The sequence below is a fragment of the Cupriavidus malaysiensis genome (assembly GCF_001854325.1).
GTDB lineage: Bacteria > Pseudomonadota > Gammaproteobacteria > Burkholderiales > Burkholderiaceae > Cupriavidus > Cupriavidus malaysiensis.
The window spans coordinates 171,884-287,226 of record NZ_CP017754.1 but is presented as its reverse complement, the minus strand read 5'-3'; the positions used below and the strand labels follow the sequence as shown (position 1 = coordinate 287,226).

General features: G+C 68.5%; 88 protein-coding genes, 1 tRNA gene and 2 pseudogenes (1 of these 91 cut by a window edge). 47 read left to right on the top strand and 44 right to left on the bottom strand.

From position 1 onward, the window contains the following. Positions 1-6: 6 nt before the first annotated feature. Together BKK80_RS01220 and BKK80_RS01215 are read left to right on the top strand one after the other, a co-directional pair. Positions 7-576, top strand: a complete 570-nt coding sequence (locus BKK80_RS01220; RefSeq protein ID WP_071010510.1) for an OB-fold putative lipoprotein — start codon at positions 7-9, stop codon at positions 574-576. Positions 577-772: 196 nt separating this feature from the next. Further along, positions 773-1,297: an Sbal_3080 family lipoprotein gene (locus tag BKK80_RS01215; RefSeq protein WP_071037704.1), complete on the top strand. Its 525-nt coding sequence runs from the start codon at positions 773-775 to the stop codon at positions 1,295-1,297. 43 nt (positions 1,298-1,340) lie between these two features. Here BKK80_RS01215 and BKK80_RS01210 read toward each other — a convergent pair whose 3' ends face one another. The 3 genes from BKK80_RS01210 to BKK80_RS01200 form a co-directional block, all read right to left on the bottom strand. Then, positions 1,341-2,321: a M14 family metallopeptidase gene (locus BKK80_RS01210; protein WP_071010508.1), complete on the bottom strand. Its 981-nt coding sequence runs from the start codon at positions 2,319-2,321 to the stop codon at positions 1,341-1,343. 490 nt (positions 2,322-2,811) lie between these two features. Next, on the bottom strand, positions 2,812-3,792 hold the full coding sequence (locus BKK80_RS01205; protein WP_071068459.1) for a Bug family tripartite tricarboxylate transporter substrate binding protein: 981 nt from the start codon (positions 3,790-3,792) through the stop codon (positions 2,812-2,814). Positions 3,793-3,922: 130 nt separating this feature from the next. Beyond that, positions 3,923-4,852: a LysR family transcriptional regulator gene (locus tag BKK80_RS01200; RefSeq protein ID WP_071068458.1), complete on the bottom strand. Its 930-nt coding sequence runs from the start codon at positions 4,850-4,852 to the stop codon at positions 3,923-3,925. A gap of 102 nt (positions 4,853-4,954) precedes the next feature. Here BKK80_RS01200 and BKK80_RS01195 point away from each other — a divergent pair, with 102 nt between their 5' ends. Beyond that, entirely contained in the window at positions 4,955-5,824 is an 870-nt protein-coding gene (locus tag BKK80_RS01195) for a MerR family transcriptional regulator (protein ID WP_071068457.1), read from the top strand. A gap of 773 nt (positions 5,825-6,597) precedes the next feature. Here the strand turns inward: BKK80_RS01195 and BKK80_RS01190 are convergent. The 6 genes from BKK80_RS01190 to BKK80_RS01165 form a co-directional block, all read right to left on the bottom strand. Then, entirely contained in the window at positions 6,598-6,762 is a 165-nt protein-coding gene (locus BKK80_RS01190; RefSeq protein WP_071068456.1) for a rubredoxin, read from the bottom strand. Continuing rightward, positions 6,759-7,628, bottom strand: coding sequence for a metal-dependent hydrolase (locus BKK80_RS01185; RefSeq protein ID WP_071037707.1), 870 nt, complete (start codon positions 7,626-7,628; stop codon positions 6,759-6,761). Before BKK80_RS01185 ends, BKK80_RS01190 begins: the two co-directional genes overlap by 4 nt. Continuing rightward, positions 7,625-8,683 carry an alpha/beta fold hydrolase gene (locus tag BKK80_RS01180; protein WP_071068455.1) on the bottom strand — a complete coding sequence of 353 codons (1,059 nt, stop codon included), beginning with the start codon at positions 8,681-8,683 and terminating at the stop codon, positions 7,625-7,627. Before BKK80_RS01180 ends, BKK80_RS01185 begins: the two co-directional genes overlap by 4 nt. Continuing rightward, on the bottom strand, positions 8,680-9,579 hold the full coding sequence (locus BKK80_RS01175) for an SDR family NAD(P)-dependent oxidoreductase (RefSeq protein WP_071068454.1): 900 nt from the start codon (positions 9,577-9,579) through the stop codon (positions 8,680-8,682). Before BKK80_RS01175 ends, BKK80_RS01180 begins: the two co-directional genes overlap by 4 nt. Positions 9,580-9,762: 183 nt before the next feature. Continuing rightward, positions 9,763-11,343 carry a flavin-containing monooxygenase gene (locus BKK80_RS01170; protein WP_071037710.1) on the bottom strand — a complete coding sequence of 527 codons (1,581 nt, stop codon included), beginning with the start codon at positions 11,341-11,343 and terminating at the stop codon, positions 9,763-9,765. 326 nt (positions 11,344-11,669) lie between these two features. Then, positions 11,670-12,752, bottom strand: coding sequence for an AraC family transcriptional regulator (locus tag BKK80_RS01165; protein WP_071070593.1), 1,083 nt, complete (start codon positions 12,750-12,752; stop codon positions 11,670-11,672). A gap of 189 nt (positions 12,753-12,941) precedes the next feature. Here BKK80_RS01165 and BKK80_RS01160 point away from each other — a divergent pair, with 189 nt between their 5' ends. From BKK80_RS01160 to BKK80_RS01135, 6 genes are all read left to right on the top strand, one after another. Further along, the gene (locus BKK80_RS01160) at positions 12,942-13,580 is read left to right on the top strand and encodes a hypothetical protein (RefSeq protein WP_236903705.1); all 639 of its coding nucleotides are present in this window, start codon (positions 12,942-12,944) and stop codon (positions 13,578-13,580) included. A gap of 7 nt (positions 13,581-13,587) precedes the next feature. Continuing rightward, positions 13,588-15,183, top strand: coding sequence for a GMC family oxidoreductase (locus tag BKK80_RS01155; RefSeq protein WP_071010499.1), 1,596 nt, complete (start codon positions 13,588-13,590; stop codon positions 15,181-15,183). Between the two features lie 273 nt (positions 15,184-15,456). Beyond that, a complete protein-coding gene (locus BKK80_RS01150; RefSeq protein WP_071068453.1) occupies positions 15,457-16,395 on the top strand; it encodes a TetR/AcrR family transcriptional regulator in 939 nt (312 codons plus the stop codon). A gap of 263 nt (positions 16,396-16,658) precedes the next feature. Beyond that, positions 16,659-17,585, top strand: coding sequence for a DUF1571 domain-containing protein (locus BKK80_RS01145; RefSeq protein WP_071068452.1), 927 nt, complete (start codon positions 16,659-16,661; stop codon positions 17,583-17,585). Between the two features lie 275 nt (positions 17,586-17,860). Then, complete coding sequence (locus BKK80_RS01140) at positions 17,861-19,222, top strand: DUF2957 domain-containing protein (protein ID WP_071068451.1); 1,362 nt, start codon at positions 17,861-17,863, stop codon at positions 19,220-19,222. A gap of 90 nt (positions 19,223-19,312) precedes the next feature. Then, positions 19,313-20,161, top strand: coding sequence for an OmpW/AlkL family protein (locus tag BKK80_RS01135; RefSeq protein ID WP_071010495.1), 849 nt, complete (start codon positions 19,313-19,315; stop codon positions 20,159-20,161). Positions 20,162-20,177: 16 nt separating this feature from the next. On the opposite strand, the gene BKK80_RS01130 is transcribed toward BKK80_RS01135, so the two are convergent. The 4 genes from BKK80_RS01130 to BKK80_RS01115 all read right to left on the bottom strand — a co-directional run bounded on the left by BKK80_RS01130 (position 20,178) and on the right by BKK80_RS01115 (position 27,692). Continuing rightward, positions 20,178-21,503, bottom strand: a complete 1,326-nt coding sequence (locus BKK80_RS01130) for an RNA polymerase sigma factor (RefSeq protein ID WP_071068450.1) — start codon at positions 21,501-21,503, stop codon at positions 20,178-20,180. 302 nt (positions 21,504-21,805) lie between these two features. Continuing rightward, the gene (locus tag BKK80_RS01125; protein WP_071010493.1) at positions 21,806-23,284 is read right to left on the bottom strand and encodes an efflux transporter outer membrane subunit; all 1,479 of its coding nucleotides are present in this window, start codon (positions 23,282-23,284) and stop codon (positions 21,806-21,808) included. A 1-nt stretch (position 23,285) separates the two neighbouring features. Then, a complete protein-coding gene (locus BKK80_RS01120) occupies positions 23,286-26,441 on the bottom strand; it encodes an efflux RND transporter permease subunit (RefSeq protein WP_071068449.1) in 3,156 nt (1,051 codons plus the stop codon). Positions 26,442-26,471: 30 nt separating this feature from the next. Then, on the bottom strand, positions 26,472-27,692 hold the full coding sequence (locus tag BKK80_RS01115; RefSeq protein WP_071010491.1) for an efflux RND transporter periplasmic adaptor subunit: 1,221 nt from the start codon (positions 27,690-27,692) through the stop codon (positions 26,472-26,474). A 476-nt stretch (positions 27,693-28,168) separates the two neighbouring features. On the opposite strand from BKK80_RS01115, the gene BKK80_RS01110 reads away from it, so the two are divergent. Continuing rightward, on the top strand, positions 28,169-28,882 hold the full coding sequence (locus BKK80_RS01110) for a TetR family transcriptional regulator (RefSeq protein WP_071010490.1): 714 nt from the start codon (positions 28,169-28,171) through the stop codon (positions 28,880-28,882). Between the two features lie 24 nt (positions 28,883-28,906). Here the strand turns inward: BKK80_RS01110 and BKK80_RS01105 are convergent, their stop codons facing one another. After that, entirely contained in the window at positions 28,907-30,067 is a 1,161-nt protein-coding gene (locus BKK80_RS01105; protein WP_071068448.1) for an ABC transporter substrate-binding protein, read from the bottom strand. 185 nt (positions 30,068-30,252) lie between these two features. On the opposite strand from BKK80_RS01105, the gene BKK80_RS01100 reads away from it, so the two are divergent. The 9 genes from BKK80_RS01100 (at position 30,253) to BKK80_RS01060 (ending at position 40,358) form a co-directional block, all read left to right on the top strand. Then, positions 30,253-30,927 carry a response regulator gene (locus BKK80_RS01100; RefSeq protein ID WP_071010488.1) on the top strand — a complete coding sequence of 225 codons (675 nt, stop codon included), beginning with the start codon at positions 30,253-30,255 and terminating at the stop codon, positions 30,925-30,927. Between the two features lies 1 nt (position 30,928). Continuing rightward, positions 30,929-32,416, top strand: coding sequence for a sensor histidine kinase (locus tag BKK80_RS01095; RefSeq protein WP_071010487.1), 1,488 nt, complete (start codon positions 30,929-30,931; stop codon positions 32,414-32,416). Positions 32,417-32,791: 375 nt separating this feature from the next. Next, entirely contained in the window at positions 32,792-33,754 is a 963-nt protein-coding gene (locus tag BKK80_RS01090) for a Bug family tripartite tricarboxylate transporter substrate binding protein (RefSeq protein ID WP_071010486.1), read from the top strand. A 262-nt stretch (positions 33,755-34,016) separates the two neighbouring features. Beyond that, entirely contained in the window at positions 34,017-34,490 is a 474-nt protein-coding gene (locus BKK80_RS01085) for a tripartite tricarboxylate transporter TctB family protein (RefSeq protein ID WP_071010485.1), read from the top strand. Between the two features lie 67 nt (positions 34,491-34,557). Beyond that, positions 34,558-36,072 carry a tripartite tricarboxylate transporter permease gene (locus BKK80_RS01080; protein ID WP_071068447.1) on the top strand — a complete coding sequence of 505 codons (1,515 nt, stop codon included), beginning with the start codon at positions 34,558-34,560 and terminating at the stop codon, positions 36,070-36,072. A gap of 145 nt (positions 36,073-36,217) precedes the next feature. Next, positions 36,218-37,276 (top strand): AbrB family transcriptional regulator, encoded by a 1,059-nt coding sequence (locus BKK80_RS01075; protein WP_071010483.1) that lies wholly within the window; start codon positions 36,218-36,220, stop codon positions 37,274-37,276. A 166-nt stretch (positions 37,277-37,442) separates the two neighbouring features. Next, positions 37,443-37,859, top strand: coding sequence for a PaaI family thioesterase (locus BKK80_RS01070; protein ID WP_071068446.1), 417 nt, complete (start codon positions 37,443-37,445; stop codon positions 37,857-37,859). A gap of 10 nt (positions 37,860-37,869) precedes the next feature. Continuing rightward, positions 37,870-38,766 (top strand): patatin-like phospholipase family protein, encoded by an 897-nt coding sequence (locus tag BKK80_RS01065; RefSeq protein ID WP_071068445.1) that lies wholly within the window; start codon positions 37,870-37,872, stop codon positions 38,764-38,766. 107 nt (positions 38,767-38,873) lie between these two features. Beyond that, complete coding sequence (locus BKK80_RS01060; RefSeq protein WP_071010480.1) at positions 38,874-40,358, top strand: dihydrolipoyl dehydrogenase family protein; 1,485 nt, start codon at positions 38,874-38,876, stop codon at positions 40,356-40,358. Positions 40,359-40,470: 112 nt separating this feature from the next. On the opposite strand, the gene BKK80_RS01055 is transcribed toward BKK80_RS01060, so the two are convergent. From BKK80_RS01055 to BKK80_RS01030, 6 genes are all read right to left on the bottom strand, one after another. After that, positions 40,471-41,349 carry a ChaN family lipoprotein gene (locus tag BKK80_RS01055; RefSeq protein WP_083383866.1) on the bottom strand — a complete coding sequence of 293 codons (879 nt, stop codon included), beginning with the start codon at positions 41,347-41,349 and terminating at the stop codon, positions 40,471-40,473. 440 nt (positions 41,350-41,789) lie between these two features. Next, positions 41,790-44,972: an efflux RND transporter permease subunit gene (locus BKK80_RS01050; RefSeq protein ID WP_071068444.1), complete on the bottom strand. Its 3,183-nt coding sequence runs from the start codon at positions 44,970-44,972 to the stop codon at positions 41,790-41,792. A gap of 4 nt (positions 44,973-44,976) precedes the next feature. Beyond that, a complete protein-coding gene (locus tag BKK80_RS01045) occupies positions 44,977-46,215 on the bottom strand; it encodes an efflux RND transporter periplasmic adaptor subunit (protein WP_071068443.1) in 1,239 nt (412 codons plus the stop codon). Between the two features lie 242 nt (positions 46,216-46,457). Next, complete coding sequence (locus BKK80_RS01040; protein ID WP_071068442.1) at positions 46,458-47,108, bottom strand: MOSC domain-containing protein; 651 nt, start codon at positions 47,106-47,108, stop codon at positions 46,458-46,460. A gap of 49 nt (positions 47,109-47,157) precedes the next feature. Beyond that, positions 47,158-48,330 carry an MFS transporter gene (locus tag BKK80_RS01035; RefSeq protein ID WP_071010476.1) on the bottom strand — a complete coding sequence of 391 codons (1,173 nt, stop codon included), beginning with the start codon at positions 48,328-48,330 and terminating at the stop codon, positions 47,158-47,160. A 258-nt stretch (positions 48,331-48,588) separates the two neighbouring features. Further along, on the bottom strand, positions 48,589-49,611 hold the full coding sequence (locus BKK80_RS01030; protein WP_071037720.1) for a D-2-hydroxyacid dehydrogenase family protein: 1,023 nt from the start codon (positions 49,609-49,611) through the stop codon (positions 48,589-48,591). 498 nt (positions 49,612-50,109) lie between these two features. Between BKK80_RS01030 and BKK80_RS01025 the strand changes: the two genes are divergently transcribed. Continuing rightward, positions 50,110-51,966, top strand: a complete 1,857-nt coding sequence (locus BKK80_RS01025; RefSeq protein WP_071010474.1) for a phosphoenolpyruvate carboxykinase (GTP) — start codon at positions 50,110-50,112, stop codon at positions 51,964-51,966. A 95-nt stretch (positions 51,967-52,061) separates the two neighbouring features. Here the strand turns inward: BKK80_RS01025 and BKK80_RS01020 are convergent, their stop codons facing one another. Together BKK80_RS01020 and BKK80_RS01015 are read right to left on the bottom strand one after the other, a co-directional pair. Then, a complete protein-coding gene (locus BKK80_RS01020; protein WP_071010473.1) occupies positions 52,062-52,754 on the bottom strand; it encodes a response regulator in 693 nt (230 codons plus the stop codon). Continuing rightward, the gene (locus BKK80_RS01015; RefSeq protein ID WP_071070588.1) at positions 52,754-54,136 is read right to left on the bottom strand and encodes a cache domain-containing protein; all 1,383 of its coding nucleotides are present in this window, start codon (positions 54,134-54,136) and stop codon (positions 52,754-52,756) included. Before BKK80_RS01015 ends, BKK80_RS01020 begins: the two co-directional genes overlap by 1 nt. Positions 54,137-54,508: 372 nt before the next feature. Here BKK80_RS01015 and BKK80_RS01010 point away from each other — a divergent pair, with 372 nt between their 5' ends. The 3 genes from BKK80_RS01010 (at position 54,509) to BKK80_RS01000 (ending at position 57,462) form a co-directional block, all read left to right on the top strand. After that, positions 54,509-56,581, top strand: a complete 2,073-nt coding sequence (locus BKK80_RS01010) for a carbon starvation CstA family protein (RefSeq protein ID WP_071037721.1) — start codon at positions 54,509-54,511, stop codon at positions 56,579-56,581. 20 nt (positions 56,582-56,601) lie between these two features. Then, positions 56,602-56,799, top strand: a complete 198-nt coding sequence (locus BKK80_RS01005) for a YbdD/YjiX family protein (RefSeq protein WP_071010470.1) — start codon at positions 56,602-56,604, stop codon at positions 56,797-56,799. A gap of 210 nt (positions 56,800-57,009) precedes the next feature. Then, complete coding sequence (locus BKK80_RS01000; RefSeq protein ID WP_071010469.1) at positions 57,010-57,462, top strand: hypothetical protein; 453 nt, start codon at positions 57,010-57,012, stop codon at positions 57,460-57,462. 361 nt (positions 57,463-57,823) lie between these two features. Here BKK80_RS01000 and BKK80_RS00995 read toward each other — a convergent pair whose 3' ends face one another. Continuing rightward, positions 57,824-58,087: a hypothetical protein gene (locus BKK80_RS00995; protein ID WP_071010468.1), complete on the bottom strand. Its 264-nt coding sequence runs from the start codon at positions 58,085-58,087 to the stop codon at positions 57,824-57,826. A 191-nt stretch (positions 58,088-58,278) separates the two neighbouring features. Here BKK80_RS00995 and BKK80_RS00990 point away from each other — a divergent pair, with 191 nt between their 5' ends. Then, positions 58,279-59,175: a LysR family transcriptional regulator gene (locus BKK80_RS00990; RefSeq protein ID WP_071010467.1), complete on the top strand. Its 897-nt coding sequence runs from the start codon at positions 58,279-58,281 to the stop codon at positions 59,173-59,175. 76 nt (positions 59,176-59,251) lie between these two features. On the opposite strand, the gene BKK80_RS00985 is transcribed toward BKK80_RS00990, so the two are convergent. From BKK80_RS00985 to BKK80_RS00970, 4 genes are all read right to left on the bottom strand, one after another. Next, positions 59,252-61,930 carry a DNA topoisomerase III gene (locus tag BKK80_RS00985; protein ID WP_071010466.1) on the bottom strand — a complete coding sequence of 893 codons (2,679 nt, stop codon included), beginning with the start codon at positions 61,928-61,930 and terminating at the stop codon, positions 59,252-59,254. A gap of 142 nt (positions 61,931-62,072) precedes the next feature. Next, complete coding sequence (locus BKK80_RS00980; protein ID WP_071010465.1) at positions 62,073-62,471, bottom strand: thioredoxin domain-containing protein; 399 nt, start codon at positions 62,469-62,471, stop codon at positions 62,073-62,075. 105 nt (positions 62,472-62,576) lie between these two features. After that, positions 62,577-63,722, bottom strand: a complete 1,146-nt coding sequence (dprA, locus tag BKK80_RS00975) for a DNA-processing protein DprA (protein WP_071010464.1) — start codon at positions 63,720-63,722, stop codon at positions 62,577-62,579. Next, a complete protein-coding gene (locus BKK80_RS00970; RefSeq protein ID WP_071068441.1) occupies positions 63,719-64,906 on the bottom strand; it encodes a LysM peptidoglycan-binding domain-containing protein in 1,188 nt (395 codons plus the stop codon). The genes dprA and BKK80_RS00970 overlap by 4 nt, the downstream gene beginning before the upstream one ends. 162 nt (positions 64,907-65,068) lie before the next feature. Between BKK80_RS00970 and def the strand changes: the two genes are divergently transcribed. The 9 genes from def (at position 65,069) to BKK80_RS00925 (ending at position 74,101) form a co-directional block, all read left to right on the top strand. Further along, the gene (gene def / locus BKK80_RS00965; RefSeq protein WP_071010462.1) at positions 65,069-65,575 is read left to right on the top strand and encodes a peptide deformylase; all 507 of its coding nucleotides are present in this window, start codon (positions 65,069-65,071) and stop codon (positions 65,573-65,575) included. Between the two features lie 173 nt (positions 65,576-65,748). After that, on the top strand, positions 65,749-66,750 hold the full coding sequence (fmt, locus tag BKK80_RS00960) for a methionyl-tRNA formyltransferase (protein ID WP_071068440.1): 1,002 nt from the start codon (positions 65,749-65,751) through the stop codon (positions 66,748-66,750). Between the two features lie 49 nt (positions 66,751-66,799). Then, the gene (locus BKK80_RS00955) at positions 66,800-67,429 is read left to right on the top strand and encodes a LysE family translocator (protein ID WP_071037725.1); all 630 of its coding nucleotides are present in this window, start codon (positions 66,800-66,802) and stop codon (positions 67,427-67,429) included. A 125-nt stretch (positions 67,430-67,554) separates the two neighbouring features. Then, entirely contained in the window at positions 67,555-68,415 is an 861-nt protein-coding gene (gene htpX, locus BKK80_RS00950; RefSeq protein WP_071010459.1) for a zinc metalloprotease HtpX, read from the top strand. Between the two features lie 141 nt (positions 68,416-68,556). Continuing rightward, positions 68,557-69,927, top strand: a complete 1,371-nt coding sequence (gene rsmB, locus BKK80_RS00945; protein WP_071010458.1) for a 16S rRNA (cytosine(967)-C(5))-methyltransferase RsmB — start codon at positions 68,557-68,559, stop codon at positions 69,925-69,927. 9 nt (positions 69,928-69,936) lie between these two features. Beyond that, on the top strand, positions 69,937-70,788 hold the full coding sequence (locus BKK80_RS00940) for a DUF4390 domain-containing protein (protein WP_071068439.1): 852 nt from the start codon (positions 69,937-69,939) through the stop codon (positions 70,786-70,788). After that, complete coding sequence (locus BKK80_RS00935) at positions 70,785-73,214, top strand: sensor histidine kinase (protein WP_071010456.1); 2,430 nt, start codon at positions 70,785-70,787, stop codon at positions 73,212-73,214. Before BKK80_RS00940 ends, BKK80_RS00935 begins: the two co-directional genes overlap by 4 nt. Positions 73,215-73,267: 53 nt before the next feature. Further along, positions 73,268-73,969 carry a response regulator gene (locus BKK80_RS00930; protein WP_071010455.1) on the top strand — a complete coding sequence of 234 codons (702 nt, stop codon included), beginning with the start codon at positions 73,268-73,270 and terminating at the stop codon, positions 73,967-73,969. 56 nt (positions 73,970-74,025) lie between these two features. Then, positions 74,026-74,101 (top strand) — tRNA-Phe (locus BKK80_RS00925). Positions 74,102-74,273: 172 nt separating this feature from the next. Here BKK80_RS00925 and BKK80_RS37730 read toward each other — a convergent pair. The 6 genes and pseudogenes from BKK80_RS37730 to BKK80_RS00900 form a co-directional block, all read right to left on the bottom strand. Continuing rightward, positions 74,274-74,618, bottom strand: a pseudogene (locus BKK80_RS37730) (site-specific integrase); the annotation flags it as partial. Between the two features lie 706 nt (positions 74,619-75,324). Beyond that, positions 75,325-75,906: a phage baseplate assembly protein V gene (locus BKK80_RS00915; RefSeq protein ID WP_071068437.1), complete on the bottom strand. Its 582-nt coding sequence runs from the start codon at positions 75,904-75,906 to the stop codon at positions 75,325-75,327. Positions 75,907-76,297: 391 nt separating this feature from the next. Next, entirely contained in the window at positions 76,298-77,584 is a 1,287-nt protein-coding gene (locus tag BKK80_RS36140; RefSeq protein ID WP_157903131.1) for an MBL fold metallo-hydrolase, read from the bottom strand. 267 nt (positions 77,585-77,851) lie between these two features. Next, positions 77,852-79,033 carry an HNH endonuclease signature motif containing protein gene (locus tag BKK80_RS00910; protein WP_071068436.1) on the bottom strand — a complete coding sequence of 394 codons (1,182 nt, stop codon included), beginning with the start codon at positions 79,031-79,033 and terminating at the stop codon, positions 77,852-77,854. A 48-nt stretch (positions 79,034-79,081) separates the two neighbouring features. Beyond that, a pseudogene (locus tag BKK80_RS00905) lies at positions 79,082-79,378 on the bottom strand (P2 family phage major capsid protein); the annotation flags it as partial. A gap of 46 nt (positions 79,379-79,424) precedes the next feature. Beyond that, positions 79,425-80,297: a GPO family capsid scaffolding protein gene (locus BKK80_RS00900; protein ID WP_071068434.1), complete on the bottom strand. Its 873-nt coding sequence runs from the start codon at positions 80,295-80,297 to the stop codon at positions 79,425-79,427. A gap of 143 nt (positions 80,298-80,440) precedes the next feature. On the opposite strand from BKK80_RS00900, the gene BKK80_RS00895 reads away from it, so the two are divergent. From BKK80_RS00895 to BKK80_RS36130, 5 genes are all read left to right on the top strand, one after another. Beyond that, complete coding sequence (locus tag BKK80_RS00895) at positions 80,441-82,222, top strand: terminase ATPase subunit family protein (RefSeq protein WP_071068433.1); 1,782 nt, start codon at positions 80,441-80,443, stop codon at positions 82,220-82,222. Next, positions 82,219-83,250, top strand: a complete 1,032-nt coding sequence (locus BKK80_RS00890) for a phage portal protein (protein ID WP_071068432.1) — start codon at positions 82,219-82,221, stop codon at positions 83,248-83,250. The genes BKK80_RS00895 and BKK80_RS00890 overlap by 4 nt, the downstream gene beginning before the upstream one ends. Positions 83,251-84,539: 1,289 nt before the next feature. After that, positions 84,540-85,388: a phosphoribosyltransferase-like protein gene (locus BKK80_RS36135; protein ID WP_418235888.1), complete on the top strand. Its 849-nt coding sequence runs from the start codon at positions 84,540-84,542 to the stop codon at positions 85,386-85,388. Position 85,389: 1 nt separating this feature from the next. Then, entirely contained in the window at positions 85,390-87,348 is a 1,959-nt protein-coding gene (locus BKK80_RS00885) for an ORC-CDC6 family AAA ATPase (protein WP_205683705.1), read from the top strand. Then, positions 87,345-88,262 carry a hypothetical protein gene (locus BKK80_RS36130; RefSeq protein ID WP_157903129.1) on the top strand — a complete coding sequence of 306 codons (918 nt, stop codon included), beginning with the start codon at positions 87,345-87,347 and terminating at the stop codon, positions 88,260-88,262. The genes BKK80_RS00885 and BKK80_RS36130 overlap by 4 nt, the downstream gene beginning before the upstream one ends. Here BKK80_RS36130 and BKK80_RS35275 read toward each other — a convergent pair. Both BKK80_RS35275 and blaOXA read right to left on the bottom strand, forming a co-directional pair. Next, complete coding sequence (locus tag BKK80_RS35275; RefSeq protein ID WP_084545437.1) at positions 88,246-89,436, bottom strand: class I SAM-dependent methyltransferase; 1,191 nt, start codon at positions 89,434-89,436, stop codon at positions 88,246-88,248. The genes BKK80_RS36130 and BKK80_RS35275 overlap by 17 nt on opposite strands. 415 nt (positions 89,437-89,851) lie before the next feature. Then, complete coding sequence (gene blaOXA / locus BKK80_RS00880; RefSeq protein WP_071068430.1) at positions 89,852-90,655, bottom strand: class D beta-lactamase; 804 nt, start codon at positions 90,653-90,655, stop codon at positions 89,852-89,854. A 306-nt stretch (positions 90,656-90,961) separates the two neighbouring features. On the opposite strand from blaOXA, the gene BKK80_RS00875 reads away from it, so the two are divergent. Next, positions 90,962-91,453, top strand: coding sequence for a hypothetical protein (locus BKK80_RS00875; protein WP_071010453.1), 492 nt, complete (start codon positions 90,962-90,964; stop codon positions 91,451-91,453). Positions 91,454-91,659: 206 nt separating this feature from the next. Further along, positions 91,660-92,406, top strand: coding sequence for an aquaporin (locus BKK80_RS00870; RefSeq protein ID WP_071068429.1), 747 nt, complete (start codon positions 91,660-91,662; stop codon positions 92,404-92,406). Here the strand turns inward: BKK80_RS00870 and BKK80_RS35270 are convergent. Next, positions 92,390-94,060: a carbohydrate porin gene (locus tag BKK80_RS35270; protein WP_418235887.1), complete on the bottom strand. Its 1,671-nt coding sequence runs from the start codon at positions 94,058-94,060 to the stop codon at positions 92,390-92,392. The two genes, BKK80_RS00870 and BKK80_RS35270, sit on opposite strands and share 17 nt — an antisense overlap. A 737-nt stretch (positions 94,061-94,797) precedes the next feature. On the opposite strand from BKK80_RS35270, the gene BKK80_RS00860 reads away from it, so the two are divergent. Together BKK80_RS00860 and rarD are read left to right on the top strand one after the other, a co-directional pair. After that, positions 94,798-95,925, top strand: a complete 1,128-nt coding sequence (locus BKK80_RS00860) for a TRAP transporter substrate-binding protein (RefSeq protein ID WP_071010451.1) — start codon at positions 94,798-94,800, stop codon at positions 95,923-95,925. 143 nt (positions 95,926-96,068) lie between these two features. Continuing rightward, positions 96,069-96,989, top strand: coding sequence for an EamA family transporter RarD (gene rarD, locus BKK80_RS00855; RefSeq protein WP_071068428.1), 921 nt, complete (start codon positions 96,069-96,071; stop codon positions 96,987-96,989). A 192-nt stretch (positions 96,990-97,181) separates the two neighbouring features. Here rarD and BKK80_RS00850 read toward each other — a convergent pair whose 3' ends face one another. The 4 genes from BKK80_RS00850 to BKK80_RS00835 form a co-directional block, all read right to left on the bottom strand. Next, the gene (locus BKK80_RS00850; RefSeq protein ID WP_071068427.1) at positions 97,182-98,156 is read right to left on the bottom strand and encodes a 2-dehydropantoate 2-reductase; all 975 of its coding nucleotides are present in this window, start codon (positions 98,154-98,156) and stop codon (positions 97,182-97,184) included. Between the two features lie 56 nt (positions 98,157-98,212). After that, a complete protein-coding gene (locus BKK80_RS00845) occupies positions 98,213-98,977 on the bottom strand; it encodes a class II aldolase/adducin family protein (protein ID WP_071037730.1) in 765 nt (254 codons plus the stop codon). A 152-nt stretch (positions 98,978-99,129) separates the two neighbouring features. After that, a complete protein-coding gene (locus BKK80_RS00840) occupies positions 99,130-100,101 on the bottom strand; it encodes a DUF2272 domain-containing protein (RefSeq protein WP_071068426.1) in 972 nt (323 codons plus the stop codon). A gap of 225 nt (positions 100,102-100,326) precedes the next feature. Next, a complete protein-coding gene (locus BKK80_RS00835) occupies positions 100,327-100,605 on the bottom strand; it encodes an HU family DNA-binding protein (RefSeq protein WP_071010446.1) in 279 nt (92 codons plus the stop codon). A 1,300-nt stretch (positions 100,606-101,905) separates the two neighbouring features. Here BKK80_RS00835 and BKK80_RS00830 point away from each other — a divergent pair. Next, positions 101,906-102,451, top strand: a complete 546-nt coding sequence (locus BKK80_RS00830; RefSeq protein ID WP_071010445.1) for an SET domain-containing protein — start codon at positions 101,906-101,908, stop codon at positions 102,449-102,451. Between the two features lie 19 nt (positions 102,452-102,470). Here BKK80_RS00830 and BKK80_RS00825 read toward each other — a convergent pair whose 3' ends face one another. The 4 genes from BKK80_RS00825 to phhA all read right to left on the bottom strand — a co-directional run bounded on the left by BKK80_RS00825 (position 102,471) and on the right by phhA (position 106,320). Next, complete coding sequence (locus tag BKK80_RS00825; RefSeq protein ID WP_071010444.1) at positions 102,471-104,045, bottom strand: sensor histidine kinase; 1,575 nt, start codon at positions 104,043-104,045, stop codon at positions 102,471-102,473. 20 nt (positions 104,046-104,065) lie between these two features. Then, positions 104,066-104,770: a response regulator transcription factor gene (locus BKK80_RS00820; RefSeq protein ID WP_071010443.1), complete on the bottom strand. Its 705-nt coding sequence runs from the start codon at positions 104,768-104,770 to the stop codon at positions 104,066-104,068. 118 nt (positions 104,771-104,888) lie between these two features. Next, a complete protein-coding gene (locus tag BKK80_RS00815) occupies positions 104,889-105,191 on the bottom strand; it encodes a 4a-hydroxytetrahydrobiopterin dehydratase (RefSeq protein WP_236903738.1) in 303 nt (100 codons plus the stop codon). 193 nt (positions 105,192-105,384) lie between these two features. Next, complete coding sequence (gene phhA / locus BKK80_RS00810; RefSeq protein ID WP_083384178.1) at positions 105,385-106,320, bottom strand: phenylalanine 4-monooxygenase; 936 nt, start codon at positions 106,318-106,320, stop codon at positions 105,385-105,387. A gap of 216 nt (positions 106,321-106,536) precedes the next feature. On the opposite strand from phhA, the gene BKK80_RS00805 reads away from it, so the two are divergent. From BKK80_RS00805 to pbpC, 4 genes are all read left to right on the top strand, one after another. After that, positions 106,537-107,010 carry an Lrp/AsnC family transcriptional regulator gene (locus BKK80_RS00805; RefSeq protein WP_071010440.1) on the top strand — a complete coding sequence of 158 codons (474 nt, stop codon included), beginning with the start codon at positions 106,537-106,539 and terminating at the stop codon, positions 107,008-107,010. Positions 107,011-107,097: 87 nt separating this feature from the next. Further along, positions 107,098-113,175, top strand: coding sequence for an alpha-2-macroglobulin family protein (locus tag BKK80_RS00800; RefSeq protein ID WP_071068424.1), 6,078 nt, complete (start codon positions 107,098-107,100; stop codon positions 113,173-113,175). Continuing rightward, positions 113,172-113,873, top strand: a complete 702-nt coding sequence (locus BKK80_RS00795; RefSeq protein ID WP_071068423.1) for a lysoplasmalogenase — start codon at positions 113,172-113,174, stop codon at positions 113,871-113,873. The genes BKK80_RS00800 and BKK80_RS00795 overlap by 4 nt, the downstream gene beginning before the upstream one ends. Continuing rightward, positions 113,870-115,343 carry the 5' portion of a penicillin-binding protein 1C gene (gene pbpC / locus BKK80_RS00790; protein ID WP_071068422.1) on the top strand. The gene runs 863 nt beyond the window's last position, so 1,474 of the gene's 2,337 nt are visible here — the first part of the coding sequence; it begins with the start codon at positions 113,870-113,872; its stop codon lies beyond the right edge, outside the window. The genes BKK80_RS00795 and pbpC overlap by 4 nt, the downstream gene beginning before the upstream one ends.

The window sequence follows — 115,343 nt, the reverse complement described above, 5'->3', positions numbered from 1 at the left end:
TCGCAGATGTTGAATCGTACGCAGCAGCGCCTCATTCTCGCCGTCGGCGCGGCGGTGCTGGCCATGTTGTGGTTTGCCGGCAACGGCAAGGACCAGGGCACCACCGACCCGCTCAATGACGAAGCGGCGAGCGAGCAGACCCCGGCCAGCCAGCCGCGCGGCGTGCCGCGCAACGGCGTGCTGGATCCGGTCAGCATCGACCCGGCGCGGCCCGCCGACCGCTTGCCGGAGTACCAGGCCGACACCATCCTGAACGACTACCGCGACAATGGCGGCGCGGCCGACGACCGCTACCGCGGCAGCTACTTCATCGTCGAGGGAGTCGCCAGCGGCGTGCGGCGCGACGAGAACGACGCCGTCTACCTGGAGATCCGCAGCAGCGATCCCAACCAGGTGGTGCGCGCGCGCCTGCGCGAGCGGCAGATCTGCGGCCCCGGCACCCGCTCCTGCGTGGTGGAGCAGCGCGCCTCGATGGTGCGGCGCGGACAGAAGGTGGCGGTGGAGTGCAATGGCGCCGGCCTGGTGGACGCGGCGCCGCTGCTGGTCGATTGCCTGGTGCGCGGCGGGGCCAACTGACGGCCGGGCGCGGGCCGGGCTCTGCTTGCAGTGGACATGCCGCGGCCACCCTGGCGATTGCGTCGGCTTTTGCCCTCTGTTCCGCCCATTGGCGCCGCCGGCGCGGACATACAGTGCAGGCTGGAGGCGACCGTGCGGCGTCCCGGCAGGGGGCCGGGCCCGGCTGGACGCCCGCCGACCGACCCCAGGACATCCCATGCAAAAAGCACTGCTTGCCGCCGGCCTCGGCCTGATCCTCGCCGGCTGCTCGACCTACCAGGCCGTCACCCCGGTGGAAGGCCTGGCACGCATCGATCCCATCGCGGCGATGCAGCAGCCGGCCGCCGACAATACCCTGATCTGCGTCATCAGCGGCTCGTCGGCCCGCAATGCCTACCTGCCCGAGTTCCGCGACGCGCTGAAGGCGCGCGGCTTCGACGTGCGCATGCTGTCGCCTGGCGCACCGCTGGAATCCTGCCAGATGACGGCGGTCTACCTGGCCAGCGGCCAGAACTACTGGACCAACTTCCTCGACTCGGCCGACATCACGATCTACCGCGACGGCCTGCGGGCGGGCAAGGCCATCTACAACGCCAATCGCAGCGCGGGCGGCACCAACCTCAGCAACCTGGTGCCGCCGGGGTCCAAGATCGACGACCTGGTCGGCCAGCTGTTTCCCGACTCGCCGCGCGTGCAGCAGAACCCGGCCGGCGCCTCGGCCGCGGCCGCGCAGCCGTCCTGATTCCGCGGCGGCCCGATGCCCGGCGGCTGCCGGGCATGGCCGCTCAGGCCTCCAGCCGGCCCAGCCGCACCACGGTCACGCCGGGACGCAGCTGGCGCAGCGAAGGCATCACCAGCACGCAGTTGGGGTAGGGCGTGCGCACCGGTTCGCCGTTGCTCCAGCCGATCACGGTCCCGGCCTCGGCGAAGGTCTCCAGGCCGGTGTAGGGACCGGCGAAACGGAAATCCATGCTGGTGGCAACCACCGGCTCGGTCACGCGCACCACGCGCTGCGCGGCCGGCAGCGGGCGCAGCCAGCCGGCCGGCAGGTCGGCCTCGTCGACCACGCCGGCCAGCAGCAGGAAGCGCGCCGTGCTGTCGCGCGCCACCTCCACCGCCGCCGTTTCCCAGTGCTGGCCGCACTCGATCAGCAGGGCGTTGCGCGCGCTGGCGGCATCGCCGAAATCGGCATAGTCACGCATGCGCCGGCCCTCGGGATGGCCCTCGTCGACGATGACATCGGCCGGCGTGCCCAGCGCGCGCGCCAGCGCCACACCCTTGTCGAGCGGCCCCGAGACGATCAGCGGGCGGCTCTTCTCGTGCATCGAATGCAGGTCCAGCAGCAGGTCGGCCGTGTCGACCACCGGGCGCATGGCGCGCGCGCGGCGCAGCTCGGACGAGTCGCGGCCGGCGTCATCGAGGATGGCCGCGCTCCAGACGCGGTTGAAGTCCTGGTCGACGAAGCGCGAGGCATCCGGCCTGGCCGGATCGAATCGGCCGTAGGCCTCGACGTTGGCGAATGACAGCGTCAGGCGGCCGCGGCGCGGGCGCAGGCCGGCATCGAGCAGGCCCTTGACGGCGATGGCGCCGCACACTTCATTGCCGTGCGTGAGCGCGTTGACCATTACATGCGGGCCGGCCACGCCGCTGTCGAAGGTATAGACGAAAGGGATGCCGGTGTTGCCCGCGGCATAGGGCTGGATATCGGGGAACTCGACCTCGACGGGATAGGCATCGAAGGCGGGACGGACCTGGTCTTGGCTCATGGTAGGAATCGGGTTCGGAAGTGCCGGGAGGGGTTGCCGGCCGCTCGCTGGCGGCCTGGATGCGGATTGCTGCGGTGTGTAGAGGGTTATAGCGGGTTGTAGCGGGTTATAGCGAGCTATAGCGCATTCCATCGCGGGCGGGGATCCCATCACGCTGGACGAAGCCGGCGCGATGCACCAACACCGCGCGCCAAGCACAAGGTCTTGGCTCCCTCTCCCCGCATGGGGAGAGGGTGGGGGAGAGGGGTGGTCTAGCAAGGCGCCACGCATGACGAAGCCGCCGGTGTGGTCCAGCACGCGAGCCTCAGGACGAAGCCGACAGCGTTGTCCAGCACGCGAGCACTAGGGCGAAGCCGACAGTGTGATCCAAACCACTGCGGCCGGCCAGCGCCGGCCCTCACCCCCGGCCCCTCTCCCGCAGGCGGGAGAGGGGAGCACACCGGCGCAGTGCGATGCTCATGGCACTGGACGAAACCACCCGCCACTTACCTTACTCGTGGATCCCCGCTGCCTGCACGATGGTGCGGTAGCGCGCCGTCTCGCTCTTGACGAAGGCGGCGAACTGGGCGGGCGCGCGCGGCGCCACTTCGACGCCGGCTTCGGCCAGCTTCTTCTTCACCTCGGGCAGGGCCAGCACGGCCTGCATCTCGCCGTTGAGCCGGTCGATCACCGGACGCGGCGTGCCGGCCGGCGCCATCAGGCCGAACCAGACGCCCATGTTCACGCCCTTGAGCGCCTGGCTCTCGGCCAGTGCCGGCACGTTGGGCGCGGCCGTCGAGCGCTTGGCCTCGGTCACGCCGTAGGCGTGGACGCGCCCCGCCTGGATATGCGGCAGCGCCGAGGACAGCACCATCACCGCCAGGTCGATCTGGCCGCCGAGCAGGTCGGTCGCCATGGCCGAGGCGCCCTTGTACGGCACGTGCGTGATGTTGACCTTGCCCTGCTGCTTGATCAGTTCGCCGGCCAGGTTCAGCGGCGTGCCCACGCCGGAGGAGGCATAGGACAGCTTGCCGGACTGGGACCTGGCCAGCGCGATCAGCTCGTCGGCATTCCTGGCCGGCAGCCCGTTCTTGCCCACCAGCACCATCGGCTGCGTGCCGACGAAGGTGATCGGCGCGAGGTCCTTCTCGCCGTCGTAGCGCACCGCGGGATTGGTCAGGCGGGCGATCGACACCTCGCTGCCCGAGCCCATCAGCAGGGTATAGCCGTCGGGCTCGGCCTTGATCACGCGGGCCGCGCCGATGGTGCCGCCGGCGCCGCCCAGGTTCTCGATCACCACGCTCTGGCCGAGGCGCTTGCCCAGCTCTGGCGCGATGGTGCGCGCGACCAGGTCGACGCTGCCGCCGGCGGTGTAGCCCACCACCAGGTTGATCGGCTTGGACGGCCAGGTGCCGGCCTGGGCGCTGGCGCTGGCGGCAATGGCAAGGACGGTCAGGGTGGCGGCGCCGGTGGCGCGCAGCAGTCGGCTCATGTGGGATGCTCCTCGGCTCTTGGAATTGGCTCAGCGCCGATCTTAGTGAGCACGGGGCAGCCGGCCATGCCGCTTTGGCAAGCCGCCTTGCCGATCCGGCAATGGCCCGCGCGAAGGTGTGATGCGCGGCTCAGGCGGCCGAGGCGGCGCGCCAGAAAGCCTCGGCAAGCGGGCGCATCGGCGCGCGCGGACGGTAGAGGCGGATGTCGAGCGCCAGGTCGGCCTCGCCGCCGGCCTCGGCACCCGCGCGCACCAGCCGGCCCGCGTGCAGGTCGTCGGCGATCAGGCGGGCGGGCAGCCAGGCCAGGCCCATGCGCTGGCGCACCATCTCGTGCACCGATTCGGCGAAATCGCTGACGGCGATCACCTCCAGGCGCGGCGCCAGCTTGCGCCGCGCGATCTCCTGGTTGACGATGCGGCCCAGCGTCAACGTCTCGGCATAGGCGATCATCGGCACCGCCGCGCCCTTGCCGCGCGCCTGCAGCCGGAACAAGGGCCCGCCGCCGGCATCCGCCGCGCTCACGCACACCAGCCGCTCGACGCCGACCGCGTGGAAGCGGTAGCGCGCATCGTCCAGCGTCACGGGCAGGTCGGGCGGGCTGTAGCACAGCAGGAAGTCGGCATCGCCCTCGACGAACATGGCCAGCGCGTCATGCATCGGGAACGTCGACAGCCGCGTGCGGAACCCGGCCGCCTCCGGGTCCTGGCGCAGGACCTGGCGCAAGCCCGCCAGCCAGCCCGGCACCAGCGAACGCGCCAGCGTCTTGCCGGTGGCGATGGTCAGCGTGGCGGCATCGGCATGGTGGCTGGCGCGCAGCGCCACGCGCGCCTGCTCCAGCGTGGCCAGGGCCTCCTGCGCCGCTTCGAGGAACTGCCGCCCCTCGGCGGTGAGCCGCACCGGGAAGGCGCCGCGGTCGATCAACGGCGCGCCCGCCCACACCTCCAGCGCCTGGATGCGGCGGCCGAAGGCCGGCGGCGTGACGTTGCGCAGCTCGGCGGCGCGCGCGAGGCTGCCGGCCTGGGCGAGGCAGACGAAGTCTTCGAGCCAATGGATGTGCATGAGACGCGCCCCGCGCCGCGGCGCGGGTTGTGGGCTGGCATGGGAGAACGGGCCGGTCCATTGTAGCGGCGCCGCCACGGCGCTCGCGGTAGAATTTTCCACATGGCCCTCTTCAAGCGCAGCTCCCCGCAACCGCCCGCCAGCCCGGCCGCCGCGCAAGACGGCAAGGCCGGCGGCCCGCCGGCAGCCGAGTACACCATCGACGAACTGGCGCGCGCCGCCGGCACCACCGTGCGCAATGTGCGTTCCTACCAGGACCGCGGCCTGATCGACCCGCCCGAACGGCGCGGCCGCGTCGGCATCTACACCCAGGCCCACCTGGGCCGGCTCAAGCTGATCAACCATCTGCTGGCACGCGGCTACACGCTGGCCAACATCATGGAGCTGCTCAAGGCCATCGTCGAAGGCCACGACCTGCGCTCCATCCTCGGCCTCGAATCGGCCATCGCCAGTCCCTGGTCCAACGAAACGCCACGGCACTACTCGCCCCTGGCGCTGGCGCGGCTGTTCGGCCGCTCGGTCTCGCGCCCGGCGCAGGCCAAGGCCATCGCCCTCGGCCTGCTCGAACCCGACGGCCTCGGCTACCTCGCGCGCAGCCCGCGCGTGCTGCAGGCCGGCGCCGAGATCGCGCGCGCGGGCTTCCCGCTGGAAGAAGTGCTGGGCATCATCGAACACGCACGCAGCCACTTCGAAGCGGTATCGGACCGCCTCGTCGCCATGGTGGTAGGCGAACTCGACCGCTTCGGCGAAGGCAAGCTGCCGCCGCCGCAGGATGTGCCGCGGCTGGTCGACATCCTATGGCGCATCCGGCCGCTGGCGATGGCAGCGGTGGAGGCGGAGATGATGCGGGCGCTGGAGCAGTCGGCCAATAAGTACCTGGGGGATCGGGTGGCGGCGATTATTGAGCATTTGCATGATGGGGATGGGGAGGGTGGCGGTTCGAGCGGTGGTGGTGGTACGCCTGCGGCGTAGGCGGGCGGCTGCGCGTTCCGATGCACTGAAACCTCGCGCCTTGGTGTTGGCGATCGTGATCTGCGGAGCAACGGCTTGTTTCTTCGCCAGTGAATGGATGCCTTGGCGCTTGGATTTGAGCGATATCGGTGTGCGAGGCAACGGCCTGTTTCGACTCCCCTGCGGGGAGCCGACCTACTTTCTTGGTCTTGCCCAAGAAAGTAGGCAAAGAAGGCGCGCCGGGTGCGGCTCAACACCCCCTCGCGTGCTGAGGCAAAGAGCGGCCGGGCCCCAACTCGGATCGCCTTAAGGCGATCCTCAGACAGGGGGCCCTCTTTTCCGCTCTTTGCCTCAGCACGCGAGGCGCCGCACACGGCAGGGAAAAGATGCCACGCCTCGCTTCGCTTCGGGTGGGCGGTGTTCGGCCAGCTCGCTGGCCGAACACAAAGACTCAGCAGACCAAGTCATCTCGCAAAAGCGAGCCCAATCGCATACCGATGGTTTGGCCTTTCCCTCCCGTGTGCGGCGCCTCGCGAATGGGCCCCGGCCGCCGATGAAGCCCGTCCGCTGTCTGAGCGGCCGCAGGCCGCGAGTTCGGACGGGCGCGGCGGCCGGGGCTAATTCGCGAGGGGGGGTCGCCGCACCCGGGTCGCCTTTCTTTGCTTACTTTCTTTGGCGAGACAAAGAAAGTGAGTCGGCTCCCCCGCAGGGGGAGTCGAAACAGGCCGTTGACCCGCACACCGACACCGCCCAAGCCAACACGACACCGCACCACACCAACGGCAACGGCACTCCTACATCTCCACCATCTCAAAATCCCCCTTCCTGACCCCACACTCAGGACAACTCCAGGATTCCGGCACCGCCTGCCAAGGCGTCCCAGCCACGATGCCGTGCTCAGGCATCCCCGCGGCTTCGTCGTAGACGAAGCCGCAGATCCTGCATTGCCACACCGTCATGCCGCCCTCACCGAAGGCGCCCTGGTGGAAGCCCCATGGCGGATCGCATTGGCCTCGATCTCGGCGATCAGCGGGTCGATGCGCGCCAGTTGGGCACGGTTGTCGTCGTCCCACGGATGGAAGCCCGGCCGGAAGTAATCGAACCATTCGGGAATCATCTTGCGCAGCACGCCGGGCGAGCCCCACAGGAAGTGCATCACGCGGCCGAAGCCGAGCAGCTTGTGCTTGCACTGCTTGTCCGCCATCACCAGCCGCACGTGGAAGACGAACACCATGGCCCAGAAGGTGACGGTGGTGGTCAGCATGGTGAAGGTGCGCAGGAAATAGCGGTAGGGACCGGGCTTGATCACCGCGTTCCAGACGTCGTAGGCCACCGCCTTGTGCTCAGTCTCTTCGAGTGCGTGCCAGGTCCACACCTGCCGGTAGCCGGGCTCGGAGCCGCCCAGGTGCCGTTCGTCGGCGAGCAGGCCGCCGGCCAGCATGGCGGTGTAGTGTTCGAGCGCGATGGTATGCGCGAGCTGCCAGGACTTCGGCAGGATCTTGCGCAGCAGGTCGAGCAGCTTCCACACCATGCCGTCCAGGCGCGAGGCGGGCAGGCCGGCGTCGTCCATCAGCTTGTTGTAGAGCATGTGCTCGCGCGTGTGCATCGCTTCCTGGCCGATGAATCCGGCGATGGCGCGCTTGAGCTCGGGGTCGTCGACCTGGTCGCGGTAGTTGCGCACGCTGTCCATGAAGAAGCGCTCGCCTGCCGGGAAGAAGATCGACAGCGCGTTGACGAAGTGGGTCACGTGCGGGCCCAGCCGGTGCCAGTCGCCGATGCGCTCGGGCGGCAGGTGGGGATGCACGTCGCGGCGGATTGGCATCATGAGGGTTCTCCTGTCGTTTCGGTTGCGCCCGCCGTGGCCGGCGTGGCGTCTGCTGCGGGGGCCGCCCGGCGGGCGGCCGCGGTCTTGCCCGCGAGGAAGGCCAGCAGGTCGGCGCCGACGCGCCGCGGGTCCTCCTCCATCGGGATGTGCCCGAGCCCGGCATAGCGCACCAGGGTGGCATCGGGTATCTGCGCGGCGAAGGCTTGCGCGTGCGCGGGCGGTATCCAGCGGTCGCGCTCGCCCCACAGCACCAGGGTGGGTGAGCCGATGCGCGCCAACCGCGCGGTGTCGAGGGCGTCGAAGTCGAGCCGGGGCACCATGCGGCCGATCGCTTCGCGCGCGCCTTCCGCGTAGAAGAAATCGACGTAGCGCCGGAAGGTGGCCTCCGGCACGCGCCGCGCGTTGCCGTACACGTCGCGCGTGGCGGCGCGGATGATGCACTCGGGCAGCACCCACGGCGCCGACCAGCGCACCGGCGCGTGGTTGAACAGGCCGATGTAGATCGGCAGCTTCATCGGGAAGCCGGCGGCGTCGATCAGCACCAGCTTGTCGACCCGGTGCGGATGGCGCGCGGCCAGGTCCCAGGCGATCAGGCCGCCCAGCGAGTTGCCGATCACGCTGGCGCGCGGCAGCTTGAGCGCGGCGAAGAAGGCGTCGATGAAGGCGCGGTAGCGATCGACGTCCATGGTCACGATGCGCCCGCGCGTGTCGCGCAGCGGGCCGGTCAGGCCGAAGGGCGGCAGGTCGAGGCGCAGCACGCGGTAGCGTGCGGTGAGCGCCGGCATCACCCCTTCCCAGGTGTGCAGCGAGGCGCCGAAGCCGTGGATCAGCACCAGCGGCTCGCCGTCGGCCGGGCCTTCTTCGGTGTAGTGCACCAGCGTGTCCATGACCGGCAGCCAGCGCGAGGCGGGCAGGGCGTAGCGGCGGGCCAGCGTCTCGCGCGCGAGGCTGAACAGGCCGACACGGCCCTGGCCGAACCAGCGCGCCAGCGCTCCGGGCGGCGCCGCCAGCGCGTCGGACGGCGCGGCCGGGCGGGCGAGGGCGGCGCGGCTCATGCGCGCTCTCCGCGCTGCGCCGCCGCGGCCGTGCCCGGCGCCGATGCGTCGCCGACCTGGCGCGTGCGGCGCGTCTCGCGCACCACCAGCGCCTGATAGGCGGCCGGCAGCAGGCGGGCCATCGCGTCGGCGGCATAGGCATCGGGCCCGATCAGCACGCGCCGGCGGTTATGCCGCACGCCTTGCAGGATCACGCGCGCGGCCGTGTCGGGCGAGGTGATGAAGAACTTCTCGAACTGCTCGCGTCCCTGCTGCGCGTCGCGCACCAGGAAGCCGTTCAGGTTGGACGAGACCCGGCTGGCCTGTGCGATATTGGTCTTGATGCCGCCGGGGTGCACGGTGGTGGCCGACACGCCGCAGTGCATCAGGTCCAGCTCCTGGCGCAGCGCTTCGGTAAAGCCGCGCACCGCGTACTTGCTGGCGTTGTAGGCCCCCATGCCGGGCTGGGCGAAGATGCCGAAGATGCTGGAGGTGTTGACCACGTGCCCTTCGCCGCTGGCCTTCAGGTAGGGCAGGAAGGCCTTGGTGCCGTGGACCACGCCCCAGAAGTTGATGCCCATGATCCATTCCAGGTCGTCGTAGTCCATGCCCTCGATGGTGCTCGACAGCGCCACGCCGGCGTTGTTGAAGATCAGGTTGGCACGGCCGTGCACACGCACCGTCTCTTCGGCCCAGGCATAGACGGCGGCGCGGTCGGCCACGTCGACGCAGTGCTGGCTGACCGGCAGCCCGGGCGCCGCGCGCGCCACCTCGCCGACGGTCTGGGCCAGCCCGCTCTCGTTGCGGTCCGACAGGGCCAGGTGGCAGCCCTCGCGCGCCAGCGCCAGCGCCAGCGCGCGGCCGATGCCCGAGCCGGCGCCGGTGATGGCGGCGACCTTGTTGCGGAAGTCCTTCATGACGGGTCTCCTGGTTCTTGTCAGTGTTGGGTCTGGATCGGGTCCGGATCGGGTTCGTGCCCCCGGCACGGCTGCGCATGGCGCGGCCGCGGCGAGTGCGATGTGTGGCAATGTGTGGCGATGGGTGGCGATGTGGTGACGCGTGGCGGGCTGCGAAAGCGGCGCTCCTCCCCCCGGGCGGCCTCAGGCGCCCTGCACCTGCGCCGCGCCCGCATGCCGCTCCTCGCCCGGGCGCACGGCGCTGCGCCGCTGCGGCAGGGTGTGGTAGTCGGCCAGGCGGAAGGTGGCGGTGGCGCGGCGGAACTGCCAGGTGAAGCCTGGCCACAGCGTGGTGTTGCGCCCGGTCCTGGGATCGAGGTACCAGCTGGCGCAGCCGCCGGCCGACCACACCGCGTGGCCGAGCCGCGCCTGCAGGCCGTCGTTGAAGTCGCGCTGCACCTCGGCACGCACGTCGACAGCGTGCACGTGGCCCGCCCGCATGCGCTGCAGGGCATCGAGGATGTAGGCGACCTGCGACTCGATCATGAACACCATCGAGCTGTGCCCCAGTCCGGTATTGGGGCCCACCACCATGAAGAAATTGGGGAAGCCCGCCACCGTGGTACCGAGATAGGCCTGCGCGCCGTCGCGCCAGGCATCGAGGATGTCGACGCCGTCGCGGCCGAGGATGACGCCGCGCGGGATCGGGTCGGTGGCGTGGAAGCCCGTGCCGAAGATGATGCAGTCGGTCTCGCGGCGCGTGCCGTCGGCCAGCACGATGGCGTCGGGCTCGACGCGTGCGATGCCGGTGCTCACCACGTCGACGTTGGCGCGCGTCAGCGCCGGGTAGTAGTCGTTGGAGATCAGCACGCGCTTGCAGCCGATGGTGTAGTCGGGCGTGAGCCTGGCGCGCAGCGCGGCATCGGGCACCTGGCGCTGGATATGGCGCCGGGCCACGCGCTCGACCAGCTTCATCAGCCCGGGATGCACCACGAAGCCGAGCACGCGAGATTCCAGCGCCCAGTAGATGCCGGTGCGCACGAGCTTCTGCGTGAACGGCAGGTGGCGGAACAGCCAGCGCTCGGCCGCCGTCACGCGGCGGTCCGGCTTGGGCATGATCCACGGCGGCGTGCGCTGGTAGAGATCGAGGTGGCCCGCGCGCGGTGCCACCTGCGGCACGAACTGGATGGCGCTGGCGCCGGTGCCGATCACGGCCACGCGCTTGCCGCGGAAGTCGTAGCCGTGGTTCCAGTGCTGCGAGTGGAAGGCCTCGCCTGCGAAGCTGTCCAGGCCCGGAATGCGCGGGTAGGCCGGGCGGCTCAGCCCGCCCATGCCCGATACCAGCACGCGCGCGCTGAGGCGGCGCCCATCGGCCATCTCCAGGCGCCAGCAGGCGCCGGCCTCGTCCCAGGCGGCACGGCGCAGCTCATGCGACAGGCGCAGGTGCGGGCGCAGGCCGAAGCGGTCGGCGCAGTGCTCCAGGTAGGCGCGGATCTCCGGCTGCGTGGAGAACATGCGCGACCAGCCCGGGTTGGGCGCGAAGGAGAAGGAGTAGAGGTGGGACTGCACATCGCAGGCGCAGCCGGGATAGTGGTTGTCGCGCCAGGTGCCGCCGACCGCGTCGGCCTTCTCGAGGATGGCGAAATCGTGCTGGCCGCTCTGCTTGAGGCGGATCGCCATGGCCAGGCCGGCGAAACCACTGCCGACGATGGCGATGTCGATGTGCTCGCTGCCGGCGGCCGCCGGCACGCTGTCGATCGGGAAGTCCACGCGGGGGGCATTCATGGGCGCTCCTCGTGCCGCGCCGCCCCGGTCGCCTGGCCGCCGCTAGGGCGGATGAGACGGGAACGGCTTTGCAACACTGTTTATTGTGACATTGATTAATGTCATCGTAGGTAGCCGCCCAGGTCGGGTCAATGCCGTGATTTGAAGGATTACTCTATTTTTCGCTCTTTTCCAGAGTCGTTCGCATCACATTAAACGCCGTTCGTGCGTGATGAGGCGCCTCTGGCGGGGCATGGCCCCGTGCGTTTGAAACCGGAACGCTGGCTTGGAATTTTTCTTGCGGCGATGCAGCAATGTCGCATTGCCGTGTCAGTGCCGGCCCGCTTTCAGTCGCGCGCGCCGAGAACGTGATGCTGGCGCCATGCCGTCGGCGTCTGCTGCGTCCAGCGTTTGAATGCGTGGGTGAACGCGCTCTGTTCGGAGAAGCCGAGCTGCATCGCGAGCTGCGCCAGCGGCATGGCGGGATCGGCCAGGTACTGCACGGCCAGGGCATGGCGCTCGCCGTCCACCAGGATGCTGTAGCTGAGGCCGCGCGCCTGCAGCCGGCGCTGCAACGTGCGCACCGGCAGCCGCAGGCAGGCCGCGGCGGCCGCCAGGGTGGGCTCGCCCTGGGCCAGCGCGCCGCGCACGAAAGCGCGCATGCGCGCGATCTCGTCGCTGCCGGCATCGGCGGCGGCGTGCTGGCGCAGCTGGGCGTCGGCGATGCGCGTCATCTGCGCCTGCATCTCGGCGTCGGCCTGCAGCGAGGGCCGCGCCAGCAGCGCGGCATCGAGCTGCATGGCGTGCCGGTCGGCGCCGAACACCACCGGGCAGCCGAACACGCGTTCGTGCTCGCGCACATCGGGCGGGGCGGCGTGCGGGAACAACACCAGGCGTGCATGCACGCTATCGCCCAGCAGCCATTGTGCGAAAACGCTCCAGGTGGCCATGTGCAGTTCGTGCGCGTGGCGCGACAGCGGGCCGTGCAGCGGCGCCCAGCGCATTTCCCCGCCCTCGGCGCTCTCCACCAGCCGCGTGCGGCCGATGTCGTTGGCGAGCGCCTCATAGCGGATGCCTTGCAGGACGGCCTCGCGCACGGTCGGCGTGGTCAGCACCACGTAGCCCATCTCGGCGTAGTGGCGCGGGCGGAACTGCGCGCCCGCATGCAGGCCGACATGGGGATCGCCGGTGCGGGCCTCGAGCCAGTCGAGCAGGGCCAGGTAGCGTGCGCAGGGCACGCGCGCAGCGGGCAGCGCCAGCGCCTGCCCGTCGATGCCCGCCGCGGCGAGCTGCTCGGCGGTGGAAACGCCCTCGGCCTCGCCATAGTCGAGCACGGTGCGCAGATAGGCGGCCGACACCGTGCCGCCGCTCGCGGCAGCGCCGCTGTCGGGGAAGGCCGCCCCGCCTGGCCTTGCGTTGGCGCGTGGCATCAAATCACCTGTCATCGGGAATCAAGACCGGGAGCCGATCTTTATCCAAACTCCGGCGAGCGTCAATGCGGGGCCGCCGCAGGTTCCGCCGTGCCGCCGCAGGACGCACAGTCCGCATCAGTCGAAGCAGAAAGAAAGCGTGCAGCCGGCCACCGCCGGCCTGCGCCGATGACGCCACAGGAGACAACCATGCCAACCCCTTCGCCCGCGCGGCGCGGTGCCGGGCCGGCCGCCGCCGGCCACCCTGGCGCCGCCGGCCTCGCAGCCACCGCCGCCGGCCTGTCGCGCCGCGGCTTCCTCAAGGTCGGCTTCGGCTTTTCCGCCGCGCTGGCCTGTGCCTCGCTGCTGCCGGCACTGTCGGGCTGCGCGCCGTCCAGCACGACGGCGGCGCCCGGCCTGGCCTTCCTGCGCGAGACCGACACGGCGCTGTTCCGCGCGCTGCTCGGCGCCGTAGTCAGCGAACTGTCCGCCCTCGACGCCAAGACGCGCGAGGCGCGCCTGCAGCTCGCGCTGTCCAATATCGACCGCACCTGCGCGGCCATGGGCAGCCATGCCCAGGGCGAGCTGCGCAAGCTGCTCGGCCTGCTCGACAACCGCGCGCTGCGCTGGGCGCTGACCGGCGTCGGCAGCGACTGGGCGGATGCGGACAACGCGCGCGTGCAGGATTTCCTCGCACGCTGGCGCGCCAGCCGCTTCGCCACGCTCAACGCGGGCGCGGTGGTGCTGGTCAAGCTCTCCAGCGTCGCTTACTTCGTCACGCCGGCTGCCTGGAGCGGTAGCGGCTATCCCGGTCCCAACGCCGCGGTCTACCGCGCCATCCACGCCTGATCCCGCCATGCCCATCGACGATCTCTACACGGCCGGCATCGCCTCCGGCTGGCAGGTGCACGACGCCTCCACCTTCACCGCCCCGCGCCACTTCGAGGCGGACGTGGCCATCATCGGCAGCGGCGCCGGCGGCGGCGTGACCGCCGAGACCCTCAGCGCCGCCGGCCTGCGCGTGGTGCTGCTGGAGGAGGGCGCGCTGCGCACCTCGGACAGCTTCCGCGACATGGACGAGGGGCGCGCCTACCGCGAGCTGTACCAGGAGGCAGCCGGGCGCGCCACCTCCGATGGCGCCATCGCCATCCTGCAGGGCCGCTCGGTCGGCGGCAGCACCACGGTCAATTGGTCGTCGAGCTTCCGCACGCCGCCGCAGACGCTGGCGCACTGGGCCGAGCAGCATGCGGTCAGCGGCCACTCCGCGCAGGACATGGCGCCCTGGTTCGCGCGCATGGAGGAGCGCCTGGGCGTGGCACCCTGGGCCATGGCGCCCAACGCCAACAATGACGTGCTGCGCCGCGGCTGCGAGCAGCTCGGCTGGGAATGGCACGTGATTCCGCGCAATGTGAAGGGCTGCTGGAATTCGGGCTACTGCGGCCTGGGCTGCCCGGTCAATGCCAAGCAGTCGATGCTGGTCTCGACCATCCCGGCGGCGCTGGCCAAGGGCGCCACCCTGGTCCACCGCGTGCGCGTGCGCGCGCTGCAGCACGACGGCAAGCGCGTGCAGGGGCTGGCCGGCGCGGCGCTCGGCGCCGACGGGGTCACGCCGACCGGCGTCACCGTCACCGTCAAGGCCCGCCACTACGTCGCCGCCGGCGGTGCCATCAACACGCCCGCGCTGCTGCTGCGCTCGGGCGCGCCGGACCCGCACGAGCGGCTGGGACAGCGCACCTTTATCCATCCGGTGAATCTCAGCATCGCACAGATGCCAGATCGCATCGATCCCTTTTATGGCGCACCGCAGTCGATCGCCTCCGACCATTTCCAGTGGAAGGACGGCGCGACCGGGCCGGCCGGCTACAAGCTGGAGGTGCCGCCGCTGTTCCCCGGCATCAGCGCCGGCGTCTTCAATGCGATCGGCGAACCGCTGCGGCACGACATGGCGGCGCTGCCGAACACCAGCGCGATGCTGGCGCTGCTGCGCGACGGCTTCGTGCCGCAGAGCGCAGGCGGGCGCGTGCGCGTGGCGGCCGACGGCAGCCCCATCCTCGACTACGAGGTCAGCGACTACCTGTGGGACGGCGTGCGCCGCGCCTGGCTGTCGATGGCCGAGGCCCAGTTCGCCGGCGGCGCGGCGCGCGTGCGGCCGGCCCACCTCGACGCACCCTACTACACGAGCTGGGCCGAGGCCCGGCAGGCCATTCCCGCGCTGCCGCTGAAGGCCTTCCGCGCCGCGCTGTTCAGCGCGCATCTGATGGGCGGCTGCGGCATGAGCGACGACCCGCGCCAGGGCGTGGTGGACAGCCACGGCAGCCATCACCAGCTGGGCAACCTGTCGGTCTTCGACGGATCGGCATTCCCCACCAGTATCGGGGCCAATCCGCAGTTGTCAGTGTTCGCGCTGACGGCGCAGAATGCCCATGCGCTGGTGCAGCGGCTGGCCGCGTAGCAATGCCCGGGGCCGCCCGGAGCGCCGTGCCACGCGCCGGCGCAGAGGCCGCAGCGGCCGCCGGGCCGTGTGCCGCGGTCCTTGGCGGCATCCGCCGGTGCACCGCGAAGCCTAGAAGGATTCTTCGAATTTCGGGCTTGTGAAACGCTCGATTGCGTCGCTAGGCTTCGTACAACTGTTTCAAGCATCCGTTCGCCGACAAGAGCATGGAGCGGGACAGTTGCAGTGTTTGTTGCTTGGGGTTCACGCAGCACAAGCAGAGAGACGCCCCCCATGAAGACCGGGAGAAGCACGGCGGGAGACACCAAGGCTCGGATACTGGATGCCACCGAGCGCTTGTTCATCGAAGTCGGTTACGAAGGCACCTCACTACGGCAGGTCACGTCGCGCGCGATCGTCAACCTGGCCGCCGTCAACTACCATTTCCGCAGCAAGGACATCATGATGCAGGCGGTGCTGAGCCGCCGCCTCGATCCGCTCAACGCGCGGCGGCTGGCCCTGCTCGACGCCTGCGAGGCCAGCTGGCCCGGCGAGCAGATCCGCTGCGAGCACGTGATGGGCGCGCTGTTCGTGCCCGCGCTGCAGATGGCGCGCGAGCCCGGCATCGGCGGGCCGGCCTTCCTGCGCCTGCTGGGCCGGGTCTACTCGGATACCTCGCCCTTCATCCAGTCCTACCTGATGGGGCACTACGCCCCGGTGTTCGGCCGCTTCTTCGACGCCTTCGCACGGGCCCTGCCCGAGCTGCCGCGCCAGGAACTCGGCTGGCGCCTGCACTTCGCCCTCAAGGCGCTCGCCGGCGTGCTGGCCGGCGACGACCTGGGCAACCTGATGCCCGCCTTCACGCAGGGCAAGACCATGAGCGACGCGCATGTGCTGGCCCAGCTCAGCGCGATGGTCGTGGCTGCGCTGAAGGCTCCCGCGCCGGCCGAGCAGCAGCTCGGCGCGCTGCACGCGGTGTTCGAGATCGGCGAGCGCCAGCACGCCGACGAGAGCGCGCGGCAGCCGGCGCAGCCTGAAGGGTCGGCGCCATCCCAGCCGTCCACCAGGGCCGCGGCCGAGCCCGCGCGGCGCGTGCGCACCAGCACGCGCAGCGAGGGAGCCGCGCGCGCCGCCGTGACGAGCCTGCCGGTACGCGGCAGCTCGCGCGAGCGGCCACCGCCGTTCCCGAGCAATCCGCTCGACGACTGGATGCGCACGCGCTCCAGGAACTAGGGCCGCCACGGCGGCAGCGTCCGCGCCGCCTCGCCGGCCCGTCTTCCCCAACCGCAATCCGACTGCGTTGGCGCCGCGCGCCAGGCGCACGGGCGCTTGCCGCCCGCTGTCGCCCCGCTGTCGCCCGACGGCGGCCTGCATCGCCCGAAGCTGCACCGTAGTGGCCGCAGAAGCCGAAGCCGAAGCCGAAGCCGAAGCCGAAGCCGAAGCCGAAGTCGAAGCCGAAGCCGAAGCAGGACGCACCAAGACACAGGAGACTTCAGATGAGACCGTTGTTCATCGCCGCCGCCATCGGCTGCGCCCTGGGCCTGATGGCCGCCCCGCTGGCCGTGCCGCCCGCGGCCTTCGCCCAGCCGGCGCCCGCCGCCACAGCCGCCACAGCCGCCGCTGCGCCCGCTGCCGCGCCGGCGCAGGGCACCCCCTACGATGGCCTGCCCGCCGGCCAGCAGGCGAGCCTGTTCTCGCGCCAGGTCGCCAGCGGCGAGCTGCGCAAGCTCGACGACGCCCAGCTGCTCGCGACCTTCCACGCACTGCAGCCCGGGACCCTGCTGCTGTGGGCACGCGCCGAGATGAACCGCTATCCGGAATACGAATACTGGATGAGCCGCCAGGAGCGGCTCAACGGCCAGTGGCAGGAGCAGCCCGCGCGCATGATGATCCGCTACCGCCACCAGCCGCGCCAGCTGTACGCGAAGTGGCTGCCCGGCGGCGCGCAGGCCGGCCAGGAGATCGTCTACGACGAGACCAGGCGCAAGGACGAGATGTACGGCCATCTCGGCGGGCTGATGAGCTTCGCCTCGATGTGGATCGCGCTCGACGGCTCGCTGGCGCGCGGCCAGTCCAACCATACCGTGCGCGACCTCGGCTTCCAGTTCGTGCTGTCCATGCTCGAGCGCGACGCCCGCTCGCTGCGCACCGCGGGCCTGAGCGAGAAATACAGCCGCGTGGACATCGTGCAGGAGCAGGGCACGCGCATGGTGGCGCTGACCTGGGACCTGCCGGCCGGCGCGCCGGCCTACTACGCCAAGAAGGTGCAGCTGATGCTGGACCTGCGCAATCCCTGGCCGCGCGTGGAAACCGCGTGGAACGAGAACGGCGAGATGGTCGAGAAGATCGTCTTCGAGAAAGCCGTGCGCAAGACCTTCGACGCCGCGGCCTTCGATCCGGCCAACAGCGAGTACCGCTTCTGAACCGGACCGCCGCGCGGCAGCGGCGGCCATTCAAACGGAGGCAACGGGCCGGCGCGCGCTGCGTTTGAACAGCGGGCGCGCGGTGCCTCCGGCGCCGGCCTGCGGCAAGCCTCGCGCCGCGTGCCGTGCGCCGACCCGATGTTTGGAACGCGCGCTCTGTTGACGCTGCATTGAGGCGGCGGCGAGAGTCGCCGCACACCAGGCGGCCGCGCAGACGGCAGGACAGCCCGTTCCGTACCGAACGCCTGGAACCTAGAGGAGAGGAGACCCATACCATGCAGCGCGACACGAATCCGCAGCACCGTTCCGCATCCACCATCGCCACGCCGGGTGCCGCCAGGCACGGGCTGGCCGCACGCGCCGCCGCCCTGCTGGCGGCCGCCGCGCTGTGCGCCTGCGGCGGCGGCGGCGATGGCGGTGGCGGCAGCACCGCCGCATCCGGCAGCAGCGGCAGCAATGGCGGCACGAGCACCGCCGCCACCACGCAGGACCGGCTGTGCCCGGCCGCGATCGACTACTCCACGCCCTATATCGGCGGCAGCGGCGCGGGCGAACTGGTCAAGGTGCAGCTCGACACCGCCAGGATGACCTGGCAGGTCACCTTCCTCGACTCGTCGGTGCCGCGCAAGACCGGCACCGTGCAGCCATCGCGCAGCGATACCAGCAGCGGCTCCAACGTGATGTCCGGCACGCTGTCCCAGGAGACCGGACTGCCCACCGACAAGCTCAACCAGTGCGCCTTCCGCCTCAACGGCGCCAGCCTCGACGCTTCGAAGCCGGCCCGCATGTTCGTCGGCATGGGCGTGGCGGGCGGCACCATTCCCGGCGCGCGCATCCAGTACACCGGCCTGCCGGGCACCGTGAACGTGCCCGACACCACCTTCAACTACTTCCAGTTCATCGGTTTCACGCAGACCGAGACCGACCTGTCCAAGGTGGCCGGCTACTACAACGGCCTGGGCTTCCACGAAGTGCCGTCGCAGAACTTCAAGCAGGTCAGCCAGGACTACACGATGGCGCTCGCCTCCAACGGCTCGTTCTCCGTGTGCCAGAACGCCACCGGTACCTGCTCGCAGCGCGGCAACAACTTCGTGGCGCAGGCGGCCAGCGGCACCCTGCTGTCGAACAACTACGCCGGCGAGGTGTCGCCTTCGATCGGCACCGTGCAGGGGCGCGCCTACCTGATCGTGGGCAAGCTGCGCGGCCAGCTGGTGCCGGTCATGATCCGCGTCGGCTATGCCAACGACAATCTGTCGGGCAGCCTGCTCGGCGGCGGCCCGTTCGGCGCCGACGACGAGATCGGCATCGGCATGATGGCACCGGCATCGCGCATCGGGGTGGGCTCGGTCAACGGCGAGTACGTGGGCGTCGACAGCAACTTCGCCTACCGCACCACCGCGCTGGTCGATGCCGCGGCGACCATGCTCGACCCGTTCCAGGCCTCGAATGCCTCGCTGGCGACTCCCTACACGCTCAACTACACGCAGACGGTGGCGGGCGTGGTCACCACCACGCGCCGCGACGCCGCCGCCGGCAGCGGCCCCTTCGGCAAGCTGGTCTTCACCGGGGGCGTGTTCGGTTTCCTCGAGGCGCAGAGCAGCGGCCCCTACTTCACCATCGGCGCCTTCGTGCAATGAGAGCGCGGGCGGCGCCACGCCGCCCGCCGGCCTGACGACAACAGAAAACGACAGAAAGCCTGAACCACGCTTCACGCGGGAGACAAGACCATGAAGAACATCCGACGCCTCGCCCTGAACTGCCTGCTCGCCGGCCTGGCCGCCTGCGCCGCCATTCCCGCCGCCTTCGCCCAGAAGGCCGGCGACAACGTGGTATCGGCCGGCTGGTTCTACATCAACACGCGCGGCACCAGCGGCCCGCTGACCACCAGCCTGGCCGACACGCCGATCAACTATCCGCTCGGCCTGCCCAGCACCTTCAGCGCCCCGGGCAGCGGCATCTCCAGCTCGAACGCCAATACGCTGGGCCTGACCTTCAGCCACTTCTTCACCGACCACATCGCGGTGACGGGGGTGGGCGGCATCCCGCCCGAGTTCAAGCTGTACGGCCACGGCGAGCTGATCCCGCCGGGACCGGCCGGCGCGCTCGGCCGCCAGAGCCTGGGCGACCCCTCGCTCAACCCGATCGTCACCAAGGCGCGCCAGTGGAGCCCGGCGGCGATGGTGCAGTACCACTTCCTCGAGCCGACCTCGAAGTTCCGCCCCTTCCTGGGCCTGGGCGTGTCGTACAACTTCTTCACCAACATCACGGTGAACCCGGCCTTCGCCAGTTCGGTCAACAACAACCTCGGCGCCATCCTGGCAGCCGGCGCCGGCATCCCCGGCCCGACCTCGGTGGAAGCCAGCGCATCGCCCTCGTGGGCGCCGATCTTCAATATCGGCGGCACCTACAACTTCACCGAACACTGGGGCCTGACCGCGGCGCTGACCTATATCCCGCTGAAGACGGATTCGACCATGACCATCAAGGCCTCGAACGGCACCATCCTGTCGTCCTCGACCACGCGCCTGGAACCGAACCCGCTGATCGTCTTCGTGGCCGCCTCCTACAAGTTCTGAGCGGCTCCGGCCTGCCTCAGCCGCGCATGGCGGCCGCGCGCGCCAGCAGCAGTTCCCGCTCGCGCGCGTTGCCGGCCAGCGCGGCCGCACGTTCGAACTCGGCACGGGCTTCGGCCTCGCGGCCCAGCTTGGCGAGCAGGTCGCCGCGCACGCTCGGCAGCCACTGGTAGGCCTGCAGCGACTTGTCGCCGCACAGGGTGTCGACGATCTCCAGCGCCGCCTGCGGCCCTTCGGCCATGCCGACCGCCACCGCGCGGTTGAGCTCCACCACCGGCGAGGGTGCCACGCGCCCCAGCAAGCCATAGAGCGCGGCGATCCGGGCCCAGTCGGTCTGCGCCGCGCTGGCCGCGCGCGCGTGGCAGGCGGCGATGGCGGCCTGCAGCTGGTAGCGCCCCGGGCCATCCTCCTGCGCCGCCGCCAGCGCCTCGGCATGTGCCAGCGCTGCCAGCCCGCGCTGGATCTGCACGCGGTCCCAGCGCGCGCGGTCCTGCTCGGCGAGCAGCACCGGACGCCCCGCATCATCGGTGCGCGCCGCCGCGCGCGAAGCCTGCAGCTCCATCAGCGCCAGCAGGCCGTGCACCTCGGCGCGCTGCGGCGCCAGCGCCGCCAGCATATGGCCCAGCCGCAGCGCCTCCGCGGTCAGGTCAGGCCGCATCCAGTGGCTGCCGGCAGTGGCGGTGTAGCCCTCGTTGTAGATCAGGTAGATCACCTCCAGCACCGAGGCCAGGCGCTCGCCCAGCGCTGCCGCCGGCGGCAGCGCGAACGGCACGCGCGCCTCGGACAGCGTGCGCTTGGCGCGCACGATGCGCTGCGCGACGGTGGCCTCCGGCACCAGCCCGGCGCGCGCGATCTCCGCCGTGCTCAGCCCGGCCACCACTTTCAGGGTCAGCGCCACGCGCGATGCGGCGGGCAGCAGCGGATGACAGGCGGTGAAGATGAGACGCAGCACGTCGTCGCCGATCGGGTCCGCGCGCGCGGCATCGAGCGCATCGACGAAATCGGGCACGATCGCGGCCTGCTGCGCCTCCAGTTCCTGCCCGAGCTGTTCCAGCCTGGCCGCGCGCATCTTGCCGTGGCGCAGCTGGTCGAGCGCGCGGTGCCTGGCGGCGGCCATCAGCCAGGCACCGGGATTGTCCGGCAGGCCGTCCGCCGGCCAGTGTTCCAGCGCGGCGACCAGCGCATCCTGCGCCAGCTCCTCGGCCAGGCCGAGATCGCGCACCAGGCGCGCCAGCGCCCCGACGATGCGGGCCGATTCCTCGCGCCAGACCGTGGCGACGGCACGCCGTACCGCCTCGCGCGCGGCGCTTGCCTGCGGCGCATGGCCGTCCGGACTGCCGCTCATGGCGCGTCGGGGCCGGACGGTTCGGGCATCGGTAGGAGGGTCGGCATGACGGAAGTCTCCGGTGATCTGTCCGCCACGCTGGCGGGTGCTGGAGGATCGTGGTGCCGCAAGCGGGGCGCCGCGATGGTCCTGCCATGATGACCATGATGATAGCCGCCCGGTATGGGGGGGTAGGGTACGGCGCGGTGGCGTGGTGGCGCGCCGGAAAAAAAAGGGCGGAGCGCTCGCGCGCTCCGCCCAGCCTGGTTGCACGGCCCGCGCTGCGGGCCGCGCCGTCTTGCCTGTGACTTGCTGCCTGTTGCTTATTGCGTGGCGGTGCCGGCCTGCGGCGCCGGCGCGGCGGCCACCGTGCCCGTCTCCACCAGGCCGCCGCCCAGCGCGCGATACAGGTCGATGGCATTGTTCAGGCGCAGTTGCCGCGCCTGCACCAGTGCCTGCTCCGCGGTGAACAGCTGGCGCTGCGCGTCGAGCCGGTCCAGCTCGCTCGACACACCGTTCTTGAAGCGCATGGTCGACAGCTCGTAGCGTGCCGCCTCGGCCTCGCGCACCTGCTCCTGTCCTGCCACCTGCTCTTCCAGCGTGCCGCGCGCCACCAGCGCATCGGCCACTTCCGCGAAGGCGTTCTGGATCGTCTTCTCGTAGTTGGCCACCTGGATGTTCTTGCGCACATTGGCCAGGTCCAGGTTGGAGAGGTTGCGGCCGTAGTCGAAGATAGGCAGCACGAGCTGCGGCGCGAACGACCAGGCACCGGTACCGGCATCGAACAGGCTCTTGAAGCCCGGACTGATGGTGCCGGCATTGGCGGTCAGCGTGATGCGCGGGAAGAAGGCCGCGCGCGCCGCGCCGATGTTGGCGTTGGCCGACAGCAGCGCCTGCTCGGCCTGGCGCACATCGGGACGCTGTTCCAGCAGGTCGGACGGCAGCCCGGCCGGGATGTCGCTGATGATGCGCTCGTCGGACAGGCGCATCGGCGCGGGCAGGCCGGCGATGGACGCGATCGGCTTGCCCACCAGCACTTCCAGCGCGTTCTGCGCCTGCGCGCGCTGGCGCGCCAGCTGCGCGGCCGACACGCGTGCCTGCGCCACCAGCGACTCGTTGTCGCGCAGGTCCAGCGCCGAGGTGGCGCCGGCGGCGAAGCGCTGCTTGGACAACTCGTAGGTGTCCTGGCGCGTCTTCAGCGTATCGGCGGCAAGGTCGTACTGCTCGGCGTAGGAACGCTCGGACAGGTAGGCCTTGGCCACTTCCGACACCAGCGAGACCTGCGCGGCGCGGCGTGCCTCCTCGGTGGAAAAGTACTGCGCCAGCGCGGCGTTGGACAGGCTGCGCACGCGGCCGAAGAAGTCCAGCTCGTACGAGGCGACGGCGCCGCCGACCTGGTAGAACTGCGCCACATAGGGCTGGCCGGTGGCCGATTGCGCCGCCGCGTAGCGCTGGCGGGTGTAGCCCGCCTGGGCATTCAGCGTGGGCAGCAGGTCGGCGCGCTGCACCTGGTACTGGGCGCGCGCTTCTTCGATGCGCAGCGCCGCGGTGCGCAGGTCGCGGTTGTTCTCCAGCGCGGCGGCGATCAGCGCCTGCAGGCGCGCATCGCGGAAGAACTCGCGCCAGCCGATCTCGGTGGCGCGGCGGGTCTCGCCGCTCTTCACCTCGGCGGCGGCATAGCCTTCCGGCGCGGCCGGATAGCCGCCGGCCACGGGCGCCTCGGGACGCTCATAGCGCGGCGCCATCGTGCAGCCGGACAGGACGCCGGCCACCAGCAGCAGTGCGGTCAGAGTCTTGGTCATATCAGATTTCCTTTTGCGGCTCGTTCCAGCCCTGTCCGTGTTCCAGCTCCGGCTGCGGCTTGCTGCCGAAGCGCTTGCGGATCACCACGAAGAAGACCGGCACCAGGAAGATGGCCAGCACCGTGGCAGTGAACATGCCGCCGATCACGCCGGTACCGATGGCGCGCTGGCTGCCCGAACCCGCGCCGGTGGCGATCGCCAGCGGCAGCACGCCCAGGATGAAGGCCATCGAGGTCATCAGGATGGGGCGGAAGCGCAGGTGCACCGCTTCCAGCGTGGCTTCGACCAGGCCCTTGCCCTGCGCCTGCAGGTCCTTGGCGAACTCCACGATCAGGATCGCGTTCTTGGCCGACAGGCCGATGGTGGCGATCAGGCCGACCTTGAAGTACACGTCGTTGGGCATGCCGCGCAGCGTCACGCCGAGCAGCGCGCCGAGCACGCCCAGCGGCACCACCAGCAGCACCGCCACCGGGATCGTCCAGCTCTCGTACAGCGCGGCCAGGCACAGGAACACGATGATCATCGACAGCGTGTACAGCATCGGCTCCTGCGAACCCGCCAGGCGCTCTTCGTACGACTGGCCGGACCACTCGTAGCTGAAGCCAGGCGGCAGCTTGGCGAACATCGCCTCCATCTCCTTCATCGCCTCGCCGGTGCTGTGCCCCGGCGCCGGCTGGCCGGCGATCTTCACCGCGGACAGGCCGTTGTAGCGCTCCAGGCGCGGCGAACCCATCACCCACTTCGAGGTGGAGAAGGCCGAGAACGCCACCATGTCGCCGTTGGCATTGCGCACGCGCAGCTTGCTCAGGTCGTCGGGCAGCTTGCGGTCGTTGCCTTCGGCCTGCGCGATCACCTTGCGCACGCGGCCTTCGTAGATGAAGTCGTTGACGTACAGCGAGCCGAAGGCGACCGACAGCGTGCTGTTGATGTCGGCCACGGCGACGCCGAGCGCGCGTGCCTTCTCGCGGTCGATGTCGATCTGCAGCTGCGGCGCGTCTTCCTGCCCTTCCGGACGCACGCCGGCCAGGGCGGGATTCTTGGCCGCCATGCCGAGCATCATGTTGCGGGCTTCCATCAGCTTGGCGTGGCCCTGGCCGGAGCGGTCCTGCAGGCGGAAGTCGAAGCCCGAGGAGTTGCCCAGCTCAGAGATCGCCGGCGGGTTGAGCGGGAAGATGATGGCGTCCTTGATGCCCGACAGCGCGCCGAAGGCACGGCCGACCATCGCCTGCGCGGTCTCGCCCGGGCCCGTGCGCTCCTTCCAGTCCTTCAGGCGCACGAAGGCGATACCGCCGTTCTGGCCGCGGCCGAAGAAGGAGAAGCCCGCCACCGTGATCATCTGGTCCACCACCTTCGATTCCTTGGTCAGGTAGTAGTCCTCGATCTGCTTGAGCACGCCCAGCGTGCGCTCCTGGGTGGCGCCGTTGGGCAGCTGCACGACCGTGATCATGTAGCCCTGGTCCTCGTCGGGCAGGAAGGAGGAGGGCAGGCGCTTGAACAGCACCACCATCGCACCGACGATCAGCGCATAGACGATCAGGTAGCGACCGGTACGCGCCAGCACGCGGCCGACCACGCTCTGGTAGCTGCTGGCACCGCGCGCGAAGGTGCGGTTGAACCAGCCGAAGAAGCCGGTCTTCTCATGATGGTGGCCCGCCTGCACCGGCTTGAGCAGCGTGGCGCACAGCGCCGGCGTCAGCGACAGCGCCATCAGCGCCGAGAAGGCCATCGAGGCGATCAGCGACACCGAGAACTGGCGGTAGATATTGCCCACCGAGCCCGAGAAGAAGGCCATCGGGATGAACACCGCGGTCAGCACCAGCGTGATACCGACGATGGCGCCGGTGATCTGGCCCATCGCCTTGCGGGTGGCCTGTCGTGGCGACAGCCCTTCCTCGCTCATGATGCGCTCGACGTTCTCCACCACCACGATGGCGTCGTCCACCAGGATACCGATGGCCAGCACCATGCCGAACATGGTCAGCACGTTGATCGAGAAGCCGAAGGCCAGCAGCGTGCCGAAGGTGCCCAGCAGCGCGATCGGCACCACCAGCGTGGGAATCAGCGTGGCGCGGATGTTCTGCAGGAACAGGTACATCACCAGGAACACCAGCACCACGGCTTCCAGCAGCGTCTTGACCACTTCCTCGATCGAGATCTTGACGAAGGCGGAGGTGTCGTAAGGCACCGAGTACTGGTAGTCGTCGGGGAAGATCTTCGACAGCTCTTCCATCTTGGCGCGCACCGCGGTGGCGGTGGCCAGCGCGTTGCCGCTGGGCGACAGCTTGATGGCGATCGCGGCCGACGGCTTGCCGTTGGTGCGGGCCAGCGTGGAGTAGTCGGCACCGCCCAGTTCGACGCGGCCGATGTCGCGGATGCGCACCGAGGAGCCGTCCGGATTCACGCGCAGCAGGATGTTGGCGAACTGCTCGGGCGTGGTCAGGCGGCTCTCGGTGGTCACCGTGGCGTTCAGCTCGGTGCCCTTGGGCGAGGGGGTGCCGCCCAGCTCGCCCACGGCGACCTGGACGTTCTGCTCGGAGATGGCCGCGGTGACGTCCTTGGGCGTCAGGTTGAAGCCGGTCAGCTTGGCCGGGTCCAGCCAGACGCGCATCGCGTACTCGGTACCGAACAGGTCGGCCTGGCCGACGCCGGGCACGCGGCGGATCGAGTCGAGCAGGTTGGCCGACACGTAGTTGCCCAGCGTGATGGCATCGGTCCGGCCCGACTTCGACGACACGGTCAGGAACATCATGTAGTTGTTCCCGGCCTTGTCCACGCGCACGCCCTGCTGGCGCACCTCGGCCGGCAGGCGGGCTTCCACGCGCTTGAGGCGGTTCTGCACTTCGACCGAGTTCAGGTCGTTGTTCGAACCCGGCTCGAAGGCGATGGTGATCGTCGCCAGGCCGGTGGCCTCACTGGTGGAGTTGTAGTAGAGCAGGCCGGGCGCGCCGTTCAGTTCCTGCTCGATCACGGTGGTGACCGAATCCTCCAGGGTCTTCGCCGAAGCGCCCGGGTAGGTGGCGGTCACCGACACCGTGGGCGGCGCGATGTTGGGGTATTGCGCGATCGGCAGCTGCAGGATCGACAAGATCCCGCCCAGCACGATGATCAGCGCGACCACCCAGGCGAACACCGGCCGGTCGATAAAAAACTTGGCCATAAAACTGGCTCCCTTCTGGTTCCGCTTGGATTAACCCTGCTTGGCTGCGCCGCCGGCCTCGGCTTCGATCTTCTTGGCCGGCGCGGCCGGCGCCGAAGCGCCTTGCGCAGCGCCCTGGGGCACGAACGGCACGGCCTTGGCGGGCGCGCCCACCTTGACCTTCTGCAGGCCCTCGACGATGACCTGCTCGCCGCCCTTCAGGCCTTCGGTGACGATCCAGCGATCGTCCACCGCCTGCGGCGCCTTGACCGGCATGGCGGCGACCTTGCCGTCCTGGCCCACCACCAGCACGCTGGCGCCCTGGGCATTGCGGATCAGCGCGCGCTGCGGCACGGTCAGCGCCTGCTCGTTCAGGCCCTGCTCGATGCGCACGCGCACGAAGGTGCCCGACAGCAGCTCGCGCTTCGGATTGGGGAACTGCGCACGCAGCGTGATGGCGCCCGTGGTCGGGTCCACCGTCATGTCGGAGAACAGCAGCTTGCCGGTGTGCTCGTACTCGCGGCCGTCCTCGACGAACAGATGCACGCGCGCGCCGCCGTCGACGCCCTTGATCTGGCCCGACTCGATGGCGCGGCGCAGCTTGGCCACCTCGCTGGCGGGCTGGGTGAAGGTCACGCGGATCGGGTCGACCTGCTCGACCAGCGCCAGCTGGGTCGCCTCGCCCTTGCCGACCAGCGCCCCTTCGGTCACCAGCGCGCGGCCGGCACGGCCGCCGATGGGCGCCGTCACCGTGGTGTAGCCCAGGTTGATCTGGGCGGTGGTCACCGCGGCCTGGGCCGCGGCGACGTCGGCGTCGGCCTGGCCGGCGGCGGCCACGGCGTCGGCGTACTCCTGCTTGCTGACGGCATTGACGGCGACCAGCGGCTTGTAGCGTTCGGCCTTCTGGCGCGCGGTCACGGCATTGGCCTCGGCGCGCTGCAGGCTGGCCTTGGCGGAAGCGAGCTGGGCCTGGTAGGGCGCCGGGTCGATGCGGAACAGCACCTGGCCGGCCTTGACCTCGCCGCCTTCCTGGTAGTTACGCGACAGCACGATGCCCTCGACACGGGCGCGCACTTCGGCCGTGCGCACGCCTTCCAGGCGGCCCGGCAGTTCATTGACGACCGCCACCGGCGACGGCGTGACGGTGACGACGCCGACTTCGGGCGGCGGCATGGCGGCCCCGGCCTGGGGCTTCTTGTCACCGCAGGCGGACAACGCCAGTACCGTCAGCGCGGCAGCGGCAACGCAGGTGATTCGTTGGGACTTCCTCATCGATAACCCCATGATGGCAATTGAAATCGGCGGCGCCCGGACAGGTGACTTTTACTGCCGGTGGCGGAAACGCCGCGACCGCCGCGCGGACGGCGGCGGAAACAAGCAAAAAGCGCAATGCTAGCCACGATCCGTGATGCAGGCACGGCACATGCGACGAACGGCGGCTTTCAGGTGACGACCTGCCCGATGGATGGGGCAGGCTGCCGGGCAGATCGGCTTTGCCGGATGCCAGGCAAGCGCGTATTATATATACATCCAAGCATGTATGTAAAAGTCCTGTTGCAGTGCGGGGCTTTGCACATGGCGCAATGTTTTTGTGCGCAAAGGAGTTGGCATGCGTTAGCATGCGCGCCGTTCGCCGTGCCGCTTCGGCGCAGGCTTGACGCAACCAAGGAAACGGACGTCACGCGCCGGCACTGGCGTGACCTGGGGAGAGGAACCGACGCGGTCCGCGTGGCCGCAGAGAAAGGAATATGGTCAGACGCACAAAGGAAGAGGCGCAGGAGACGCGCAATCGCATTCTCGATGCCGCCGAAGCCGTCTTTCACGCCCGCGGCGTGGCGCGCCCCTCGCTGGCCGACATTGCCGAGGCCGCCGGCGTGACACGCGGGGCCATCTACTGGCACTTCAAGAACAAGAGCGATGTGTTCGCCGCCATGTGCGACCGCGTGCACCTGCCGATCGAGACCCTGTGCGAGCCCGAGCATATCGAGCGCCAGGAAGACCCGCTGGGCGGCGTACGCGACATCTGCGTCTTCGTGATGCGCCAGACCGTGCGCAACGCCCAATGGCGGCGCGTCTACGAGATCATCTTCCACAAGTGCGAGATGGTGCAGGAGAACGGCGCCATCTTCGAGCGCCAGCGCCAGTCGCACGAGGACGGCAACATCAAGATCCGCGACCACCTGCGCCTGGCGCGCGAGCGCGGCCAGCTGCCGGCCGAACTCGACCTGGACGCCGCCACCCAGCTGTTCCACGCCTCGGTGCACGGCCTGCTGGCGCACTGGCTGTTTGCCCCCGAGAGCTTCGACCTGGACGCCAGCGCCGAGCGCCTGGCCGACGGCATCATCGATATGCTGCGCCTGTCGCCCGCGCTGCGCCGGGGCTACGTGCCGCGCCCCGCCAACCCGATCGGCGACCAACCGGAGGCATCGGGCCACGGCGGCGGCACGCCGCCACAGCCCTGAGCCGGCGCGCCGGCCCGCGCCGGCCTATCCGGCCAGCGCCGCGCGCCAACGCGCCAGGAAGGCCCGCTTGCGCATCGCATCCTGGGCCGCCAGCAGCCCGGGGCCCAGGCCGATCGGCTTGAGCGCGTAGCCCAGCCGCTCGGCCAGCGCGGTGGCGTTGTAGGGGTTCTCGGTATCGGTGCGCACGGTGTAGAGCTGCGAGCTGGAGCGCCCGAGCAGGCCCTGGCCCTCGCCCGACAAGAGGAAGTCCAGCCACAGCCGCGCGGCATTGGGATGCGGCGCGCGGCGGGCGATGAAGGCCACCCGCGAGATCACCAGGGTGTAGTCGCGCGGGGCGATCACGTCGATGTCGGCGCCGCGCTCCATCAGCGACAGGGCATAGGCGCCCAGCAGGTTGTAGCCGAGCACCAGCTCGCCGCTGGCGATGCGCTCGATCATGCCGGCGGTCGAAGCCTGCAGTTGCACGCGCGAGCGTCCCAGCGCCTGCGCCAGGTACCAGAATTCGCTGCCCATGCGCGCGTCCTGCTGCGCCAGCAGGTAGCCCACGCCCGATTTCTCCACATCGTAGGTGACCACGCGCCCGCGCCAGCCCGGCGCCTTGTCCTGCAGCAGCCGCGCCAGGCCGCTGCGGCTGCGCGGCAGCCGCACGCCCGCCAGGTGGCGGCGGTTGTAGACGATCACCGCCGGCTCGAAGGTGGTGCCCCAGGCTTCGTCACGCCACACCGCGCGGGCCGGCAGACCGCCGCGCTCGGGCGACTCGTAGCGCTGCGCATGGCCGTCGTTGACCAGCTTGACCTGCAGGTCCATGGCCGCACTCCACAGCACGTCGGCACCGCCGGCGCCCGGCGCGCGGGCCGACTCGGCCAGGAAGCGGTCGTTGAGGGCGAGCGAGTTCAGGTCCTCGTAGTGGACCTTGATGCCGGGATAGCGCGCCTCGAAGGCCAGGATCAGCGGCCGCACGATGTCGAGATCAGTGGTCGCATACACCGTCACCGCGCCCTCGCGCTGGCCGCGCGCGATGGTCTGCTCGTAGTCGTCGGGATAGCCGGCCGGCACGGCCGGGGCGCCGGACTGCGCCAGCGCGGGCAGCACCGGCAGCGCGGAGCCGGCCACAGTGGCGCCGGCGGCGGCGAGCAAGCGCCGGCGCAGGGTGCCGGCGGGCGGAAGGATGGGCGAGCTGGGCATCGGCGGTGGCGGCGGAGCGGGGGCGTGCCCGCGCGCCTCGGACCCGTGCGCGGCGGGGGGAGCGGGGCGGGGGTATTATAGGCGCCCTCGGAGCGCCCGCCGCGCCTCCGCGCGGTGCGCCCTGCGCACCGGCGGCCCGGCCGGCGCCCCGCATTTCTGGCAATCGGGTGGTAGGGAGGTCCGGCATGCGCATCCTGCTGGTGGAAGATGAGATCGAACTGGCGCGCTGGGTGGCGCGCGCGCTGGAGCAGGGCGGCTTCGTGATCGAGCACGTGGCCGACGGCCTCAAGGCCGAGGCACGGCTGGCGGCCGAAGAGTACGACGCCGTCGTACTGGACCTGCGCCTGCCCGGCAAGGACGGCCTGTCGGTCCTCAAGGCGATGCGTGCGCGCGACGACCGCACCCCGGTGCTGATCCTGACCGCGCAGGACACGCTCGACGAGCGCGTGCGCGGTCTCAACCTGGGCGCCGACGACTACCTGCCCAAGCCCTTCGCCATCGCCGAGCTGGAGGCCCGCATCCTGGCGCTGATCCGGCGCAGCCGCGGTCGCGCCCACCCGCGCCTGCAGTGCGGCACCCTGGTCTTCGACGGCGAGACGCGCGGCTTCACGCTGGACGGCGCGCCGCTCGCGCTGACCCCGCGCGAATCGACGCTGCTGGGCGCGCTGCTGGCCAGGAGCGGGCAGCCGCTGACCAAGGCCCAGCTGCTCGACAAGGTCTTCTCGCTGGACGCCGATGTCAGCCCCGACGCCATCGAGGTGCTGATCTACCGCCTGCGCAAGAAACTCAGCGGGCACGGCGTGACCATCGTGACGCTGCGCGGCTTCGGCTACCTGCTCGAGCCGGAGGGCGCGCACTGAGATGGCAGCCGAGGCTTCCGCGCCGGCCCGGCCGGCGCGCCCGGTGCGGCGCTGGCTGCGCGGCAGCCTGCGCCGGCAACTGCTGATCCTGCTGCTGCCGGCGCTGGCCGCCATGATGGCGCTGGACACCTGGCTGACCTACGGCACGCTGCGCGACGCCGCCAACGCCGCCTACGACCGCTCGCTGTACGGCTCGGTGCGCGCCATCGACAACGCCATCGGCATGGACGGCGAGAACGTGCAGCTGACGCTGCCGGACGCCGCCATGGAAGCCTTCGAGACGGCGGCCCAGACGCGCGTGTTCTACCGCGTCTCGGTCGAGCGCGAGGGCCGCATCGAGACCGTCACCGGCTATGGCGACCTGCCGCTGCCGGCGGGCCCGCTGGTCAGCAACCAGCCGCGCTTCTACGACGCCCGCTACAGCGGCGACCCGGTCCGCATCGCCGTGCTGGCCCATCCGGTCTACCGTCCCAACGCCCATCTGCGCGTGGTCATCCAGGTGGCCGAGACGGCCGAGCCGCGCCAGGCGCTGATCGGCACCGTGTGGCGTGGCGCGCTGGCGCGCGACCTGCTGCTGATCCTGGTCAGCGCGGCCATCGTGATCGGCGGCGTCACCTTCGTGCTGCGCCCGCTGGCGCGGGTGCGCGACGACGTCGAGGCGCGCTCGCCCGACGACCTCACCCCGCTGGCCTTCGAGCACGTGCCGGTCGAGGTGCGGCCGCTGGTCGACGCGGTCAACCGCCACGTCTCGCGCTCGGCGGCGCTGACGCAGGCGCAGACACAGTTCATCGCCGACGCCGCGCACCAGTTGCGCACGCCGCTGGCGGTGCTGAAGACCCAGGCGGAGTTCGCCCAGCGCCAGCTCGGCAGCCTGGCCGACCCCGCCCCCGCGCAGCAGGCCGCGGGCGAGGCCGTGGGCGGCATGGTGGCCCAGCTCGAACAGGCGGCGCGCCTGACCAACCAGCTGCTGGCGCTGGCGCGCGTGCGCCAGCACCATGGCGAAGGCGCCGGCGCGGCGGCGCCGGCCGACACGGTCGAGGTGGTCGACGCGGCGGCCGTGGCCGGACAGGTGGCGCTCGACTACCTGCCGCTGGCACGCGGCAAGCAGCAGGACTTCGGCTGGGAGGGCCAGCAGGGGCTGGCGCTGCCGGTGCGCGCCGATGCCGCGCTGCTGCGCGAGGCGCTGGCCAACCTGGTGCACAACGCCATCCAGTACTCGCCGCGCGGCAGCCGCATCACGCTGTCCGCCGCCCGCGCCGGCGACAGCGCCCGCCTGGTGGTGGAGGACGACGGCCCGGGCATTCCACCCGAGGAGCGCGAGAAGGTCTTCGCACGTTTCTATCGCCGCGTCGGCCACACCGAGCCGGGCTCGGGCCTCGGCCTGGCCATCTCGCGCGAGATGGCGGCGCGCTTCGGCGGCACCGTGGTGCTGGGCGAGGCGGCCAGCGGACGCGGCGTGCGGGCCGTGCTGACCCTGCCGCTGGCCTGACCCGCGCGGCTCGCACCGTTCGGGGCCAAGCAATGGGAGACATGGCGGCAACGGCGGGCCGCCACGACCCCATGTCTTATGCACAGGACATTCAACCCCAGGTTAACCCCTAGGGAATCGGGCCGGCTTTGACAGCCAATTGACAGTTTCACCCGCCTAGAATCCGGCCATGGTCCGGTTCAAGTATTACCGGCCAGACAAGCAGAAGCACAACAACGAGTCCGGCAGGTCGACCATGCCGGGACGGGAGACAGCGCGACACCCAGGTGCCGGGCATGTGCCGGCCGGGCGCCGGCATCGCTCCTCCCGCCCGCGCGGCGCCCGCCGGAGCCACGGCCCCAAACGGGCGGGCCGGCAAACCCGAGAGGAGAACCCATGCGTCGCAACCTGCATCGCCTTGCCTACGCCGTGCTGGCGTCCGCCACCCTCACCATCGCCGCGGCCCCCGCCCATGCGGTGGACAGCGTGAAGTTCATGATCGGCGCCAACCCCGGCGGCGGCTTTGACCAGACCGGCCGCTCGCTGGGCGCCGCGATGGTCGCCGCGGGCGTGGCCAAGTCGGCCTCCTACGACAACAAGGGCGGTGCCGGCGGCACCATCGGCCTGACCCAGTTCGTCAACACCGACAAGGGCAACCCGAACGCGCTGGTGGTGACCGGCGCGGTGATGGTGGGCGCCATCGAGACCAACAAGCCGCCCGTCACGCTGAAGAACGCCACGCCGATCGCGCGCCTGTTCGCCGACACCATGGTGATCACGGTGCCGGCCTCCTCGCCGATCAAGTCGATGAAGGACCTGGTGGCCCAGCTCAAGGCCAACCCGGGCAGCGTCAGCTGGGGCGGCGGCTCCAAGGGTTCGATCGACCACATCCTGGCCGGCCTGATCGCCAAGGAAGGCGGCGTCGATCCGAAGAAGATCAACTACGTGCCCTTCCAGGGCGGCGGCGAGGCCTCGGCCTCCATCCTGGGCGGCCACGTGACCGCCGGCATCGCCGGCGTGTCGGAGTTCCTGCCCTTCATCAAGAGCGGCAAGATGCGCGCGCTGGCCGTGACCTCGAAGGACCGCACCGCCGACATCCCGACGCTGAAGGAGCAGGGCATCAACGTCGAGATCTACAACTGGCGCGGCGTGTACGGCGCACCCGGCATCAGCGACGCCCAGCGCAAGGCACTGATCGACGCGGTGGTCAAGGCGACCGAGAGCCCGGTGTGGAAGGAAACCCTGGCCAAGAACGACTGGACGCCCTTCCTGCTGACCGGCGACGAGTTCGCCCGCTTCGTCGACAGCGAATCGGCCCGCCTGGGCTCGACCCTGCGCGAGCTGGGCGTGGCCAAGTAAGGTCGCGTCCCGCGGGCGCCAGCGCCGGCGCCCGTGCCGTTGCCGTCGTTGCCGTCGTTGCCGCTGTTTCCGTCGTTTCTACCGTTTCACCCGTCGTACCCGCCCCCGACCGGCATGCGCCGGCCGGTGGAGAACGGGCCGGGGCCCGGCGTCTGCCACCTGCGATACCGAAAAACCAGAACCATATACGTCGCCGGGCCCCCGCTCGCGCGGGATCCGATCGACTCCCGCCGGCACCAGCCGGCTGAAGGAGCCCCACCCCATGAAGCCCTCGCATCTCGCCATCGGCATCGCCGTGCTGGCGCTTTCCGTCTTCTTCTTCACCGGCCTGCCCGGCATCTCCGACGATGCCGGCTATGCCGGGCTGTCGCCGCGCTTCGTGCCCACGCTGGTGGCCATCGGCCTGGCCGTGTGCGGCGCGCTGCTGACCTGGCAGGGCGTGCGCGGCGGCTTCCGCAACATGCCGGAAGAGGACGCCGAACTGCCCTCCGCGCCGCACAACCTGCGCGGCTTCCTGTGGGTGTCGGCCGGCCTGGTGGCCAATATGGCCCTGATCGGCACGCTCGGCTTCGTGCTGTCGTCGACGCTGCTGATGGTGTGCGTGGCGCGCGGCTACGGCAGCCGCCGCCTGGTGCGCGATGCCCTGATCGGCCTGGCGGTGACGCTGCCGATGTGGGCGCTGTTCGAATTCCTGCTCGGCATCAACCTGCCGCTGCTGCCGGTGGCCGGCTTCTGAAGCCGCGCCTCAGACCGAATCCCCAAGCCCTCGTTTCGTCGGTCCTGAATCCGGCACGGAGTCTGATATGGATACCCTGAACCAGCTGATGCACGGCTTCGCCGTGGCCATCACACCGCTGAACCTGATGTGGGCCCTGGTGGGCTGCTTCCTCGGCACCGCTATCGGCGTGCTGCCCGGCATCGGGCCGGCGCTGACCGTGGCCATGCTGCTGCCGCTGACCACCAAGGTCGACCCGACCGCCGCCCTGATCATGTTCGCCGGCATCTACTACGGCGCCATGTACGGCGGCTCCACCACGTCCATCCTGATGAACACCCCGGGCGAGTCGTCCACCATGGTGACGGCGATGGAAGGCAACCTGATGGCCAAGAACGGCCGCGCCGGCCCGGCGCTGGCCACCGCGGCGATCGGCTCCTTCGTGGCCGGCACCATCGCCACCGTGCTGCTGTCGATGTTCGCGCCGGTGGCCGCCGACGTGGCCCTGCAGTTCGGTCCGGGCGAGTACTTCATGATCATGCTGCTGGCCTTCACCACGGTCTCGGCGGTGCTCGGCTCCTCGCTGCTGCGCGGCATGACCAGCCTGTTCCTGGGCCTGGGCATCGGCCTGATCGGCATGGACTCGCTGTCGGGCCAGACGCGCTACTCGATGGGCGTGCAGGAGCTGTACGACGGCGTCGACATCGTGGTGGTGGCGGTGGGCCTGTTCGCCGTGGGCGAGGCACTCTTCAACGCCTTCTTCCCGCAGCCGGCCGGCACTTTCAACAAGGTCGGCTCGGTGATGATGAACCGTGCCGACTGGAAGCGCTCGGTGCCGGCCTGGATCCGCGGCACCGTCATCGGCTTCCCCTTCGGCCTGATCCCGGCCGGCGGCGCCGAGATCCCGACCTTCCTGTCGTACGCCACCGAGAAGAAGCTGTCCAAGCACCAGGAAGAGTTCGGCAAGGTGGGGGCGATCGAAGGCGTGGCCGGCCCCGAGGCCGCCAACAACTCGGCCGTGACCGCCACGCTGGCACCGCTGCTGACGCTGGGCATCCCCACCTCGAACACCACCGCCATCCTGCTGGCGGCGTTCCAGAACTACAACCTGCAGCCGGGCCCGATGCTGTTCCAGACCTCGGGCGACCTGGTCTGGGGCCTGCTCGCCTCGCTCTACGTCGGCAACGTGATGCTGCTGGTGCTGAACCTGCCGGCCATCGGCCTGTGGGTGCGCATGCTGCGCATCCCCACGCCGCTGCTGTACGGCGGCATCCTGATCTTCGCCGGCCTGGGCGCCTACGGCATCCGCCAGTCGTGGTTCGACCTGCTGCTGCTGTTCGTGATCGGCCTGCTCGGCATGGCGATGCGCCGCTTCGACTTCCCCACCGCGCCGGTGATCGTCGGCCTGATCCTAGGGCCGATCGCCGAGAAGCAGATGCGCAACGCGCTGTCGATCAGCCAGGGCGACTGGTCGGTCTTCGTGACCCAGCCGATCTCCGCCACCATCCTGGCCATGACCGTGGCCGTGGTGCTGATCCCGCGCCTGCTGGGCTGGCTGGCCCGGCGCAGCGCCGGCCGCGGCGTCGCCGACCCGGCGGGCTGAGCACGCACGCACCGGCAAGGCCCGGCACGCCAGGCGCGCGCCGGGCCTTTTCCATTGCCGGGGACGGCCGGCGCCGCCCCGGCGGCACCCCCCGACCCTTCCACAAGAAGAAACGCGCCGGCGCCAGCCGCCAGGCCGCCTCCCAATGCCTTCTCTGCTTCACCGCTGGCGTCCGGTCCTGCTGACGCTGCTGCTCGGCCTCGCCGCCGCGCTGACCTGCTCGCTGCTGCGCACGCCGCTGCCCTGGATGATCGGCCCGCTGCTGTCGGTGGCGACCGCGCGCATGCTGGGCGCCGACCTGCGCGCGCCGACCCAGGCACGCAACGCCGGCCAGTGGGCCATCGGCACCGCGCTCGGCCTCTACTTCACGCCCCACGTGGTGGCCAAGCTGGTCGAGTTCCTGCCCTATATCGTCGCCGCCTCGCTGCTCGCGCTGGCGCTGGGCGCCGGCGGCGCGCTGCTGCTGCGCCGCGCCACCGGGGTGGCGTTCAAGACGGCCTACTTCTCCACCGCCATCGGCGGCGCCTCCGAGATGGCCAACCTGGCCGAACGCAACGGCGCGCGCATCGACCAGGTGGCCGCCGCGCATTCGCTGCGCGTGCTGCTGGTGGTCGTGGTGGTGCCGGCCATCCTGCAATACGGCGGCGTGCACGGCCTCGACCCCTTCGTGCCGGGGCCGCGCAGCGTCAACGTGCCCGGGCTGCTGGTGCTGATCGCCATCACGCTGGCCGCGGCGCTGGCGCTCAAGCGGCTCAACCTGCCCAATCCCTTCGTCATCGGCACGCTGCTGGCAGCGGCGCTGCTGACCGCGTCCGGCATCGAACTGTCGGCCATCCCCAGCTGGATGAGCCGTGCCGGCCAGCTGCTGATCGGGGTCTCGCTGGGTGCGCGCTTTTCGCGCGAATTCCTGCACACGGCGCCGCGCTTTCTCTCGGGCGTGGTGCTGTACACGGTGCTGGCGCTGCTGCTGTCGGCGCTGTTCGGCTGGGGCCTGTCGGCCCTGTCCGGCGTCCATCCGGCCACCGCCATCCTCGGCACCACGCCCGGCGGCATCGCCGAGATGTGCATCACCGCCAAGGTGCTGGAACTGGGCGTGCCGCTGGTCACCGCCTTCCATGTGATCCGCATGGCCTTCGTGGTACTGTGCACCGGGCCGCTGTACCACTGGCTCAAGCACCGGGTGGCGCCGGCGGAGACCGAATAGGACAACGCGGCGACCTGCCCGGCGCACAGGGCAAGGGCAGGGTTGCCCCCCTCCCGGCGGGCCCGGCCGCCGCCTTGTATGATTGTCGGATCGCCGAGTCCGGGGCCCCGCGCCACCCGTCCGGCACACCGGCAAGAACGGAACAAGAACGGAGACAGAAGCAGCCATGCCCGAGCCCACCCTGAGCCTTGCCGACCTCGATGCCACCCTGGGGCGCGTGCTGGCGCCCTGGGTGCGCCAGCTTGGCCTGCGCGCCGAGCAGGTGGATGGCCAGGGCGTGACGCTGCGCCTGCCCTTCGACGCCTCGCTGCGCCATGCCGGCGGCGTGGTGTGCGGCCAGGTGCTGATGGCGGCGGCCGACACCGCCATGATCGTCGCCGTGGCCAATGCGCTGGGCGCCTTCCGCCCGATGACCACGGTCACGCTGACCACCAACTTCATGCGCCCGGTGATCGAGGGCGACATCCTGGTGCGCGCCAACGTGCTGCGCCTGGGCAAGACCGTGGTGTTCGGCGAGATGGAGCTGAGCGGCACCGACGGCAAGCTGGCGGTGCAGGCCACCACCACCTACGCGCTGCTGTGAGGACCCGGCCATGAGCGACGCGGCAGCCAGCCCCTTCGACCAGGTCGTCTTCGCCGGCGGCGGCAACCGCTGCTGGTGGCAGGCCGGCTGGTGGGACACGGTGGCGCCCGAGCTGGGCCTGCGCCCGCGCGTGATCGCCGGCATCTCGGCCGGCGCCGCCACCGCCTGCATGCTGTACGCGCACGACTCGCGCGAGACCCTGGCGTACTACCGCGAAGTGCTGGCCGACAACCGCAGCAATGCCTACTGGGGCAACCTGCTGCGCGGCAAGCGCGTATTCCCGCACTTCGGCATCTACCGCGCCGCGCTGCTGACGCTGTTCGGCCAGGAACGGCTGGCGCGGCTGGGCGACGCCCCCGAGATCCGCGTCGGGCTGGCCCACATCCCGGGCTGGAGCGGTCCGCGCGTGGCGGTGGCGGCGGGCCTGCTGGCCTACAACATCGACAAGCACCTGCTCAAGACGCTGCATCCGCGCCTGGGGCGCAAGCTCGGCTTCCACCCCGAATTCGTGCTGGCGCAGGACTGCGCCACGCCCGAGGCGCTGGCCGACCTGCTGCTGCAGTCGTCCTGCACACCGCCCTTCACGCCGGTGCTGCGCCGCGCCGGCCGCGCGGTACTGGACGGCGGCCTGGTCGACAATGTGCCGGTGGACGCCTTGGACGATGCTGAGGGCGATGTGCTGGTGCTGGTCACGCGCCTGTACCCGCGGCCGCCGCGCTTCGTGCTGGCCCGGCGCGGGCAGCGGCGCCTCTATCTGCAACCCTCGCAGCGCGTGCCGGTGTCGAGCTGGGACTACACGCGGCCCGAGGGCATGGAGCTCGCCTACGCGCTGGGACGGCGCGACGGCGAGGCCTTCCTGCGCGAGTGGCCGGCGATCCGCCGCCACGAGCTGCCCGCCGCGGCCTGAGGGCCGCCAGCGGCGGGCGCGCCGGCGGCTGCCGGCGGTTCTTTGATGTGCCAGGCATCCGGGCCGGCAGCGCTGCCGTGTCCCCGCTGCCGCAACAGGAGGAACGGATGAGCAAGCGCCAAGCCAACCCCGCCACGCCCCGCAAGCGTGCCTCGCAGGTCAGCGCCGAGCCGGTGCCCGAACGCGTGCCGCGGCGCGGGCGCGGCAAAGCCGGCGCGCGCCGGCGTGAAGCCGACTTCATCGTGATCGGCGCCGGCTCCGGCGGCGTGGCCGCGGCGCGGCGCGCCGCCGCGCACGGCGCCCGCGTGATCCTGGTCGAGCGCGATGCCGTCGGCGGCACCTGCGTCAACCGCGGCTGCGTGCCCAAGAAGATGCTGTCCTACGGCGCCGGCCTGGCGGCCATCCTGTCCGGCTGCCTGTCGCACACCGGCGCACGCGAGGACTGGGGCGATGCCATCGTGCGCGTGGACGCCGAGGTGGCCCGCCTCAACGTGGTCTACACCGAGCGGCTGCAGCAGGCCGGCGTCACGCTGCTGCACGGCGAGGCCCGCCTGGGCGCGCCCGGCGAAGTACACGTGGGCGACGAGATCCTGCAAGCGCGCCGCATCCTGCTGGCCACCGGCGCGGCGCCGCGCCGGCTGCCGGTGCCGGGCGGAGAGCTGGCCTGCAGCTCGGACGACATCTTCACCTGGAAGAGCCTGCCGGCCTCGCTGGCCGTGGTCGGCGGCGGCTATATCGCGGTCGAGCAGGCCTCCATCCTGGCGCGCTTCGGCGTCAAGGTCGATCTGCTGGTACGTGGCGAGCGGCTGCTGCCGCATTTCGACCACGATCTCGCGGCCGCGCTGCATGACGCACTGGTGGCGCAAGGCATCCGCATCCACCTGAATGCCGAGGTTACGCTGCTGGCTGCGGCCAACGGCGCGGTCGAGGTCTGCTACCGCCCGCGCGGCGGCACGGAGGGTGGCAACGGCAACCAGGGCAGCGGCCGCACGGAATCGCTGCGCGCGCAGGCCGTGCTGGCTGCGATCGGACGCGTCGCGCACAGCGACGGCCTGGGGCTGGAGGCGCTGGACGTGCGCCGCGGCACGCGCGGCGGCATCGCGGTGGATCGCCAGCTCCGCACCTCGGTGCGCGGGCTCTACGCCGTCGGCGATGCCACCGACGGACCGCAGCTGACGCCCGTGGCGATCGCCCAGGGCCGCTGGCTGGCCGACCGCCTGTTCGGCCGCCGCGGCGACCGTGCCGATTTCGACTACATTCCCTTCGCCGTGTTCTGCGAGCCGGCCATCGCCAGCGTGGGCCTGAGCGAGGCCGCGGCGGCGGAGGCGGCCGGCAAGGCGGAGCGCATCCGCACCGTGGTCAAGCGCTTCGTCTCGCTGGAGAACCGCTTCGGCGGCAGCGAGCAGGCCTCGCTGGTCAAGCTGGTGATCAACGCGCGCAGCGGCCGCGTGCTGGGCGCGCACATGATGGACGGCGCCGCGCCCGAGATCATCCAGGCCTTCGCCGTGGCGCTGCGCCTGGGCGTGAAGGAGCATCACCTGGAGACCACGGTACGGCTGCACCCGACGGTGGCCGAGGAACTGTTCGGCTGAGGTCCTGAGGTCCTGAGGTCCTGAGCCCCGTGGATGAGCCCAGCCCGCGGGAAGTCGTGCGGGACTGGGATGCGGGAAACCGCGATGCAGGAGAGCTGGCGCCGCGCCGGGCTCAGGACGCGCTGCGTGCCGGCATCGGTGCCACGTCCCGGCACGGGTCCGGCCGCGCCTGCGCCGGCACCAGCACGACGCGATCGTAGGCGCCGGCCTCTCCCGGCCCCGCGTCTTCCAGATAGCCCACGCTGTAGATCTCGCCCGCTGCCGCGCCGAGCCAGCGCGGCACGCCGAGATCGCGCCGCACATGGCCATTGCCGGCGATCAGCACCGCGCCGCGCGCGGCCTGGGCGCGCAGCACGTCCGCCATCACCGCGTCGCGCGCCGCCTGGGCGGCCAGCATGCCCGGCAGCATCGCCTCCGGGAAGCGGCCGCAGTGGCCCGCGTCCAGCACCGCCGTCTGCGCCCGCACCAGATCGCGCGGCAGCGGCCGGTCGAGGCCCAGGCGCCGCTGCTCGGACGCGGAGAAGACCTCGCCCAGCCCGCCGCGCACGATGCGCTGCGCATCGTCACGCGACAGGTTGGCGGCCAGCAACGGCAGATCGAACTGCAGCGCCAGCCCCACCACCGGCGTATAGAGCGCCCAGTCCCAACCCTTGCCACCGGCCTGCGCCACCAGGTAGGCAGCATCCCCGGGCCGCTCGCGGCGCGCCCGCTCGATATCGGCCTGCCGCTCGCGGTCGAACTGCTCCATCGCGAGCGCGGGCCGCCAGCCCGCCGCCAGCGCATCGACCAGCGCCATGCGGCGGCGCTTCTGGCCATCGGCGTTGTCATGCACCTCGCCCAGCAGCACATAGGTCTTGCCCTGGAACTGCTGCGCGACATCACCCGCGACCGCCTGGGGTGAAACGCCGGCGCAGCCGCCCAGCAGGGCCAGGCCGCCGAACGCAGCCAGCGTGCCGAGCGCGGCCCGGCGGGAAGGATGCGGGAGAAGCATGCGGAAGTCCTCGGATGGATCGCAGGGAAGGCGCGGCACCGGCCGCCTGCGTGGATGATAAGGCAGGCAATGCCGATGATGCACTCTGGCCGACGGAAAGAACCGGCGCGGTGCAAACCCCGTCACGCTGAACGAAGCCGGCGAGATGCGCCAACACTGCTCGCCAAGCACAAGGTCTTGGCTCCCTCTCCCCGCACGGGAGAGGGTGGGGGAGAGGGGTGGTCTAGCAAGGCGCCACACCCAAACGAAGCCGACGGTGTGGTCCAGCACGCGAGCACGGAAACGGAGCCGATGGTGTGATCCCAACCGCTGCGCTCAGCCAGCGCCTGCCCTCTCCCCCGGCCCCTCTCCCGCAAGCGGGAGAGGGGAGACAACCGGCGCGATATGGGACGACTCGTCCTCGACCGCGCCACCAGGACGCGCACGCCGGCCGGACCGACCTATGCCCCGCCCACCGTTGCCGGCAACCGGTTCCCTTCCGCGTCGATCTGCAGCGGCCCCGTGCCCGAGAAGCGGTCCAGCGCCAGGTAGATCACCGGCGTGATGAACAGCGTGATGACCTGCGAGAACAGCAGGCCGCCCACCACCGCCAGGCCGAGCGGCTGGCGCAGTTCCGCCCCGGCGCCCAGGCCGAGCGCCAGCGGCAGCGCGCCCATCACCGCGGCGAAGGTGGTCATCATGATGGGCCGGTAGCGCAGCAGGCAGGCCTGGCGGATCGCGTGCGCGGGGGCCATGCCCTGCTCGCGCTGCGCCGCCAGCGCGAAGTCGATCATCATGATCGCGTTCTTCTTGACGATGCCGATCAGCATCAGCACGCCGATGGTGGCGATCAGCGACAGCTCCACCTGGAACAGGAACAGCGTCAGCAGCGCACCCACGGCCGCCGAGGGCAGGCCGGCCAGGATGGTGAGCGGGTGGATGTAGCTCTCGTACAGCACGCCCAGCAGCGTGTAGATGACGGCGATGGCCGCCACCAGCAGCACGATCTGCGTGGCCTGCGAGGACTGGAACACCGCGGCGTCGCCGCCCCAGCTGGTGAAGATGGAGCCGGGCATGCCGATCTGCTGCTGGAAGCGCGCGATCCTGGCCGAGGCGTCGCCCAGCGCCGCGCCCGGTGCCAGGTTGAACGACACCGTCACCGAGGGCAGCTGGCCCTGGTGGTTCACCGCGATCGGGCCGACGCGGCGCTCGGTGGTGGCGAAGGCCGACAGCGGCACCATCTGGCCGGTCTTGCTGCGTACGTAGAGCTTGGCGAAGGCGGTCTCGTCGGCGCGGTCGGTGTCGGCCGCCTGCAGGATCACGTAGTAGTTGTCGATCGGCGTGTAGATGGTCGACACCTGGCGCTCGCCGAAGGCCGAGTACAGGGCGGTACGCACGTCCTGCATCTGCACGCCGAGCGCATTGGCCTTGTCGCGGTCGATGGTGAGATGGGCCTCCAGGCCGGACTGCTGCGAGTCGCTGGTGACGTCGCGGAAGATCGGGTCGGCGCGCATGCTGGCCATCAGCTTGTCGGACCACTCCTGCAGCTGGGCCGACTTCACGCTCTGCAAGGTGTACTGGTAGCGGCTCTTGCTCTGGCGCCCGCCCAGGCGCAGGTTCTGCACCGGCGAAAAGTAGACCGCCAGGCCGGCGATGCCGGCCACGTCGCGGCGCAGCGACTCCACCACCTGCGGCATCCTGGGCCGCTCACCGAGCGGCTTGAGCTCGACGAACATGCGCCCGGTGTTGATGGCCGGCGACGGGCCGCCGCCGATCGACACCACGATGCTCTTGACCGCCGGATTGGCGCGCATGCGTTCGGCTGCGTCGCGCAGGCGCGCGGCCATGGCGTCGAAGGAGATGTCCTGCGGGCCTTCGGCATTGACCTGGATCTGGCCGATGTCCTCTTCCGGGAAGAAGCCCTTGGGAATGGCGGCGAACAGCACGGCGGTCAGCACGAAGGTCAGGCCGGCCACCGCCAGCACCGTCCTGCGGTGCGCCAGGCACCAGTCGAGCCCGCGCGCATAGGCATGCAACGAGAACTCGAACAGGTCCTCGAACCATTGCGTGGCGCGCAGGCCGAGCGTGCGCCGCTGCGCCGGGCGGTGCGCCGGCGCCGGCTGCTCGCCATAGGCGTGCTGCGATTCGTCGACGGGCACGTTCTCGGCCGACAGGAAGCGCGCGCACAGCATCGGGATCAGCGTCAGCGAGACCAGCGCCGAGACCAGGATGGCGAGCGATACCACCGCGGCGAATTCATGGAACAGCAGGCCGATCACACCCGGCATGAAGAAGATCGGGATGAACACCGCGACCAGCGAGATCGAGATCGACAGGATGGTGAAGCCCATCTCGCGCGAGCCGATCAGCGCCGCCTTCAGCGGCGGCAGCCCCTCCTCGATGTGGCGCACGATGTTTTCCAGCATCACGATGGCATCGTCCACCACCAGGCCGACCGCGAGCGTGATGGCCAGCAGCGAGACGTTGTCGAGGCTGTAGCCCAGCGCCTTCATCAGGGCCACGGTGCCGATCAGCGAGATCGGCAGCGACACGGTGGGGATCAGCGTGGCGGCGGCGCGGCGCAGGAACAGGAAGATCACCATCACCACCAGCGCCACCGTCAGGGCCAGCGTGAACTGCACGTCGTGGATGGATTCGCGGATCGACACCGAACGATCGTTGACCACGTTGACGTTGACCGAGGCCGGCATCTGCTGCAGCAGGCGCGGCAGCGCGTGGCGGATGGCGTCGACCACGGCCACGGTGTTGGCATCGGGCTGGCGCAGCACGGCCAGCACGATGGAGCGCTCGTTGTTGAGCCAGCTGCCGGTCTTGATGGTCTCGACGCTGTCCTCGACCTCGGCCACGTCCGACAGGCGCACCGCCGCACCGTTGGGCTGGCTGGCGACGATGATGTTGCGGAAGGCGTCGGCGCTGGCGAGCTGGCGGTTGGCCTGGATGGTCAGCGTCTGGCGCGCGCCGTCCAGCGTCCCCACCGGCGTGTTGGCATTGGCGCGGTTCAGCGCGGTGGCCAGCTCGTCCAGGGTCAGCCCACGCGCGGCGAGCGCGTCGGGGTGGGCGCGTACGCGCACGGCGAAGCGCTTCTGGCCGTACACCTGCACCTGGGCCACGCCGGGCAGCGTGGCCAGCGAGGGCGAGATCAGGTTGTCGCCGAAGGCATTGAGCTCGCCCAGGCTCATCGCCGGCGAGTTGATGGCCAGCAGCAGCACGGGAGCGTCGGCCGGATTGACCTTGCGGTAGGACGGCGGCACCGTCATCTCGATCGGCAGCGAGCGCTGCGCGCGGAACAGCGCGGCCTGCACGTCGACCGCGGCGGCATCGATGTCGCGGTCGTTGTTGAACTCGATGGTGATGCTCGAATTGCCCAGCGTGTTCGATGAGCTGATCACCGTCACCCCGGGGATGGTGGCGAACTGCTTCTCCAGCTGGGTGGCCACCGAAGCGGCCATGGTCTCGGGACTGGCCCCGGGCAGCGTCGCCGTGACCTGGATCACCGGCGAATTGAAGCTGGGCAGCGCGGCGATCGGGATGGTGGGATAGAGCACGATGCCGGAGACGATCACGGCAAGGCACAGCAGCACCGTCATCACCGGACGGCGGATACAGAGCTCGGACAGCGTCATGGTGTCAGTGCTTCCCGGCAGCAGCCGAAGCGGCCAGAGCGGCCGGGGCGGCCTTGCCCGGCGTGGCCTCGCGCACGGTGCTGCCCGGGCGCAGGTTCTGCACCCCTTCCAGCACCACCCGCGTGCCCGGCGGCACGCCCTCGACCACGGCGGCCTCGGCGGTGGTGGCGAGCACCTGCACCGGCATGCGCGCGACCTTGCCGTCGGCCTGCACGGCATAGACGAAGCGCCCCTCCGGCCCCGTCACCACCGCCTGTGGCGGCACCGACAGCACACCCTTGAGCACCTGCACCACGGCCTGCACGCTGGCATAGGTGCCGGGCCAGAGCCGCTGCTCTTCATTGCCGAAGCGGGCCTTGACGCGGATGGTGCCGTACTGCGGATCGACGGTGTTGTCGATGAAGGCGATCTCGCCCTTGACCGGCGTCTTGCTGCCATCGTTGGGCAGTGCCGTGACCTGCACCGGGCCCTTGTGCAGCGCCTCGCGCAGCGCGGCGAGCTGGCGCTCGGGCAGGCTGAAGGTGACGGCGATCGGCTGGATCTGCGCCACCGTCACCATCGGCAGGCCGCTGGTGGGCGTGACCAGCGAGCCGGGGAAGACATTGATGACACCGGTGCGCCCGCCGATGGTGGCGCGGATGGCGCCATAGCTGACCGCCACGCGGCTGGCCTCGATGGCCGCCTGGTCGGCGCGGATGGTGGCCTCGAAGCCATCCACCTTGGCCTGCGCGGTGTCCACCGCGCTCTTGGAGATGAAGTTGCGCTCCAGCAGGTCCTGGCTGCGCGCCAGCGTGCGCCGCGCGTCGGCCAGGTCGGCCTGGTCGCGCATCAGCTGGGCGCGCGCCTTGTCGAGGTTGGCCTCGTCCATGCGGGTATCGAGCGAGAACAGCAGGTCGCCCGGCTTGACCGTCTGGCCCTCCTTGATATGCACGGTACGCACGGTGCTGGAGACCTGGGGCCGCACTTCCACGGTGGACAGCGCGGTGACATTGCCGTTGGCCGAGACCTGCAGCGGCACGTCGGACTGGCGTGCCAGCGCGGTGGTCACCACGACAGCGGCCGGTGCCTTGGGCGCGGGCTTGGGCGCGAAGGCGTGGCGCCAGCCGAACCAGGCGGCCCCGCCCAGCACGACCAGGCCGAGGCCGGCCAGCCACGGTGCCGCGCGTCCCTTGCCGGTTCCCATCGCCGGACTCCATTGCTCGTCGACGAAGCCCTTGGCCTGGTCGATCCCGTTCGTTTTCATGCGAGACCCTTCGCTCAACCCGTGCCTTTCACGCCCGCTCCCCACGGCCCGGCTTGTGGGTGCCGGTGCCGCCGCGGAAAGACCACCGCCGTGCCGGGCCGGCGCGGTCCCACGTCCGGCCGGCGACCCTGGCGGAAAACGTCTGCTCCAGGATCGCAGTACCGGCGCACTTCTTGTATCTGGTGCGAAACATTATCAGAAAAGCCTGAGCCGACGTCTATCGCGCCGCATCCGGGGAGGGCCTACCGCGCGGTCGGCGCCCGGCGCCGGAGATTGATGCTGGCGATCGAGACCTCGCGCGGCCCCGGCGTCACCTGCACGGTGTCGCCCGCCTGCAACGGCGCCGCCTCGAGCACGCTCAGGTAGATGCCGGAATGGCCGCTCTGCACCATGTCGCGCACCGCATGGCGATAGCCGAGCACGGCGTTGAATTTGTAGCAGGGCTGGCGTGGCGCTTCGACGCGCAGCACCGCGGCGCCGACCCGCAGGCGATCGCCGACCCACAGGTCCGCTTCCAGGCAGCCGCGCAGCACCAGGTTCTCGCCCATGGCGCCGAAGGCCAGCGCCCGCTCCGCCCCGGGCACGCCGGCCGCGCGCCGGTGCGCGTCCCACCAGGGATAGTGCTCGGCGGGATAGGCGTAGACGGCCTTGTCGAGGCCGCCGTGCACGCTGAGGTCGGCCTGCTCGTCGCCGGCCAGGCCTAGCGGGCCGAGCGCCACCGGCAAGGGATGGGCCAGGGTGCTGGCCGGATGCTTGCGGATGCCGGACAGCACCACGGCCTCGGTGCCCGCGCCCGACACGACCAGGGGCAGGGCCTGGCCGACACAGACCGCCAGCAGGCAGGCCGCCTGCCTGCCATCGTGGGCCGCCGCCGGCTCGCGGCTGCCGCTCATCTCACCCTCCGCATTGCGGGCCGCCCCGACATGGTGCCGCCTCCCCGCCTCAGGCCTGCCGGGGCCGCTCGCAGCCCGCCGGCCGGCCCGACAGCGCGCTGGCGCGCCGCGAAACCGCCAGCGCCAGCAGCAGCAGGGCCGCCGCGCCCCAGTGCAGCGCATCGGGGCCGGCCAAGGTGTAGATGCCGGCCCCGCTCATGGCCCCCAGCGCCTGGCCCAGGTAGATCGACGAGGAGTTCAGCGAGATCGAGGCGGCCGCGCGTTCCGGCGCCAGGCCCAGCAGGCGCGCCTGCTGGGCGCTGTTGGTGGCGAAGCCGCCCGCGCCCCACAGCATGAAGAGCAGCACCAGGGCCGTGCCGCCGAGCGCCGCCAGCGGCCATAGCAGCATCGCCGCCAGCGAGGTGAGCAGGGTGACGTGGACGATGCGGCTCGGCGTGGCGCGGTCCATGTAGGACGCCGCCAGCACGTTGCCGCACACGCCGCAGGCGCCGTAGGCCAGGAACATCAGGCTCAATGCGCCGCCGCTGATGCCATGCACGTCACGCAGCAGCGGCGCGATATAGGTGAACAGCGTGAACATGCCGGCCGACTGGATCATGGTGGTGGCCACCACCAGCAGGATCGGCGCATGGCGCAGCACCGCGCCCCAGGCGGCGCGCCCGACCGGCGCCACATAGAGGCCCCGCGGCAGCACGCGCCACACCGCCAGCGCCACCGCCAGCGCGAGCAGGCCGACCAGTCCCATGCTGAAGCGCCAGCCCAGCGTGCTGGCGATCCAGGTGCCGAGCGGCACGCCTGCCACGCTGGCCACGCTCCAGCCCAGGAAGACGAAGCTGATGGCGCGCCCGCGCGTATGCGCCTCGACCAGCAGGGGCAGGGTGGCGGCCGCCTGCGGCGTGAAGATGGCGGCGCCGATCGCGCACAGGAAGCGGATCGCCATCAGGCTGCCGAAGCCAGGCGCCAGCGCGGCAGCCAGGTGCAGCACGCCATACACCAGCAGGGCACCGGCCAGCAGCCTGCGGCGGTCGATGCGCGAGCCCAGCGTGGCGAACAGCGGCGCCCCGACGCAGGTGGCCAGCGCGAACACCGAGATGAGCTGGCCGGCGCTGGCCGCGCCGAGGCCGAAATCGGCGGCGATGTCGTTCAGCATGCCGGTCACGATCATCGCGCCGGTGCCAATGACGAAATTGCCGACGCACAAGGTCAGGAGCCTGGGATCCATGGTGGCCTGAGGGCAGCGGTGCGCGAATCGAAGGAGCAGGGAAGGATGGATGGACGGAAGCCGGCGGCGGCGCTACCGCGCGGGGCTTCGGAATTGGCTGAGTGTAATGGTTTTGCCGTCGGCGTGCCGGAAGCGGCGCACGTGGCCACGCCTGGATGCAGGCGGCTGCCTGCGCCCGGCGGGCCGGCGCGCAGCCGGCCGGCACGGGGAATGATGGGGGAGGGAAGCACAAGCGGCGGCGCCAGGCCGCCGGCGTGCTCAGCGCGCCAGCGCCGGCGCCAGCGCCTTCGGGTTGGCGATGCTGTCGTGCTTGCCCGCCAGCACGTCGAGGATGTTCTGGAACGCCGTGCGGAAGTACAGTTCGTAGCTGTCGCGCTCGACATAGCCGAGGTGGGGCGTGCAGATGCAGTTCTCCATGCGCAGCAGCGCGTGGCCCTGCAGGATGGGCTCGGACTCGAACACATCGACCGCCGCCATGCCCGGCCGCCCGCGGTTGAGCGCAGTCAGCAGCGCATTCTCCTCGACCAGCTCGGCACGGCTGGTGTTGACGAACAGGGCGGTGGGCTTCATGGCGCTGAGGTCGGACAGCTTGACGATGCCGCGCGTCTCGTCGTTCAGCCGCAGGTGCAGCGACAGCACGTCGCTGTCGGCGAACAGTTCGTCCTTGGAGGCGGCCACGTCCAGCCCGTCCGCGACGGCGCTGCTGCGCGAGGCCTCGCGGCCCCAGACCAGCACGCGCATGCCGAAGGCACGGCCGAAGCCGGCCAGGATCCTGCCGATCTTGCCGTAGCCCCAGATGCCCAGGGTCTGGCCACGCAGCACCTGGCCGAGGCCGAAATTGGGCGGCATGGTGGCCGACTTCAGGCCGGACTGCTGCCAGGCGCCGTGCTTGAGGCTGGCCACGTACTGGGGAATGCGGCGCTGGGCCGCCATGATCAGGGCCCAGGTCAGTTCGGCGGGCGCCACCGGCGAACCGACGCCCTCGAGCACCACGATGCCGCGCTCGGTGCAGGCATCCAGGTCGATATGGCTGCCGGCGCCGCCGACGCGGCCGGTCTGGCTGATGATCTTCAGCTTGGGCAGCTTTTCCAGCAGCTGCCGCGTGATACGGGTGCGCTCGCGGATCAGCACCACGGCCTCGACGTCCGACAGGCGCGCGGCGAGCTGCCCGACGCCCTTGACGGTGTTGTTGAAGACCTTCACGTCGTGCCCGTCGAGCAGGCTGAAGCAGGACAGCTTGCGGACCGCGTCCTGGTAATCGTCGAGTACGGCAATCTTCATCGGCAACTCGGTCAATTCTTGGCTGGCAATGGTTCGGTGCGCGCGACAACAGCGGCCGGCGGCACCGCTCGATACTATTGTTATAGAAACTGTCGCGGCAAATCTGCGCGCGATGTGGCGGATACCGTGCGGGCGATGACAATGCTGCACAGCGGAAAACGTACGCTGGCAGCGGTGGTATCCTTGCCGTCCCCGCCGTTGCACCGGTATGTCGGTAGAGCCTCGCTCCCGCTTCCGGCCGCAGGCGGGAAAGCCTCGACCGGCCCGCGTACCGGCAAAGCGCAACTGTAGCGCAGCCACAGGCAAAGCCGCGCACTTTTGCGTGGAATTACCCTCGCCGGAGTTGTAACGGGATGTGACGATTAGTGATCCTTAGTTCACTTAGTTCACTAATGACAGTCATAGCGATGCGCATGCCGCAGCAGGCCCCGCAGGAGCCCGCGGCGGCCAGGAGGCTGAGCCGGATTTCCAGATTTCCCTTCTGTTTTGGAGCAAACCATGAATCACCCCACCATGCAGGGCACGCCGGCACTCAATGCCCCGGCCTGGGTCAAGAACCCGAAACTGCTGGCCTGGGTGGCCGAGATCGCCGCCCTGACCAAGCCCGACCAGATCTACTGGTGCGACGGCTCGCAGGAAGAGTACGACCGGCTGTGCGAACAGATGGTCGCCGCCGGCACCATGAAGCGCCTGAACCCGGCCAAGCGCAAGAACTCCTTCCTGGCCCTGTCCGATCCGTCCGACGTGGCACGCGTCGAGGACCGCACCTTCATCTGCAGCGACAAGAAGGAAGACGCCGGCCCCACCAATAACTGGGTCGCCCCGGCGGAGATGCGCCAGACGCTGTCCGGCCTGTTCGACGGCTGCATGCGCGGCCGCACCCTGTACGTGGTGCCGTTCTCGATGGGCCCGCTGGGCTCGCCGATCGCCCACATCGGCGTGGAATTGTCGGATTCGCCCTATGTGGCGGTCAATATGCGCATCATGACCCGCATGGGCCGTGCCGTGTATGACGTGCTCGGCACCGACGGCGAGTTCGTGCCCTGCGTGCACACCGTCGGCAAGCCGCTGGCGGCCGGCGAGAAGGACGTGGCGTGGCCGTGCAACCCGACCAAGTACATCGTGCACTTCCCGGCCTCGCGCGAGATCTGGTCGTTCGGCTCGGGCTACGGCGGCAACGCCCTGCTGGGCAAGAAGTGCTTCGCATTGCGCATCGCCTCGACCATGGGCCGCGATGAGGGCTGGCTGGCCGAGCACATGCTGATCCTGGGCGTGACCTCGCCCGAGGGCAAGAAGTACCACGTCGCGGCCGCCTTCCCGTCGGCCTGCGGCAAGACCAACTTCGCCATGCTGATCCCGCCCAAGGCCTTCGGCGGCTGGAAGGTCACCACCATCGGCGACGACATCGCCTGGATCAAGCCCGGCCAGGACGGCCGCCTCTACGCCATCAACCCGGAAGCCGGCTACTTCGGCGTGGCCCCGGGCACCAGCGAGAAGACCAACTTCAACGCGATGGCGACGCTGAAGGAGAACATCATCTTCACCAACGTCGCACTGACCGATGACGGCGACGTGTGGTGGGAAGGCATGACCAAGGAGGCCCCGGCCCACCTGATCGACTGGCAGGGCAAGGACTGGACGCCCGAGATCGCCAAGCAGACCGGCGCCAAGGCGGCCCACCCGAATGCGCGCTTCACCGCGCCGGCCTCGCAGTGCCCGTCGATCGACGAGAACTGGGACAACCCGGCCGGCGTGGCGATCGACGCCTTCATCTTCGGCGGCCGCCGTTCCACCACGGTGCCGCTGGTGACCGAGGCCCGCGACTGGACCGAGGGCGTCTACATGGCCGCCACCATGGGCTCGGAAACCACCGCCGCGGCCGCCGGCCAGCAGGGCGTGGTGCGCCGCGACCCGTTCGCCATGCTGCCGTTCTGCGGCTACAACATGAGCGACTACTTCGGCCACTGGCTGGCGCTGGGCGCCAAGCTGGAAGCCGCCGGCGCCAAGCTGCCGAAGATCTACTGCGTGAACTGGTTCCGCAAGGATGCCGACGGCAACTTCGTGTGGCCGGGCTTCGGCGAGAACATGCGCGTGCTGTCGTGGATGATCGACCGCGTCGAAGGCAAGGGCCAGGGCGGCGAGCACGTGTTCGGCACCTCGCCGCGCTACGAGGACCTGAACTGGGAAGGCCTGGACTTCTCGCGCGAGCAGTTCGAGCAGGTCACCTCGATCGACCGCGAGGCCTGGCTGAAGGAGCTGGCGCTGCACGAAGAGCTGTTCCAGCAGCTCAGCCACGGCCTGCCGCAGGCGCTGGTGGCAGCGAAGGCGACGCTGGCCGAACGCCTGCAGGGCTGAACTCCAGCCGCGGCGCCTGGCGCCGGGGCCATGGACAAACCCACCGCCCCGGCGGTGGGTTTTTCTTTTTCCGAGCGCGGCAGGCGCCGGGCCGCTCAGCCCGCCGGCCCGCCGCCCTCGCCCGGTTCGCCCGACTGCTCCACCGCGAATTTCACCAGCCCCGCACGCCCCTCGATGCCGAGCTTGCGCTTGAGGTTGAGCCGGTGCGTCTCCACCGTGCGCACCGATACGCCCAGGCGCGCGGCCATCTCCTTGTTGGCCAGTCCGAGGCCGATGCCGTCGAGAATCTCGCGTTCGCGCGGGGTCAGCGCGTCGAGCGGCCCGGCCGCCGGCGACTGCTCGGCCATGCCGCGCGCGATGCGCGCGCTGTAGAACATGCGCCCGGCCAGCACGGCCTCGATGGCCGCCAGCAGTTCACCACCGGGCGCATCCTTGAGGACATAGCCGCGCGCGCCGGCGCGCACCGCCTGGCGCACGTATTCGAGATTGTCATGCATCGAGACGATCAGCACGGCCAGCTCCGGGTAGCGCTCGTGCAGCGCTTCGGCCAGGGCGATGCCGCTCATGCCGCGCATGGCGATATCGGTGATCACCAGGTCGGGCAGGGCGTCGGCCGCGGCGCCCTGCAGCCATTGCAGCGCGGCTTCGCCACCGTCGGCCTCGCCCACGACCTGGAGCCCGGGCTGCAGGCTCAGGTGCAGGCGCATGCCGTCGCGCACCAGGCCGTGGTCGTCGATCAGCAGCACGCGCGCCGGCGCGTTGTCGTGTGCCGTGGGAGAAGAAATCATCAAGCGGGCATCCTTGCCGGTGAATCGGGCGCCAGCGGCAGCGTGGCGCACAGCCACGTGCCGCCGGGCCCGGAGGCGAGATCGAAGTGGCCGCCGAGCGCGGCCACGCGCTCGCGCAGGTTGCGCAGGCCGATGCCGCGGCGCGGGTCGCTCTGCATGCGCGCGACGTCGAAGCCGCTGCCGTCGTCCCGCACGGCCAGGCACGTGTGGGCCGGCAGGAAAGAGAGGGTCACGCCGACGCGGCGCGCGTGCGCATGGCGCGCGACATTGGTCAGCGCCTCTTGCGCGATGCGGAACAGCGCGGTGGCCTGCTCGTCGGCCAGCGGGCGCGGCGTGCCTTCCAGCGCCACGTCGATGGCCAGGCCGCTCTCGTCAGCCATCTCGCGCGCCAGGTGGCGCAGCGCGGCCAGCAGGCCGAGGTCGTCGAGCAGGGCGGGGCGCAGGTTGCGCGAGACCCGGCGCACCTCGTTGAAGGCGGCATCCAGCCGCACCAGCGTGGTGTCGAGCACCGGCACCACCACCTCGGCCTGCGCGGGTGCCTGGCGCAGACGGTTGGCGGCGGTCTCCAGCAGCAGCTTGACCGACACCAGCAGCTGGCTCACGCCGTCGTGCAGGTCGCGCGACAGGCGCGCGCGCTCCTCCTCCTGCGATTGCACCACGCGCTGGGCCAGCTGGCGCAGCTTGGCGTCGGCCTCGCGGTGCTCGCTGATGTTGAGGGCCAGGCCGCCGGCCGCCACCAGCAGGATGCTGATGGCGGCGATCACGCCGATCCAGGCCATGGTCTCGCGGATATCGGTCTCGGCGCGCGCATCGAGCTGGCGCAGCGTCTCTTCCACGTCGTCGAGGTAGATGCCGGTGCCCAGCATCCAGCCCCATTCGGGCACCGCCACCACGTAGCCGAGCTTGGGCGCGAGCTGCTGCGAGGACGGCTTCTTCCACAGGTAGCGCACCGCCCCGCCGCCGGCACGGGCGGTGGCGATCAGGCGCTGGATGGTGGGCACGCCCTGCGGGTCGCGCAGCTCCCACAGGTCCTGGCCCACCAGTTCCGGCTGGCGCGGGTGCATCAGGTTGCGGCCCTGCATGTCGTACAGGAAGAAGTAGCCATCGGGACCGTAGTCGAGCCTGGCCAGGGCCGCCATCGCGGCCTGGCGGGCGGCGGCATCGTCGCGCCCGGCGCGCACCAGCGGTGCGATCGCGCTTTGCGCCAGCTCGACGTAATGGCGCAGCTCGGTTTCCTTGCTCTGCAGGTAGGCCGCCTCGACCAGGCCCCGCTCGTGGCGCACCAGCGCCGTGGCCTGGTGGCGCACGGCCAGCGCGATGCCGAGCATGGCCACGGCAAGCGGCGCGACAGCGAGCAGCAGGATTTTCTGGCGGAGTTTCATCACGTGCGGGTAAACATGGATGCCGGCGAAGCGGCTTGCCTTCGTCGGGCTACGTAGTACCACGCAGATCACTTGCGTAGTTACGCGCTTGTGCGGTACGGAGCGGGTGTCAATACTACACCCCGCCCGACGCCACCTGCCCCGGCGGGTGACCACGTCCGTTGTCTGCGACGACGGAATCCGGCCCAGCTGAGTCTGACCGGGTTCATTTCTGATCTTGCCAAGTACTTTCCTAATGTGGAGGGTACAAATCCTTAGCTGATTGCTCGCGATTCCGATGTTTCGTCGGAAACGACGCTTCAGCGCCAGATGGCGATCCAGGACGGCGTGGCGGACCTATTATTCATCGGCACCCATTGAGGAGACTCTCATATGAATCGCATCGGGGAACACCTGGTGTGGCTGGCCGTCGCCGTCCTCGGCGCCTTCGCCTTCGCCACCGTGGCGCTCGCACGCGGCGAGGCCGTCAGCGCATTGTGGATCGTGGTCGCCGCGGTCTGCATCTACCTGATCGCCTACCGCTACTACAGCAGGTTCATCGCCGACAAGGTGATGCAGCTCGATCCCAAGCGCATGACGCCGGCCTGGCGCCATAACGACGGGCTCGACTACGTACCCACCAACAAGGCCGTGCTGTTCGGCCACCACTTCGCCGCCATCGCCGGCGCCGGCCCGCTGGTCGGCCCGGTGCTGGCCGCGCAGATGGGCTATATGCCGGGCATGTTGTGGATCCTGGCCGGCGTGGTGTTCGCCGGAGCGGTGCAGGACTTCATGGTCCTGTTCATCTCCACCCGCCGCGACGGCCGCTCGCTGGGCGACCTGGTCAAATCCGAGATGGGCACGGTGCCCGGCCTGATCGCGCTGTTCGGCTGCTTCATGATCATGATCATCATCCTGGCGGTGCTGGCGCTGATCGTGGTGAAGGCGCTGGCCGGCTCGCCCTGGGGCACCTTCACCGTCGCCGTGACCATCCCCATCGCCATCTTCATGGGCCTGTACACGCGCTACATCCGTCCGGGGCGCATCGGCGAAGTGTCGGTGATCGGCTTCGTGCTGCTGATGCTGGCCATCATCGGCGGCCAGTACGTGCACGAGAGCCCGGCGCTGGCGCCGCTGTTCACCTTCGACGGCAAGGCGCTGACCTGGATGCTGATCGTCTACGGCTTCATCGCTGCCGTGCTGCCGGTATGGCTGCTGCTGGCGCCGCGCGACTACCTGTCGACCTTCCTGAAGATCGGCACCATCATCGCGCTGGCCATCGGCATCCTGGTCGTGGCGCCGGAGCTGAAGATGCCGGCCTTCACCCAGTTCGCCCAGGGCGGCGGTCCGGTGTGGTCGGGCAACCTGTTCCCCTTCCTCTTCATCACCATCGCCTGCGGCGCGGTGTCGGGCTTCCATGCGCTGATCTCCTCGGGTACCACGCCCAAGCTGCTGGAGAACGAATCGCATGCGCGCTTCATCGGCTACGGCGCGATGCTGGCCGAGTCCTTCGTCGCCATCATGGCGCTGGTGGCCGCCTCGGTGATCGAGCCGGGCGTCTACTTCGCCATGAACAGCCCGGCCGCGGTGATCGGCACCTCGCCGGAATCGGTGGCGCAGGTGGTGTCGAGCTGGGGCTTCGTGATCACCCCTGACGTGCTGCTGCAGACCGCCAGGGACGTCGGCGAGAACACCATCATCTCGCGCGCCGGCGGCGCGCCGACGCTGGCGGTGGGCATCGCCCACATCCTGCACCAGGTGGTCGGCGGCCAGGCCATGATGGCCTTCTGGTACCACTTCGCCATCCTGTTCGAGGCGCTCTTCATCCTGACCGCCGTGGACGCCGGCACGCGCGCCGGCCGCTTCATGCTGCAGGACTTGCTGGGCAGCTTCGTTCCGGCCATGCGCCGCACCGATTCGCTGCCGGCCAACCTGATCGCCACGGCCCTGTGCGTGGCCGCCTGGGGCTACTTCCTCTATCAGGGCGTGGTCGATCCGCTGGGCGGCATCAACACGCTGTGGCCGCTGTTCGGCATCTCCAACCAGATGCTCGCCGCGGTCGCGCTGGTGCTGTCGACCTGCGTGCTGGTCAAGATGAAGCGCGGCCAGTACGCCTGGGTCACGCTGCTGCCGACCGTGTGGCTGCTGGTCTGCACGCTGACCGCGGGCTGGCAGAAGCTGTTCGATGCCGATCCCAAGGTGAGCTTCCTGACACACGCCGCCAAGTTCAGCGATGCCATCGCCGCCGGCAAGGTGCTGGCACCGGCCAAGTCGATGGAGCAGATGCACCGCATCGTCTTCAACGACTACCTCGATGCCGGCCTGTGCGCGCTCTTCATGGTGGTAGTGCTGTCGATCGTGTTCTACGGCTTCAAGACCGCTCTGCAGGCACGCCAGGTCGGACGCCGCACCGACCAGGAAACGCCGTTCGAGCCGCTGCCGTCCGGTGCCTCGGCACGCGGCTGAGCGCGGCAGGGAGAATCGCCATGCTGGAGCAACTGGAGACCTTCGGCCGCTACCTCGGCCAGTCGCTGCGCCTGATGGTCGGGCTGCCCGATTACGAGACCTATGTGGCGCACATGCAGAACGCCCACCCCGACAGCAAGCCGATGAGCTATGAAGAGTTCTTCCGCGAGCGCCAGCAGGCGCGCTACGGCGGCGGGCAGGGCGGCAGGTGCTGCTGAAGCCGGGCCGCGGCGCCGCCCCTCAGGCGCCGCCGGCGGCACAAGGCTGATGACGTGACGAAAAGACGGCTGCGCAAGCAGCCGTCTTTTTCTTTGCACGCAAGAATCCGCAGACGTTACAGGGCTTACAGGTCGTTACAGCAAAGCGGAGAACGCTTCTCTACACTGGCGACAAGTAAGGCAAGAGCCAATCCGAACAAGGAAAAATCCATGAACCGCCACTCCGTCCGCCACCTGACCCTGGCCATCGCCATGGCCGCTGCCACGCTCCCGGCGCTGCCGGCATTTGCAGGCGATATGAACAATGCCCTCGGCGGCGCCCTCGGCGGCGTAGCCGGTGCCGCGGTCGGCGGCGCCCTGGGCGGCAGCACCGGCGCCGTGATCGGTGGCGCGGTCGGCGGCGGCGCCGGCGGTGCGGTCACCTCCAACCGCCGCGAGCGCACCGGCGCCATCATCGGCGGTGCCCTGGGCGGCGGCGCCGGCACCGCGGCCGGCAATGCCATGGGCGGCCGCGCCGGTGGCCTGGTCGGCGCGGCCGTGGGCGGCGGCGCCGGCGCGGCACTGGGTGGCAACGTCTCGCGCAGCAACTCCTATGCGGACGAGCGCCGTGACGACCGCTGGCACCACGGCAAGCGCAAGAAGTGGCATCGCCACGACGATTGAACGTCGTCGGCGGCACGGCGGGCGCAGGCAACGGCATCCCCGTTCCCGCCCTCGTGTACCACCAGCGGGCGATTGCTCCGCATCAGGGAAACGGGCCAACAGGCCCGTTTTTCATGTGCGGGGTCGGGCATAATGATCGAGGTGGTGACGTATGCTCCCCCTGCGCGCACGACAGCAAGGCGCGCAGGACTTGCCCGCGCCAACGAAAACGCCCGTGCCGAAGGCACGGGCGTTGGCTCCATGAGATGCGGGAAGCGGGCTTGTGACCCCCTCCCGCCGGCCTGTGGAGATCAGCCGAAAGCGGTGGGACGCGCGGCAGGCGCGCCCCGGGCGATGCAGGCCGGCCGGTCGCGAGGACCGGTCAGAGGGCAGCGCCGTCGGTGTACGGATCGAACTTGCCGATCTTGGCACCGTCGGTGAAGGTATCGAACTTGCCCGACTTGGCGCCGTCGGTGAAGGTATCGAACTTGCCCGACTTGGCGCCATCGGTGTAGGTGTCGAACTTGCCGACCTTGGCGCCGTCGGTGTACGGGTCGAACTTGCCTGCCTTGGCAAAGGCGGGGGCGGCCAGCAGGGCGGCGGCGAGGGTCGCGACAGCGATCAGGGCGGAGCGTTGGGTCTTCATGGCTAATCCTTTCCACAGGCTGGGACGCCTCTTCACCGGCATTGGTTCGCTGCGGTGCGGCATCCGATGGCTAGATATTAGGCATTCCCCTTATATGAATAAATATTGCCAACGACAATGATTGATTGTAGTTTTCACAATAAATAGGCCGGATAGCGTAAAGATCCGCAAAACGGACGGGAGACTATGTCATGGATCGGCTGCAATCGATGCGCGTTTTCGCCAAGGTGGTTGAACTTGGCAGCTTTGCACGTGCGGCGCAGCAATTGGAGATGTCGAACGCCGTCGTCACGCGCTACGTCGCCGACCTGGAAAGCCACCTGGGCACCCGCCTGCTCAACCGCACCACGCGCAGCCTGTCGCTGACCGATGCCGGCGAGTCCTACCTGCAGCGCTGCCAGCAGATCCTGGAGGACGTCGACGAGGCCGAGTCGCTGGTCACCGCGCGCAGCCAGTCGCTGTCGGGCACCTTGCGCCTGGTCGCGCCGGTGATGTTCGGGCTGCACCTGCTGCCCGAGATGCTGGCGCGCTTCCAGAAGCAGTACCCGGACATGGTGTTCGACGTGCTGCTGTCCGACCGCATCGTCGACATCGTGGAAGAAGGGCGCGACATCGGCATCGTGCTGTCGGACCTGGGCCTGGGCTCGCACCTGGTGGCGCGGCCGCTGCTGTCGGCCGAGATCATCCTGTGTGCCTCGCCCGGCTACCTGCGCCAGCACCCGCCACTGCGCAACGCGCAGGATCTCGCCAACCACCGCTGCATCTTGCTGCGCCTGCCCAACGTGGCGCACGAATGGACCCTGTCCGGGCCGGAAGGAGAGGTGACCGTGCCGATCCGGCCAGGCCTGCTGTGCAGCAACGCCGAACTGGCGCACCAGGCGGCCCTGGCCGACATGGGCGTGGCGATGCTGTCGTCCTACCTGGCGCGTCCCAATGTGGAAGCGGGGCGCCTGACGCACATCCTGCCGCAATACCAGCTGCCGCGGCGCGACGTGAGCGTGGTCTACCCCAGCCGCAAGTTCCTGCCGACCAAGGTACGGGCCTTCATCGATTTCCTGCTGAGCGAGGGCGAGAACCGCCGCGCCTGAAACTGGCGCAGCGCAGGGCGGGCCGCCGGGAATCCTCCCCCGGCAGCCGCCTTGGCCTCAGGCAGCCGCCTTGGCCTCAGGCGGCAGCCTTGCCGCTGCTGCTCTTCTTGGCCGCTGCCGTCTTGGCTGCCGGGGCCTTGGTGGTCTTGGCCGCTGCGGTCTTGGTGGTTTTGGCCGCCGCCTTGCGCGCCGGCGCCTTCTGCACCGCACTCTCGGCCGTTGCCACGCCATCGTCCGCCGCCGCCGCCGCGCGCGCGGACTTGGCCGCCGGCTTGGCCCCGGCCTTCGGCTCGCGTGCCTCGAACTCGAAGCCGATCTTGCCGTCGGCCTGCTTGACCAGGAAGGCCTTGAAATTGCGGCCGGTACGCGAAGACTTGAAGCCGGTCAGCAGGTCGGTGCGGCCGTCGGTCAGCAGCTTGCCGATCTGCTCGCGCGAGATCTCCTGCTGCAGGATGATCTTGCCGGTGGTGAAGTCGCAGGACTTGGGACTGGCCACCGTGTTCTCGCAGACGTACTTCATACCGTGCTCGAACACCGCGCCGCCGCACTTCGGGCATGTGCCGACGGCCTGCTGACCGCTGAAGTCCACCGGTTCGCCATCGCCTTCGTCATCGTTCTGGCCGAAGTCGAACTCCATCTTGTAATGGCCGTCGTCGTCCTTGCCGAGCTTGAGGATGGCGGCGAAGGGCCGGCCCATCTTGCTGCGGAACCCCTGCAGCGGACCGATCTCCTTCTTCAGCAGCAGTTCCTCGACTTCCTCGATCTCGAACTGGCGCCCACCCGGGATCTTGCTGATGGAGAACTCGCAGGCGGTACAGGCGAAGCGGCGGTAGTTCTCCTTGACCTGGCCGCCGCACTGCGGGCACGGCGTGTCCAGCGTGGCGTAGTCGCCGGGGATGGTGTCGCTGTCGTACTCCTTGGCGCGCTTGACGATCTGCTGCGTCATCTGCGCGATCTCGCGCATGAACTCGTCACGCTTGAGGCGGCCGCGCTCGATCTGCGCGAGCTTGTGCTCCCACTCGCCGGTCAGTTCGGCCTGGGTCAGTTCCTCCACGCCGAGGCCGCGCAGCAGCGTCATCAGCTGGAAGGCCTTGGCGGTCGGGATCAGTTCGCGGCCTTCGCGCACCAGGTACTTCTCGGTCAGCAGGCCTTCGATGATGGCCGCGCGCGTGGCCGGCGTACCCAGGCCCTTGCCGGCCATGGCCTCGCGCAGCGCGTCGTCGTCCACCAGCTTGCCGGCGCCTTCCATGGCGGACAGCAGCGTGGCTTCGTTGTAGCGCGCCGGCGGCTTGGTGGTCAGGCCCACCGCCTCGACCTTGTCGGTCTTGACCTTCTCGCCCTTGGCCACCGGCACCAGGTTGGCGTCCTTGTCGTCCTTGCCCTGCGCCTCGCGGCCATAGATCTCGAGCCAGCCCGGGTTGACCAGGACCTTGCCCTCGGTCTTGAAGTGATGGCCAGCCACCTCGGTGACACGCGTGGTGACCTGGAATTCCGCGGCCGGGAAGAACACCGCCAGGAAGCGGCGCACCACCAGGTCGTACAGCTTCTGCTCCGGCTCCGACAGGTTCTTCGGCGCCTGCAGCGTGGGGATGATGGCGAAGTGGTCGCTGATCTTGCTGTTGTCGAAGATGCGCTTGTTCGGCTTGACCCAGCCGTTGGTCAGGATCTTCTTGGCGTGCGGCAGGTAGTTGTGCGAACTCTCGGCCAGCATGTCCATGGTCTGCTTGACCGTGCCCAGGTAGTCCTCGGGCAGCGCGCGCGCATCGGTACGCGGGTAGGTCAGCACCTTGTGCTTCTCGTACAGCGCCTGCGCCAGCCCGAGCGTGTTCTTGGCCGAGAAGCCGAAGCGCGAGTTGGCCTCGCGCTGCAGCGTGGTCAGGTCGAACAGGGCCGGCGACTGCTGCGTCGAGGGCTTGGATTCCTCGCTGACGGTGCCGGGCTTGCCGCGGCAGGCCGCGACGATGCTCATGGCCTCGGCCTCGCTCCACAGGCGCGATTCGCGCGCCTCGGGGTCGAGCTCGCTCTTCTTGAACTTGGGGTCGTACCAGCGGCCCTCGTAGAGGCCGGCGGCGGCGATGAACTCGGCGCGCACTTCCCAGTAGTCGCGCGGCACGAAGTGCTTGATCTTCTCCTCGCGCTCGACCACGATCGACAGCGTCGGCGTCTGCACCCGGCCCACCGTGGTCAGGAAAAAGCCGCCGCCCTTGCTGTTGAAGGCGGTCATGGCACGGGTGCCGTTGATGCCGACCAGCCAGTCGGCCTCCGAGCGGCAGCGCGCGGCGTCGGCCAGCGGCAGCATCTCCTCGTCCTCGCGCAGGCGCGCGAAGCCGTCGCGGATCGCCTGCGGCGTCATCGACTGCAGCCACAGCCGGCGCACCGGCTGCTTGGCCTTGGCCTGCTGCGCGATCAGGCGGAAGATCAGTTCGCCCTCGCGCCCCGCGTCGCAGGCGTTGATCAGGCCGGTGACGTCCTTGCGCTTGATCAGCCGGTTCAGCACCTTCAGGCGCGACTCGGTCTTGGCGATGGGCCGCAGGTCGAAGTGCGGCGGGATCACCGGCAGGTTGGCGAAGCTCCACTTGCCACGCTTGACTTCGTATTCATCCGGGGCGGCGATCTCCACCAGGTGGCCCACGGCGGACGACAGCACGAAGTCGTCGTTCTCGAAGTACTCGTCGTGCTTGGTAAAGCCCCCGAGGGCACGGGCGATATCGGCAGCAACCGATGGCTTTTCCGCGATGATGAGGGCTTTTGACATTGAACGGGTCCTTGCCGGCCACCTTCTGGCAGCCTGCGAATTGCACTACGGCGTATGTAAACAGGGCGCTGGCTTCTTTGAGGCGCCAATAATAAGCGCGGTCTCGACGACGGTGCAAGCCAGCCACCGCCGCTGCCCGGATCTAGTGTGCGCGGCTCTCAAGCAGCCAGTCGAGCACATCCGGCAACTCCTGCGCCGTCCCTTGCATCGAAACGTCGCGCCCCAGCATGCGCTGGAGCACTTCTGCATGTGGCAGCAGCGTCCCATAGAATTGCGGCGCGCCACCAGTGATCGGTTGCACCAGTATGGTTGGAAAGTTCTCAATATCGAGGTCGCCCAGCCGGTCGGCATGGGTTTCGACATCGATCCAGACGAAGCAATCCCGCGGGTACTGCGCGGCCACGGCCGCGAACGCCGCCTGGTACTCCCCGCAGGTACGGCACCACGCCGCGCACAGGCAGGCCACCAGCCGCCCTTGCGGTCGGTCGGAGAGGGCCTGCGCCAGCGCGTCGGCGTCGCGTTCGGGGAGGTAAACGGTCATGGCAAGTGAAACATAAGCCCTTCTGGGGCTGACTTGGCTTGATTGTAGCGGCTGTGCGGAAAAGGGGGCGAACCCGGGCCGCCTTGCCGGCCTCCCTGTGGATCTTCAAGCCAGGCGCCGGAACAGGTTGCCCGGCAGCCGCTCGGCCAGGCCGGCCAGTTCGAGCGAGAGCAGGCCGGCGAGAGCCTGGCTGGCGCCCAGGCCGCTGCGCCGGCACAGTTCGTCGAGACTGGCCGGCTCGAATCCCAGGGCAGCCCCCAGCGCGCACCCCGCCTCGGCAGCGTGCCGCCCGCGCGGGACCGCGCCACGGGCTTCGGCGGCCGGCTGGCCGGGGGTGCCCAGCTCCTCGAGCACATCCTGCGCCGATTCGACCAGCTTGGCGCCATCACGGATCAGCAGGTGGCAACCGCGTGACAACGGTGCATGGATCGAGCCGGGAATGGCGAAGACCTCGCGCCCCAGCTCGGCCGCCAGCCGTGCGGTGATCAGCGAGCCCGAGCGCGCTGCCGCCTCCACCACCAGTACGCCGCGCGCCAGGGCCGCGATCAGCCGGTTGCGCTGCGGAAAATGGTGGCTGCGCGGCGGCGTGCCCAGCGCGAACTCGCTGAGCATGGCGCCGTGCCCGGCGATGCGTCCGGCCAGGGCGCGGTGCCGCGCCGGATAGACCTGGTCGATCCCGGTGCCGACCACGGCCAGCGTGCCGCCGGCGCCCTCGAGGGCGCCGAGATGGGCGGCCGCGTCGATGCCGGCGGCCAGCCCCGACACCACGCACAGGCCGGCACCGGCCAGCGCCCGCGCGAAGGCCTGCGCATCGCGCGCGCCCTGGGCGCTGGCGCTGCGCGCGCCCACCAGGGCGATGGCCGGCCGCCGCAGCGCCGCGAGATCGCCATGCAGGTAGAGCAGGGGAGGTGGATCGGCCAGGTCGAGCAGTGCGGCCGGGTAGGCCGCGTCGGCCAGCGTCAGCAGATGGTTGCCGGGCATGGCGGCCCACTCGGCGGTGCGCGCCACCAGCGCGGCCAGGGCGGGGCCCGGCGCGGCCAGCAGGGCCCGTACGCTGCCAGCCGGCACCAGTTGCGCCAGTGCGGCGGCGTCCTGCGCCAGGATCCGCTCCGGCAGGCCGTAGGCCGACAACAAGCGGCGCACACCCACCGGCCCCAGGCCCGGTGCCGCCACCAGGCGCAGCCAGGCGGCGATCTCGGCGGGCTCGCGCGTGCCGCCCGCCGGCGCGACGTGCGTGCCCGTCTCCGTCAACGCGGCGAAGCGGCGCTGTCGCCCACCTGCACCACGCTGGAGGCGTCGGTGACCAGGGCGTAGGAGACGCCGGGGAAGACACGGAAGACGAAGGCCAGGCCGTAGCGCTCGTCGGGCAGCACGATCTTGCGGTTGTCCGCGGTGCGGTCCCTGACCACCTCGCCGGTGCGCGACAGCGCCAGCACGTTGCCGGGTTCCAGGCCGGCATTGGCGCCGACGTTGAGCACCACCACCTGCTTGGCGCCGCCGTACTGCACGCCACCGTAGACGGCGGCGATGCGGCCAGCCACCTCGACGTCGGGGGCATGCGGCACATAGCGTACCGGCTCGCGCGCAGGCTGCGGCAGCAGCAGGCTGCCGACGCCCATCTCCTGCTGGGCCTGGGTGATGTTCACGGTGGCGACGGCGTCGGCCCCCTCGGGGCCGCGCAGCAGGCGCGCGTTACCCTGGTAGTCGGCCTGGTAGCCAAGCACCTTGCCGGTACCCGGGTCGCGTACCGGCTCGACCGGCTTGAACACCTGCCAGTCACTGCCGGGCAGGCCGTCGGCGGCGGCGATGCCACGCACATAGGCATTCTCGCCGCGCCCCAGGTAGACGCGCGCCTCCGGCAGCGCGACGATACGGGCCGACGTCTGCAGCGTGCCCTGGTCCACCACCAGCGGCCGGGTCAGGAAGGGCTCGATGTCCCTGGCGGGGATGCTCGGAATGGCGGCCGCGTCGGCGCCGTCGCTGCGCACGCGCGGCGACAGCCTGACGGTGCCGCCCTCGCCGATCGGCGTGGTCGACAGCCAGGCACGGCCGTCGCGCAGGTGCAGGTAAAGGACCTGGCCGGGATAGATCAGATGAGGATTGCGCACCTGCTGCCGGTTCATGCCCCACAGCTCGGGCCAGCGCCACGGCTGGCGCAGGAAACGGCCGGAGATGTCCCACAGGGTATCGCCGCTGCGCACCGTGTACTGGGAAGGCGCGGCGGGTGCCAGGTCGGTGGCCGGTATGCCCTGCACGGCGGCCTCCGCCGTGCGCTGCTGCGCCGGCGTCACGGTGCGCTCGGGCAGTTCGCCGGAGGTGGCCCGGAGCGGCATTCCCGTTGCCGCGGCCAGGCCCGCCACACTCATCAGCAGGCGCACAAGCGCATGCTGCCCGCGGCCCCGCGCCGCCCGGTGCTCTTTGGTAAGATTGCGCATTTTCCTGAACCGGCCATGCGAGACGGCCGGATTGACCCTGGAGAGCGTGCCTGCTGCGGCGCGCCTTGAATTTTTGTACTAGCGCCCCGATTCTGCATGTAAACCCCCGCTGCCGCAACGCGGCCCGGTCTGCATGTGCTGCCGGCGTTGCGCCCGAGCATCATGGCTAAACTCGATATCCTGACCTATCCCGATCCCCGCCTGCACACCGTGGCCAAGCCCGTCGCGGTGGTGGACGACCGCATCCGCCAGCTGGTCAAGGACATGGCCGAGACCATGTACGAAGCACCCGGCATCGGCCTGGCCGCCACGCAGGTCAACGTGCACGAGCAGGTGGTGGTCATCGATATCTCGGAGAGCCGCGACGAGCTGATGGTCTTCATCAATCCCGAGGTGGTGTGGGCCAGCGACAACCGCAAGGTGTGGGAAGAAGGGTGCCTGTCGGTGCCCGAGGTCTACGACCGCGTCGAGCGTCCGGACCGGGTCCGCGTGCGTGCGCTCAACGAGAAGGGCGAGACCTTCGAGATCGACGCGGACGATCTGCTGGCGGTCTGCATCCAGCACGAGATCGACCACCTGCGCGGCAAGGTCTTCGTCGAATACCTGTCGCCGCTCAAGCTCAACCGCATCAAGTCCAAGCTGCAGAAGCGCACGCGCAGCCGCATGTGAGCGCAACTGCGGTGCACGGCGCCGCAGCGCTTTCTCAGCACCTTTCGTAGTACGCTTCCCGCATCGTCGAAGTCCAGTCCGCACCGGCCGCCGCGCGGCCGCTTGCGCTCGGGCGCGCTGCCATGCGCCGCGTCCCCTTCGCGCCCCTCCGGGCGCCACCAGCCGAACCTGCCATGCCACCTGTCCAGCCTCTGCGCGTCGCCTTCGCCGGCACGCCCGAATTCGCCCGCGCCGCCCTCGAAGCCATCCACGCCGCCGGTTTCCCCGTGGTGGCCGTGCTCAGCCAGCCCGACCGCCCGGCCGGACGTGGCATGCAGCTGCAGGCCAGCCCGGTCAAGCAGTACGCGCTGGCGCAGGGCCTGGGACCGGTATTGCAGCCGCGCTCCCTGCGCCGCCAGGGCAAGTACCCGGAAGAGGCGGGCGCCGCCGTCGATGCGCTGGCCGGCATCGCCCCCGATGTGATGGTGGTGGCCGCCTACGGCCTGATCCTGCCGGCCGAGGTGCTGGCGCTGCCGCGCCACGGCTGCATCAATATCCATGGCTCGCTGCTGCCGCGCTGGCGCGGTGCTGCGCCGATCCACCGCGCCATCGAGGCGGGCGATGCCGAGACCGGCATCACGCTGATGCAGATGGACGAGGGCCTGGACACCGGCGCGATGCTCGCGTGCGAGGCCACGCCGATCGCGGCGGACGACAGCACCGGCAGCCTGCACGACAAGCTGGCCGCGCAAGGCGCACGCATGGTGGTGCAAGCGCTGGAGCGCCTGGCGCGCGGCGAGACGCTGGGCGCCACCCCGCAACCCGCGGACGGGGTCACCTATGCGGAGAAGATCGGCAAGGAAGAAGCGCGCCTGGACCTGCGCCGGCCGGCGGCAGTGCTGGCGCGCCAGGTGCGGGCCTTCACTCCGTTTCCGGGCGCCACCGTGCAGATCGGCGACACCGTCATCAAGTGCTGGCAGGCCCGGGCCGAGCCTGCGCCCGCCGCGCCTGCCGCGCCGGCGGGCACCGTGCTGGCGGCCGACGCGGATGGCGTGCTGGTCGCCTGCGGCGAAGGCGCGCTGCGCGTCACGGAACTGCAGCGACCGGGCGGACGGCGCCAGGCGGCACAGTCCTTCCTGCAGGGCATGCCGCTGGCAGCGGGCAGCCGCTGCGCCCTGCCGGACGGGCAGGTATGATCACAGCCGGCGCAGCCACCTCCCACCTTCCACCCGGAGCGTTCCCGCCATGTTCGGCATCACCGCCTTCCCGCTGTTCGTGGGCGCCGTCTTCCTGCTCAATGTGACGCCGGGGCCGGACACGGCCTACATCGTCGGCCGCAGCGTGGCCCAGGGCCGCGCCGCAGGCGTGATGTCGGCCCTGGGCGTCAGCGCCGGCTGCTGCGTGCATTCGCTTGCCACCGCGTTCGGCCTGACCGCGCTGCTGGCGGCCTCGCCGGCGGCCTTCGGTGTCATCCAGTACGCCGGTGCCGCCTACCTGGTGTGGCTGGGACTGCGCTTGCTGTGGCAACGCCCCGGCGTCGCCGCGCAGGCCGCGCCACCGCCGCGGCGCGGCCTGCGCGGCCTGTTCATGCAGGGCTTCCTGACCAATGTGCTGAACCCCAAGGTCATCCTGTTCTTCGTTTCCTTCTTCCCGCAGTTCGTCGATGCGCGTGCCGGCCACCAGGCTGCCGCCTTCCTGCTGCTGGGCGCGGTGATGGTGCTGATGTCGACCGCCTGGAACACGCTGGTGGCCTGGCTGGCGGGCACGCTGACGCGGCGTGCCGGCCGCATGCCACGGCTGAAGTGCTGGCTGGACCGCACCGTGGGCACCGCCTTCATCGCCCTGGGCGCCCGCCTGGCCATGATGCAGCGCTGAGCCGCCGCCGGCACGGCATCCTGGCCGGCACCACCGGCCCCGATTGAATTCCGTCCGTCCGCCATCATCTAAGATAAGCACGCCGGCCACGCCGGCGCCGACTGCAACGACAGGAGCGCATGACAATGTTCAACTGGGTCAAGACCTTCATGCTGATGGCGGCGATCACGGCGCTGTTCATCGTCATCGGCGGCATGATCGGCGGTCGCAACGGCATGATGTTCGCGCTGTTGATGGCGCTGGGCATGAACTTCTTCTCCTACTGGTTCTCGGACAAGATGGTCCTGCGCATGTACAACGCGCAGGAAGTCGACGCCGGCACCGCACCGCAGTTCTACGGCATGGTGCAGGAACTGGCGCAGCGCGCCGGCCTGCCGATGCCGCGGGTCTACCTGATCAACGAGGACGCCCCCAACGCCTTCGCCACCGGGCGCAATCCGGAACACGCGGCCGTGGCCGCCACCACCGGCATCCTGCGCGTGCTGTCGGAGCGCGAGCTGCGCGGCGTGATGGCGCACGAGCTGGCCCATGTGCGCCATCGCGACATCCTCACTTCGACCATCGCCGCGACCATGGCCGGCGCGATCTCGGCCCTGGCCAACTTCGCCATGTTCTTCGGCGGCCGCGACGAGAACGGCAACCGCAGCAACCCGATCGCCGCCATTGCCGTGGCCATCCTGGCACCGCTGGCTGCCTCGCTGATCCAGATGGCGATCTCGCGCGCCCGCGAATTCGAAGCCGACCGCGGCGGCGCCGAGATCAGCGGCGATCCGCAGGCGCTGGCCAGCGCGCTCGACAAGATCCACCGCTACGCGCAGGGCATCCCGTTCCAGGCGGCCGAGGAACACCCGGCCACGGCGCAGATGATGATCATGAACCCGCTGTCGGCCGGTGGCATCGCCAACCTGTTCTCGACCCACCCGGCCACCGAGGAGCGCATCGCGCGCCTGATGCAGATGGCCCGCACCGGCACCTATCCGGCCTGAGCGCGGCCGTCGCGGCCGCGAAAACGGCAAGCGGCCCCGCATCCGGGGTAAACTGCCCGCCTCGTTCCCACCCGAACCGGCGGGTTCGTTCCTTCTGGGCGGCGCCGCCGCCTCCGTGCCCCTGATCGGTTTCCGTTTTCCATGCGCCTGCCACCCGACTCCCTCGCCTTCCAGATGCTTGCCGCCGCCGCCGCCGTGCGCGGCGTGAACGAGGGCAGCGCGCTGCCGCAGGCCATCGAGGCCGCCGCCGCGCAATACCACCTCGAGCGCGACGGTGCCACGCGCGGCGCCCTGCAGGATCTCGCCTACCGCACCGTGCGCCAGTTCGGCACCGTGCGCGCGCTCGTCACCCATCTGGTGGCGCGCCCGCCTGGCGCGCTGGTCGACTCCCTGCTCGCGGTGGCGCTGGCGCTGCTGCTCGACGGCGAGGCCGACGGTGCCGAACAGGACAGCGCGGGCAAGCCCGGCCGCAGCGGCTACAACAGCTTCACGGTGGTGGACCAGGCCGTCAGCGCGGCCGCTTCGGAACCCAAGAGCGCCCATGCGCGCGGCCTCGTCAATGCGGTGCTGCGCCGATTCCTGCGCGAACGGCGTGCCCTGCTGCAGTCGGTGCAGCGCGACGAGCAGGCGCGCTGGAACCTGCCGTCCTGGTGGCTGCGCACGCTGCGCGAGGCCTATCCGCAGCAGTGGGAAGCGCTGGCCGCCAGCGCCAACGTGCGCCCGCCGATGACCTTGCGCGTCAATACCGCGCGCGTGCCGGTGGCCGACTACCTGACTCGCCTGGCCAATGCCGGCCTGGCCGGCAAGGCCATCGGGCCGCAGGCCGTGCGGCTGGTGCGCGCCTTCCCGGTATCGCAGATCCCGGGCTTCACCCGCGGCGACGTGTCGGTGCAGGATGCCGGCGCCCAGCTGGCGGCACCGCTGCTCGAAGTGGCCGACGGCATGCGTGTGCTCGACGCCTGCGCGGCGCCGGGCGGCAAGACCGGGCACCTGCTGGAACTGGCCCGGCTCGACGTGACGGCGCTGGAGAGCGACGCCAAGCGCGCCGAGCGCATCCACGAGAACCTGGCCCGCCTGGGCCAGCAGGCCGAGGTCGTGGTCGGCGATGCGAGCCGTCCCGCAGACTGGTGGGACGGCCGCCAGTACGACCGCATCCTGGCCGACGTGCCATGCTCGGCCTCGGGTATCGTGCGCCGCCACCCGGACATCCGCTGGCTGCGCCGCGAGGTCGATATCGCTCGCCTGGTCAATGAGCAGCGCCGCATCGTGTCGCAACTGTGGCCGCTGCTCAAGCCGGGCGGCATCTTGCTCTATGTGACCTGTTCTATTTTCCCAACGGAGGGAGAAGAGCAGGCGCGCTGGTTTGGTGCGCAACTGCCAGATGCGATACGATTGCAGGCACCCGGCCAGATCCTGCCCTCGACCGGGCACCACGACGGGGCACCAGGCCAGGCCAGCCTGCCATCGGACCACGATGGATTTTTCTACGCCCGCTTCCAGAAACGACTCTGACCCGATCCGATGCCGAGCACGCTTCGCTTGTCCGTCCTCCCGGCCCTTGGCGACAATGCGCGTGCGTCCTCTGCTCTCCACGGCGGCCGCGCCGCGCTGTGGCGCGCCCTGCTGCGGACGGCACGGCAGGCGGGCCTGGCACTGCTGCTGGCACTGCTGCCGGTGCTGACGCAAGCCGACGTGATCGAAGCCAGCGACGCGCGCATCGATTACCAGGACGGCGGCTTCGAACTGGCCGCCAATTTCGAATTCGACCTGCCGGCGCCGCTCGAGGACGCCCTGAACAAGGGCATCTCCCTGTATTTCGTCGTCGACTTCCAGCTCAGCCGGCCGCGCTGGTACTGGTTCGATGAGAAGCCGGTCAACACCAGCCGCAACATCCGCCTGTCCTATCATCCGCTGACGCGCCAGTACCGCATCTCCACCGGCGGCCTGCAACTGCCGTTCACACGTTTGAAGGCCGCGCTGCAGTTCATCCAGCGCGTGCGCGGCTGGCGCGTGTTCGAGCGCAATGCGGTCAGGCTGGGCGAGACCTACCAGGCCGAGGTGCGCATGCGGCTGGACCTGACCCAATTGCCCAAACCCTTCCAGATCAATGCGGTCAATACGCGCGACTGGAACCTGGCTTCCGACTGGCGCCGCTTCAACTACACGGTGCCCACCGAACTGAACGCCGTGCCGCCGGCTTCCGTGCCCGGTGCCGCGCCAGCGCCCGCGCTGCCGGTGCCGGCTCCGGCAGCGCCCGCCGCATCGGCCACCGTTTCGGGCGGCGAGACGCGCGCCCAGCCGCTGTCGCAGACGGTCTCCACCGCGCTGTCGCCGGCGCTGCTGGTCCAGCCTCCCGCGCAGAGCCAGCCATGAACAGCTTGTGGGACAGCAAGTTCCGCCGCGTGCTCTACCGCATCGTGGCGGCGGTGATCGTCTTCCTCGCGCTGGTGCTGGTGGGCCTGCTGATCGGCGCCTCGGGCAACACGGAATTCTTCGATCGCTACTTCACGCTGCTGTTCAAGATCAACCTGGTGATCGGCGTGCTGCTGGTGGCGATCATCGGCGCGCTCGCGCTGACGCTGTGGATCCGCTACCGCCGCGGCAAGTTCGGCACGCGGCTGATGACCAAGCTGGCGGTCTTCTTCGGCGTGGTCGGCGTGCTGCCGGGCGTGCTGATCTACCTGGTGTCGCTGCAGTTCGTCTCGCGCAGCATCGAGTCCTGGTTCGACGTGCGCGTGGAGACCGCGCTGGAAGCCGGCCTCAACCTGGGCCGCTCCACCATCGACAGCGCGCTGGCCGACCTGCAAGGCAAGGCACGGCAGATGGCGGACCAGTTGACCGGCTCGGCCTCGATGGCCACCTCGCTGCAGCTCAACCGCCTGCGCGAGCAGTACGGCGTGCGCGAGGCCGCCATCTTCACCGGCAGCGGGCGGGTGATCGCCACCGCCTCCAACAACTACGCCTCGCTCGTGCCCGACCTGCCCTCCGGCATGCTGGCCGAGCAGGCCCGCCTGGCCGGCGGCTATGCGGCGGTGGAAGGTGGCAGCGATGCGTCCTCGAAAGATGACGAGAGCGACCACCTCTACGTGCTGCGCGTGATCATTCCGCTGGGCAGCGCGCCGGTCAGTGCGATCGGCACGGACAGTGCGCAGGCCGACACGCCGGCCGCCGGACCGGCGCGCAAGCCCGGACGCTGGGCCGGTTCCGGACTGTCGGTGGAACGCCGGCCGGAAGACCTGCCGGCGACCGGCTTCGGCCTGACCGGCGACACCGTGCGCGAGGAACGCTACCTGCAGGTGCTGCAACCGGTGCCGACCGTGCTGGCGCGCAATGCCGACGAGGTCCAGCGCGCCTACCAGGAGTACCAGGAGAAAGCGCTCGGACGCACCGGCCTGCGCAAGATGTATATCGGCACGCTGACGCTGACCTTGTTCCTGGCCGTGTTCATCGCCGTGATGCTGGCCCTGCTGCTGGGCGGCCAGCTCGCGCGCCCGCTGCTGATGCTGCTGCAGGGGACCAAGGAAGTGGCCGAGGGCGACCTCTCACCCAAGCGCGAGCTGAAGAGTCGTGACGAACTCGGCATGCTGACCCAGCAGTTCAACCTGATGACACGTCAGTTGTCGGAGGCGCGCATCGCCGTGGAGCAGAACCGCTCGGCGCTGGAGCGCTCGAAGGTCTTCCTCGAGAGCGTGCTGCAGAACCTGACCGCGGGCGTGCTGGTGTTCGGCCGGCGCTTCGAGCTGATCACCGCCAACCCGGGCGCGGAGCGCATCTTCGGCCAGACCTTCGCCACCGCCCTCGGCCACCCGATCGAACAGATCCCGGGACTCGGCAACTTCGGCGAGATCGTGCGGCAGGCCTTCACCGAGCAGAGCACCAGCGAGATGCTGGGCGGCGCCGAGCACTGGCAGAAACAGATCGAACTGCCGCACGCCGACGACGAGCAGAGCCTGACCCTGCTGGTGCGCGGCGCGCGCCTGCCCGGGCGCGGCGACAGCGGTGACGAGCCTGGCTTCGTGGTGGTGTTCGACGACATCTCGGATGTGATTTCGGCTCAACGCTCGGTCGCCTGGGGCGAGGTCGCGCGGCGGCTCGCGCACGAGATCAAGAACCCGCTCACACCGATCCAGCTGTCGGCCGAGCGACTGCAGATGAAGCTGACACCCAAGCTCGATGTGCCGGATGCCGAGGTGCTCAAGCGGGGTGCCGCCACCATCGTCAACCAGGTCGCCGCGATGAAGCGCATGGTCGACGACTTCCGCGACTATGCACGCACGCCGCCGGCCATGCTGCAGTCACTGCAACTGAACGGCCTGGTGGCCGACGTGCTGCACCTGTACGGCATCGACGATCCCTCCGTGCAGGACCACGCGGTGATTCATCCGTCGCTGGCGCAGGATCTGCCGGCCATCAAGGGCGACCCGACCCAGTTGCGCCAGGTGATCCACAACCTGCTGCAGAATGCACAGGACGCCGTGGCGGAGAACCTGGCCGGGGCTAGGGCCGAGCCCCATATCACTCTGAACACCGAGACGGTAGAATACAAAGATTCTGCCGGCGAAGACCGGCAGGCTGTCAAGCTCAGCATCGCCGACAACGGTCCCGGTTTCGCTCCGCGCATCCTCAGCCGCGCGTTCGAACCTTATGTGACCACCAAGGCCAAAGGCACGGGCCTCGGCCTGGCGATGGTGAAGAAGATCATCGATGAACATGGCGCGCGCATCGAGCTGCGCAATCGCATGGAAGGCACCGAGATCGTCGGTGCACAGATCTCGATCCTGTTCGTTAAACTGGCATAGTCAATGTTGCTGTCCCATGCGCAAGATGCGGTGGCGGGGTTAAGAGGGGAAGTATGGCAACCATCCTCGTAGTCGATGATGAAATGGGTATCCGGGAGCTGCTCTCGGAGATCCTCAGCGACGAAGGCCATGTCGTGGAAGTGGCGGAGAACGCGCAGAAGGCGCGCGAGTACCGCGCGGGCAATACACCCGACCTCGTGCTGCTCGACATCTGGATGCCCGACACCGATGGTGTCACGCTGCTCAAGGAGTGGTCGGCCCAGGGCCTGCTCACCATGCCCGTGATCATGATGTCGGGCCATGCCACGATCGATACCGCGGTCGAAGCCACCAAGATCGGCGCGCTCAATTTCCTCGAGAAACCGATCGCGCTGCAGAAGCTGCTGACCGCCGTGCAGCAGGGCCTGGCCCGCGGCATCGAGCGCGCGTCCGCGCCCGCTCCCAGCGCCGGCACCGCGGCGGCCGCCCAGGCCGCGGCCCAGGGCATGGCACCCGAGGCCGCCATCGAGGCACCCGCCAACGGCAGCCCGCAACGCCTGCCCGAGGCCGAGATGCAGTTCTCCTTCGACATGCCGCTGCGCGAAGCGCGCGACCTGTTCGAGCGCGCCTATTTCGAATACCACCTGCTGCGCGAACACGGCAGCATGACGCGCGTAGCCGAGAAGACCGGGCTGGAACGCACCCACCTGTATCGCAAGCTGAAGCAGCTCGGCGTCGAGCTGAGCCGCAACAAGCCGGAGCCGGCTGAACAGTAATGCGAAAAACCGCTTGACGTGTTGTTTTCGCGCTGCTATAGTTTTGCTTCTTTGTTGGCCCGGTAGCTCAGTCGGTAGAGCAGAGGATTGAAAATCCTTGTGTCGGCGGTTCGATTCCGTCCCAGGCCACCAGGTTTGCTGAGAAACGGAGGCTTCGGCCTCCGTTTTTCTTTTGTGGCGGTGTGCCAGATTTGTACCAAAGGCTGCCGAGGTTGTCCGCGTAGGCGGCAATGTGGTCGTGCCCCAGGTGGGCGTAGCGCAGCACCATCTGGTAGCTGGCCCAGCCGCCAAGCTGCTGCAACACCGGCAGCGGAGTGCCCGCCTGGACATGCCAGCTCGCCCAAGTGTGACGCAGGTCGTGGAAGCGCAAGCCATCCAGGCCGGCCCGGCTGCAAGCCTTCTGCCAAGCGTGGTTGTAGATCCGCCGCACCGGCTGCCCCCGATAGGGGAAGACATAGGGGCGACGCTCCGCCAGCTGCTCGCTCAGCACCGCCATCGCATCCGCGTTCAGCGGGACCGCGATCACCTTCCTGCCTTTCGCCTGGTCGGCGTGAATCCAGGCCAGAGCCCGCCCCAGGTTGACCTGCGACCATTCCAGCAAGCGCACATTCGATTCCCGCAGGCCGGTGGCCAGCGCGAAGCGTGCCATCTGTCGCAGGTGGTGCGGCAACTCGGCCAACAGCCGATGGGCCTGCTCGCGCGTCAACCAGGTCAAGCGGCTGCCGCCCTCGGGCAATTTGCGGATCGGCGGCACGGCGTCGATCCAGCCCTCGCGGTGCGCGTGGTGCAGGATCACGGACAGCGCCGCCATGTGGCGATTCACCGTGGCCCCCACCACGCCTGTGGATAACTTGGCCTCGATCAAGCCGGAAATGCGCTCGCGCCCGATCGCGCGCAGTGGCTCGCCACGCAACTGGCTGGTCAGCCAGCGCAGGCGCTGCTTGACCGTTTCCAGCGAGCGCAGATGCTGGTTCTCCTTGAGCCAGTGGACAACGGCCGCGTCCCAGTTCACCGCCGGCTGCTCGCCGAGCTTTTTTTGCCGCCAGTAATCACTCGCAACCTTGGCGGCAAGCTCTTCCGCCTCTCTGCGGTCCGTGGTGCCAGAAGACTGTCTAATTCGCGAGCCGTCGATGCTGATGTCGAACCACCAGGGCCCGGCCCGCTTTCGCCGATAGAGCCGCATCTGCCTCCTTCTTTGGCATATCTTCCGCGAATCCAATCTATCACATCCACATCCACCAGCACCCAGGCCCGGCCGACCTTGACCGCTGGCAGCCCCTCCTTGCGAATGCACTCGGAGACCCGCTCGGGCGTGGTGTAGAGCAAGGCCGCGGCCTCCTCCAGGCTCATGGTTCTCATGGTTCCGTGCGCGCGCTTACGTCCTGGTCGCCCCGACCGACCTCACGGCCTCGGCAGCGCACGAAGCCCTTCCACACGCCGCGGCCGTAGCCGAGCGTGAAGAAGGCGATGCCGTTTTCGTAGGCCAGGAGCCCTTTGACCGTGAGATTGCCGTCGATGATGTTGTTGGGGCAACGCTGGATGATCTGCGTGCTGGCCTCGACCAGGATGGTGGTGACGCCCCTCACGCTCAGCATGCCGGCGGCATGGTTGTAGGTCGTGGTGGCGCCGTCCGGATATTCGGTGACCGTATCGTCGGGGCTGTGGCTGGGGACGTCGTTATCGTCGGAGGAGATGCCGCAGAGGACCACTGCGTTGCGCAAGTCGCCGCTGACGCTAAGCAGTATCACCTGCTCGCCCTCGGTCGGCGTGCTCCAGGTGCGCGTGCGACCGGCGCGTCGTTCGGCCCACGGCAGCCAGGCGGTGGTGATGCCGCCGGTCTTCACGCGCACGCGTGGCGGCCGGCCGTGGGCCACCTCGACGACAGTGCCGTGGCGGATCAGGTTCTCGATCAGGCAGGCTAGTTCTGCGGAGTCCATGCCCGTCAGCGTGGCGTGCGCACGGGAGGGCGTCACGCGCTGGGTGTTGTGCCCATCGGCCGTACAACAGGAGGGGGAAAAAACTGAGGTCCACTCACACCTGCAGAGACATACGCTGCCCCCGCAGCGCCTTCCACTCAAACGTTCCCGCCGTTCGATGCCGGTGCTTAGCGACAACCGCATTTGAATGCGTCACAACTCGGGTCCACGAAGTTCCTCGAAGAGCCAAGAAAAGGAGTTCTCCGTGGAATTCCAAGGAACGCCAAGAGGGCAGTCGACGCTTGGTCAGACGGTCTCTCGATGATCTGCGATTTCTGGCAAGCTCAAGCTTCAGAGGCAATGGCTGCAGTCGCTAGCAGCGATCTAATGCTCAAGTAGCTGTCGGCAGGACTCACGGCGGGAAGTGATAGTCGATAGCAACGCGACGCCTGTAGGTCGCCCGAAGTACCGGGTACCCGAAAAGATCAGCATTCACGCTTTCGTGCGGGTGATGCGCTGACCTATCAGGAACGCAGTGAACAAACCAGTCCGGAGCGAAAGCACTGGCGCAACCCGCCTCCCACGAATGCCGCGACCCATGGTGTGGCACCTGTACGCCAGCAATGGTGTTCCAACGAGCAGCGCCGAAGTGCGTCCACATCGCCGAAAGTACTTCCTTGTTGATCCGAAGATCACCCAGGCAAAGCAACCCAGCTCTGCCACTGACGGGAATCCTGCGCGCCATGCGGTCATGGAAAATTCTGCACCTGCAGACCTCGTGTGCGAGCGGCCGCACTAACAGACAGAGCGAGATGTTATTGCGATGTTGACTGGTGCTGCCGAAGTGCTTTCCGTACGTGGCACGTAGCGCGTCTCGCCACTTCTGACGAGGTGATCGCGACAGGTCCGAAAGACCGAACCGTTGCATAACTGAACGAATCTCTGATTGCAAAGCGGGCAATGGCATACCTGAACGCCGCGCCACGCGATTACCACTTATATCGCGTCGGAACAGATCCGGTTGTTCCGAGTTGAAGAACATCAATTCAACAGGGAACAAGGCATGGGCCGCAGGCATCACATGCCTCCAAAGCATGAGCTGTAGTTTGGACGTCCCTTCTGGGCCTTTCGCAGCAAAGTAATCGAGGCGAAAGTCCACATCCGGATCATCTGCTGCTGACGCCTGCTCGGATCCGTCCAGACGGGGCAGACCTACCAAAGGCCGTGGATCTACATCAACTGGAGGGTCGCCGTCTTGTCTCTGGCCGCCTCGCACGAACACGATGGACCCGACCCGACCAGATAGGCCCTTGGCGCTAAGCCATTGAACGGGGTCAAGCTGGAAGAGTGCCGTGGACGCCGAGCTGGCCTCGTCCGCTAGTGCCGCCGCATGCATGAGGCGCTGCGCCACGTCCAAATACGGCAGCGCTAGAACGTCGACCGATCGCTCTTGCAAGAATCGCTCGACACCGTTCACGTGGTCGTCGTCGAAGTGAGAGAGAACGAAGAGATCGATCCTCTCTGGCCAGGCCGTCCATGCTTCCAGATCTGCAATTTCTGCATCGATCCGAGTAGTCCGCTTTGAGCCGCAGTCATACACCCAACTGAAGCTCCGCGTCGGCTGCCGATCGTCCTGCACAAGCCCGCTGAAGAAGGTGCCGTGGCCCACCGCGTTGAAACATTGGTGTACGTGAATCATCTACGCCCTTAGTCGCAACCCACCAAATTAGCTGTGTAAGCTGGCTGGCCAATGCCCCTTCCTGCTGTGAGCCAGTCGTTGTTATCGGAATATCGAAAGACCACCATGGGCTGGCCAGATCCGGTGGCAGCCCACCGAATGTACGCCATCTGGCTGAGTACGACCGGTGATACCGACTACCCTGCATCGAATGCGAGTACGTCGTCGAGTTCAGTGACGGGCGGCCCCGCCCGAGGCCATCAGGAAATGGCGAGAAAGGTGGCTAACCTAAAACCTGGTAGCAACATCCAAGCCATCAAGATGCACGTAGTGGTGCAGTACGCGTGGGCTGAAATGGGCAATCCCGTCCGAAAGGTCGAGAAGTCCCCGGTCGTACAGTGTGTGCAGGTCTCGCCGAAGCAAGATGCCGTCCGCAGCCTGATTATGCCCCTCCCTCCAATCGCGACCACGAAAGTGAGCAGCCTCGAGCGCCTCGGGAACGTCGCAGCCTGAAATTGCACACCGTCCGCGAAAGGCCAAGAAAACAGCCCTCCGGAACGCCGATTGCTGCTGCCGAATCTCGACGCTCATGAAGCGAGCGACGCGATCTTCTTGCTCGCGATCGTCAACTTCCCCGGCCCGTTGGGCGGCCTCCTCGTTCGCTTTGCCCTGTGGTGTGGCCAGCACGGTTTCTGACTGCGTAAAGGACCAGTAAGCGTAGCAGCGCTTACGTTCGGCCTCATCGTCCGTGATTCCGAAGACCTCTTTGAAGCCCTTCGAGCATCGCCCGGTATCCTTGTCCACAACAAGTGCAATGATCACCGGCTCGTTTGCGACAACGCACGCCAGACCGAGCTGCTTTAGGCTCGTAAAGAGCGTTTCGTACCTGAGATCAAAGCGTTGCATCAACTCGGCATACCTCACCGGAGTGCGACTCCGCGCGGCGCCGATTAGCCACTCGCGCATGTGGGGGAGCTTTTCGCGGACCGTGGCGGACGACAGCCCCGACTCCAGTTGCTTGTCTATCGGGAACGGACCGCTGCTCGGAGTGGTCCGATGCTTCACTGCATCGCTCCGGAAATCGCGAGGGTCCAGAACCCTGGAGTAGCCAGCATAGAACGTGCCTTCGTGGTCAACCTCAAGCGAGTCAATCGCAAACAGAGCATCCCTGTATGACTTTATCGACCGATCTGCCAAAGTTGGATCGACCGCCGTTGCAATCACCGTGTAGGCCGCGACACCACCGCCCCATATCGCCTTTAAATGCTGAACGCGTTCGTCGAGGCCAGCTGATGCACTTTCCACCAATGTCCTTTGATGAAGCACGGCGACGCGCCGCTCACGAACATTGCACTGGTCTGCCCAGGTTCGAAGGACGATCATGTGGTCCTTTTCAGCGCCCCATGACCACCGTCCGTTGTACAGGTGCATCCCGATCTCTTCAAAGAAGCGATTGATTGACTTGGCCATTCACTAGCATCCTCGGTGTATCGATCCCATCGAGTAGTGTGCCATGCCGCGATAGGCGCGGCCGGTCAGATCGATGACGTCGCTCGTCTCCCGATCCTTGGTCGTCGTGTCCGTGGTGCTGGCGATCGGACCCGATACGCCGAGACCGACCTTTTCGCCTTCCTGCTCGTCCACGCCGATGATATTGATGCGGGAGAGGAAGTCGCTCGACTCCTGCATGCGGGTTTCCAGGCGCTGCTGCACGCTGGGCTGGACGTTGAACTTCGTGCTGACGCTGGTAACGCCGTTCAGCTCAGCGAGCTTCGCCGTGTAGGCGTCGAAGAGGCGGCGGGTATCGTTGCGCATCGAGGTGGCTCCGGGATAGGGTGGGAATCGCTGTCCGTGGGCCGGCTCAGCAGTCGGTTTCGACGGTGGCCGGGCTTTCGCTGCGCCCTTTGCCTGCGCCCGCGCCACTGCCGCCGGTGGCGGCAGGGCGACGGGTGTAGGCCTCGGTGGTCTCCAACTCGCCCTTGAGGGTGGCGAAGGCCTCCTGGCCGCTCGCCTGGTCCTTCTTGATCTGGTCGATCGTCCCCGCCATCCCCTCGGTAGCCGTCAGCAGCTTGGCGAAGTTCTCGGACAGCGCCTTGACCTCCTGGCCGAGCAGTTGCACCGCCTCGCTGCTGTCGGCGAGCTGGGCGGCAGCGCCGGCCTCGGCCTTCGCCTGGCGGCCGAAGAGGCGCTTGATGGACTCCGCGAGGCAGCCACCGGCGGGAGCATCCTCTTCTGCGGAGAAGTCGAGCGCGACCTCGGTGGCTTCGGTGATGAGGTTGTCGGGGTCCTGCTTGCGCGAGGCCAGCGGCTTGTCCTCGCTCTTCGCGCTGAAGCGGAGCATCTCGCAACCGAGGCTGGCCGGGTTGTCCGTGACCGCCAGGCCGACCAGGTAGGCTTCGCCGGTGTCGGCGAAGTCGGGGCTGATCTCCATGGAACAGTAGATCTTCTGGCGGGCCTTGGTGAGGGCCACCAGCTCGGGCGTCGGGTCGAGTTGCGCGTACAGGCGCATCTTGCCGTCGTCTTTTTCGGCTTTCAGCGCCAGGACGTCGCCGTAGGCCTTGAACGGACCGTCCGGGAGGATGCCGCGGATGTGCTCCAGGTTGATGCGGGCGCCATACGTGTTCGCGTCGTAGCCGGCGGCGATCTGCACCAGCATGTCACGGTCGATCTCGCGGCCGTCGCTGGTGGCGCCCTCGGTGGCGATGCGGAAGTACTTCGGGGTCTTGCCAGCCATGGGTTCCTCGCGTTGGCAGTGAGTCGGTCGTGATGGCATCTTGGGCGGCACGTCTTGCGCGGGCAACGGCGCCGTGTTGTGCCAGGCGCCGGCACAACACGCGCCGGCTTGCACGCGCGCGCATCGCCGGTAGCGTGGCGGCAATGTCTACGCTTACCCCGATCGCCTCGCTCACCCTGGACCCTGAAATGGAGCCGCGGCGCATCGCGCGTGCGCTCTACTGGCAGGGCTACCGTGTCGCGCGGATCGCGCAGATGCTCGGCGTCAAGCCTGCGACCCTCCATAGCTGGAAGCGGCGCGAGCGTTGGGCGGACGCCGACGCGGTGGAGCGCATCGGCACGGCCATCGAGGCGCGCATGGCGCTGCTGCTGGCCAAGAATGAGAAGGAGGGCAGGGACTACAAGGAAATCGACCTGCTGGGCAGGCAGATCGAGCGCCTGGCGCGCGTGCGCCGCTATGAGGACAGCGGCAACGAGGCCGACCTGAATCCAAAGGTGGCGAACCGCAATCGCGGCCCGCGCAAGAAGCCGGAGCGCAACGCGATCAGCGACGAGCAGAAGGCGCAGCTGATCGACGCCTTCCTGGATTCGATGTTCGACTATCAGCGCGTCTGGTACGAGGCCGGCCTGGCCGAGCGCATCCGCAACATCCTGAAGAGCCGGCAGATCGGCGCCACCTGGTTTTTCGCGCGCGAAGCCTTCATTGACGCGCTGATGACCGGGCGCAACCAGATCTTCCTGTCGGCCAGCAAGGCGCAGGCCCACGTCTTCAAGCAGTACATCATCCAGTTCGCCAAGGACGCCGCCGGCGTGGAGCTGAAAGGCGATCCGGTCGTGCTGCCCAATGGCGCTACGCTCTACTTCCTGGGTACCAATGCGCGTACGGCGCAGAGCTACCACGGCAACTTGTACCTGGACGACTACTTCTGGATTCCGCGCTTCCAGGAGCTACGCAAGGTGGCCTCCGGCATGGCCATCCACGCCAAGTGGCGGCAGACGTATTTCTCGACCCCGTCGAGCCTGGCGCACGAAGCCTACCCGTTCTGGTCGGGCGCGCTGTTCAACCGCGGCCGGAGAAAGGAGCAGCGCGTCCAGGTCGATATCAGCCACGCGGCATTGCGCGATGGGCGCCGCTGCGCGGACGGCCAGTGGCGCCAGATTGTCACGGTCGAAGACGCGGTGCGCGGCGGCTGCAACCTGTTCGACCTGGACCAACTGCGCTGCGAGTACAGCGACGCGGATTTCGAGAGCTTGCTGATGTGCGGCTTCATCGATGATGCCGCGTCCGTATTCCTGTTGTCGATGCTGCTGCGTTGCATGGTCGACAGCTGGGAGGTATGGGACGACTTCCGCCCCTGGGCCGACCGCCCGTTTGGCAACCGCGAGGTGTGGGTCGGCTACGACCCAAACGGCGGGGGAGGGGACAGCGCGGCCCTGGTCGTGATGGCGCCGCCAATGGTGCCCGGTGGCAAGTTCCGCGTGCTGGAGAAACGCCAGTTCCGCGGCATCGACTACGACGAACAGGCCGACGCCATCCTGAAGGTGTGCGAGCGCTACAACGTGAGCTACATCGGCATCGACCGCACAGGCGTGGGCGATGCCGTCTACAAGGTCGTGCTCAAGTCACGGCCGGACGCGCAGGGCTTCACCTACTCGGTCGACGTGAAGACCGGCCTGGTGCTCAAGGCCATGGACATCATCAGCAAGGGCCGGCTGAAGTTCGACGCCGGCTGGACCGACTTCGCGGCCTCTTTCCTGTCGATCCGCAAGACCGTCACCGCCGCCGGCGGACGGGTCACCTACCAGGCCAGCCGCTCGGAGGAGACCAGCCACGCCGACCTGGCGTGGGCCTGCATGCACGCCCTGGCGCACGAGCCGCTGGAGGGCGTGACGTCCACCAACACCAGCATCATGGAGTTCTCATGACCCGCAGAAAATCGCGCCGCGCGACGGCATCGGCAACCGTTCCCGCACCGCCCCCCGCTGCGCCTTCGCCCTCGGTGGAGGCCTTCACTTTCGGCGAGCCGGTGCCCGTGCTCGATCGGCGCGAGCTGCTCGACTACGTGGAATGCATGTGCCAGGACAAGTGGTTCGAGCCACCGTTGCCGTGGGACGGACTCGCGCGCAGCTTCCGCGCAGCGGTGCATAACAGCTCGCCCATCTACGTGAAGCGCAACATCCTGGTGTCGACCTTCGTCCCACACAAGCTGCTCTCGCGCACCGCGTTCGCGCGCTGGGTGATGGACTTCCTGGTGTTCGGCAACGGCTACCTGGAGCGGCGCGACAACGCCCTGGACCGGCCGATTGCACTGGAACCCGCGCTGGCCAAGTTCATGCGGCGCGGCCAGGATCTGGAGACCTACTACTTCGTGCAGGGCGAGCAGGAGAAGCACCAGTTCAAGGCGGGCAGCATCTTCCACCTGATGGAGCCCGATATCAACCAGGAGGTCTATGGCTTGCCCGAGTACCTGTCGGCGCTCAATGCCACCTGGCTTGATGAGTCGGCTACGTTGTTCCGCCGTCGCTACTACCTCAACGGCAGCCACGCCGGCTTCATCCTGTACATGACCGACGCCGCGCAGAAGCAAGAGGACGTCGACGCGCTGCGTGAGGCGCTCAAGAACAGCAAGGGCCCGGGCAACTTCCGCAACCTGTTCATGTACGCGCCCAACGGTAAGAAGGACGGCATCCAGCTCTTCCCGGTGTCCGAGGTGGCGGCCAAGGACGAATTCTGGAACATCAAGAACGTGACGCGCGACGACCAGCTTGCGGCGCACCGGGTGCCGCCGCAGCTGATGGGCATCATTCCCAGCAACACCGGGGGCTTTGGCGACGTGGAGAAGGCGGCGCTGGTCTTCGCGCGCAACGAGGTGAAGCCGCTTCAGGATCGACTGATGGAGACGAATGACTGGCTCGGCCAAGAAGTCATTCGATTCGACTCATACATTCTATGAATCAAGAACACTTCGATTTAACGCCATTGATTCCTCCTGCTTATGATAAAGCCATGCTCTAGACGGTAAGTACGTCGGAGATCACGCTCCGTACTGACCCGTCCAGACACTCAAGGACTAGGAGCGAGCGCGGGCGTAGCCGGTGCGTGAAGCGCTGGTCGAACTGGTGAGCGAAACCGGAGCGATCGCAAAACTGCGCCGGTGCCGGGCCATTCCTTCTTCCCGCTGCCGGCGCTCGCCGGCGGTGCTGTCTGAGAGGCGCGTGAAGCGCCACCATTCGTTTCTGCTCCCAGAGCACTCCCATTCGCTGCGCCAACACTCTCCCACAAAGCCACCATGCACCTTGCCGGGCCGATTTCCGGGCGCCAGGGTGTTGCTCGCGGCGCGTTGGACCCTTCGCGCGCGGTGGAGACCCCGCCTCACCCGCGCGCTTCATCGAGTGGTTTATATGCAGCCGCAAGGATGCCGCCAGCCGGCGCCTGCGCTGAGGCCCCGGGCGATTGGCAGCCTGCACAAACTTATGCGGATCTATGCACCTTGGTAAGTGTGCCGAGGCACCGGATGTGCCACCGCGCGGCAGCGATGGCCGCGTGCGCCTGTTGGGCCTCACCCAGGCGTGGCGGCATTTTTGGGTGGACTCGGGAAAAAGGTAACGTCGGTAATGCGTGCCAAAATTCAGTTGCAACCTATTGAATTATAAGGGTATTTTTCGTTACCTCGCAAAGGTAATATCAGGTAACAAGAAAGGTAACGCTATGCTAAGCGCTTGATTCCCATGGAAGTCAGATATTGCTGATGTGACTTTCTAGGAAGGTAACACGTCACCTCTAAGTTACCCGGATGTTACCTTTACCTTGATACCTCGAAACCCTTGTCTAGCAAGGGTTCATGGGCAATTTTCCGTTACAGGCTACCGATGTTACCTTTCTCCCTACACCCCGCCAACTTCAGCGAAACCGCCAATCTATACTGTATGCATATACAGTCTCGGATCAAAGAAGCATGCCTATTCGAATCGCCTCACCGCGGATGCTCAACCTAGCAGGCAGCGCTACTGCCCAGCAGATGGATCTCTGTGCTCGACACTCTGGTCGGGCGGACGCTGTTTCCCCCACCCCAGGTGGCCGAGATGGTGTGCGTTTCTCTTCCCCTACAATCGCTTGTACTATGAGCGACTACGGGAAAGAAAGCGGCTCAGCGATAGGGGCTGCCAATTCAGAGCCTGGTGCAGGCTTCGATCAAACCATCTCACTTGACGACCGGTGCAAGAAAACTCTCACTTTGACAAGATGCAGCTGCGCCGAACAATCAAGGCGCTTTCGCGCGACAGTGTCCGAGGACCAATGCTCCCTTGGGAAAGGGTTTCGGCTTGGCTGAATCAATTCAAATCCGAGCCGGAGCAAGCGCTCGGACTATTGCTGACTCGGCACATGCTCTACCGAACCAATCTGCAGTTGGCATCTGCATTTCGCCAGGCGCTTAAAGGCGCGGTTGAACATTTCACTTCCGAGATGTTTGGACCCAATGCTCCGAATTGGCAGCAGGCAATAGCGAACAATGTGCCAGGCGTCTACTTCTATGGCGGCCCCATGGAGGCCTCTCTTCCCGGGAAAAGTGGAGACTTGATCGTTAGGTACGCGGCCCAAACCTATGGATTCCGAAGGCAGCATCCAGGTCAGTTGGCCAAGCTCACCTCTGATGAACGCTTCTTCTTGGTGGATGACGGTCTCTATACTGGCGACCAGTTGGTCAACTACATAGATCGGTATGCTCCTTTCATGAAAGAGGGGGGGCAATCAGCCGTAGTCGTCGCCATTGCGCATGAGCAAGGAATCGCGAAATTTACCGCGCGATTCCCCAACATTCCTGTGTTTGCCGGTGAAATCCTCAAGTCTGAGCACGGTTTTGTAGAAACTGCATTGCGATGGAAATCTGATGGTCTCTGGCCGCATCAAGACTGCGAACCCCTCGAGGTTTATCTGGATGTGCACAAACGCCTAGCTAAATTTGATGACGACTACAGTTTGGGATTTGGCTCACTGGGATTGACAGTCGTTTACGACCACGGCGTGCCTGACAACTCGCTACAATTATTCTGGGATGAATCTGCAACATGGACCCCACTTCGGGAGAGATGAAGTGCTAACATCGAACGACCGAACAATTCTGGCCAAAACACGCGCAGAAGAACATGACGCAGACGTCTGGGGCAAGTTCTTTATCCCTCCGTATTTCGACGCCCTTGCCCTAAAGACGGCGACGAAGTCAACGTATATTGCAGGAAAGCGTGGTTGTGGAAAAACCATGCTTTTGAAGTACCTTGATTACCATACTGCCTTTTCACCAAGGCGAGACGCTATCCCTGATGATGAGATCGGCCATATAGCAATCTATTGGCGTGTGGATACTCAGTTCTGCAATTCGATGCAGCATAGAGGCATAGCTGAAGAAGAGTGGATCGTAGCATTTGAAAGCTATTTTGCCGTAGTTATTGCCCTGGAAATCGTCCGCGCGTTGCGCACCATTGCAACAAGTAGCTACCGGAATTTCTCGCTGGACGACCTTGCAGAACTTCGACTTGATAGTCTGCCTGATTTCCACCAAAACTTCCCCTCTGATCCGATTGAATTGCAAAGCGCTTTAGAACGCATGCGAAGGCAATTTGGCATGTGGGTGTCTAATGTCAGCTCCACGGAAAAGCCCATACTTCCGCCTGGCAAAATGTTTATCGACACACTGATAAGCGACATACGTAGAAGCCCAAATCTCTCAGATGCTTGCTTCTTCGTGTATGTCGATGAAGTCGAAAACCTAACGCCATATCAGCGACGAGTATTAAATTCATTCTTAAAACATAGTCAGCGTCCGTTTATCGTCAATTTCACATCGAAGGTTCAATCAAACGAAAACATGACGACGGGCTCTGAGTGGGTAAATGCCACTCACGATTTTCGACTTATCGAACTGGAGTCACTATTACCAGAGCGTGACAGAACGGTATTCTTCGCAGAAGTCTTACTCGGGAATTTGGACATTGCAGAGAGCCGCACAAGCAGCGCACTCTTCACACGAATGCTATCACCCGAGGGCCTGCCCGCTCGTAGAGCTCAACAAGCACAGGAGGAGATCCTGGGCGAGATTCGGCGACGCTTCCCATCGCGAGAAGTGAAGCAAATCGCGAGAGAGGCGGTGGGAAACCCCAAACTCTTATCAAAACTTGTCGAGCGTATCAATCAGGCGCTCCGGCGCAGAGGTGCAAAATTTGATGCAGCACCATACGTTCGCTTTCTCGATTCCGTACCCGAAGCGATCGTTATATTACCCGCACTGCTAAATCGCGAAACTCAAAACCCCGCAACTGTGCTAGGGGAATTGGAGAGGTATGCATCAGAACAAGAGGGGAGCTTCGCATCCACCTGGATTCATAATAATTTAGTTGGCTCGCTCCTAGAGTTATATCGGCCATATGGACGCATTTGCCCAATTTATAGCGGCTTTGATACGTTCGTCACCATGGCAAATGGTAACCTTCGACATTTTCTTATCCTATGCTACAAGGCAGTTGAGGTCGCCGAGCTAAATGGGGAAGATGAGGAGATTTTCTCCATAGATACGCAGGCGCGGGCAGCCTACGATTCGGCTGACCAATTGCTCCAGGAAATCAACACCTTTGGTTCACTCGGCCCCCGCCTCCGAATGTTTGTCCTTCGTTTAGGCAGCATCTTTCGCGCCCTCCAAGCGTCTCCTGCAATGAGTGAGCCTGAGCAAAATCAGATCACCATCAATTCAGGGGGACGTGTTATTGGCTCGCAAGAGATTGAATTCATATCCGAGGCAAACAAATATGGAATACTAGTAGAGCAACTTGAAACAAAATCAAAAAATAGCGTCGGCCGTGATGGCGTGGACTATCAACTGAACCCGATCTATGCGCCGTATTTTCAAATTAGCTATCGGCGAAAACGTAAGATACCACTCTCGGTAGAGCAGTTTGCGGTATTAATTGCTGGAACCGAAGATGAATATAGCGAACTAACAAGAACTATCACCCGACAAAGTGATGGACGAGAAACGCCACAAATGGATCTTCTGCAATGACGAGTATTCGCTTCTCATCATCCTTCGCAGACGACTTTACGGGCTTGGGACTCCAAGGGCCAGCCGTTCTATTTCATGGTGACGCAATCGATGAGCGGGGCGAGCTTGCCATCCAGAATGCGAAGGAGGTCGCTCAGAATCATGTGCCTCTGAGCTATGACCCGGAGCAAATGGAGCTTACAGTAAGCGGAAGCCCAATCCTAGCAGAGCGCTGCGAGGAGATATTCGCAAATTATAGAAATAGCTCCTTCTTGTTTGAGGCCACGACACTTGGATTCGCCGAACTCTATTGCGGCATTCGAGCTGCCATAAAGCTTCAAGTGCCGCAATTGAATATCGTTTATGTTGAGCCAGATGACTATAGCCGGAGTGAGCGAGGGAGTGATGAATTTGCCCTGACGGATGTATTGACTGGATATCGGCCAATCCCTCCAGCAATTGTAGACCTAACAAGTCCCGACGTAGAGGCGGGGGTATTCTTCCTCGGGTTCGAGCCTGCGCGACTCGATCGAGCGTTAGAAGAATACCAAATGATAGTAGAGAAGGATATCAAGATTCTGTTCGGCCTTCCCGCTTTCAAAGCAGGTTGGGAACTGCACTCGATAGTCCCGCATCTTACAACCCTGAAAGAGCGTGGAAGCTTCGCCATCGCGTACTGCGCGGCAAACGATCCAGAGGCCGCTTTTGAAGCGCTTCAGAACACTAGAGCTTCGCTGTCAGCCGAACAGAAGATGTTTATTGCCCCTATTGGTACGAAACCCTGCGGCATCGCAGCAGCGATATTTGCTAGCCTTTATCAGGATCAAGTTGGACTGGTCTATGATCACCCTCGGCGAAAACCGAAAAGATCTGCCGGAGTGAACGTCTGGCGTAGTTTTGGAGCAATATTTGAATATTTCAGAAACGGAAATTAGCAGGGAGTGGCGTCGATAAAAGGCTCGCCTGGGGAATAAATTTTGCGCAACTGCCCCGGGTGAGGGAGCGCCGCCATATTACTCCTTGTTCGGAGGAAATAAAATCCCAAACATTACCAATCATGGCATCAGGTAGTCTTAACTGGATAACGCAGTCGCTAATAGGGCGCGCACCTGCTGTGACAATTGCCGCTTTATCCATACAACGAGAACCAACGCGCGGAATCAATATGTCGCCCTGCTTCGCTACTACAAATTCCTCCCCCTGGAACTTTGGACTACTGTCGAATGCAACCTCCAAAGCACGGGTGGTGCCAAAAGATGTCGTGTGAAAGAAGGGGCGCGCCATTTCGCGCAACTGGCTCGAAGAGTGCCTCCCTCTTTTAACTCCTGCTCCAATTGCACCAAGTGTCCTGGCCCCGGTTCCTGCCGGCCTCTTAATGCTGAAGAGTAGATCTTCGATTTCGGGACACGTCTTCCAGCCGCAATATGAGAGGGAAAAGTCTGAGCTAACGGTGTAAAGCCTTACCTTCTTACGTCGTGCACCACGTCGCCGAAAGATCAAAGCCACCGTATCAACTTCTACGTGCCGGAAAACACGGCCGGGCAAGACCAATAGTTCCTCAAGTTCAAGATGAAGCAACGCTTCTATCGTGGACATGCCATCTGTGGGACGGAGAATCTCACTCGGCATGAAGATAGCAGCGGCCCCACGTTCCCCAACGCACTTCAAGGCTTGTGCAGCGAAAGCAAGCTCCGCCCGGTACCTAGGAGCACCAACTTGCGATTGAAGTGCCTCCGTAAGGTATCTAGGTGGATCGGAGCGAACGGTCACGAAGGGAGGGTTGCTGATTGCAACGTCGAAAGCGCCGAACTCATTCCGAATCCTGGTAGCGAAACCGACGCTTAGCACCGAGCGCTGAAGGAAGCGCGTCCGATCTGGATCAACATCTGCTTGTTCACCGATACGATCTATGTCAATCATGGTTACATTGACCATCGGATAACGAGCTTGGAGTGCACGTGTAAGGGCCCCTGGACCGCTGCCAAGATCTATTGCTGTTTCGACATTGTTGCCGAATCGCGACACCACCAGTTTGGCTAGGTCCGCCGGGGTAGCGTATTGGCCAAGCTCGCTGTCACCGACACCGCGCAAAGTATCCCAGGACGTCATACCTATTGGTATTCCTCGTGCAAAATTAGCCCAGATTCTATGTGCTTTGTCACGTCGGGTCTATTTTGGAAGGATCTGGGCAGCCTTCACGCGCGACTGCTTCAGCTTTCGCCCCTTTCTACGCAGCACATAGCCAGACGACGCGTGATGTGCCACGAACGTTCCGATCTGTGCCCGATTTGTACCAAGTTGCACCAGAACCTAGGCCGCTTTCCGCTTTCGAACTACCCGCAAAGCCTTATCTGGCGCGGGCTTCGAGTCTACGGTACGTTTTGAAAATCCTTGTGTCGGCGGTTCGATTCCGTCCCAGGCCACCAGGTTTGCTGAGAAACGGAGGCTTCGGCCTCCGTTTTTCTTTGGTGCCCTCGCCTCGATGCGGCGGCAGGCTGTTCAGGCAGGCCTGTCGGCCCGCGCGCTACAGCTCCTGCAGGCGCTGCGGCAATTCCCGCATCATGGCCTCACGTGCGCGCAGGCCGGGGCTGCCTTTCTCTTCCCTGTCTTCCCGCGTCAGCCTGGCGAAGACCACGCTGCGCCCGTCCGCACGGGTCGCCCAGCCCACGAACCAGCCGATCGCCTCGAAACGCCCGACAGCGCCATCACCGGGCCTCCAGTTCCACGCCCCCGTCTTGCCGTGCAGCTCCCACCCACCGGGCAGGCTGCCCAGCGCCGTGATGCGCGCTGTCATCTGGTAGGCCTGCTGGTTGACCGGCAGGGCACGGCGGACCAGCTTGCCGAGGAAATCGAGCTGTTCGAGCGGACTGATCTGCAGCGAGGAGCCGAGCCAGGCCTGCGTCAGCCCGTCGGGCTTGCGCGCATCGCCGCGGACGTCGCCATTGCCGTAGCCGAAGGCCTGCACGTAGCGCGCGAATCGTGCCGCGCCGAGCTGCTGAGTGACCTGCTGCGAGTACCACACCACGGAGTCGCGCATCCACATCTGCGGATCGGCGGTCTGGCGCCACGCCGGGTTCCAGTCGGTATAGCCCTCGCGGAAGGGCAGCGCAGGACTGTGCTCGTCGTGCAGGACCCCGGCGTCGAAGCCCATCAGGGCGATCGGGATCTTGAAGGTAGAGGCAGGGCTGGTGCGCTGGTCGCAGCGGCCTTCCTGCACCAGCACCTGGCCGGTGGCGGCATCGGCCAGCGCGGTGCACAGGACCTCGGCGCGTGCCGCATGGGTGAAGACGGCCGCGCCCAGCGCGGCGAAGATCGTTGAGGTTCTCAAGTCGGACTCCTGCTTGGATAGCGTTCGGGACAGAGGCCAGGCCTGGCGCACGAGGCGCAGCATAGGAGGCCCTGCGGCGAAGCGCCAAGCGCGCGCACCGTAACCGGCGTAACCCTGCCGGCCGCAGCGGCATCCCGGGGCAGTTGAACTCAGATCTAAGCATCTTCTACTTGGCGGCCGTTAGCCTGGAGGCTAGCCTGGTCCACTGCGCCAGGCAGATGGGTACAGCCGGCTGCCGACAACACATCGTGAGGGAAGGTCCCGAGCAATCCGGCAACCGCGTCTTTTCAAAGGTCACAGGCATTCATGGGAAACACGGGCAAGGGATGGCCGCACGATGCCGAGACGCACGAGCGCGGCATCTGGCGCACCACCATCGCGGCAGCGAGCCAGGCGCTCGATGCCGCCACGCGCATCCAGCAGACGGTCGGCGTCGCGCTCAAGCTGCAGAACAAGGTCCGCGAACTGCGCGCGCAGTTGCACGAGACCCGCACCCAGCGCGACCACTATCGCGCCCGGCTCGAGGCCGCACAGCGGGCGCTGCGCCTGGCGCGCGAGCAGGAACAGGACGGCGCGGCCGAGGCCAGCCGGCTGCGCGCCGACGGTGAGTCGCTGCAGATGCGCCATCGCGCCTACAAGCTGCTGATCGACCATTACGCGCGCCTGGGCCTGCCGATCGATCCGGTGGTGTTCTCCGGCCAGCGCCGGCGCGTGCTCCAGCACATCCTCTACCAGCGCCGCAAGGGCGTGCCGCTGGCCGAGATCGGCGCCAAGGACATCGCCTTCCTGCTGCGCTGACGGCCGCACGCCGGCGGATACGATACGCAGGGTTCATTCACAAGCGCCTGGCGGCGCCTTGATCGGGTCGCGTGGAGGCGGAACACTGCGCGCTCCCGCGTCCATCATCGAGCCACCGCCATGTCCCTCGCCGCCATGCCCCTCGCCGCTTTGCCATCCTCCTCGCCGGCACGCGCCGTCGCCGCCTGCCGCGCGGCCGTCCTGCCGTGAGCACGCTGGCGCGGCGGCTGGCCGCGGAAGGCCTGGGCACAGCGCTGCTGGTCGCGGCCGTGGTCGGCTCGGGCATCCATGCACGCAACCTGGCCGGCGACAACACCGCGCTCGCGCTGCTGGCCAATTCGCTGGCCTCGGGCGGCGCCCTGGTGGCGCTGCTGCTGGCGCTCGAACCGGTGTCGGGCGGCCACCTGAACCCGGCGGTCAGCCTGTCGGCACTGGTGCGCGGCGCCCTCTCTGCGCGTGACGCGCTGTGCTATGCCCTGCTGCAGCTGGGTGGCGGCATCGCCGGCGTGATGGCCGCACACGCCATGTTCGGCGCACCGCTGCTCGCCTGGTCGACGCAGGCACGCACCGGCGCGCCGATGTGGTGGAGCGAGTTCGTCGCCACCTTCGGCCTGATCGGCGTGGCGATGAGCACCGCGCGCAGCCGGCCCGCGCTGGTGCCGCTGGTGGTGGCGGCCTACATCATGGCCGGCTACTGGTTCACGGCATCCAGCGCCTTCGCCAACCCGGCGCTGACGCTGGCATGCGCGCTCACCGCAGGCTTCTCCGGCATCCGCGCGGCCGACGTGCCCGCCTTCGTGCTGGCGCAGCTGGCGGGCGCCCTGAGCGCGACGCTGGTGTTCGACTGGCTGTGCGCCGCGTCGGCGCGCCACCCGGCACCAGGCACGGCACCAGGCGCGACATCAAGCACGGCACGGCACATGGCCGCACGCCCGGTTACCAGCTCCGATTGAGCTGGATGCCGAATACCGATCCCGAGTTCTGCGAGGTCCAGGCATCGGCCGGCGCGGTGAAGGCGATGCCGTCGACATCGGTCGCGCGGCTGTAGGTATAGAAGGCGCGCAGGTTGGCATTGCCGGCCCCCTTGCCCAGCGTCAGTGTGGGGGCAATGGTCAGCGCGGTGCGTTGCCCGGCCACGCCGAAGCCCGACGAGATCTGGTCGTGCGCCACCTCGAAGGCGAGCTTGAAGCGATCGCTGGCCACGTAGGCGGGCCGCACCCGCGTAGCGGTCCATTGCAGCAGGCCGACCGGCGAGCGGTCGAACTGCAGGCTGGACTCCACCGAGCCCGCCAGGCCGAGGCCGTCGGCACGCTTCCATTCGAGCGATTCCGCCATGCGCACGCGCGACAGCGCGGGCCCCATGCCGCTGTAGCCGGTCATGGCGGTACGCGCGCCTTCGCCGAACTGCAGGCCCAGGCGGTTGGTGCCGGCCAGCACGCCCTTCTGTTCGTGCATGGCCGAGGCCCACCAGGCGCCGCCGGTCGCCTGTACCAGCGGCTGCGCTTCGACGTGGGTGAAGCCGAGCTGGACCGAACCCTGCTCGTTGGTGGCAATCGGCCCGGTCCGCACCGAGTGGTAGCTGGGCAGGCTCTGCCCGCCGATATCGTTGCGCGTCGTGTACTGGTAGTTGAGGCCGATATCGCCGAAGCGCGCATTGTCGACGCCGAAACGCATGGCCGGGGAGTTCGGCGGCAGCAGGCCGGACGACATCAGGAACGGCGACTCCTCGCGCCGCCCAGCCCACATGGTGGCGCCGTCCAGCACGGAAAGGCCGCTGACCGCGGTATAGATCTGCGGCAGCAACTGATAGGGGTCGACGGCGACGGGACGCCCGTTGATGGTCGTCACGTCGGTACCCTTGGCCTTGGCGACCACCTCGACCTGCGCACCGCCGTCGAGCGAGAACAGCGCTTCCTTCACGTTGACCTGGCCCGTGCTCTTGCAGGCCAGGCCGTGGCCGATGCCGGTGGACAGCGAACCGCCGGCGCATGCGTGCAGGGTCGCGATGCCATCCTCGATGGCGGCCCGCCCGCTGTAGCTCAAGCGCCAGACCGACTCCTCGGCGGGATCCTGCTCCGGGATCTGCGAGCGCAGGACCGGGGGAGCGGTGTCCACTTCGCCGGTGCCGGCGGCCGCAGCCTGCGCCGCGTCCTGTGCGGTGGGGACGCCGGCGGCCACGGCGGGAACCGGAGCGCCATCGGTCTCGGGCGCAGTTGTGGCAGCCGTGGAGGCCGCGGCCGGCCGGTCCGGCGACCCGGCAGCGGCCGGATCCGTTGCGGCGGCGGCAGGATCGACCGCCACGGTCGCAGCGGGGGGCGGCGGCGGGGGGAGCGGACGCTCAGGCAGGAATTCACCAAGGCGCTTCGGGAACAGCACCACCGGCGGCGGCGGTGGCGGCGGTGGCGGAGCCGGAGCCACCGCGGCACTCGCTGCATCCGCCGCTTGGGCGGCTTCCTGCGCGGGCTGCGGCCCGGGTTGTGGCGCGGGCTGTGCGACGGCATCGCTGCCGGCAGCGACAGCTGGCGCAGCAGACGCCCCGGCTGCTACGCCAGCAGGCGTGGCCGCATCGGCGGACGCCTGCGATGCCCCGCTGCCTTGCGCCTGCAAGAGCTGGGAGAGCGGATCCGGCGCGGTCGCCGCGGCAGCGCGGGCGGCCGGTTCGGGAAGCGGCTTGGCAGCATCCACACTGGCCGGCGCCGGGGGCGCCGCCGGAGATGCGGAAGGGCGCGGCGGCGCATCGGCCGTGCCGAGCAGGGCAGCGAGCGGATCCGCGTCCGCTGACGCGCCTGCCACCCCGGCTGCTGCCGGCGCCACCTGTGCGCAGGCGCCCAGGCTGTGGACGGCCAGCGCAACCGCGCACAGGCGCAGTATCGCGGGTCGGCGGAAGCAGGGAGGCGGAAAGGAAGGCATGCTGCAGAATGGCCGGCGGCGCGGGACCGGCAGGTCGAAGGTTGTATCAGCCGTCCGATTGGACAGCAAGCCGGGTTACAAAATCCATCGCTCCGTGGACTTCTCATGATGCGGAACGCTGCCGGCAAGACACCGTGGGGTGGCGCCGGGGACAGCTGTTGTTCGACGATTTCCTAGCGAAAACCCGGACGTGGGAAGGCCTCCGTGGCGAAAGGGCCACCGCTATAATCGATCGGCTTGCCTTATGGGCCGGACATATTGCGCGTCCGACATTGTCGCAGACAGCCCCGATGGCGCCAGCGATGGTGCCGTTGTCCGCCCGGGGCAGGGCCGGTGCGACGCGCCCGCGCCGCCGGTCTTGAAAGCGCCATGGCAGCGCCGACGCGCGCTGCCCCCGCCGGCGCACCATATCGATAAAAGACGAGGAGAACCCAATGGAACGTCGTTCCTTCCTGTTGAAAGCTTCGGCCGCCGCGGCCGCCGGCGCACTGGCCGCCTGCGGCAAGGAAGAGAAGCCCGCCGCCACCAATGCGCCCGCGGCGCCGGCAGTGGTCGGCAGCAACCCTGCCGTGGAATGGCGCCTGGCCTCGAGCTTCCCGAAGTCGCTGGACACCATCTTCGGCGGTGCCGAGACGCTGTCGACACGGGTCAAGGAACTGACCGACGGCAAGTTCAACATCAAGGTCTTCGCCGCGGGCGAGATCGTGCCAGGCCTGCAGGTGCTGGACGCCGTGCAGAACAACACGGTGCAGATCGGCCACACCGCCGGCTACTACTACTTCGGCAAGAACCCGACGCTGTGCTTCGACACCACCATTCCCTTCGGCCTGACCGCGCGCCAGCAGAACGCCTGGATGCTGCAGGGCAACGGCATGAAGCTGATGCGCGAGTTCTTCAAGGACTACAACGTGGTCAACTTCCTGGGCGGCAACACCAATGCCCAGATGGGCGGCTGGTTCCGCAAGGAAATCAAGACCGTGGCCGACCTGCAGGGCCTGAAGTACCGCGTGGCGGGCTTCGCCGGCGTGGTGCTGCAGCGCCTGGGCGTGGTGCCGCAGCAGATCGCAGGCGGCGACATCTACCCGGCACTGGAGAAAGGCACCATCGATGCGGCCGAGTGGGTCGGCCCCTACGATGACGAGAAGCTGGGCTTCTACAAGGTCGCGCCTTACTACTACTATCCGGGCTGGTGGGAGGGCAGCGCGCAGCTGTCCTTCTACGCCTCGGCGTCCGAATACGAGAAGCTGCCGGCGCTGTACAAGCGCGCGCTGGAAACAGCCACCTTCGAGGCGCACACCAACATGATGGCCAAGTACGACACCGTGAACCCGCAAGCGCTGGCCCGCCTGCTGGAGAACGGTGTGAAGCTGCGCCCCTTCTCCAAGGAGATCATGGAGGCCTGCTTCAAGGCGACGCAGGAAGCCTATGCCGACGAATGCGCCAAGAACGCCTCGTTCAAGAAGATCTACGACGACTGGCGCGTGTTCCGCAACAACGAAGCCGCCTGGTTCAATGTAGCCGAGCAGGCCTTCGCCCAGTTCAGCTACGCGCGCAAGCTGTAAGCACGGCAATCGCCGCAGCACATGGAAACGGGGGCCCTGGCCCCCGTTTTTCATGGCCGGCCGGCACCGGCGCCCGGCACGGGAGGCGCCTCCGGCAGGAATCGCCGAGGCCCACTAGAATCTGCCGATCAACCGGATCCACCATGCAAATCGGCATTCTCTACGCACTCCTGGCCTACCTGCTCTGGGGCCTGCTTCCGCTCTACATCAAGACCCTGCAGGGCATCGCTCCCCTGGAAATCCTGCTGCACCGGATGGTGTGGTCATTGGTCTTCCTCGCCCTGGTGCTCAGCTGGCGGCGCAACTGGGCCTGGCTGGGCGCGGCGCTGGGGCGGCCGCGCGTGCTCGCGGTGTTCGCGATCAGCGCGCTGCTGCTGTGCGGCAACTGGTTCACCTACATCTGGTCCGTCGACGCCGGACGCGTGGTCGACGCCAGCCTGGGCTATTTCATCAATCCGCTGGTCAGCGTGTTGCTGGGCGTGCTCTTCCTGCACGAACGGCTGCGTCCGGGCCAGTGGGCTTCGATCGGCCTGGCTGCGGCAGGGGTGGGCTGGCTGACGATCAGCGCCGGCCAGTTGCCCTGGATCGCATTGGTGCTGGCGGGCACCTTCGGAGGCTACGGCCTGCTGCGCAAGATGGCTCCGCTGGGCGCACTGGAAGGCCTGTCGCTCGAAACCCTGCTGCTGTTCCCGCTGGCCGGGCTGGCGCTGTGGTACCTGTTCCAGCACGGCCAGGCCGGCTTCGCCGGTGCCGGGACCGGCATGCAGGCGCTGCTGGTGCTGGCCGGCCCGATCACGGCCGTGCCGCTGCTGCTGTTCGCCGCCGGCGCGCGGCGCATCCCGCTGTCGCTGCTGGGCCTGCTGCAGTACACCGGCCCGACGCTGCAGCTGCTGCTGGGCGTCTGGCTGTGGCATGAACCGTTCCCGCCCGCGAAGCAGGTCGGCTTCGGCATGATCTGGCTCTCGCTGGCACTGTATGCGGCCGAGGGCTTCTGGATGGCGCGTCGCTCCATGCCCCGAAAGATCCATGCCACGAATCAAGCAGTGGAAACCCAGTCGGAATAAAATTCATCCGGTGAATCAAAATGGGGCAATTGCAGAAAAATGCCCCCTCCGCTGGGCTTCTTCCCGGAGGTGGCTCAATGCAGAAAAATCAATGCGACGAATCATATACAAGAAAAGATCGATGCATTGATTGATACTGCGAATTGGATGGCGGCGCACACGGCCGGCAGCCGAGCCGGCCAGCCCTCCGCCTCAGTACAAGCCCCGCACCTGCGCATGCAGGCGCACCAGGCCGAGCAGGGCATCCACATTGGGCGTGGCGATGCCGACGTGGCTGCCGATCTCGCGCACCGCGCCGACCAGCGCATCGATTTCCAGCGGCCTGCCGGCCTCGGCATCCTGCAGCATCGAGGTCTTGAAGGCCCCCAGCTTGCGCGTGACCCGGTTGCGCTCTTCGCCGCTCTGCGCGATGGGACAGCCGATGGCCGCGCCGATGCGGCCGGCTTCTTCCATCAGCGCCAGGCAGAAACGATTGACCAATGGGTCGTCGAGAATGCGGTCACAGGTGGCCCCGGTCAGCACCGACACCGGGTTCATGGTCATATTGCCCCACAGCTTGAACCAGATGTCCTGCTGGATGGCAGAGGATACCTCGACCTCGAAGCCTGCCGCCGCCAGCAGTCCCGCCACCCGCTCGACGCGCGCGTCGCTCCCCCCGCCGGCAGCCCCCAGGATCAGGCGCGCGCCGAAACCGTGCCGCACCGTGCCGGGCGCCGGCGTGGAAGCGGTCAGGTGCACCACGCAGCCGAGCACCTGCCGCGCGGGAATGGCCCGGCCGATCGCGCCATCGGGATCCACCGAAGCCAGCGCAAGGCCAGAGCAGGGGCCAGGACGGGCAAAGAACCACCACGGCACGCCATTCATCGCCGTCACCACCACGGTATCGGGCCCGATCAGCGGGCCGATGCCGCTCGCCAGCGCCGGCAAGGCGGGCGCCTTGACCGCGATCACGACGATGTCCTGCACGCCCAGCCGGGCCGGATCGTCCTCGGCGCGAACGGCGTAAGCCGCCGTCTGGCCGCCCTCGATCAGGGTCAGGCCCTGCTTGCGCAAGGCCTCCAGCGTGTGCCCGCGTGCCAGCACCTGGACGGCCTGCCCGGACTTGGCCAAACGGGCGCCGATAAAACCGCCGACGGCGCCGGCCCCCACGATGCAGACCCCGCTCATGGCCGTCCGCGCCGGTCGACGGCGCTCATAGTATTCACACGAAGAATCATTGCAATCTATTCCTTGTACGATGAATCAATCGCATCAATTTCCCGGGTCAGCGCGGCAAACACGTCCTCACCGGCACCGAAGCGGGGATCGAACTGCAGGGAATCGCGCGTGCACTTGCGCCGGATGTCTTCCGACACCGGCAAGGCGGCCCCCATGGACAGCGTGGCGAGCTGGATCTCACAGGCCCGGTTGAGCAGCCAGAGCGTGCTGAAGGTGCGCGCCAGCGTATCGCCCCAGGCCAGCAGGCCGTGGTTGCGCAGGATCACCGCCGGTTTGTCGCCGATATGGCGCACCAGCCGCGGCCCCTCGTCTTCATGGACGGTGATGCCCTCGAAGGGATGGTAGGCGACCTTGTCGAACAGCTGGGCCGCGTAGAAGTTGCTCATCGACAGCCCCGCCGCCGAACAGGCCACCGCCATGCCGGCGGTGGTATGCGTGTGCATCACGCAGTGAGCGCCGGCAATGCCGGCATGGATGGCGGCATGCACCGTGAAGCCTGCCGGATTGACCGGCCAGCGGCTGTCGCCGACCACCTTGCCGGCCAGGTCGACCTTGACCAGGTTGGAAGCCTTGACCTCGGCATAGCGCAGGCCGAAGGGATTGATCAGGAAATGGGCGCCGCCGTCAGCGCCGCAGCTGGCCTCGGCGGGCAGGCGCAGCGTGATGTGGTTGTAGATCAACTCGGTCCAGCCGAGCCGGTCGAAGATGCGATAGCAGGCGGCCAGCTTGACGCGGGCTTCCCACTCGAGCGGATGGCACGATGCAGGCATGCGGGTCTCCTCGCAGCGGTGGGGAACCGGACCGCGCCCGCTCGGAACCGCGCCGGCGCGCCGTCTCCTTTCCGACACATTTAGTTAATGTGTTAATCATTATAGGGGGCGCCCGACGCCGGCGGCAAACTTGCCGCACTCCGCAGCCGGTTTCAGCGCAGGTCGTTGCGCATCACCAGCAGCCACGGCATGTGCGAGTTGGTCACGCCGTCCAGCTGGCCGGAATCGCCCAGCTCGACCAGCTCCATCGACACCGACTGCTGGACATTGCCACCGATCGCCTTGACCAGCCCGGCCGCCGGATCGACCTCCACCACGATGTCGCAGTGCATGGGCGTGGTGCCGAAACCGATCTCCGCCGGGCTGCCGAGGTATTTGTCGCGCCCGCGCGCGGCACAGATGAGATCGCCGGGGCGTGGCATCGCCGGCACGGCCTCGACGTGGAACGCCGGCCGCGGCAGTACATGGTCGCGCGCATCGGTGACGTACATCGAGTGCGAGGCTCCGGTCAGGAACTGGCTATCGTCCAGGCCCGCCTTGCGCAGCACCCAGGAGATGAACACTGCCGACCACGCCCAGTTCGGCTGGGTCACCTGCTCGCAGCTCGGCTGCTTGCCGACGATGCCCCAGTAGCGCTGGGCCATGGTACAGCCCTGGGCGGTCGCCTCCACGCCGGTGCCGTCGGGAAAGTTCGGGCAATCCTCGTCGGGGCGGCTGTTCTCGGCCTCGCTGTCGGCCGAAGCCGCTTCCTCCTGGCCTTCGCCGGAGGCGGGGGAGGCGATGACCGGCGCGGGCAGGGGCGTGGCGATCACGCAGGCCGTATCGTCCCGTCCCAGGCGCACGGTCTGGCCGCCCCAGCGCCGCCACTCCTGCAGCGCGATCTCGACGATGCGCTGGCGCGGCGTGGCCCCGGGCGAGGTCACCGGCCGCTCGAGGTCCGGCAAGGGGATGGCCTGCGGGCGGGCCGGAGCAGGTGGCTCGGTACTGCAGGCCGCCAGGGCGGCCAGGGCGGCAGAGAGCACCAGCCAGCGCGCGGCTCGCTGTGGAAAATTTTGTGGAATCGCCTGTGGAGAGACTTGTGAATAAGCCTGTGCGAGCAGGCTTGGCAAGAACCGGATCGCCATTGGCCACCTCGGGGAGAAGCGTGCGGACCCGCTTGATTTGATTGACTTTACTACCGGCCTGCGCAGTCGTGCGAGCGACCTTTCCGCCCCCTGCAACAGATCCACCCGGAACGGGATAAGTCTTGTGGATAACGTCCCCGCCCGGCCCACTCCTGCGCCTTCAGGCACGGGGGTGGCGGCACGGCGGGGTCATACGATCGGGCTTCCGTCAGGGCCCGCTACCACTCACTGGTTGACGGCGTCCTTGAACTTCTGGCCGGCCTTGAACTTCACGGTCTTGGCGGCCTCGACCTTGATTTCTTCGCCGGTGCGCGGGTTGCGTGCCATGCGCTCACCGCGCTCGCCCTGGCTGAACGTACCAAAGCCGATCAGGCTGAGCGTATCGCCCTTGGCCACGGCATCCATGATGGCCGACAGGGTCACGTTCAGTGCCTGTTCTGCCTTGGCCTTGGTGAGCCCGTCCACGCCGGCGGCGATGGCGTCGATCAGTTCGGTTTTCGTCATGCTTCACTCCGTATCGAGTTGATAAAACACAGTGTCCCGGACCGTGCCGATGCCGTTGGCAGCGGCGCCGGCCCTGGCGCTGCGGGCCACATCATACCGTGTCGGGCCGAGCGCACCGGGAACAGATTGTTACAGGCACGGATACATCTCCGGCCCGGCGTATGAGGTGCGATGCGCCTGCGGCAGGTCGCGGACACCTGTCCGGCCGCCAGCAGGCCCAGGATCGCGACAGGAGCTCCAGGAACGCTCCCAGGCCTGAAACGTGGCGCAGCGCCTTCCAGCCCCCTCCCAGCCCCTCCCAGACGTTCGCAGGGGCTCCACAGGCCTCCCGGGGACTCCGCGGGCCTGTGGCAGCGTTGCAGCCTCCCGGCGGGCCTGAATGGCCTGGCGGCCGCACCTGACGCAGCACCGAATCCGCAACGCGCTGTCGGGCTATCGGCAACCTGCACTATCTTGCAGCTTCGCGACGACACCCCCCGCCAGCTATTCACGCCGCGAATCCGCGCCGCCCCGCTCGTCCACAGATGGCACGGGAAGGTAAACGGCAGCCGGACGGTTTACGTGAGGGAGGACGCTTGCCGCTCCGTGACCGCGCGGGCGGGGCGTATACGTCGACCGCGAGCGCCGATCCGGGTTCGCCGCGCAAAGCGTATACGCCGCGCCACGTATACCCGGCGAGCCTTCACGATCCCGTTGCCTATCGAACAGGCAGGGCCGCTTGGCCGACCTCCGGGAACGGGGGCCCGTTTTTCGCTGCTGGCAGGGCGAAGCCCATCGGGTTTACATCGTTCTTTCATGTATACAGATAGTGGTAGTAGGTAAACGCCTGCCTCTTCTGTGGATAACCCGTCTTTCTCCAGGTAAATCAAGGTCTTGCGTTAACGGTAAGTGCACGGACGGCATGTTGGCCGGGGTGGATGACTCAACCATCTGGATGAGATGACGGGAGCGCGGACTCCGACTTATGCCTGAGCCATCCCCATGCGAACCCCAGCCGCCCCACATGCAATGCGCGTGCTTATCCACAGAAATGGCCCGGTTTATCCACCGCGAGGGGCGGGGTGCGTGTGCGTTTTCCGTACGTTTTACCCTGGGTGAGGTATGCGCCGCCGCGTAGCCGGGCGGTGTACGGCGTATACGGTGTGCGGGGGGCAGCGGACGGCTCGACGTATACGTGGTGTGTCGGTAGCCCCGGTAGCCCCGGGGATGCTGTCGTCATCACGGCCGGTTATCATCGCGATCGCGCCGGAGGGCTGGCGCAGGCGCGCCCGGCAAGGGGCGGGAAGGCATGGGAAGGCAAATGGTGGACGAGTCGAAACCGGAACAGCAGGATCAGCAGGGCCAACAGGCGGCGCAGGCCAAGGGGGACAAGCCTGGCAAGGCCCGCAAGGATGCGCGCGACCGCATCGAGGTGCGCCAGTCGGGGGTGCACGGCAAGGGTGTCTACGCGATCGCGCCGATCGCGGCGGGTGAGCGCGTGATCCAGTACAAGGGCGAGCGCATTTCGTGGAAGGAGGCCCTCAAACGCCACCCGCACGATCCCGAGGATCCCAATCACACCTTCTATTTCAGCCTGGAAGGCGGTGACGTGATCGACGCCAAGTTCGGCGGCAATCGCGCGCGCTGGATCAACCACGCCTGCGAGCCCAATTGCGAGGCGCGCGAGAAGAAAGGCAAGGTGCATATCTATGCACTGCGCGACCTGGCGGCGGGCGAGGAGCTGTTCTACGACTACGGCCTGGTGATCGATGCGCGCTACACGAAGAAGCTGAAGGCCGAATACGCCTGCCGCTGCGGCAGCCCCGAGTGCCGGGGCACCATGCTGGCGCCGAAGAACAAGAAGTAAGGGGCGGGCGCGGCCGGTCTCAGGCCGTGCCGGGGGCTTCGCAGGGCACGCGGATGACGAAACGCATCGCCGGCGTGCCGTCGGTCTCGGCCGCAGGCACGTCTTCGATGCGGATGGTGCCCTGATGTAGCGTCACGATTTCGTGGACGATGGCCAGGCCCAGGCCGGCACCGCCCGGCGCTGCGCCTGGCGTGGTCGTGGCCGGGCCATGGTCGCCGCGGAAGAAGCGCTTGAACACTTCTTCGCGCCGCGCCGGCGCGATGCCCGGACCGTCGTCTTCGATCATCACCACCGCCATGCCGCGGTGGCCCAGGGTCTCGCCGCCGGCGCGCACTGTGATGCGCCCGCCCGGCGGCACATACTTGACCGCGTTGTCGAGCAGGTTGCTGAGCGCTTCGCGCATCAGCAGGCGATTGCCGCGCACCACCGAGGGCGCGGTGCCGGTGAAGGTCGGGCCGGGCAGGGTCTCGAAGCCCAGGTCGATATGGCGTGCCAGGGCCTGCGGCACCCATTCGGCGCCGGTTTCGAAGGCCATCTCGGCCAGGTCGAAGTACTCGACCGGACCGAGCCGCTCCAGCGACAGGCCCGGCTCGGCGCGCGCCAGGGACAGCAGCTGGTTGGACAGGCGCACCGCGCGGTCCGAGGAGATCTGCAGTTCACGCAGCGCATGGCGCGCTACCTCCAGGCTGTCGGCCGACATGGCGCGGTCGGCGTGCAGCTTGACCGCGGTCAGCGGTGTGCGCAACTGGTGCGCCGCATCGGCGATGAACTTGCGCTGCGCATCGAGCGCGTCGCGCAGCCGCGACAGCAGCGCGTTGAGGGCGCGGATCAGCGGCTCGACCTCGGCCGGCACCTGGGTTTCGTCCAGCGCCGCCAGCGAGCGCGCGGTCTGCCGGTTGAGCTTGTCGGTCAGCAGCTGCAGCGGCACCAGCTCTTCCTTGAGCACGTGCGACAGGATCAGGCTGCCCACCAGCAGCAGCAGGATCAGCGGCACCGACACCGACAGCAGGATCTCGTTGGCGGCCGCCTCGCGCCGGTCCAGCAGCTCGGCCACCTCCACCACGATGGGCCCGCGCGGCGGCTTGCCCTGCACGCTGGTGGCGAACTCGTCGGCGGCGGCGCTGGGCAGGTTGACCGGCAGGCGCACCGCGCGCACCTGACGGCCGCTGAACCAGGCATAGAACAGCCGGGCATCGTGCAGCGTGGTCTGGCCGGTGCCGTAGCCCAGCCAGGTGTCCATGCCGCCGATCAGTCCGTCGGGGCCGTGGATGCGCCAGTAGATGCGGTCGCTGCCTTCGGCCTCGACCAGCGTCTGGGCGATCATGGGGATGTCCTGCTCGAGCCGCGGGCCGGCGATGCGGATCTGCTGGGCGATATTGTTGGCCACGCCGTAGAGCGCGCGGTCGAACACCTGGGTGGTGTAGTGGGCGGCCAGCCAGTAGGAGAGCGAGCCGCTGGTCAGCACCAGGGCGAACAGCGGCGTGGCCAGCTCGCGCAGCAGGTGGACCCGCAGGCTTTGCGAGGAGGCCGGCCGGGCCGCTGGCGCGCTCCCTTCGGCGGGGGCGCTGGGACCTGGCCTGGAACGCAGCCACATGGTGGAACGGCGCGGGGCGCTTACTGGCCCGCGCGGATCTGCAGCAGGTAGCCGAAGCCGCGCACGGTGACGATCTCCACGTCGCTTTCCTCGAGCTTCTTGCGCACGCGGTGCACATAGACTTCGATGGCGGTGTCGCCCACCGTATCGCCGCCTTCGCCGGCGGGATGGGCGAAGGTGGCCAGGTGGTCCTGCAGCTGTGCCTTGCTGACCACGCGCCCCTGGCGCTGCAGCAGCAGTTCCAGCACGGCGAACTCGCGCGGCGACAGTTCCAGCGGCTTGCCGTCGATGAACATGCGGCGGTCGTTGCCCGACAGGCGCAGGCTGCCCAGGCGCACGTCGCGCTCGGGCGCGGCTTCGCCGTGCTGGCTGCGGCGCAGCAGCACGCGCACGCGCGCTTCCAGTTCGGGCAGCGCGAAGGGCTTGACCAGGTAGTCGTCGGCGCCGGCGTTGAGGCCGGACAGCTTGTCTTCCAGCTCGTCGCGCGCGGTCAGGATGATGACGGGGGTGGTGCGGTTGCGGGCGCGGTAGCGCGCCAGCAGGGTCATGCCGTCGATGCCGGGCAGGCCCAGGTCCAGGATGACCAGGTCATGCTGTTCGCGCATCAGGTGTTCGGTGGCATAGACGCCATCGTGCACCACGCGCACCTGGTGGCCGGCCTGGGACAGGCCGGCTTCGACGCCACTGGCGATCTGGCGGTCGTCCTCGATCAGCAGGATACGCATAACGGCAGGGGGAAAAGCGGGAAAGGGGATGGATACGGCTGCTGGCTGCAGATTGTACAGGGCGCCGGCCCGGCCCGCCGCGAATTCCCCCGCGCCCCCGCCGGCGGCGCGGCAGCGCTCAGCGCTGGCCCAGCGAGGCCGCGGCCTGCTCGATGAAGCGGGCCAGGTTGATATCGCGCATGGTCAGGCCGTTGGCGTCATGGGTGGACAGGGTGATGTCGACCCGGTTGTAGACGTTGAACCACTCCGGGTGGTGGTCGGCCTTCTCGGCGGCCAGCGCCACGCGCGTCATGAAGGCGAAGGCGGCGTTGAAGTCGGCGAAGGTGAATGGCTTGCGGATGGCGTCGCGGTCAGGCACGGCGGTCCAGCCGGGCAGCGTGGCCAGCAGCGGGGCGCGTTCCTGCTGGGAGAGGGCGGTCAGGGTGGTCATAGCGATCTCGATCGGGGAAGGGCGACACAAAGGGCGACACGGCTGCGCTGCGCGATGAGGCGCGCAGCGATCGCGTCAGGGGCGGAACGGGGCATGCCGGCCCGTCCGCGCGCCGCCGTGGCGGCACCCGGGCGCATGCCGGCATTGTTTCACAAAGTGAGGCAAGGGGCCGGGCCCCGCCGGCTCAAACGTCGTCGCTGTCGCTCCAGCCCTCGCGGGTGCCGGCATTGAGCACGAGGTCGCCCTCGGCCACATCGCCCGCGCCCAGCGTGGGCAGCGCGCGCAGCGACTCGTAGAGCGGCGCGAAGTCGGGACGGGTGGCGTCGAACAGCTGTTCGAAGCTGTCGATGACGAAGTAGGTCTTCTGGAAGGTGTCGATGCGGTAGCGCGTGCGCATGATGCGCCGCACATCGAAGCCGATGCGGTTGGGGCTGGCCGAGTCCAGGCTGTAGAGGGACTCGCCCTGGCTGGACAGGATGCCGGCGCCGTAGATGCGCAGGCCCGCGTCGGTGCGGATCAGGCCGAACTCCACCGTGTACCAGTACAGGCGCGCCAGCATGTCGAGCGCGTTCAGCGAGGCCGCCTTGAGGCCGCCCTTGCCGTAGGCTTCCATGTAGTCGGCGAAGACCGGGTTGATCAGCAGCGGCACGTGGCCGAAGACGTCGTGGAAGCAGTCGGGCTCCTGCAGGTAGTCGAGCTGCTCGGGCTTGCGCATCCACCAGCTGGCGGGGAAGCGGCGGTTGGCCAGGTGTTCGAAGAAGACGTGGTCCGGCACCAGGCCGGGCACCGCCACCACCTGCCAGCCGGTGGCGTGCATCAGCGTCTCGTTGAGCTGCTCGAAGTCGGGCACGCGGTCCTTGCCCATGCCCAGGGTCGACAGGCCTTGCAGGAACTCGTCGCAGACCCGGCCGCGCAGCATCGAGGCCTGGCGCTCGTAGAGCTTGCGCCACACCGCGTGGTCGCTCTCGGTATAGCGGTGCACCGGCTGGGCGATGGTGAAGTCGGGGCGCAGTTCCTGGCCCGACAACAGGCCGGCGTCGAACTGTTCCTTGAGCTTGTCGGTCAGGGTGCCCTGGAAGCCGGCGGGGGTGCCGGCCTGGCTGGCGGCGGTGCTTTGCATGTCCATAAGGTGTGTCTCCGCGCGGCGTCGCGCGCATGGGCAGCGGCGATCGGGTATCCGCTGCGGATTATCTGCACAGTCTAGCCATCCACCCGCGAAATTTGCCCGCAAATTCGGCTTGGAATCGCTTTGTGGTGCGCGTAATATGCGCACCACAAGATAATGATGCGGAAATCCCGCATTGCACCGCCGGCCCTGCCTCGGGAGCCCTTCGCCATGGTTTCGCTCGATCCCTACGACCTCGCCCTGCTGGCCGCGCTGCAGGCCGACGGCCGCTCCACCCACCAGCAGCTGGCCGAGCGCGTGCACCTGTCGCCCAGCCAGGTCGGACGGCGCCTGGCCCGCCTGGAGGCCGACGGCGTCATCACCGGCTACCGGGTGGCCCTGGCGCCGGCGAAGCTGGGCCTGGGTGTCCTGGTCTTCGTCAGCGTCAAGCTGGCCCACCACGGCGATGCCATCATCGAGCGCTTCCGCGAGGACATCCTGCTGCTGGAGGAGGTGCAGGAGTGCTACTCGGTGGCGGGCGAGGCCGACTACCTGCTGCGCGTGGTGGTGGCCGACCTGCCCACGCTGGCCGAATTCACCATGAAGAAGCTGATGCGCGTGACCGGGGTGGAGAGCGTGCGCTCGAACATCGTGCTGACCGCGCTGAAGCAGGACGGGCCGCTGCCGCTGTCGCAACTGCGCTGAAGTGCGACGTGGCGTATGCGCCACGGGCTTGCGCTCGCCGCGGCCGCATGTCACCCTCGCCGCATGCCAACAGGGGAGAAGGCACAGATGCGGGAGAACATCGCTCGGGCTGTCCGTCGGGCCGTCCACGGAGCCGGCCGGCAGTGCCGGGAAGCCGGCGCGGCGCTCGCCCTGCTGTTGGCGGCGGCGCTGGCGGGGCCGCTCGCCGGCCCGGTGCAGGCGGCCCAGGTGGCGCGCCTGTCTCCCGAGGGGGTGGTGCCGCAGGTGCGCCAGGTGGCGATCCGTTTCGACGAAGATATGGTGCCGCTGGGCGACCTGCAGGCGGCCGCGCCCGCCAGCGTGTCGTGCAGCGGTGGTGCCGACGCCGGCGGCCAGCCGCGCTGGGTCGATGCGCGCAACTGGGTGTTCGATTTCCCCCAGGACCTGGCGCCGGGCGTGCACTGCACCGTGCGCATCGCTGCCGGCCTCGCCAGCGTCGCCGGCAAGGCTTTCTCCGGCAAGCGCGAATACCGCTTCGAGACCGGCGGCCCGGCGGTGTTGTCGAGCCGGCCGGCAGGTGGCGAGATCGAGGAAGACCAGGTCTTCGCGCTGCGCTTCAACGGTGCCGCCTCCGCCGCCTCGCTGCGCGAGCATGCCTGGTGCCAGGCACAGGGGCTGGGCGAGCGCATCCCGGTGCGGCTGCTGGAGGGCAAGGAGCGCGATGCCGTGCTCGACGCGATCCGCTGGAAGCGCTATGCGCAGGCCGACGGCACCGTGCACCTGCTGGCCTGCCAGCAGCGCCTGCCTTCCGGTGCGCGCATGCAACTGGTGCTGGGTGCCGGCATCGCCACGCCCGGCGGCGTGGCCACGCGCGAGGATCGCCGCTTCGACTACACCGTGCGCGAGCCGTTCACGGCCGGTTTCAGCTGCGAACGCGAACGGGCCCAGGCGCCTTGCACACCGCTGCGCCCGCTCACGCTCAGCTTCTCGGCCCCGGTGCCGCGCAAGGCGGCCGAGCACATCGTGCTGAAGACGCCGTCCGGCCCGCGCGCGCCGCAGTTCGACGCCGGCCTCGCGCCCGGCGCGAGCGTGAGCCGGCTGAGCTTCCCCGCGCTGCTGCCCGAGCGCGCCAGCCTGACCCTCGAGGTGCCGCGCGAGCTGCGCGACGAGAGCGGGCGCGCGCTGTCCAATGCCGACCTGTTCCCGCTCAGGGTCGAGACCGCCGCCATGCCGCCGCTGGCCAAGTTCGCCGCGGCGCCGTTCGGCGTGGTGGAGCGCTTCGGCGAAGTGCCCAAGGGCAAGGCCCCGGCCGACTACCCGCCGCTGCTGCCGCTGACCGTGCGCAATGTCGAGGCCGATCTCGCGCTCAAGGGCCTGCGCGCGCAGGCCGGCACCCTGAGCCGGCTCAAGGTCGACGAGGATGGCGCGGTGCTGCGCTGGCTGGGCCTGGTGCGCCGCCTGCACGAGTCCAGCTGGACGCGCGGCGAGCTCGACGCCATCCTGGCCGGGCGCTCGCCGTCGGCCGTCGCCAACCCGCGCAACGCGCCGCAGATCGAGACGCGCAGCGTGTCGCTGCTGGCGCGCGCGCCGGGTGCGCGCCAGCTGGCGCTGCCGCTGGGGGACGGCAAGGACAAGCGGCCCTTCGAAGTGGTCGGCGTACCGCTGCCCGAAGCGGGCTTCCATGTGGTCGAGGTAGCCTCGCCGGCACTGGGCGAGGCGCTGCTGGGCCGCTCCGCGCCGATGTACGTGCGCACCGCCGTGCTGGTGACCAACCTGGGCGTGCATTTCAAGCTGGCGCGCGGCGATGGCGCCGGCAGGCTGAGCGGCCTGGCCTGGGTGACCGCGCTCGACGATGGCAAGCCGGTGGCCGACGCGGTGCTGGCGCTGCGCGACTGCAGCGGCCGGCTGCTGGCGCAGGGCCGCAGCGGCGCGGACGGGGTGGCGCGCTTCGCCGCCTTCGACGACGTGCGCGAGCGCCAGTGCGACGACACCGGCCTGTCGGGCTACTTCGTCTCGGCGCGCATCGGCGCCGATCATCCGCAGGCGCGCGGCCAGGCCGACATGGCCTTCGTCATGTCCGACTGGAACCGCGGCATCGAGAGCTGGCGCTTCAACGTGCCGACCGATACCAGCGCCGCGCCGACCGTGCGCGCGCACACCATCTTCGACCGCACCCTGCTGCGCGTCGGCGAGACCGTGTCGATGAAGCACCTGATCCGCATCGAGACCGCGCAGGGCTTCGGCCTGCCGGGCGCGGGCCAGGCGCTGCCGGCCAAGGTGGTGATGCGCCACGTCGGCAGCGACCAGACCTACGAACTGCCGCTGCAGTGGCGCGCCACCGCCAGCGGCGGGCGCAGCGCCGAAAGCAGCTTCCAGATCCCGCCCGAGGCCAAGCTCGGCAGCTACGACGTGGAACTGGTGACGCGCCGTGGCGAAGGCCAGCAGGCGCAGGAAGACAGCCTCTCCAGCGGCAGCTTCCGCGTCGAGGCCTTCCGCCTGCCGGTGCTGGCCGGCACGCTGAAGGCGGGCACGGCCGCGCCGGTGGTGGCGCCGGCCGAGCTGCCGGTCGACGTCGAGGTCCACTATGTCGCCGGCGGTGCCGCCGCCGGCCTGCCGGTACGCGTGTCGGCGCTGCTGCGCGACAAGGCGGTGTTCTTCCCCGACTACGATGACTACTCCTTCGCCGCGCCGCGCGCGCGCCAGGAGTCGGCGGGCGGCGACGAGGACGTGGAGGAGGGCGAATCCGCGCCGCGCGACGACGGCCAGAAGCTGGTGGCCGACAAGCTGCCGCTGGCGCTGGACAAGAGCGGTGCCGGCAAGGTCACGGTGCGCAAGCTGCCGGCGCTGGATGCGCCGCGCGACCTGCTGCTGGAAGCGGGCTTCGCCGATCCCAACGGCGAGCTGCAGACGCTGCGCCAGACCGTGCCGCTGTGGCCGGCCGCGGTGGTGGCGGGCATCCGCACCGAGGGCTGGGCTTCGGTCAAGCAGAAGATCGTGGTGCATGGCCTGGTGCTCGATACCGCCGGCAGGCCGCAGGCCGGCGTGCCGGTGCAGGTCCAGGCCCGCGCGCGCATCGTCACCTCGGCGCGCAAGCGCGTGGTGGGCGGCTTCTACCGCTACGACAACAGCAGCGAAAGCCGCGATCTCGGCACCGTGTGCGAGGGCCGCAGCGATGCGCAGGGGCGGGTACGCTGCGAGGTGGCGCTGGCGCAGGCCGGCCAGATCGAGCTGGTGGCCAGCGCGCGCGACAATGCCGGACGCAGTTCGCGTGCGGCCACCACGGTGTGGGTGACGCGCCAGGGCGAGCTGTGGTTCGGCGGCGAAGACCATGACCGCATCGACCTGCTGCCCGAGAAGAAGTCCTACGCAGCCGGCGAAACCGCCGTGTTCCAGGCGCGCATGCCGTTCCGCCACGCCACCGCGCTGGTCTCGGTGGAACGCGAGGGTGTGCTGCAGACCAGCGTGGTCGAGCTCGACGGCAAGGACCCGACCGTGCGGCTCAAGGTCAAGCCCGAGTGGGGGCCCAATGTCTACGTCTCGGTGCTCGCCGTGCGCGGCCGCCTGCGCGAGGTTCCCTGGTATTCCTTCTTCACCTGGGGCTGGCGCCAGCCGCTCGAATGGTGGCGCGCCTTCCGCGGCGAGGGCGGCGCATGGAGCGCGCCGACGCCGCTGGTGGACCTGTCCAAGCCGGCCTTCCGCCTGGGCCTGGCCGAGATCCGCGTCGGCAGCGAGGCGCACCGGCTCGACGTCAAGGTCAGCACCGACCGGGCCAGCTACCCGGTGCGCGGCAAGGCGCAGGTGACGGTACAGGTCACGCTGCCCGACGGCCGTCCCGCCGCCGGCGGCGAGGTGGCGCTCGCCGCGGTCGACGAGGCACTGCTGGAGCTGATGCCCAACCGCAGCTGGGACGTTCTCGACGCCATGCTGCAGCGGCGCGGCTACGGCGTGGAGACCGCCACCGCGCAGATGGAGATCATCGGCCGCCGCCACTATGGCCGCAAGGCGGTGCCGGCGGGCGGCGGCGGCGGCAAGAGCCCGACGCGCGAGCTGTTCGACACCCTGCTGCTGTGGAACCCGCGCGTGACGCTCGACAGCGCCGGCAAGGCCACGCTGACGGTGCCGCTGAACGACTCGCTGACGCGCTTCCGCGTCGTCGCCGTGGCCGACCAGGGCGTGGGCCGCTTCGGCAGCGGCAGCGCCACCATCGCGGCCACGCAGGACCTGCAGCTGATCGCCGGCCTGCCGCAGCTGGTGCGCGAAGGCGACCGCTACCGCGCCATGTTCACGCTGCGCAATACCACCGCGCGCGCGATGACGGTGGTGGCCACGGCGCGCGCCAGCCTGCCGGGCCAGCAGCAGGCGCTGCCGCCGCAGACGGTGCGGCTGGCCGCCGGCGCCGCGCAGGAGATCGGCTGGCAGGTGACGGTGCCCGACATCCTGGCCGATACGCGCAGCGCCAGCCTGCAGTGGGAGGTACAGGCCGGCGAACAGGGCGGCGAACAGGGCGGTGGCGGCGCCGCCGATCGCATCAAGTTGTCGCAGCAGGTGGTGCCGGCGGTGCCGGTCACCGTGCAGCAGGCCACCCTGGGCCAGCTTGCGCCGAGCCTGTCCGTGCCGGTGCGCGCGCCGGCCGGCGCGCTCGCCGAGCCGGGCAGCCAGCGGCCGCGCGGCGGCCTGCAGGTGGCGCTGCAGTCGTCGCTGGCGGGCGGCATGCCCGGCGTGCGCGAGTGGTTCCGCGCCTATCCCTTCAGCTGCCTGGAGCAGCGTGCCTCGCAGGCGATCGGGCTGGGCGATGCGGCGGCGTGGAATGCGCTGATGGCGCAGTTGCCGACCTATCTCGACCGCGACGGGCTGGCCGCCTACTTCCCCCTGCGCGACGACGGCGAGAGCGGCAGCGAAGTGCTGAGCGCCTACCTGCTGTCGATCGCCGACGAGGCGGCACGCGCCGGCTTGCCGCTGCGCTTGCCGCAGGCGCAGCGCGAGCAGATGGAGCGCGGCCTGGCCGCCTTCGTCGAAGGACGCATCCAGCGCCAGCGCTGGGCCCCGACGCAGGACCTGGAGCTGCGCAAGCTGGCCGCCATCGAGGCGCTCTCGCGCAGCGGCCACGCGCAGCCGCGCATGCTCGATTCGATCCAGCTCCAGCCCGCGCAGTGGCCGACCTCGGCGCTGCTCGACTGGATCGCGGTGCTCACGCGCCTGCCCGACATCCCGCAGCGCGCGGCGCGGCTCGAGCAGGCGCAGCAACTGCTGCGCGCGCGCCTCACGGTGCAGGGCACGCGGCTGGCGTTCTCGACCGAGTCGGGCGACCACCTGTGGTGGTTGATGCAGGGCGCCGACAGCAATGCCGCGCGGCTGCTCGCGCTGGCCACCGAGCTGCCCGGCTGGAAGGACGACGCGCCGCGTCTCGCGGCCGGCCTGCTGGGGCGGCAGGTACGCGGCGCCTGGGACACCACCACCGCCAACGCCTGGGGCACGCTGGCCATCGCGCGCTTCGCGCAGGCTTTCGAGCACGGTGCGGTGACGGGCAGCACCCGCATCGCGCTGGACGGCGGCGGTGAGGCCGGGCGCAGCTTCGACTGGGCGCGCGCCACACGTGGCGAGGGCCAGGACTTGGCGCGCGGCAGCGTGATGTTGCCGTGGCCGGCGGCGGCGGCCGACGGGGTGCCCGCCACGCTGCGCCTCGAGCATGGCGGCGGCGGCCGGCCATGGGCGACGGTGCGCGCGCTGGCGGCGGTGCCGCTGCGCGAGCCGCTCGCGGCGGGCTACCGTATCCGCCGCACGCTCACGGCAGTGGAGCAGGCGGTGCCCGGCAAGTGGTCGCGCGGCGACGTGTACCGGGTCAAGCTGGAGTTCGATGCGCAGGCCGACATGAGCTGGGTGGTGGTCAGCGACCCGCTGCCGGCGGGCGCCACCATCCTCGGCAGCGGCCTGGGGCGGGACTCGGAGGTCGCCACACGGGGCGAGCAGCGCCGCGGCGCCTGGCCGGCCTTTACCGAGCGTACGCCGCAGGCCTACCGTGAGTACTACGCCTATGTGCCGAAGGGGACGGCTTCGGTGGAGTACACGGTGCGGCTGAACAACGCAGGTGAGTTCGCCCTGCCGCCGACGCGCGTCGAAGCCATGTATGCACCCGATGTGTTCGGCGCGGTGCCGAACGCCAAACTGCTGGTGGGGGAACGGCCGTGAGCTGGCTGGCGATGAGAATACCCGCGCGCGTGCGCGAATGGTGGATGGCCGGTGCGCTGGCCGGGGTGATCTACGGCGGCCTGCTGGTCAGCGCCGCGATGGAACTGCCGGAGGGCGCGCCGCTGGCCGGCCAGATCGCGCTGCAGCCGGCCTGGAAGACCGCCATGGCGCTGATGCTGGCGCGCGCGGCCTGGTTCCACCAGCCGCGCCGCGAGCGCCGCTGGCTGGTGGCGGCGCTGCTGTGCTCGGCGCTGGGCGACTTCCTGCTGTGCCTGCCGGGCCTGCCGCACTACTTCGTCGGCGGCCTCGGCGCCTTCCTGCTGGCGCACCTGGCCTACATCGTGCTGCTGCTGCCGCTGGCCGGCGACTGGCGCGCGCCGCGCCTGGTCGGCTGCGGCCTCGTGGTGGGCGCGGCGGGCACGCTGCTGGGGCGCTTCTGGCCCAACCTCGGCACGCTGACCGTGCCGGTCGCGGTCTATGTGTGCGCGCTGGCGGCGATGGCGTGCACGGCGCTGGTGGCGCGCCTGCCCACGCCGCTGGCGGCGCTGGGCGCGCTCTGCTTCGCCGCGTCGGACGCGATGATCGGCATGGCGCGCTTCCTCTCCCCGTTCGACAGCTACCAGCTCGGTATCTGGTGGACCTACGCGGCGGCGCAGGTGCTGCTGGTGGCGGGCGTGACCGCCGGGCGGAACGGATGACGCGGATGGTGCCGCCGCGGCGCGCGCTGGCCGCCGCCTGCCTGCTGGCAGGCGTGCTGGCGGCGCGGATGGCGCATGCGGTGCCCGGCTTCGACGCGGTCAAGGCCGGCTGGCGCAGCGCCGACGTGGTCGTGCTCGACCGTCATGGCGAAACGCTGGCGCGCGTGCGCGAGGACTTCCAGGCGCGCCGCGGCGACTGGGTCGCGCTGGAGGAGATCTCGCCGGCCATGCGCCATGCCATCGTGCTGTCCGAGGACCGCCGCTTCTACGCCCACAGCGGCATCGACTGGCAAGGCGTGGCCGCCGCCGCCTGGGCCAATCTGTGGAACACGCGCACACGCGGTGCCTCGACGCTGACCATGCAGCTGGCCGGCCTGCTCGACGACAACCTGCGCCGCCCGGGCGGCCAGCGCAGCCTCGCGCAGAAGCTCGGCCAGGCCGCGGCCGCGGCCGCCCTGGAGCGTGGCTGGAGCAAGGCGCAGATCCTCGAGGCCTACCTCAACCTGGTGCCGCTGCGCGGCGAACTGGTGGGCGTGGCGGCGCTGTCGCAGGCGCTGTTCGGCAAGGTGCCGGGCGGGCTCGATGCGCGCGAGTCGGCGCTGGCCGTGGCGCTGGTGCGCGCGCCGAATGCGCCGGCGCGGCGCGTGGCGCAGCGCGCCTGCGGCATCCTGCGCGAGATGGGGCGGGCACAGGAATGCGCCGGCCTGGAGGGCTTCGCCCAACTGGTGTTGCTGCGCGGTGCGCGTGCGCCGGCCGGTGCGGCCAGTCTGGACGGTATGGACGGGATGGGCGGTATGGATGACAAGGCCGCGCGTGCCGCGCTGGCACCGCACCTGGCGCGCGCCGCGCTGGCACAGGCGCGCGCCGTGGCGCCGCGCTCCGCGCTGCCGGCGCGCCTGGCCACCACCGCCGATGCCGGCCTGCAGCGCGTGGCGCAGGCCAGCCTGCAGCGTCACCTGCGCGAGCTGGCGGGGCGGCAGGTGGAGGACGGCGCCGTGGTGGTGCTCGACAACGCCAGCGGCGACGTGCTCGCCTATGTGGGTTCTTCCGGCGTGCTGTCGTCGGCGGCACAGGTCGACCATGCCGCCGCGCTGCGCCAGGCGGGGTCCACCCTCAAACCCTTCCTCTACGAGCAGGCGCTCGAGGAGAAGCGGCTGACCGCCGCCTCGCTGCTGGACGACCGCCCGGTCAACCTGCCCACCGGCGGGGGCCTCTACGTGCCGCAGAACTACGACCGCCGCTATGCCGGCTGGGTCAGCATGCGCGCGGCGCTGGCCTCGTCGCTGAACGTGCCGGCGGTACGCACGCTGGTGATGGTGAGCCCGCACCGCTTCCGCCAGCGTCTGGTGGCGCTCGGCCTGCCGCTCAGCGAGGCCGGCGACTACTACGGCTACAGCCTGGCGCTGGGCAGCGCGGACGTGCCGCTGCTGGCCTTGACCAACGCCTACCGCGCGCTGGCCAACGGCGGCC

Excerpts from the sequence above, each read along its gene's own strand:
- BKK80_RS01220 (WP_071010510.1), top strand. The coding sequence starts at position 7 with ATGTTGAATCGTACGCAGCAGCGCCTCATTCTCGCCGTCGGCGCGGCG.
- BKK80_RS01215 (WP_071037704.1), top strand. The coding sequence starts at position 773 with ATGCAAAAAGCACTGCTTGCCGCCGGCCTCGGCCTGATCCTCGCCGGC.
- BKK80_RS01210 (WP_071010508.1), bottom strand. The coding sequence starts at position 2,321 with ATGAGCCAAGACCAGGTCCGTCCCGCCTTCGATGCCTATCCCGTCGAG.
- BKK80_RS01205 (WP_071068459.1), bottom strand. The coding sequence starts at position 3,792 with ATGAGCCGACTGCTGCGCGCCACCGGCGCCGCCACCCTGACCGTCCTT.
- BKK80_RS01200 (WP_071068458.1), bottom strand. The coding sequence starts at position 4,852 with ATGCACATCCATTGGCTCGAAGACTTCGTCTGCCTCGCCCAGGCCGGC.
- BKK80_RS01195 (WP_071068457.1), top strand. The coding sequence starts at position 4,955 with ATGGCCCTCTTCAAGCGCAGCTCCCCGCAACCGCCCGCCAGCCCGGCC.
- BKK80_RS01190 (WP_071068456.1), bottom strand. The coding sequence starts at position 6,762 with ATGACGGTGTGGCAATGCAGGATCTGCGGCTTCGTCTACGACGAAGCC.
- BKK80_RS01185 (WP_071037707.1), bottom strand. The coding sequence starts at position 7,628 with ATGATGCCAATCCGCCGCGACGTGCATCCCCACCTGCCGCCCGAGCGC.
- BKK80_RS01180 (WP_071068455.1), bottom strand. The coding sequence starts at position 8,683 with ATGAGCCGCGCCGCCCTCGCCCGCCCGGCCGCGCCGTCCGACGCGCTG.
- BKK80_RS01175 (WP_071068454.1), bottom strand. The coding sequence starts at position 9,579 with ATGAAGGACTTCCGCAACAAGGTCGCCGCCATCACCGGCGCCGGCTCG.
- BKK80_RS01170 (WP_071037710.1), bottom strand. The coding sequence starts at position 11,343 with ATGAATGCCCCCCGCGTGGACTTCCCGATCGACAGCGTGCCGGCGGCC.
- BKK80_RS01165 (WP_071070593.1), bottom strand. The coding sequence starts at position 12,752 with ATGCCACGCGCCAACGCAAGGCCAGGCGGGGCGGCCTTCCCCGACAGC.
- BKK80_RS01160 (WP_236903705.1), top strand. The coding sequence starts at position 12,942 with ATGCCAACCCCTTCGCCCGCGCGGCGCGGTGCCGGGCCGGCCGCCGCC.
- BKK80_RS01155 (WP_071010499.1), top strand. The coding sequence starts at position 13,588 with ATGCCCATCGACGATCTCTACACGGCCGGCATCGCCTCCGGCTGGCAG.
- BKK80_RS01150 (WP_071068453.1), top strand. The coding sequence starts at position 15,457 with ATGAAGACCGGGAGAAGCACGGCGGGAGACACCAAGGCTCGGATACTG.
- BKK80_RS01145 (WP_071068452.1), top strand. The coding sequence starts at position 16,659 with ATGAGACCGTTGTTCATCGCCGCCGCCATCGGCTGCGCCCTGGGCCTG.
- BKK80_RS01140 (WP_071068451.1), top strand. The coding sequence starts at position 17,861 with ATGCAGCGCGACACGAATCCGCAGCACCGTTCCGCATCCACCATCGCC.
- BKK80_RS01135 (WP_071010495.1), top strand. The coding sequence starts at position 19,313 with ATGAAGAACATCCGACGCCTCGCCCTGAACTGCCTGCTCGCCGGCCTG.
- BKK80_RS01130 (WP_071068450.1), bottom strand. The coding sequence starts at position 21,503 with ATGAGCGGCAGTCCGGACGGCCATGCGCCGCAGGCAAGCGCCGCGCGC.
- BKK80_RS01125 (WP_071010493.1), bottom strand. The coding sequence starts at position 23,284 with ATGACCAAGACTCTGACCGCACTGCTGCTGGTGGCCGGCGTCCTGTCC.
- BKK80_RS01120 (WP_071068449.1), bottom strand. The coding sequence starts at position 26,441 with ATGGCCAAGTTTTTTATCGACCGGCCGGTGTTCGCCTGGGTGGTCGCG.
- BKK80_RS01115 (WP_071010491.1), bottom strand. The coding sequence starts at position 27,692 with ATGAGGAAGTCCCAACGAATCACCTGCGTTGCCGCTGCCGCGCTGACG.
- BKK80_RS01110 (WP_071010490.1), top strand. The coding sequence starts at position 28,169 with ATGGTCAGACGCACAAAGGAAGAGGCGCAGGAGACGCGCAATCGCATT.
- BKK80_RS01105 (WP_071068448.1), bottom strand. The coding sequence starts at position 30,067 with ATGCCCAGCTCGCCCATCCTTCCGCCCGCCGGCACCCTGCGCCGGCGC.
- BKK80_RS01100 (WP_071010488.1), top strand. The coding sequence starts at position 30,253 with ATGCGCATCCTGCTGGTGGAAGATGAGATCGAACTGGCGCGCTGGGTG.
- BKK80_RS01095 (WP_071010487.1), top strand. The coding sequence starts at position 30,929 with ATGGCAGCCGAGGCTTCCGCGCCGGCCCGGCCGGCGCGCCCGGTGCGG.
- BKK80_RS01090 (WP_071010486.1), top strand. The coding sequence starts at position 32,792 with ATGCGTCGCAACCTGCATCGCCTTGCCTACGCCGTGCTGGCGTCCGCC.
- BKK80_RS01085 (WP_071010485.1), top strand. The coding sequence starts at position 34,017 with ATGAAGCCCTCGCATCTCGCCATCGGCATCGCCGTGCTGGCGCTTTCC.
- BKK80_RS01080 (WP_071068447.1), top strand. The coding sequence starts at position 34,558 with ATGGATACCCTGAACCAGCTGATGCACGGCTTCGCCGTGGCCATCACA.
- BKK80_RS01075 (WP_071010483.1), top strand. The coding sequence starts at position 36,218 with ATGCCTTCTCTGCTTCACCGCTGGCGTCCGGTCCTGCTGACGCTGCTG.
- BKK80_RS01070 (WP_071068446.1), top strand. The coding sequence starts at position 37,443 with ATGCCCGAGCCCACCCTGAGCCTTGCCGACCTCGATGCCACCCTGGGG.
- BKK80_RS01065 (WP_071068445.1), top strand. The coding sequence starts at position 37,870 with ATGAGCGACGCGGCAGCCAGCCCCTTCGACCAGGTCGTCTTCGCCGGC.
- BKK80_RS01060 (WP_071010480.1), top strand. The coding sequence starts at position 38,874 with ATGAGCAAGCGCCAAGCCAACCCCGCCACGCCCCGCAAGCGTGCCTCG.
- BKK80_RS01055 (WP_083383866.1), bottom strand. The coding sequence starts at position 41,349 with ATGCTTCTCCCGCATCCTTCCCGCCGGGCCGCGCTCGGCACGCTGGCT.
- BKK80_RS01050 (WP_071068444.1), bottom strand. The coding sequence starts at position 44,972 with ATGACGCTGTCCGAGCTCTGTATCCGCCGTCCGGTGATGACGGTGCTG.
- BKK80_RS01045 (WP_071068443.1), bottom strand. The coding sequence starts at position 46,215 with ATGAAAACGAACGGGATCGACCAGGCCAAGGGCTTCGTCGACGAGCAA.
- BKK80_RS01040 (WP_071068442.1), bottom strand. The coding sequence starts at position 47,108 with ATGAGCGGCAGCCGCGAGCCGGCGGCGGCCCACGATGGCAGGCAGGCG.
- BKK80_RS01035 (WP_071010476.1), bottom strand. The coding sequence starts at position 48,330 with ATGGATCCCAGGCTCCTGACCTTGTGCGTCGGCAATTTCGTCATTGGC.
- BKK80_RS01030 (WP_071037720.1), bottom strand. The coding sequence starts at position 49,611 with ATGAAGATTGCCGTACTCGACGATTACCAGGACGCGGTCCGCAAGCTG.
- BKK80_RS01025 (WP_071010474.1), top strand. The coding sequence starts at position 50,110 with ATGAATCACCCCACCATGCAGGGCACGCCGGCACTCAATGCCCCGGCC.
- BKK80_RS01020 (WP_071010473.1), bottom strand. The coding sequence starts at position 52,754 with ATGATTTCTTCTCCCACGGCACACGACAACGCGCCGGCGCGCGTGCTG.
- BKK80_RS01015 (WP_071070588.1), bottom strand. The coding sequence starts at position 54,136 with ATGAAACTCCGCCAGAAAATCCTGCTGCTCGCTGTCGCGCCGCTTGCC.
- BKK80_RS01010 (WP_071037721.1), top strand. The coding sequence starts at position 54,509 with ATGAATCGCATCGGGGAACACCTGGTGTGGCTGGCCGTCGCCGTCCTC.
- BKK80_RS01005 (WP_071010470.1), top strand. The coding sequence starts at position 56,602 with ATGCTGGAGCAACTGGAGACCTTCGGCCGCTACCTCGGCCAGTCGCTG.
- BKK80_RS01000 (WP_071010469.1), top strand. The coding sequence starts at position 57,010 with ATGAACCGCCACTCCGTCCGCCACCTGACCCTGGCCATCGCCATGGCC.
- BKK80_RS00995 (WP_071010468.1), bottom strand. The coding sequence starts at position 58,087 with ATGAAGACCCAACGCTCCGCCCTGATCGCTGTCGCGACCCTCGCCGCC.
- BKK80_RS00990 (WP_071010467.1), top strand. The coding sequence starts at position 58,279 with ATGGATCGGCTGCAATCGATGCGCGTTTTCGCCAAGGTGGTTGAACTT.
- BKK80_RS00985 (WP_071010466.1), bottom strand. The coding sequence starts at position 61,930 with ATGTCAAAAGCCCTCATCATCGCGGAAAAGCCATCGGTTGCTGCCGAT.
- BKK80_RS00980 (WP_071010465.1), bottom strand. The coding sequence starts at position 62,471 with ATGACCGTTTACCTCCCCGAACGCGACGCCGACGCGCTGGCGCAGGCC.
- BKK80_RS00970 (WP_071068441.1), bottom strand. The coding sequence starts at position 64,906 with ATGCGCAATCTTACCAAAGAGCACCGGGCGGCGCGGGGCCGCGGGCAG.
- def (WP_071010462.1), top strand. The coding sequence starts at position 65,069 with ATGGCTAAACTCGATATCCTGACCTATCCCGATCCCCGCCTGCACACC.
- fmt (WP_071068440.1), top strand. The coding sequence starts at position 65,749 with ATGCCACCTGTCCAGCCTCTGCGCGTCGCCTTCGCCGGCACGCCCGAA.
- BKK80_RS00955 (WP_071037725.1), top strand. The coding sequence starts at position 66,800 with ATGTTCGGCATCACCGCCTTCCCGCTGTTCGTGGGCGCCGTCTTCCTG.
- htpX (WP_071010459.1), top strand. The coding sequence starts at position 67,555 with ATGTTCAACTGGGTCAAGACCTTCATGCTGATGGCGGCGATCACGGCG.
- rsmB (WP_071010458.1), top strand. The coding sequence starts at position 68,557 with ATGCGCCTGCCACCCGACTCCCTCGCCTTCCAGATGCTTGCCGCCGCC.
- BKK80_RS00940 (WP_071068439.1), top strand. The coding sequence starts at position 69,937 with ATGCCGAGCACGCTTCGCTTGTCCGTCCTCCCGGCCCTTGGCGACAAT.
- BKK80_RS00935 (WP_071010456.1), top strand. The coding sequence starts at position 70,785 with ATGAACAGCTTGTGGGACAGCAAGTTCCGCCGCGTGCTCTACCGCATC.
- BKK80_RS00930 (WP_071010455.1), top strand. The coding sequence starts at position 73,268 with ATGGCAACCATCCTCGTAGTCGATGATGAAATGGGTATCCGGGAGCTG.
- BKK80_RS00915 (WP_071068437.1), bottom strand. The coding sequence starts at position 75,906 with ATGGACTCCGCAGAACTAGCCTGCCTGATCGAGAACCTGATCCGCCAC.
- BKK80_RS36140 (WP_157903131.1), bottom strand. The coding sequence starts at position 77,584 with ATGATTCACGTACACCAATGTTTCAACGCGGTGGGCCACGGCACCTTC.
- BKK80_RS00910 (WP_071068436.1), bottom strand. The coding sequence starts at position 79,033 with ATGGCCAAGTCAATCAATCGCTTCTTTGAAGAGATCGGGATGCACCTG.
- BKK80_RS00900 (WP_071068434.1), bottom strand. The coding sequence starts at position 80,297 with ATGGCTGGCAAGACCCCGAAGTACTTCCGCATCGCCACCGAGGGCGCC.
- BKK80_RS00895 (WP_071068433.1), top strand. The coding sequence starts at position 80,441 with ATGTCTACGCTTACCCCGATCGCCTCGCTCACCCTGGACCCTGAAATG.
- BKK80_RS00890 (WP_071068432.1), top strand. The coding sequence starts at position 82,219 with ATGACCCGCAGAAAATCGCGCCGCGCGACGGCATCGGCAACCGTTCCC.
- BKK80_RS36135 (WP_418235888.1), top strand. The coding sequence starts at position 84,540 with ATGCAGCTGCGCCGAACAATCAAGGCGCTTTCGCGCGACAGTGTCCGA.
- BKK80_RS36130 (WP_157903129.1), top strand. The coding sequence starts at position 87,345 with ATGACGAGTATTCGCTTCTCATCATCCTTCGCAGACGACTTTACGGGC.
- BKK80_RS35275 (WP_084545437.1), bottom strand. The coding sequence starts at position 89,436 with ATGACGTCCTGGGATACTTTGCGCGGTGTCGGTGACAGCGAGCTTGGC.
- BKK80_RS00875 (WP_071010453.1), top strand. The coding sequence starts at position 90,962 with ATGGGAAACACGGGCAAGGGATGGCCGCACGATGCCGAGACGCACGAG.
- BKK80_RS00860 (WP_071010451.1), top strand. The coding sequence starts at position 94,798 with ATGGAACGTCGTTCCTTCCTGTTGAAAGCTTCGGCCGCCGCGGCCGCC.
- rarD (WP_071068428.1), top strand. The coding sequence starts at position 96,069 with ATGCAAATCGGCATTCTCTACGCACTCCTGGCCTACCTGCTCTGGGGC.
- BKK80_RS00850 (WP_071068427.1), bottom strand. The coding sequence starts at position 98,156 with ATGAGCGGGGTCTGCATCGTGGGGGCCGGCGCCGTCGGCGGTTTTATC.
- BKK80_RS00845 (WP_071037730.1), bottom strand. The coding sequence starts at position 98,977 with ATGCCTGCATCGTGCCATCCGCTCGAGTGGGAAGCCCGCGTCAAGCTG.
- BKK80_RS00840 (WP_071068426.1), bottom strand. The coding sequence starts at position 100,101 with ATGGCGATCCGGTTCTTGCCAAGCCTGCTCGCACAGGCTTATTCACAA.
- BKK80_RS00835 (WP_071010446.1), bottom strand. The coding sequence starts at position 100,605 with ATGACGAAAACCGAACTGATCGACGCCATCGCCGCCGGCGTGGACGGG.
- BKK80_RS00830 (WP_071010445.1), top strand. The coding sequence starts at position 101,906 with ATGGTGGACGAGTCGAAACCGGAACAGCAGGATCAGCAGGGCCAACAG.
- BKK80_RS00825 (WP_071010444.1), bottom strand. The coding sequence starts at position 104,045 with ATGTGGCTGCGTTCCAGGCCAGGTCCCAGCGCCCCCGCCGAAGGGAGC.
- BKK80_RS00820 (WP_071010443.1), bottom strand. The coding sequence starts at position 104,770 with ATGCGTATCCTGCTGATCGAGGACGACCGCCAGATCGCCAGTGGCGTC.
- phhA (WP_083384178.1), bottom strand. The coding sequence starts at position 106,320 with ATGCAAAGCACCGCCGCCAGCCAGGCCGGCACCCCCGCCGGCTTCCAG.
- BKK80_RS00805 (WP_071010440.1), top strand. The coding sequence starts at position 106,537 with ATGGTTTCGCTCGATCCCTACGACCTCGCCCTGCTGGCCGCGCTGCAG.
- BKK80_RS00800 (WP_071068424.1), top strand. The coding sequence starts at position 107,098 with ATGCGGGAGAACATCGCTCGGGCTGTCCGTCGGGCCGTCCACGGAGCC.